Origin of the sequence: Terrisporobacter hibernicus, assembly GCF_020809405.1 — a bacterium.
GTDB classification, from domain to species: Bacteria; Bacillota; Clostridia; order Peptostreptococcales; family Peptostreptococcaceae; genus Terrisporobacter; species Terrisporobacter petrolearius.
This window is the reverse complement of sequence record NZ_CP081135.1, coordinates 1557129-1672471: the sequence shown is the minus strand read 5'-3', so window position 1 is coordinate 1672471 and position 115343 is coordinate 1557129. Positions and strand designations below refer to the sequence as shown.

General features: G+C 28.8%; 108 protein-coding genes, 3 riboswitches and 1 other annotated feature (2 of these 112 cut by a window edge). Of the genes, 91 read left to right on the top strand and 17 right to left on the bottom strand.

The features are described 5' to 3' along the window. Positions 1-280 carry the 3' end of a histidine phosphatase family protein gene (locus JW646_RS08035; RefSeq protein ID WP_074919664.1) on the top strand. It extends 329 nt beyond the left edge of the window, so 280 of the gene's 609 nt are visible here — the last part of the coding sequence; its start codon lies beyond the left edge, outside the window; the stop codon is at positions 278-280. Between the two features lie 43 nt (positions 281-323). Here the strand turns inward: JW646_RS08035 and JW646_RS08030 are convergent, their stop codons facing one another. Beyond that, positions 324-1439, bottom strand: coding sequence for a 4-hydroxybutyrate dehydrogenase (locus tag JW646_RS08030; RefSeq protein ID WP_148557003.1), 1116 nt, complete (start codon positions 1437-1439; stop codon positions 324-326). 349 nt (positions 1440-1788) lie between these two features. Here JW646_RS08030 and JW646_RS08025 point away from each other — a divergent pair, with 349 nt between their 5' ends. The 5 genes from JW646_RS08025 to JW646_RS08005 all read left to right on the top strand — a co-directional run bounded on the left by JW646_RS08025 (position 1789) and on the right by JW646_RS08005 (position 9511). Next, positions 1789-2715, top strand: coding sequence for an AAA family ATPase (locus JW646_RS08025; RefSeq protein WP_187359238.1), 927 nt, complete (start codon positions 1789-1791; stop codon positions 2713-2715). A gap of 18 nt (positions 2716-2733) precedes the next feature. After that, on the top strand, positions 2734-4521 hold the full coding sequence (locus tag JW646_RS08020) for a VWA domain-containing protein (protein ID WP_148557004.1): 1788 nt from the start codon (positions 2734-2736) through the stop codon (positions 4519-4521). A 91-nt stretch (positions 4522-4612) separates the two neighbouring features. Continuing rightward, a riboswitch (cobalamin riboswitch) is annotated at positions 4613-4787 on the top strand. A gap of 315 nt (positions 4788-5102) precedes the next feature. Then, entirely contained in the window at positions 5103-7343 is a 2241-nt protein-coding gene (gene pcrA / locus JW646_RS08015; RefSeq protein ID WP_228417230.1) for a DNA helicase PcrA, read from the top strand. Between the two features lie 11 nt (positions 7344-7354). Next, positions 7355-8647, top strand: coding sequence for a M18 family aminopeptidase (locus JW646_RS08010; RefSeq protein ID WP_228417228.1), 1293 nt, complete (start codon positions 7355-7357; stop codon positions 8645-8647). A 339-nt stretch (positions 8648-8986) separates the two neighbouring features. Further along, positions 8987-9511: a peptidylprolyl isomerase gene (locus JW646_RS08005; protein ID WP_074919658.1), complete on the top strand. Its 525-nt coding sequence runs from the start codon at positions 8987-8989 to the stop codon at positions 9509-9511. 212 nt (positions 9512-9723) lie between these two features. Here the strand turns inward: JW646_RS08005 and JW646_RS08000 are convergent, their stop codons facing one another. From JW646_RS08000 to JW646_RS07990, 3 genes are all read right to left on the bottom strand, one after another. Next, positions 9724-10635 (bottom strand): manganese-dependent inorganic pyrophosphatase, encoded by a 912-nt coding sequence (locus JW646_RS08000; protein WP_228417226.1) that lies wholly within the window; start codon positions 10633-10635, stop codon positions 9724-9726. A 380-nt stretch (positions 10636-11015) separates the two neighbouring features. Continuing rightward, entirely contained in the window at positions 11016-11345 is a 330-nt protein-coding gene (locus tag JW646_RS07995) for a hypothetical protein (RefSeq protein WP_074919656.1), read from the bottom strand. A 406-nt stretch (positions 11346-11751) separates the two neighbouring features. After that, positions 11752-12003 (bottom strand): hypothetical protein, encoded by a 252-nt coding sequence (locus JW646_RS07990; protein ID WP_074919655.1) that lies wholly within the window; start codon positions 12001-12003, stop codon positions 11752-11754. A 90-nt stretch (positions 12004-12093) separates the two neighbouring features. On the opposite strand from JW646_RS07990, the gene JW646_RS07985 reads away from it, so the two are divergent. The 13 genes from JW646_RS07985 (at position 12094) to JW646_RS07925 (ending at position 23009) form a co-directional block, all read left to right on the top strand. Then, positions 12094-12825 (top strand): YkgJ family cysteine cluster protein, encoded by a 732-nt coding sequence (locus JW646_RS07985; RefSeq protein ID WP_228417224.1) that lies wholly within the window; start codon positions 12094-12096, stop codon positions 12823-12825. Positions 12826-12846: 21 nt separating this feature from the next. Next, positions 12847-13758 carry an MBL fold metallo-hydrolase gene (locus tag JW646_RS07980; RefSeq protein ID WP_148557009.1) on the top strand — a complete coding sequence of 304 codons (912 nt, stop codon included), beginning with the start codon at positions 12847-12849 and terminating at the stop codon, positions 13756-13758. A gap of 49 nt (positions 13759-13807) precedes the next feature. Then, positions 13808-14608 carry a GTP pyrophosphokinase gene (locus JW646_RS07975; RefSeq protein ID WP_074919652.1) on the top strand — a complete coding sequence of 267 codons (801 nt, stop codon included), beginning with the start codon at positions 13808-13810 and terminating at the stop codon, positions 14606-14608. Positions 14609-14664: 56 nt separating this feature from the next. Further along, a complete protein-coding gene (locus tag JW646_RS07970; RefSeq protein ID WP_074919651.1) occupies positions 14665-15357 on the top strand; it encodes a metallophosphoesterase in 693 nt (230 codons plus the stop codon). Between the two features lie 100 nt (positions 15358-15457). Beyond that, on the top strand, positions 15458-16150 hold the full coding sequence (locus tag JW646_RS07965) for a hypothetical protein (protein ID WP_074919650.1): 693 nt from the start codon (positions 15458-15460) through the stop codon (positions 16148-16150). A gap of 447 nt (positions 16151-16597) precedes the next feature. Then, entirely contained in the window at positions 16598-17083 is a 486-nt protein-coding gene (locus tag JW646_RS07960) for a hypothetical protein (RefSeq protein WP_074919649.1), read from the top strand. A gap of 278 nt (positions 17084-17361) precedes the next feature. Then, positions 17362-18396, top strand: a complete 1035-nt coding sequence (locus JW646_RS07955; RefSeq protein WP_228417222.1) for a molybdopterin-binding protein — start codon at positions 17362-17364, stop codon at positions 18394-18396. 55 nt (positions 18397-18451) lie between these two features. Beyond that, on the top strand, positions 18452-19027 hold the full coding sequence (mobA, locus tag JW646_RS07950) for a molybdenum cofactor guanylyltransferase (RefSeq protein WP_228417220.1): 576 nt from the start codon (positions 18452-18454) through the stop codon (positions 19025-19027). Beyond that, positions 19026-19163: riboswitch (molybdenum cofactor riboswitch) on the top strand. It overlaps the preceding gene by 2 nt. 161 nt (positions 19164-19324) lie before the next feature. Next, entirely contained in the window at positions 19325-20530 is a 1206-nt protein-coding gene (locus JW646_RS07945; RefSeq protein WP_228417218.1) for a molybdopterin molybdotransferase MoeA, read from the top strand. Positions 20531-20541: 11 nt separating this feature from the next. Continuing rightward, entirely contained in the window at positions 20542-21045 is a 504-nt protein-coding gene (gene mobB / locus JW646_RS07940) for a molybdopterin-guanine dinucleotide biosynthesis protein B (RefSeq protein ID WP_148557012.1), read from the top strand. A gap of 45 nt (positions 21046-21090) precedes the next feature. Then, positions 21091-22068, top strand: coding sequence for a GTP 3',8-cyclase MoaA (moaA, locus tag JW646_RS07935; RefSeq protein ID WP_228417216.1), 978 nt, complete (start codon positions 21091-21093; stop codon positions 22066-22068). 13 nt (positions 22069-22081) lie between these two features. Continuing rightward, on the top strand, positions 22082-22516 hold the full coding sequence (locus JW646_RS07930; protein ID WP_148557013.1) for an MOSC domain-containing protein: 435 nt from the start codon (positions 22082-22084) through the stop codon (positions 22514-22516). 1 nt (position 22517) lies between these two features. Continuing rightward, on the top strand, positions 22518-23009 hold the full coding sequence (locus tag JW646_RS07925) for a MogA/MoaB family molybdenum cofactor biosynthesis protein (protein WP_074919642.1): 492 nt from the start codon (positions 22518-22520) through the stop codon (positions 23007-23009). Positions 23010-23053: 44 nt separating this feature from the next. Here the strand turns inward: JW646_RS07925 and fdhD are convergent, their stop codons facing one another. Further along, complete coding sequence (gene fdhD, locus JW646_RS07920) at positions 23054-23851, bottom strand: formate dehydrogenase accessory sulfurtransferase FdhD (protein ID WP_228417214.1); 798 nt, start codon at positions 23849-23851, stop codon at positions 23054-23056. Positions 23852-24094: 243 nt separating this feature from the next. Between fdhD and JW646_RS07915 the strand changes: the two genes are divergently transcribed. Then, a complete protein-coding gene (locus JW646_RS07915; RefSeq protein WP_206925116.1) occupies positions 24095-24889 on the top strand; it encodes a formate/nitrite transporter family protein in 795 nt (264 codons plus the stop codon). Between the two features lie 77 nt (positions 24890-24966). Here the strand turns inward: JW646_RS07915 and JW646_RS07910 are convergent, their stop codons facing one another. The 4 genes from JW646_RS07910 to fdhF are packed head-to-tail and all read right to left on the bottom strand — an operon-like array spanning position 24967 to position 29673. Further along, positions 24967-25512 carry a 4Fe-4S dicluster domain-containing protein gene (locus JW646_RS07910; RefSeq protein WP_228417212.1) on the bottom strand — a complete coding sequence of 182 codons (546 nt, stop codon included), beginning with the start codon at positions 25510-25512 and terminating at the stop codon, positions 24967-24969. After that, positions 25513-26889 carry a [FeFe] hydrogenase, group A gene (locus JW646_RS07905; RefSeq protein ID WP_148557016.1) on the bottom strand — a complete coding sequence of 459 codons (1377 nt, stop codon included), beginning with the start codon at positions 26887-26889 and terminating at the stop codon, positions 25513-25515. It abuts the gene before it with no gap. Between the two features lie 18 nt (positions 26890-26907). Beyond that, positions 26908-27462 carry a 4Fe-4S dicluster domain-containing protein gene (locus JW646_RS07900; protein ID WP_148557017.1) on the bottom strand — a complete coding sequence of 185 codons (555 nt, stop codon included), beginning with the start codon at positions 27460-27462 and terminating at the stop codon, positions 26908-26910. A 60-nt stretch (positions 27463-27522) separates the two neighbouring features. After that, positions 27523-29673 carry a formate dehydrogenase subunit alpha gene (gene fdhF / locus JW646_RS07895; RefSeq protein WP_083399425.1) on the bottom strand — a complete coding sequence of 717 codons (2151 nt, stop codon included), beginning with the start codon at positions 29671-29673 and terminating at the stop codon, positions 27523-27525. A gap of 530 nt (positions 29674-30203) precedes the next feature. On the opposite strand from fdhF, the gene murB reads away from it, so the two are divergent. From murB to rlmD, 12 genes are all read left to right on the top strand, one after another. Beyond that, positions 30204-31118: a UDP-N-acetylmuramate dehydrogenase gene (murB, locus tag JW646_RS07890; protein ID WP_083399424.1), complete on the top strand. Its 915-nt coding sequence runs from the start codon at positions 30204-30206 to the stop codon at positions 31116-31118. 3 nt (positions 31119-31121) lie between these two features. Further along, positions 31122-31838 carry a PHP domain-containing protein gene (locus tag JW646_RS07885; RefSeq protein WP_228417210.1) on the top strand — a complete coding sequence of 239 codons (717 nt, stop codon included), beginning with the start codon at positions 31122-31124 and terminating at the stop codon, positions 31836-31838. Positions 31839-31856: 18 nt separating this feature from the next. Beyond that, complete coding sequence (gene rapZ, locus JW646_RS07880; protein ID WP_074919634.1) at positions 31857-32714, top strand: RNase adapter RapZ; 858 nt, start codon at positions 31857-31859, stop codon at positions 32712-32714. 12 nt (positions 32715-32726) lie between these two features. Then, positions 32727-33836 (top strand): gluconeogenesis factor YvcK family protein, encoded by a 1110-nt coding sequence (locus JW646_RS07875; RefSeq protein WP_074919633.1) that lies wholly within the window; start codon positions 32727-32729, stop codon positions 33834-33836. A 65-nt stretch (positions 33837-33901) separates the two neighbouring features. Further along, positions 33902-34327: an NUDIX hydrolase gene (locus JW646_RS07870; protein WP_074919632.1), complete on the top strand. Its 426-nt coding sequence runs from the start codon at positions 33902-33904 to the stop codon at positions 34325-34327. A 17-nt stretch (positions 34328-34344) separates the two neighbouring features. Next, positions 34345-35319, top strand: coding sequence for a DNA-binding protein WhiA (gene whiA / locus JW646_RS07865; RefSeq protein ID WP_228417208.1), 975 nt, complete (start codon positions 34345-34347; stop codon positions 35317-35319). 83 nt (positions 35320-35402) lie between these two features. Then, positions 35403-38933, top strand: a complete 3531-nt coding sequence (locus JW646_RS07860) for a DNA polymerase III subunit alpha (RefSeq protein ID WP_228417207.1) — start codon at positions 35403-35405, stop codon at positions 38931-38933. A 157-nt stretch (positions 38934-39090) separates the two neighbouring features. Continuing rightward, the gene (gene pfkA, locus JW646_RS07855; protein WP_228417205.1) at positions 39091-40050 is read left to right on the top strand and encodes a 6-phosphofructokinase; all 960 of its coding nucleotides are present in this window, start codon (positions 39091-39093) and stop codon (positions 40048-40050) included. A gap of 23 nt (positions 40051-40073) precedes the next feature. Continuing rightward, positions 40074-41834 carry a pyruvate kinase gene (gene pyk / locus JW646_RS07850; protein WP_074919628.1) on the top strand — a complete coding sequence of 587 codons (1761 nt, stop codon included), beginning with the start codon at positions 40074-40076 and terminating at the stop codon, positions 41832-41834. A gap of 300 nt (positions 41835-42134) precedes the next feature. Beyond that, entirely contained in the window at positions 42135-43700 is a 1566-nt protein-coding gene (locus tag JW646_RS07845; protein WP_148557022.1) for a sodium-dependent transporter, read from the top strand. Positions 43701-43991: 291 nt separating this feature from the next. After that, positions 43992-44684: a hypothetical protein gene (locus tag JW646_RS07840; RefSeq protein ID WP_074919626.1), complete on the top strand. Its 693-nt coding sequence runs from the start codon at positions 43992-43994 to the stop codon at positions 44682-44684. A gap of 75 nt (positions 44685-44759) precedes the next feature. Further along, a complete protein-coding gene (gene rlmD / locus JW646_RS07835) occupies positions 44760-46121 on the top strand; it encodes a 23S rRNA (uracil(1939)-C(5))-methyltransferase RlmD (protein WP_228417203.1) in 1362 nt (453 codons plus the stop codon). Positions 46122-46170: 49 nt separating this feature from the next. Here the strand turns inward: rlmD and JW646_RS07830 are convergent, their stop codons facing one another. Then, a complete protein-coding gene (locus JW646_RS07830; RefSeq protein ID WP_228417201.1) occupies positions 46171-47139 on the bottom strand; it encodes an ornithine cyclodeaminase family protein in 969 nt (322 codons plus the stop codon). Between the two features lie 257 nt (positions 47140-47396). Here JW646_RS07830 and JW646_RS07825 point away from each other — a divergent pair, with 257 nt between their 5' ends. From JW646_RS07825 to JW646_RS07815, 3 genes are all read left to right on the top strand, one after another. Continuing rightward, positions 47397-47591 (top strand): double zinc ribbon domain-containing protein, encoded by a 195-nt coding sequence (locus JW646_RS07825; protein ID WP_074919623.1) that lies wholly within the window; start codon positions 47397-47399, stop codon positions 47589-47591. A 217-nt stretch (positions 47592-47808) separates the two neighbouring features. Continuing rightward, the gene (locus JW646_RS07820) at positions 47809-50343 is read left to right on the top strand and encodes an FAD-dependent oxidoreductase (RefSeq protein WP_228417200.1); all 2535 of its coding nucleotides are present in this window, start codon (positions 47809-47811) and stop codon (positions 50341-50343) included. A 194-nt stretch (positions 50344-50537) separates the two neighbouring features. Beyond that, a complete protein-coding gene (locus JW646_RS07815) occupies positions 50538-51179 on the top strand; it encodes an HAD family hydrolase (protein WP_228417198.1) in 642 nt (213 codons plus the stop codon). Positions 51180-51238: 59 nt separating this feature from the next. Here the strand turns inward: JW646_RS07815 and JW646_RS07810 are convergent, their stop codons facing one another. Next, positions 51239-52018, bottom strand: a complete 780-nt coding sequence (locus JW646_RS07810) for a methyltransferase domain-containing protein (RefSeq protein WP_074919620.1) — start codon at positions 52016-52018, stop codon at positions 51239-51241. A 247-nt stretch (positions 52019-52265) separates the two neighbouring features. Here JW646_RS07810 and JW646_RS07805 point away from each other — a divergent pair, with 247 nt between their 5' ends. From JW646_RS07805 to JW646_RS07770, 8 genes are all read left to right on the top strand, one after another. Next, a complete protein-coding gene (locus JW646_RS07805) occupies positions 52266-53321 on the top strand; it encodes a lysylphosphatidylglycerol synthase transmembrane domain-containing protein (RefSeq protein ID WP_148557028.1) in 1056 nt (351 codons plus the stop codon). Between the two features lie 13 nt (positions 53322-53334). Next, the gene (locus tag JW646_RS07800; RefSeq protein WP_228417195.1) at positions 53335-53754 is read left to right on the top strand and encodes a DUF3783 domain-containing protein; all 420 of its coding nucleotides are present in this window, start codon (positions 53335-53337) and stop codon (positions 53752-53754) included. A gap of 214 nt (positions 53755-53968) precedes the next feature. Continuing rightward, complete coding sequence (locus JW646_RS07795; protein WP_228417381.1) at positions 53969-54919, top strand: phosphoglycerate dehydrogenase; 951 nt, start codon at positions 53969-53971, stop codon at positions 54917-54919. Positions 54920-55069: 150 nt separating this feature from the next. After that, positions 55070-56173, top strand: a complete 1104-nt coding sequence (locus JW646_RS07790) for an RICIN domain-containing protein (RefSeq protein WP_228417193.1) — start codon at positions 55070-55072, stop codon at positions 56171-56173. Positions 56174-56317: 144 nt separating this feature from the next. Next, on the top strand, positions 56318-56725 hold the full coding sequence (locus tag JW646_RS07785; protein ID WP_074919615.1) for a hypothetical protein: 408 nt from the start codon (positions 56318-56320) through the stop codon (positions 56723-56725). Between the two features lie 126 nt (positions 56726-56851). Further along, entirely contained in the window at positions 56852-58492 is a 1641-nt protein-coding gene (gene hcp, locus JW646_RS07780; protein WP_228417192.1) for a hydroxylamine reductase, read from the top strand. 123 nt (positions 58493-58615) lie between these two features. After that, positions 58616-59215, top strand: coding sequence for a PIN domain-containing protein (locus tag JW646_RS07775; protein WP_206925135.1), 600 nt, complete (start codon positions 58616-58618; stop codon positions 59213-59215). A 29-nt stretch (positions 59216-59244) separates the two neighbouring features. Then, entirely contained in the window at positions 59245-59454 is a 210-nt protein-coding gene (locus JW646_RS07770) for a hypothetical protein (RefSeq protein WP_074919612.1), read from the top strand. A gap of 69 nt (positions 59455-59523) precedes the next feature. Here JW646_RS07770 and JW646_RS07765 read toward each other — a convergent pair whose 3' ends face one another. Then, entirely contained in the window at positions 59524-60165 is a 642-nt protein-coding gene (locus JW646_RS07765) for a Crp/Fnr family transcriptional regulator (RefSeq protein ID WP_228417190.1), read from the bottom strand. A 163-nt stretch (positions 60166-60328) separates the two neighbouring features. Here JW646_RS07765 and JW646_RS07760 point away from each other — a divergent pair, with 163 nt between their 5' ends. The 27 genes from JW646_RS07760 (at position 60329) to JW646_RS07630 (ending at position 89874) form a co-directional block, all read left to right on the top strand. After that, complete coding sequence (locus JW646_RS07760) at positions 60329-60967, top strand: hypothetical protein (RefSeq protein WP_228417188.1); 639 nt, start codon at positions 60329-60331, stop codon at positions 60965-60967. A 4-nt stretch (positions 60968-60971) separates the two neighbouring features. Further along, entirely contained in the window at positions 60972-61523 is a 552-nt protein-coding gene (locus JW646_RS07755; protein ID WP_228417186.1) for a hemerythrin domain-containing protein, read from the top strand. A 30-nt stretch (positions 61524-61553) separates the two neighbouring features. Next, the gene (locus tag JW646_RS07750) at positions 61554-61736 is read left to right on the top strand and encodes a DUF1858 domain-containing protein (protein ID WP_074919608.1); all 183 of its coding nucleotides are present in this window, start codon (positions 61554-61556) and stop codon (positions 61734-61736) included. A gap of 323 nt (positions 61737-62059) precedes the next feature. Then, on the top strand, positions 62060-64081 hold the full coding sequence (ligA, locus tag JW646_RS07745) for an NAD-dependent DNA ligase LigA (protein WP_074919607.1): 2022 nt from the start codon (positions 62060-62062) through the stop codon (positions 64079-64081). A 347-nt stretch (positions 64082-64428) separates the two neighbouring features. Continuing rightward, positions 64429-65778 carry a ribonuclease PH gene (gene rph / locus JW646_RS07740; protein ID WP_074919606.1) on the top strand — a complete coding sequence of 450 codons (1350 nt, stop codon included), beginning with the start codon at positions 64429-64431 and terminating at the stop codon, positions 65776-65778. Between the two features lie 15 nt (positions 65779-65793). Continuing rightward, positions 65794-66267, top strand: coding sequence for a metallophosphoesterase (locus tag JW646_RS07735; protein ID WP_228417184.1), 474 nt, complete (start codon positions 65794-65796; stop codon positions 66265-66267). Between the two features lie 131 nt (positions 66268-66398). Then, the gene (tig, locus tag JW646_RS07730) at positions 66399-67694 is read left to right on the top strand and encodes a trigger factor (protein WP_228417182.1); all 1296 of its coding nucleotides are present in this window, start codon (positions 66399-66401) and stop codon (positions 67692-67694) included. A gap of 66 nt (positions 67695-67760) precedes the next feature. After that, on the top strand, positions 67761-68348 hold the full coding sequence (clpP, locus tag JW646_RS07725; protein ID WP_074919603.1) for an ATP-dependent Clp endopeptidase proteolytic subunit ClpP: 588 nt from the start codon (positions 67761-67763) through the stop codon (positions 68346-68348). A 16-nt stretch (positions 68349-68364) separates the two neighbouring features. Then, entirely contained in the window at positions 68365-69612 is a 1248-nt protein-coding gene (gene clpX, locus JW646_RS07720) for an ATP-dependent Clp protease ATP-binding subunit ClpX (RefSeq protein WP_074919602.1), read from the top strand. A 317-nt stretch (positions 69613-69929) separates the two neighbouring features. Then, on the top strand, positions 69930-72287 hold the full coding sequence (gene lon / locus JW646_RS07715) for an endopeptidase La (RefSeq protein WP_228417380.1): 2358 nt from the start codon (positions 69930-69932) through the stop codon (positions 72285-72287). Further along, the gene (gene yihA, locus JW646_RS07710; RefSeq protein ID WP_074919600.1) at positions 72277-72888 is read left to right on the top strand and encodes a ribosome biogenesis GTP-binding protein YihA/YsxC; all 612 of its coding nucleotides are present in this window, start codon (positions 72277-72279) and stop codon (positions 72886-72888) included. The genes lon and yihA overlap by 11 nt, the downstream gene beginning before the upstream one ends. 214 nt (positions 72889-73102) lie before the next feature. Then, entirely contained in the window at positions 73103-74029 is a 927-nt protein-coding gene (locus JW646_RS07705; RefSeq protein ID WP_228417180.1) for a chemotaxis protein, read from the top strand. Between the two features lie 207 nt (positions 74030-74236). Further along, positions 74237-75313, top strand: a complete 1077-nt coding sequence (locus JW646_RS07700; RefSeq protein ID WP_228417178.1) for a PRK06851 family protein — start codon at positions 74237-74239, stop codon at positions 75311-75313. A gap of 137 nt (positions 75314-75450) precedes the next feature. Continuing rightward, entirely contained in the window at positions 75451-76842 is a 1392-nt protein-coding gene (locus tag JW646_RS07695) for a GspE/PulE family protein (protein WP_228417176.1), read from the top strand. An 11-nt stretch (positions 76843-76853) separates the two neighbouring features. After that, positions 76854-78032 carry a type II secretion system F family protein gene (locus tag JW646_RS07690; RefSeq protein ID WP_228417173.1) on the top strand — a complete coding sequence of 393 codons (1179 nt, stop codon included), beginning with the start codon at positions 76854-76856 and terminating at the stop codon, positions 78030-78032. A 17-nt stretch (positions 78033-78049) separates the two neighbouring features. Further along, the gene (locus JW646_RS07685; protein WP_148557044.1) at positions 78050-78421 is read left to right on the top strand and encodes a prepilin-type N-terminal cleavage/methylation domain-containing protein; all 372 of its coding nucleotides are present in this window, start codon (positions 78050-78052) and stop codon (positions 78419-78421) included. A 185-nt stretch (positions 78422-78606) separates the two neighbouring features. Further along, positions 78607-79281 (top strand): hypothetical protein, encoded by a 675-nt coding sequence (locus JW646_RS07680; protein WP_228417171.1) that lies wholly within the window; start codon positions 78607-78609, stop codon positions 79279-79281. Further along, the gene (locus JW646_RS07675) at positions 79282-79719 is read left to right on the top strand and encodes a hypothetical protein (protein ID WP_206925150.1); all 438 of its coding nucleotides are present in this window, start codon (positions 79282-79284) and stop codon (positions 79717-79719) included. 2 nt (positions 79720-79721) lie between these two features. Then, positions 79722-80180, top strand: coding sequence for a hypothetical protein (locus JW646_RS07670; RefSeq protein WP_228417170.1), 459 nt, complete (start codon positions 79722-79724; stop codon positions 80178-80180). Between the two features lie 264 nt (positions 80181-80444). After that, the gene (locus JW646_RS07665; protein WP_228417167.1) at positions 80445-81473 is read left to right on the top strand and encodes a YecA family protein; all 1029 of its coding nucleotides are present in this window, start codon (positions 80445-80447) and stop codon (positions 81471-81473) included. 165 nt (positions 81474-81638) lie between these two features. Then, positions 81639-82016, top strand: a complete 378-nt coding sequence (locus JW646_RS07660; RefSeq protein WP_074919591.1) for a hypothetical protein — start codon at positions 81639-81641, stop codon at positions 82014-82016. 159 nt (positions 82017-82175) lie between these two features. Further along, on the top strand, positions 82176-83777 hold the full coding sequence (locus JW646_RS07655; RefSeq protein WP_074919590.1) for an NAD(P)/FAD-dependent oxidoreductase: 1602 nt from the start codon (positions 82176-82178) through the stop codon (positions 83775-83777). Positions 83778-83935: 158 nt separating this feature from the next. Continuing rightward, positions 83936-85558: a Na/Pi cotransporter family protein gene (locus JW646_RS07650; RefSeq protein WP_074919589.1), complete on the top strand. Its 1623-nt coding sequence runs from the start codon at positions 83936-83938 to the stop codon at positions 85556-85558. Positions 85559-85741: 183 nt separating this feature from the next. Continuing rightward, positions 85742-87088, top strand: a complete 1347-nt coding sequence (locus tag JW646_RS07645) for a glucose-6-phosphate isomerase (RefSeq protein WP_074919588.1) — start codon at positions 85742-85744, stop codon at positions 87086-87088. A 152-nt stretch (positions 87089-87240) separates the two neighbouring features. Then, the gene (htrA, locus tag JW646_RS07640) at positions 87241-88329 is read left to right on the top strand and encodes a serine protease HtrA (RefSeq protein WP_074919587.1); all 1089 of its coding nucleotides are present in this window, start codon (positions 87241-87243) and stop codon (positions 88327-88329) included. Between the two features lie 150 nt (positions 88330-88479). Next, the gene (locus tag JW646_RS07635) at positions 88480-88968 is read left to right on the top strand and encodes a flavodoxin family protein (protein WP_074919586.1); all 489 of its coding nucleotides are present in this window, start codon (positions 88480-88482) and stop codon (positions 88966-88968) included. A 63-nt stretch (positions 88969-89031) separates the two neighbouring features. Then, complete coding sequence (locus JW646_RS07630; protein WP_228417165.1) at positions 89032-89874, top strand: TylF/MycF/NovP-related O-methyltransferase; 843 nt, start codon at positions 89032-89034, stop codon at positions 89872-89874. A 47-nt stretch (positions 89875-89921) separates the two neighbouring features. Here the strand turns inward: JW646_RS07630 and feoB are convergent, their stop codons facing one another. Together feoB and JW646_RS07620 are read right to left on the bottom strand one after the other, a co-directional pair. Then, entirely contained in the window at positions 89922-91847 is a 1926-nt protein-coding gene (gene feoB, locus JW646_RS07625; protein ID WP_074919584.1) for a ferrous iron transport protein B, read from the bottom strand. Continuing rightward, a complete protein-coding gene (locus tag JW646_RS07620; RefSeq protein ID WP_074919583.1) occupies positions 91848-92081 on the bottom strand; it encodes a FeoA family protein in 234 nt (77 codons plus the stop codon). A gap of 182 nt (positions 92082-92263) precedes the next feature. Between JW646_RS07620 and JW646_RS07615 the strand changes: the two genes are divergently transcribed. From JW646_RS07615 to JW646_RS07530, 18 genes are all read left to right on the top strand, one after another. After that, the gene (locus JW646_RS07615) at positions 92264-92779 is read left to right on the top strand and encodes a Gx transporter family protein (RefSeq protein WP_148557053.1); all 516 of its coding nucleotides are present in this window, start codon (positions 92264-92266) and stop codon (positions 92777-92779) included. 52 nt (positions 92780-92831) lie between these two features. After that, positions 92832-93002 carry an aspartyl-phosphate phosphatase Spo0E family protein gene (locus JW646_RS07610; protein ID WP_074919581.1) on the top strand — a complete coding sequence of 57 codons (171 nt, stop codon included), beginning with the start codon at positions 92832-92834 and terminating at the stop codon, positions 93000-93002. Between the two features lie 279 nt (positions 93003-93281). After that, positions 93282-93956 carry a mechanosensitive ion channel family protein gene (locus JW646_RS07605; RefSeq protein WP_175487703.1) on the top strand — a complete coding sequence of 225 codons (675 nt, stop codon included), beginning with the start codon at positions 93282-93284 and terminating at the stop codon, positions 93954-93956. Positions 93957-94056: 100 nt separating this feature from the next. After that, a complete protein-coding gene (locus tag JW646_RS07600) occupies positions 94057-94728 on the top strand; it encodes an MgtC/SapB family protein (RefSeq protein ID WP_074919579.1) in 672 nt (223 codons plus the stop codon). A 94-nt stretch (positions 94729-94822) separates the two neighbouring features. Next, complete coding sequence (gene pepF / locus JW646_RS07595; RefSeq protein WP_228417163.1) at positions 94823-96601, top strand: oligoendopeptidase F; 1779 nt, start codon at positions 94823-94825, stop codon at positions 96599-96601. 99 nt (positions 96602-96700) lie between these two features. Then, on the top strand, positions 96701-97810 hold the full coding sequence (locus tag JW646_RS07590) for a site-2 protease family protein (protein ID WP_228417161.1): 1110 nt from the start codon (positions 96701-96703) through the stop codon (positions 97808-97810). Between the two features lie 159 nt (positions 97811-97969). Further along, positions 97970-98800 carry a phosphate ABC transporter substrate-binding protein gene (locus JW646_RS07585; protein ID WP_228417159.1) on the top strand — a complete coding sequence of 277 codons (831 nt, stop codon included), beginning with the start codon at positions 97970-97972 and terminating at the stop codon, positions 98798-98800. Positions 98801-99035: 235 nt separating this feature from the next. Continuing rightward, positions 99036-99138, top strand: a riboswitch (purine riboswitch). A 200-nt stretch (positions 99139-99338) separates the two neighbouring features. Next, positions 99339-100685, top strand: a complete 1347-nt coding sequence (locus tag JW646_RS07580; RefSeq protein WP_148557058.1) for a nucleobase:cation symporter-2 family protein — start codon at positions 99339-99341, stop codon at positions 100683-100685. 1 nt (position 100686) lies between these two features. Next, on the top strand, positions 100687-101259 hold the full coding sequence (locus tag JW646_RS07575; protein WP_228417157.1) for a xanthine phosphoribosyltransferase: 573 nt from the start codon (positions 100687-100689) through the stop codon (positions 101257-101259). Positions 101260-101668: 409 nt separating this feature from the next. After that, positions 101669-102598: a phosphate ABC transporter permease subunit PstC gene (gene pstC, locus JW646_RS07570; protein ID WP_331478073.1), complete on the top strand. Its 930-nt coding sequence runs from the start codon at positions 101669-101671 to the stop codon at positions 102596-102598. A gap of 1 nt (position 102599) precedes the next feature. Continuing rightward, positions 102600-103424: a phosphate ABC transporter permease PstA gene (gene pstA / locus JW646_RS07565; protein ID WP_074919573.1), complete on the top strand. Its 825-nt coding sequence runs from the start codon at positions 102600-102602 to the stop codon at positions 103422-103424. 28 nt (positions 103425-103452) lie between these two features. Continuing rightward, a complete protein-coding gene (pstB, locus tag JW646_RS07560) occupies positions 103453-104217 on the top strand; it encodes a phosphate ABC transporter ATP-binding protein PstB (protein WP_074919572.1) in 765 nt (254 codons plus the stop codon). A 30-nt stretch (positions 104218-104247) separates the two neighbouring features. Beyond that, entirely contained in the window at positions 104248-104904 is a 657-nt protein-coding gene (gene phoU / locus JW646_RS07555; protein WP_074919571.1) for a phosphate signaling complex protein PhoU, read from the top strand. A gap of 91 nt (positions 104905-104995) precedes the next feature. Continuing rightward, positions 104996-105334 carry a hypothetical protein gene (locus JW646_RS07550; RefSeq protein ID WP_228417156.1) on the top strand — a complete coding sequence of 113 codons (339 nt, stop codon included), beginning with the start codon at positions 104996-104998 and terminating at the stop codon, positions 105332-105334. 46 nt (positions 105335-105380) lie between these two features. Further along, positions 105381-106256: an FUSC family protein gene (locus JW646_RS07545; RefSeq protein ID WP_228417154.1), complete on the top strand. Its 876-nt coding sequence runs from the start codon at positions 105381-105383 to the stop codon at positions 106254-106256. Between the two features lie 73 nt (positions 106257-106329). After that, entirely contained in the window at positions 106330-107022 is a 693-nt protein-coding gene (locus JW646_RS07540; protein ID WP_083399421.1) for a polysaccharide deacetylase family protein, read from the top strand. A 90-nt stretch (positions 107023-107112) separates the two neighbouring features. After that, positions 107113-107434: a binding site (T-box leader), on the top strand. A 230-nt stretch (positions 107435-107664) separates the two neighbouring features. Continuing rightward, positions 107665-110325, top strand: a complete 2661-nt coding sequence (locus JW646_RS07535) for a valine--tRNA ligase (protein ID WP_206925166.1) — start codon at positions 107665-107667, stop codon at positions 110323-110325. Positions 110326-110510: 185 nt separating this feature from the next. Then, entirely contained in the window at positions 110511-111800 is a 1290-nt protein-coding gene (locus JW646_RS07530; RefSeq protein WP_228417152.1) for a bifunctional folylpolyglutamate synthase/dihydrofolate synthase, read from the top strand. A gap of 41 nt (positions 111801-111841) precedes the next feature. On the opposite strand, the gene JW646_RS07525 is transcribed toward JW646_RS07530, so the two are convergent. Then, entirely contained in the window at positions 111842-112087 is a 246-nt protein-coding gene (locus tag JW646_RS07525; RefSeq protein ID WP_074919567.1) for a TIGR03905 family TSCPD domain-containing protein, read from the bottom strand. A gap of 138 nt (positions 112088-112225) precedes the next feature. Here JW646_RS07525 and JW646_RS07520 point away from each other — a divergent pair, with 138 nt between their 5' ends. Then, complete coding sequence (locus JW646_RS07520) at positions 112226-113092, top strand: YncE family protein (RefSeq protein WP_228417150.1); 867 nt, start codon at positions 112226-112228, stop codon at positions 113090-113092. Between the two features lie 3 nt (positions 113093-113095). Here the strand turns inward: JW646_RS07520 and JW646_RS07515 are convergent, their stop codons facing one another. Further along, positions 113096-113632, bottom strand: coding sequence for a DUF4364 family protein (locus tag JW646_RS07515; protein WP_074919565.1), 537 nt, complete (start codon positions 113630-113632; stop codon positions 113096-113098). A gap of 142 nt (positions 113633-113774) precedes the next feature. Further along, positions 113775-113981: an alpha/beta-type small acid-soluble spore protein gene (locus JW646_RS07510; RefSeq protein ID WP_018591798.1), complete on the bottom strand. Its 207-nt coding sequence runs from the start codon at positions 113979-113981 to the stop codon at positions 113775-113777. A 267-nt stretch (positions 113982-114248) separates the two neighbouring features. Between JW646_RS07510 and JW646_RS07505 the strand changes: the two genes are divergently transcribed. Continuing rightward, positions 114249-115019 (top strand): polysaccharide deacetylase family protein, encoded by a 771-nt coding sequence (locus tag JW646_RS07505; RefSeq protein ID WP_074919564.1) that lies wholly within the window; start codon positions 114249-114251, stop codon positions 115017-115019. Between the two features lie 86 nt (positions 115020-115105). Then, on the top strand, positions 115106-115343 hold the start of the coding sequence (locus JW646_RS07500) for a single-stranded DNA-binding protein (protein WP_074919563.1). It continues 401 nt past the right edge of the window; the window shows 238 of its 639 coding nt (coding positions 1-238); it begins with the start codon at positions 115106-115108; its stop codon lies beyond the right edge, outside the window.

The following is a 115343-nucleotide window of genomic DNA, read 5'->3' as shown; positions in this document are numbered from 1 at the left end:
AGGATTTGAATATAAGTATCCTAATGGTGAGAGCTTGAAAGATACCTTTACAAGAGTAAAAAATGAAATGAGTAAAATTATAAATGATAATGATAATTCAACAGTATTAATTTGCTCTCATGGAGGTACAATTAGGAATATAATTTCTTATCTTATATGTAATGATTATAAATATCATTGGAATTTTAAAATAGATAATGGGTCTATAACAGAGATAGAAGTAGATAATAACTTTGCGGTAATTAATAAATTAAATGATACATCATATATGAATATGTAAAATTAAGAAGAGAACCTAATTTGATAGTAGGTTCTCTTTATTATTAGTATAAAGATTTATAAATATTATAAACAATATCTTTACTTAAGGGAGTGTAGGCATTTGCCATTAATCTACCTTGGTTAATAAGAACATTTTCAGTAAAAGATACTAAATCTTCCTCTGTGACACCATAGCCTTTTAAAGATTTCTTTGGAAGTATTTCATAAAGTAGACTATCCAATTCTTCAAAGACTTCTTTCTCAGAACAATTAAGAATTTCGGTTAAAATATTATTGAGTTTTTGGATTTTTCCACTTGGATTTAATTTTTCGTATGTTTTAAAAATTTCTGTAAAACAAACATAATTAGATTCTCCATGAGGAACGTGGTAAATTGAACCTAAAGGATAACTCATTGCATGAACAGCTCCACAACCGGCATTACCAAAAGCTATACCAGCGTAAGTGCTAGCGATTAAGAAGTCATCTAGAAGATTATTCAAATCATCTCTTCCATTATCAACAATATTTTTAAATCCATTAATAATCATTTTTATAGCTTCTATAGAGTACATTTCTGTAAAAATAGAAGCTTTTGGAGATACAAAAGACTCGATTGCATGAATAAGAGCATCTATTGAGCTTGCAGCAAAAACTTTAAAAGGTAAAACCTTTAATAGCTCAGGGATTAACACTGCATAGTCTGCTAGAATTGAATCATGAGCAAGACCCAATTTGCTGTTTATAGAGTTTAAATGAAGTACAGATATATTAGTAACCTCGCTACCAGTACCACAAGTCGTAGGAATAAGTATTAGTTCTTTATTTTTGACAGGTTCAAATTTCTTTTCAAATAAATCACAAACAGGTGAAAATTTTTCTAAAGCAAAAAGTTTTGCAACATCTAAAATACTTCCTCCACCAATTCCTATAACTCTTTTATAATCAGTCTCTTTAACTTGAGCATATATTTTTTCAACCATTATATCAGTAGGTTCTCCACTACCGAAGTCTCTTCTGTATACTACATTAGCATCTTCAATAAAATTTTCGAAAAATGGTTTGTAAATATATTCATTTGTTATTATTAAGTCACTTTTATTTATATTGAATTTTAAACAAAATTCTTCACACTTATTAAAAGTAAGTATTTCTGGAGATAATTTAAAACTTTTCATATGTAATCCTTTCTAATAATTCAATTTTTATTATGAATTGTATTATGATAATTATATCATAATATATTTAGTAGTATTATTTGTGAAAGATATGTGTAAATAAAAAGTTAATTGTTAGGTTTTATAATTAATCAACTATAATTATTGATTTGGTAAATAATAAAGAAATAGCAATATAAATATATAATTAAAGAGTTGAAAAAGATAAATCAAAAAATATCTTGCAACTCTTTTTTATTATTAAGTGCTAAAAATATTACTGAATTTTAAACAAATAGACTATACTTTTATTAAGTGCAAAATTAAAGGATATAATAATAAGAAGTATTACTTACAAAAGGAGATTATTATGGATATAATAGAAAACTTAAGAATTCAAGGGGTAAGTGAGTCTCTTATAGAGGATGTACAACATTTTAGAAAAGAATTTAAAGTTGATAAAGAAGTAGAGCACAGGGTGACAAAATCGCCGGCGTTTTATATTGGTGAAGATATTTTGTCCATGTGTATATCTGCTATTTTAGAAGAAGAAAATATATTATTATCTGGGCCTAAGGCTACGGGGAAAAACTTACTTTCGGATAATTTATCAGAGATATTTGGAAGGCCTCAGTGGAACACTTCCTTCCATATAAACACAGATAGTTCATCACTAATTGGAACAGATACTTTCATAGATAATGAAGTGAAACTTAGAAGAGGATCTGTATATGAATGTGCCATTCATGGTGGATTTGGTGTTTTTGATGAAATAAATATGGCTAAAAATGACGCAATAGTTGTTGTTCATTCTGCACTAGATTACAGAAGAGTAATAGATGTGCCAGGATATGAAAGAATAAACCTTCATCCAGCAACTAGATTTATAGGTACTATGAACTATGAATATGCAGGTACAAAAGAATTAAACGAGGCCTTAGTTTCTAGATTTTTAGTAATAGATATTCCAGCAGTAAACGAAGATAAATTAATGATGATTTTGAAAAGAGAATTTCCTTGTACTGATGAAGAAAAATTAAATCAATTTGCAGGAATTTTTTTAGATTTACAATTAAAATCTCAAAATGGAGAGATATCTACAAAGGCAATTGATTTAAGAGGATTAATAGGTGCTTTAAAAACTATTAAAAGAGGACTTAGACCAACCCTTGCTATTAATATGGGTCTTACAGGAAAAACTTTTGATATTTATGAAAAAGAAATTGTGGATGATATTATTAGGACAAGAATACCAGAGAAATGGGAAAGTAAAGATATATTTCCTAATTTAAAATAACCTGAAGTAGGTGATAAAATGAGTGGAAATACTAATTGGATATATAATAACTACGAATTTGAAAATAGAGTAAATAATTTGGCATGGACAGTTTGTGGTATGTACGAGGAAGATATAGACTCAAGTGAAAAAGATTATTCATCCAAAGATGTTTCTTTGTATTTTGGTATAATTGCTGGAGCAAGAAGAAAGTACTTAGATTGGGATATAATTAAAAAATATATAATCAGTAGAATAAAAAAATCCTACGATAAAGATATTTTATATACTTTGATTGAACTTGTGCTTAATTCTGTAGTAGAAGATAAAGTGATAAATGAAAGGCCAGGAGTTGAGGAAATAAGAAGCAAAGCATACAAAGACATTCTTGTGAATTATAGTAAAATTAATAAAGAAGATATATTACAGACATTAAGATATACATTTATACTTCAAGCTATGAACAGACACCCTGCAGTGGATGGTTTGACAAGAAGAATAATGAAAGATATAAAATCTATTGATTGTAACGATGATTTGATGAATATCTTAAAAAGATTAGATGAAATTTATTTAACTTATTTTGAGTTTATAATAAACTCTCAAAGAGAAATTTCACAAGGAAATGAACAAGATATAAAAAATGTAAATGTGGACTTTGATACTTTCTCAGATTTTATGTATGAGGAGTTATATATGGATGAGGAAATAGAAACCATAGAAAGTGAAATTAATAATATAAGTAATACCATGCTAGTTGAAAACTTAGGTGAAATGGGTAGTGGAGATCTAGGAAAATCCTCAAATAGAGTTATATATGTGGATGAAGTTATGGCTCAAAAAATATATGATAAAGTAGAATATTACTATGGTAAAGCATTTCTAAGTGAAAGTGAAATAAGGAAAATTGAAACTAAACATTGTAGAGATGTTCATGAAGGGTGTAGGGTTCATTTTACGGATGGAGTATTACGTAGTGAATGTAACAATGTTTTTCAGTTAAAATATGTTACGAGACAAAAAGAAAACAATTTATACAAATATAGAAATAATATTAAACTACATAAAAGAAGTATTAATAAATTAAAAGAAAGCATATCAAGAATATTAATAGAGGAAAGTGCTATTGATAGAATTTATTCCGACGGAGGAACTATTTGTGCCAATAGAGCTTGGAGAATAGGAAGAAGCAACAATTCAAAAGTTTTTTATAAGGATATAAGAAATGAAAAAGGAAAGTATGTTATAGATATATTACTTGATGCCAGTGGTTCACAAAGTAGAAACCAGTTTAATGTGGCAATACAGGCATATATAATTGCTACTGCTCTTACATCAGTTGGAATTCCCAACAGAGTTATGGGATATTTAAGTTTTTTAGATTATACTATATTAAAAAGATATAGAGATTATAATGATAATATTAATTCTTGTGAAAATATATTTGAGTATTTTGCAGCAGGAAATAATAGAGATGGACTAGCAATAAAGGCAGCAAGTGATTCTTTATTAGAAAGAGAAGAAGAAAATAAAATACTTATAATACTTAGTGATGGTAAACCAAATGATGTGAAAATAGGAAAAGATAGATCAAGAAGTTTAAGAGGAGAGGCTTCTTATAAAGGAATGATAGCAGTAAAAGATACGGCTTTAGAAGTTCGAAAGGCGAGAAAACAGGGAATACTTGTATTAGGGGTTTTCACTGGGAAAGAAAAAGATTTAGAAGCAGAAAAAATAATTTATGGTCAGGATTTTATTTACACTAAGGATATAGAAAGATTTTCTGATATAGTTGCGATGTATTTGAAAAAAATAATAAAAAATTAAGATATTTTAGCAAAATATGAAATAAAATAATTGTTAAAAATTAACAAATATTCTTTTGTATGTGCTATACTTATCTTAGTTAAAAAATTAAATTAATTAAAGTATTTTAGGTTCTTAAACTAAGATTAATAGGGAAAAAGGTGAGATACCTTTGCAGCCCCCGCTACTGTAATGTGGACGAAACTTTTAACCACTGTGGAAACATGGGAAGGGAAAGGAGTAGAATGAAGCAAAGCCAGGAGACCTGCCTACAATATAAAGTGATTTCTTCGGGGTAGGAGAAATATCTTAATAAAAATTTTTATTTGAAGATATTGTGCCTAACTTGAAGTTAGGCACTTTTTAGTTCTTATGAACTTGAATAAGCCCTCAACCTATTTTATTTCAAAATAGTTTGAAAATAGAATAACCCTTAACCTATACCTTAGGATTCTCCAAAATCCTAAGGTCTTTTTTTATGATAATTTACAGGTTAAGTATTTTATATTTTATTCATGGGAATTATTATAGTATTATGGAGTTTGAAGAAAAAATAGAATTAGATTAAAATATATTTATATGAGCATTATAGGAGGATATATATGATTTCAGATATAATAGAAAAATTAAATCCAGCTCAGAGAGAAGCGGTAGAAAATACAGAGGGACCTGTTTTAATACTTGCTGGAGCTGGATCAGGAAAGACGAGAGTTTTAACTACTAGAATTGGTTATCTTATGGAAGATAAAGATGTTAAAGCTGAAAATATTTTAGCTATAACATTTACAAACAAAGCTGCAAATGAGATGCGAGAAAGAGTAGAAGAAACTTTAGAAGGAACAGACACTAAGGAAATGTGGATTACAACATTCCATTCTTGTTGTGTTCGTATTCTTAGAAAAAGTATAAATAAAATAGGCTATAATAGAAGTTTCGTAATTTATGATAGTCCAGACCAAGTTACTTTAATTAAGGACTGTATGAGAGAATTAGATATTAGCGATAAAGCATTTGATCCTAAATATGTATTAAGTTGCATATCTAATGCAAAGGATAAATTGTATTCTCCTAAAAGATTCTTAAAATTAAATGAAGGTGACATATCTAAAACAAAAGTAGGAGAAATTTATGCACTGTATCAAGATCGTTTAAAAAGAAATAGTGCCTTAGATTTTGATGACTTAATAATGAAAACAGTGGAACTGTTTAAAGAATGTCCAGATGTGTTAGATTTTTATAGGAATAAATTTAGATACATAATGGTAGATGAGTACCAAGACACAAGTAAAGCACAATATGAATTAATAAAATTATTAGCTAAACAACACCAAAATATTTGTGTTGTTGGAGATGATGATCAAAGTATTTATGGTTGGAGAGGAGCTGACATAAGAAATATCCTAGAATTTGAAAGGGATTATGACAATGTTAAAATAGTAAAACTTGAGCAAAACTATAGATCAACACAAGTAATACTAGATGCAGCTAACCATGTTATTGCAAATAATACAGAAAGAAAAAGAAAAAGACTTTGGAGCGATAAAAAAGAAGGACAGCTAATAAAAATCCAATTGTCAGAAAATGAAATTGATGAAGGTGATTTTATAGTAAATACTATATCATATATGAAAAGATATGAAGATAGGTATTATAAAGACTTTGCAGTTTTATATAGAGCCAATGCACAAGCTCGTTCTGTGGAAGATGCATTAAATAGGGCAGGAATACCATATAATATTTATGGTGGTATTAAATTTTATGAAAGAAAAGAAATAAAAGATATTATAGCTTATCTTAGAGTAATACAAAACCCTCAAGATGATATATCTTTAAAAAGAATAATAAACGTTCCTAGAAGGGGAATAGGCCTTAGAACTATAGAAAAAATAGAAGACAGAGCCAGCTTAAAAGAAGAGAGTATTTATTCCGTATTAATTGACATAGAAGATAATTCTGATATATCAAGAAAAGCTAGGGCTAGTATAAGTGAATTTGTAGATTTAATGTCTACATTAAGAAGTTTTACAGATGTATATACTGTCAGTCAAGTTATTGAAAAAGTATTGGATGTAACAGGATACAAAGATGAATTACTAAAAGAAAAAAATAACGAAGGAGAAGATCGATTAGAAAACTTAGAAGAACTTATATCAGTAGCTTTAGAATTTGAAAGTTCAAGCGATGATAAGAGTTTAGAAACATTTTTAACAGGAATAGCTCTTAGTGCTGAACCAGATAGCGAGGAAGAATCTGAAGATAGAGTCTCTTTAATGACAATACATTCTTCAAAAGGTCTTGAGTTCCCAGTAGTATTTTTAGCGGGAATGGAGGAAAAAATATTCCCAATTGCTAGAGCGATACAATCAATGAGAGATAGTGATATAGAAGAAGAAAGAAGACTTTGCTATGTTGGAATAACTAGGGCAAAGGAAGAATTATTTTTAACTTTAACAAGAAAGAGAACTTTATATGGAAGAACTAATCCTTCAATTGCATCTAGATTTATAGAGGAATTACCAGGTGATTGTATAGAAAGATTAAATAAAGACCAAAAAGAATTATCTTTTTCTAAGGCAAATTATAATATTCTTGATAAATATACTCAAAAATATAAAATGAATAATATGAATAAGGTTGAAGTTGCTAAAAAAGCAAATGCTACTATAAAAAATACATCAAATGAAAGTAATATAGATGACTTAAAACTTGGAGCTAAAGTGCATCATCCAAAGTTTGGCTTGGGAACAGTAGTAGCTTTAAAAGGTCCAGATGTGACTATAGCTTTTGATAACCAAGGTATAAAAACTATAAATAAAGAATACACGACTTTAGATTTAGTTTAATAGGAGGAGTTATGAAAAAACAATTTGCTGAGAATTTAATAGATTATATTTATGATAGTCCAACTGCATTTAATGCAGTTGAGACTAGCAAAGATTTATTATTAAAAAATGGATTTAATGAACTGAAAATGAATGAGAAATGGAAACTTAAAGTTGGAGGAAAGTATTTTATAACTAAAAATTCATCTTCATTAACAGCCTTTGTAATAAACTCTGACAATATTCAAGATGGATTTAGAATAATAGGGTCTCATAGTGACTCACCAACCTTTAGAATTAAACCTAATGCAGAGATGACTGTGGAAAATTCATATTTGAAATTAAATACTGAAGGTTATGGCGGTGCTATACTAAGTACTTGGTTTGATAGACCATTGGCTGTTGCAGGCAGAGTAGTATTAAAATCAGAAAATGTATTATGTCCAAGACAAGAGATAATAAATATAAATCGCCCAGTTTGTATAATACCAAATATAGCTATTCATATGAACAGAAGTATAAATGATGGATATAAGTTTAATAAGCAAAAAGATACATTGCCTTTAGTTGGATTAATCAATGATACACTAGAAAAAGATGATTTTCTATTAAATGAAATAAGTAGAGAACTAAATGTGGATAAAAAGGAAATTCTTGATTTTGATTTGTATTTATATGAATATGAAAAAGGAAATATAATTGGACCAAGTGAAGAGTTTATATCATCTTCTAGGCTTGATAATTTGTCTATGGCTCATGCAAGTTTACATGGGTTAATAGATTCAAAAGGAAAAAATGGTATAAATATAGCTTCTATATTTGACAATGAAGAGGTAGGCAGTTCTACGAAGCAAGGGGCTGACTCTAATATGTTACTAAACCTATTGGAACGAATTTGCATAAGTTTAGGCAAAGATAGAGAAGAATTCTTTTCAGCTATTTATTCATCTTTTATGATATCTGCAGATTTAGCTCATGCTCTTCACCCAAATTTTGTTGAAAAGCATGACCCAACAAACAAGCCTATTATGGGTGGTGGGCCTGTAATAAAAATTAGTGCAAATCAAGCCTACACAAGTGATGCTTTTTCATCAGGAGTATATAAAAATATATGCGAAAAATGCGGAGTTAAATATCAACAATTTGTGAACAGATCTGATGAAAGAGGTGGATCCACAATTGGGCCAATTTCATCAACACATTTAGACATTAATTCTGTGGATATTGGTAGTCCAATATTATCTATGCATTCAGTGAGAGAACTTGGAAGTGTAGAAGATCATTTTAATATATATAAGACCTTTGTCGAATTTTATCAGATATAAAAGAATAATGGTGAAAAATTCTGTAAATTACAGATGAAAATGTGGATAAAGACTGAATAAAATGTTAATAAGTTGTAGATAAGTGGATAACTATGTGGATAAAATGGTAATAAAACGTAATGTTTTAATTTTATATATAAATAAAAACTTTGAAATATAGTAGGAAATTTTGAAATTTAATGGCTGTGGATAGTGTGGATAAAAATGCAGAGTTATCCACGCAAACATTAATTAATTGTTTTAAATATGGTAAAATAATAATAGAGTAGTTATTCTTTTATAACTTAGTATATAATAATATATGAAAATACATAACAACCAAAGAAAGAAGGTATAAATATGGAAAATAAAAATCCTATAGTAACTATAGAAATGGAAAGTGGAAAAACTATAAAAGTTGAGTTATATCCTAATATAGCTCCTAACACAGTAAATAACTTTATAAGCTTAATAGATAATCATTATTATGATGGAATTATATTCCACAGAGTGATAAGAGGATTCATGATTCAAGGCGGATGCCCACAAGGAACTGGAATGGGCGGACCAGGATACTCAATAAAAGGTGAATTTAATAGCAACGGATTTGCTAACAACTTAAGACATGATAGAGGCGTAATCTCTATGGCAAGAACTATGATGCCTAATAGTGCAGGTTCTCAATTCTTCATCATGCACAAAAACTCTCCACACTTAGATGGACAATATGCTGGATTTGGTAGAGTAATAGAAGGAATGGATGTAGTAGATGAAATAGCAGACACTCCGGTTGATAGAGGAGATAGACCTAAAGCTGATCAAAAGATAAAAACTATGACAGTTGAAAAGTTCGGAGTTGATTATCCAGAAGTAGAAAAAATGTAATAAATGTAAAAAATAGAAATAAATACTATTTACAACTGGTGCTACATGATTTACAATATTTAAAGTAAATCCTAAAAACAAAACACAAACACCAGAAGAAACAAACCATTGTAATAATATTATTACGATATAATGATTTAAAAATAAAAAGTGACACAGATTAATCTGTGTCACTTTTTGCTTTTAATAAATTGTATTTTTATATACTTGAACTATATATTTTTAACTGCATCAGTTAACTTAGGTACTAATTGTTTCTTTCTTGAAACAACACCTTCAGCAAATACACCTTGAGTAGCATTTACATTGAAAGCTTCAGATATTATTTTATCTTCACCTTTGTATATTAGGTAAGAACCTTCGTTTATTATATCAGTTATAGCAAGTACTAACATATCAAACTCAGTTGCATTTATATAAGTTAAAAATTCTTCTTTTTTAGATAAAACTGCATCTATATCTAAAGTCATAACTTGTCCTATACCAACTTTTTTACCGCTCATGTCGAATTCTTTGAAGTCCATGTTTACTATTTCTTCTATAGAGAATCCTTCTAATGAAGTACCTGCTTTAAACATTTCCATTCCATATTTTTCGTAGTCAACCTTAGCTATTTTAGCTAATGCTAAAGCTGCTTCCTTATCTTTTTCAGTAGTAGTTGGAGATTTGAATATTAAAGTATCTGATAATATTGCAGATAATAATAATCCAGCTATTTCATAAGGTATTTCCACATTATTTTCTTTATATAAGCTGTAGATTATTGTACAAGTACATCCAACAGGCATCATTCTTACGGATATTGGAAGATCAGTAGAAAGGCATCCTATCTTGTGATGGTCTATTACTTCTACTAAATTAGCTTCTGCTATTTCATCGGCAGTCTGCGCAACTTCGTTGTGATCTACTAAAGCAACGTCTTGTCCTTTTATTGCTCCAACTGGTAATACCTCTGGTGCATCTACTTTAAAATAGTCTAAAACAAACTTAGCTTCTTTTCTAGGCTCTTCTAAAGCATAAGCTTTAGCCTCAGTACCTAATTGTTTTTTTAAATATGCTAATGATATTGCTGAGCATATTGAATCAGTATCAGGACTTTTATGTCCAAAAACAAATAAACTCATATATAAAACTCCTCTCATAAATTACGAATAGTAATTAATTTATTGTATTTTTATTAACATCACATAGGGTAATTAATATGTGATATTATTTTATATAACAATAATTATATCAAAATCTTGGTAACACTGACAATAATCTTAATAGATGATAATTTTATTATTGTCGATTATTATAGATGTAATAACAAAGAATTGATAAATTATTATATGTTAACGTTAAAAATTTATCAATATATATAAAAAATAATACATATAAAACAAAAAATTTAAAATATTCAGAAAATTTCTTGACACGAGAAAATTTTGGTATTACAATTGAATTATAAATAAAGAAATAAATAAAAATAGGGGCCTGTTAAGGCCCCCTTAATTTTTTTTTATTAATTTTTACTTATAATAACTTTCTCTTGAAGGTTTTTAATTTTAAAAATACTATTAGAAAAATCTACTTCAAAGTTTGCAAAAGCAGAAAATAAATCTATATCTCTCATAAGATGCACCGTCATTAAGTGGTCTTCTTTATTGATTCTTAGGAGAATAGACCTAACATATGGAAATTGAATTCTAGAGTTAAATATTTCTGACTCACCAACATTTATATCTACACATCTATAATTTATATCTATATACAAATCTACATCATTATCTTCTTCTCTTATTATTCTGTAATCAAAATCACTATCTAATTTTAATTTTCCTATTTTAATCATTGTTTCACCTCTCAAATAAGTATTTATATTCATATGCTTAGTATACAATATAAATTATATTATCATAAGTTATCAACAAAAATTTAATTTATATACTTAATGATTGCTAAAATAATAACATAAAATTGTTTTAATAAAAAAATAGAGAAGAATAAATTTATTCTTCTCTATTTAGCAAAAAACGTAGCTTCCACTGGGGAAATGAAAGCTTATATTGGGGGAGATTGAGTTAAATATTTAAATTACATTAGTATTATTGTCTTTGAAATGAAAAATTATACATGAAAAATAAAAAAATCCATTTAATTATATGAATAAGGTGTTATTTATATTGATATTTTATATAATTTTGTTTTTCCAATTAAAAATAAAAATTCCGAAAGTATGATAACTTTCGGAATTTTTATTATCTTCTAGGATTTATGAAAGAAGCTCCTAAATATTTTTTTATATCTTCATCTGAAGAAAAATCGTCAATAAGTATTTCGCGTCCAGAATCTTCAAATATAACTAAAACTTCAGTGTTTCCTTTTAAGAAAGCTTTTTTAACAGTTTCTTCTTTTACTTCTCTAGTTTTAGTTATTCCTTTTTTAGCCTTATCAAAATCTTTAGTGAAATAACTTTCCATCATATTGATTATTTTTGTATATCTGTTCATTTAGTAAGATACCTCCTACAATTTATAGTAATAAATGTGATATAATAAGTTTTTGTATTAACCTAATAATTATAACAAGGAGAATGTACAATGGCTAGTATAAATAATACAGATATTTTAAAAAGCATAGATTATGCTAAAAAAAATCAACTATTTGAAAAGCTTAATAATATATATGATACTTTACCAAAGGGTGAGTGTACAGGCTGTGGAAACTGCTGTATGGAATCTGTAGGAATTAATTTAATAGAATTTTTAAACATATTTAACTATTTACAAGATAAGAGTGAACTAAGAAAAAAATCTATTGATAGAATAATAGATTATTATTTTTTAGAGTTTATGGAAAAGAAAAGTTGTCCTTTCAAAGATGAAAACAATAGATGTAAAATTTATGAAGTAAGACCATTGAATTGTAGGCTATTTGGTCATTGGAAAAAAGAAGATTATAATAAAAATCTAAAAGATGTGACAGATAAAAATAAACAGTACAAAAATATTATGAAAGTTAAATATGGTATTAATATAAGTGATGAAGTAGTAAATTACAAAATAAAATATTGTGAAGAATTTATGCCAGAAAATAAATATTTGTCTAAAAGTGAAAGATTAAATTTTGCTGATAATATAATGGTTTTAGACTCGAGCCTTTTCTCAAAGGGAGTAATTGATATAGAATTTAGAGATAGAGGAGTTGTAGAATATTTTATTGATTCACTATTAGACCAAAACATGTCTTATAATATTAAAGTAAGGATTTCTAAGGAAAGAGATACATCAAAAAGAACAATAAGTAGACTGAAAAGAATACTAATTAAATAAAAGAATTGGCAGGTGGGATAAGTGAAATTAACAAATATAAATGGAAACACTTATTACATTAAGGGGGGGACAAATACAGGTGTAATTAAATTGGATGATAATAAGGCATTGATAATAGACCCAGGTCTTGGAGGAATAAGGCCAACCAAGATGGTGGACCTGCTAAAGGCAAACAATATGAATATAAAATATATTATTAATACCCATGAGCATGGGGATCATTATGGTGGATGTAGCAAACTAAAAGAACTTGATAATAATATCCAAATATTATCATCTTCAGAAGCTAAGATATTTATAGATAATCCTAGGAAATTTGCAGATTATACTGTGGGGGGAAGAACTAATAAATTTTGGAAATTTAAAGTATCTGAAGAAAAAAACAATGTAACTAAAGTGGATGATACAATTGAAGAAGGTAATATAGTATTAAATAATAAAAAAATTGAGATAATTAAACTAAAAGGACATAGTGAAGGAAGTATTGGAATTTTAACGCAAGATAAGGTTTTATTTGTGGGGGATTTATTTGTAGGAAGTCACATATTAAATAAGTTCGAACTGCTTTTATTATACGATGTAAAAGAATATTTAAATTCTATTGATAGAATAGAAAATATGGATTTTGAATTTATGGTTTTAGGTCATGGGAAAGACGCTTATTCAAAATCAGATAGTCAAAGTATTATAGATGCTCATCGAAACGCAATCAATAAATATGTGAGTCAGGTGAAAGACTTGTTAAAATTACCTATAACTATAGATAATATATTAAAAAATATAATAATTAATAATAATTTAAGTTGCAATTATACGGAGTATCACTTTTTTAGAAGTAGTATAGTATCTATAATTAGTTATCTATGTGATTTAAATCAGATAAATTATAGTATAGAACTGGGAGAAATGCTTTATTATTCTAAAAAAGCATAAATTATGTTAAAATATATATGATTTGAAACTAGTATAAAGGGTGAATAATATGAAGTATGAAAAATGGGATGAAGTATTAGCTCCTTACGAACATGCGGTTGAAGAACTAAAAATAAAATTTAAAAATATAAGAAAAGAGTTTCTTACAAAGGGTGAATATTCTCCTATAGAATTTGTTACAGGTAGGACAAAAAAAATATCATCCATAATATCTAAAGCCAATAGATTAGAAGCTGAAGATATTGAAAGAGAAATTGAAGATATAGCTGGAATAAGAATTATGTGTCAGTTTGTAGAAGACATATATACTTTAGTAGATTTAATAAAATCAAGAACTGACATGACTGTAGTATACGAAAAAGATTATATTACTAACTTTAAAGATAGTGGATATAGAAGTTATCATGTTATAATTAATTATCCGATTAACTCTATAGCAGGGTATAAAGAAATATTGTGCGAGATTCAAATAAGAACGTTAGCCATGAACTTTTGGGCAACTATAGAGCATTCTTTAAAATATAAATATGAACATTACATACCAGAAGATGTAGCCAATAGACTTAGAAGGGCTGCAGATGCTGCATTTTTATTAGACCAAGAAATGAGCGAAATTCGAGAAGAAATAATGAAAGCTCAAGTTATGTATCAAGCAAAATCACTTACAATTAGAGAAGTTTTAGTCAAGATACAAGAACTATATGATTTAGGTGAAATTAGTAGAGCTATAAATTATCAAAGAAGACTTGATAGAATAGATAGTCAAAGAGATATTAAAGAAATTGTAGCATTAAAAGAAGAAATAGGAGAAATACTACAGTATTATAAAAATAAAAAAAGAAATGATTAGTGGGGGCTGTCTTAATTAATTTAAGGCAGCTTTTTAAAATAAGGAAGGATGAAAGTATGAGTTTATATGCAATAGGTGATCTACATTTCTCCACATCGGTAAATAAACCTATGGATATATTTGGAGATAACTGGGACAATCACCAAAATAAAATAATAGACAATTGGAAAGAAATTATAAAAGAAGATGACACAGTACTAGTATTAGGGGATACTTCTTGGGCTATGAATATGAAAGAGGCAAAGGAAGATTTAGATATAATTGATAACTTACCAGGTAAGAAAATTTTTATCAAAGGAAATCACGATTTTTGGTGGTCATCACTAAGTAAATTGAAATCAGCTTATAAAAAAATTACTTTTTTACAAAATAGTTATTATAAATACGGAAATATTGGAATTTGTGGTACTAGGGGATGGCTTTGTCCCAATGAAGTGAAATTTGATGAGAATGATGAAAAAATATATAAAAGAGAACAACTAAGATTGAAAATGTCTTTAGAAGCAGCTATAAAAGATGGTTGCGAAGAATTAGTAGTTATAACTCATTATCCACCGACTAATGACAAACTTGAAGAATCAGAATTCACAAAGATTTTTGAAGAGTACAGGGTTAAAAAAGTTGCATATGGTCACCTTCATGGAACGGAGTCCTTTGAAATGGGTCTAAAAGGAGAAAGAAATAATGTGGAGTATATATTGGCTTCAAGTGATTATATAGACTTTAAACCAATAAAAATAATGGAGTAAGAAATTAGAAAAATGTAAATACTATAAAACATAATGTCAAGAAATAAATTAAGTGGGGAATATTAGCAATTTTACTTAATTCAAAAAGGAGTGTTAATAAATGAGATGGATATTAGTATTCATACTTTTATATCTTATACCACTTACAGTGCTATTTAAAAATTATAAAAGTTTTAAAAGAGCCTGTATTTATGGAAGTATTTATATTGTTTTATCGACAACAATGGTAATCACAAATATATATTTAAGTGGTCTTAGAGTTTTAGAAGATACTTTAGACTTTGAAGATGACTTAGTGTTAGAAACTTATTTAGATCAACATAATACACAAACTATTTATAATAAACAAGATATAAAAAAATCAGATTTGCAAAAAATAGACGAATTTAAGAAAGATATTTATTCAATTGAAAGAATTGCTTTAATACCTATGAGAGAATGTCTTCCTTACACTAATAATTTGCAAAAAGGGTTGGAGAATTTAACACAAATAAAAGACGATGTGGTTTATGCAAAAGAAATGTGTGAAGATGTGGTAGAAATATACGATAATATGAAAGTTCCAACCTTATCTAAAGATGAATATACTCAAATTTTAGACAGAGCAAAAGTAAATGTTAGAAAAACTTATGAACTAAGAACTTTAGCAATGGAAAGCTCATCAAACTTAATAGACACAAAAAACCCTATTTATATCAATAAGATAACTGAGTATCTAAAGTTATCAGATAAGGAAATTACAAGTTTTAAAAATAAGATTAATGAATTAAAAGAAACAATTAAAGAAGAGTAATTAAAAGCCCTATGGTTATTTATAGATAATCATAGGGTTTTTTGTAAAATAACAGATTAAAAGTATTAAAGAATATAGTAGCAAGGTACATTTGATTAATAGTATTTAATTTTTACGAAAAATAAGATAGTTATTACTGTCCTTTTGATTTATACTTATTTATATGATATAATTATTTTTTCATAAATATAGGATTATTTACTAACATATAAATAGATATGTTAGAGAGTAATGATAAAATAGATAAGGTAAAAGGGTTAAAAATATTATGTACTTATAAAAGCTAATTCTTAAAATAACCTACAGTTAATTTAAGAAGAGGTAATGGTATAATTATAATAAAGACATAAAATATGACAATAGAGCTAAGATTAAAAATTGGGACATCTAAAAGATAATTAATAGTATGTAATCAAGTTTTAATTATTAGAAAAGGAGGCGAAGATTATGATACAACTTAAATTAAAGAATAAAAAAGGTAAGTTTAATGTTAATAGTAGGGAAGTTAAAGATATATTAGAAATCAGACAAGATATAGATTTTGTACAGGATATATCAAATACTATAAATCAAAAAGGTATAATGGTATTTGACTGTAAGCTTGCTGAAAGCATATTTTCAAAAGAGTTAGCAAAACAACTTATTGAAGAATCTGCTGGCGAAATAGATGAATCATTTTTCGAATTATTCTTTGAAGATGTCAGAGCCTTCCTAAAAGATACCACTGATGAAATTGAGGCGGAACTGCAAGAAATATATCTAGTGGATAATATAAGATGCTGTTGTGATATTTACAGCATTAACGATGAATTTACAGATTTTAAGTTTGTATTTGTTGTCAGTTTTAAAGAAACAACTATTGCTGTTTTAGAGAATTTGGCTAAAATTATTTCAAAAAGACAATTAGCAGGGGCATCTAAATACTACTGTTAATATAAATGATAGTTTTTATCTAATATTTTAGATTATTTTTACAAATTTAAATTATTAAATTGACAATGAAAATTGTAATAATTACAATTTATTTAGAAAGATTATTTTAATAAGAACCTAAAAGACACTTTTAGAAAAGTAAAATTTAGACAGATTATAAATATTCTATATATTCTGCTTAGTATATATAAAATATGAATTAACAATCTGTCTTTTTTTATACGTAAAAATAGGAATTAACACAGGGGTTGTAAATTTATAGAGGGGAATGAGAATTAATGAAAGAGATAAAGACTAAAGATGCTGTAGGCCATGTTTTATGCCATGATATAACTCAAATAGTTAAGGATAAGGTAAAGGGAGTCGCTTTTAAAAAAGGACATGTGGTAAAAGAAGAGGATATAGACACTTTACTATCTTTAGGTAAAGATCATTTATATGTTTGGGAGAAGAAAGAGGGCATGCTTCACGAAAATGAGGCAGCGATTATATTAAAAAATATATGCAAAAATGAATATATGGAAGAATCGGATGTAAAAGAAGGTAAAATAGAACTTTCTGCAAGTATAGATGGTTTATTTAAAATAAATGTTGATAAACTTAGAGAAGTAAATGCTCTTGGGGAAATGATGATAGCAACAAGACATCAAAATTTTCCTGTTAAAAAAGGAGACAAATTAGCTGGAACAAGAATAATACCATTAATAATAGAAGAAGAAAAAATGAAAAAGGCAGAAGAGTTATGTTGTGATGGACCTATACTTAGTATTAAGCCTTTTGTACATAAAAAAGTTGGAATTGTAACAACAGGTAATGAGGTATTTTACGGGAGAATAAAAGATACTTTTGGACCTGTAGTAACTGAAAAGGTAGAAGAGTTTGATGTGGAAGTACTTGGACAAGCTATTGTAAATGATAACCCTAAAAATATAACAAATGCAATTTTAGAATTTATTAAAAAAGGTGCAGATATGGTTTTATGTACAGGAGGAATGAGTGTTGATCCTGATGATAAAACTCCTAAGGCTATAAAAGATACAGGTGCAGATATTGTTAGTTATGGAGCTCCAGTGCTACCGGGAGCAATGATGTTAGTGTCATATTATAAAAATAATGATAAATTAATACCTATTATTGGCCTTCCGGGATGTGTTATGTATGCAAAAAGAACTATATTTGATTTAATTTTGCCTCGTATTATGGCAGATGAAAAAATTACTAAGGATGATTTAAGTAAACTGGGACTAGGTGGTTTATGCTTAAATTGTGATGTTTGCAACTATCCAAACTGTGGATTTGGTAAAGGGATATAGAAATTTATAATAGAAATATAGAGGTGATACTGTGAACATAGGGGCCTTAATACTTATGGGTGGACAAAATAGACGTATGGGAGGTAATATAAAAGGACTTTTAAAAATAGACGAGGAAACATTTTTAGAACGAATAGTAAGTGTCCTAGACAATTTTTCTACTATATATTTATCAGTTAACAAAAGATTTTCTTCAGAAGAAATTAAAAAATATGAAGAAATGGGATTATCAGTTATAGTAGATACTTATGATGAGATTGGTCCTATAGGAGGAATGTATTCATCTCTTAAAAAATGCAAAGAAGATTATTTATTTATAACAGCATGTGATATGCCATTTATAAATAAGGATTTAATAAATGAATTACGGTTAAATATGAAAAAAAATGTAGATATTGTACTTTTTTCTAAGGGTAGACTATTATACCCGTTAGGAGCTATATATTCAAAAAATGTTATTCATTTTATGGAGGAATTGATAAATAGCAAGGAGTATAAACCTTTAAAATTAATTCGTAACAGTAATTTTGTTGAGTTACCATTAGAAAATACAAACCTATCAGATGATGTTTTTAAAAATATTAATACACCAGAGGAATATGACCAGTTAATTAGATATTATAATAAATAAAATTTAATATTCTCAAGCTAACATATCTAAGGATAACAATCTATGATATCTAGCCAGGTAAATTATATTTACCTCGGGTTAGTATGGAAACATGCTAGCCTTCCATTGTTTGAAAAGAGAATTTATTTTTAGTTAAGGATATATTTATAGCTTTAGCTCTGTTTAACTATGTTTTCTTTTTAATAACAAGAGGACATAGTTTTTTTAGTTGTTTAAAAATCTTTAAACATAATGTGTTGTATTATAAGTTATAAGTAAATTATATAAATTTTAATTTGTATCAGAAGGAGATTATCTATGGAAAATATTGCGTTAGAGTTTGCTTTGCAAGTTATAGAAGAGTCGGTAAATCAAATAAATAATACAGAGTTAATAAAGATAGAAGAATGTAGAGAGAGGATAATAGGAGAAGACATTTATGCTCCAATAAATCAACCTCCTTTTAATAGGTCGCCTCTTGATGGATATGCATTAAGAGCAGAAGATACTGTAGGTGCATGTAAAAGCAATCCTATAAAGCTAAAAGTTGTAGATGAAGTTTTTGCTGGAGGAAATATAAGTACTTCAGTTAAAAACAATGAAGCAATAAGAATCATGACAGGTGCAGAAATACCTGAAGGTGCAGATTGCGTAATTAGACAGGAAAATACTAATTATAGTATGGAAGAAGTAGAGATTTATTCTGAACTAAAAAAATATGAAAATTATTGTTTTGCTGGTGAGGATGTAAAAAAAGGAAGCAAGTTAATTTCTAAAGGTGAAAAATTAACATACATACATATTGGTTTACTAGCTACTATGGGAATTACACAAGTATTAGTAAAAAGAAAACCTAGAATAGGGATAATCAGCACCGGGGATGAAATTGTTAGCTCAGGCAAACCATTATCTAAAGGTAAAATTTATGATAGCAATAGAATAACTATTTCGATGAGACTTATGGACTTTGGATGTGAAATAGTTAGTTCTAAAATTATAGAAGATGAAGTCTGTCAGGTAAGTAAAGAAATAAATAATTTGATAGATAAAGTAGATGTGATAATAACTACAGGAGGCGTATCTGTTGGAAAAAAAGATATAATGCACGAAGTTATAAATAAAATAAATGCCGACAGATTGTTTTGGAGAATAAGAATGAAACCAGGAACACCTGCAATATATTCTATATATAAAAAAACGCCAATACTTTCTTTGTCAGGAAATCCTTTTGCAGCCATAGCTACTTTTGAAATAATGGGAAAAGAACTAATATATAAATTAAGTGGAGATGAAGATTTAAAGCAAATAAGGATAAAATCTGTTATGGAAGGTAATTTTTTAAAAGAAAGTAAAGGAAGGAGAATTGTAAGAGGGATTTATAAAAATAATAAAGTATATCTTCCCCAAGGTGGACATTCTCCGGGTATGATGGCTTCTATGTTAGGATGTAACTGTTTAATAGATATAAAACCTGGAACGAAACAACTTCTAAAAGGAGATGAAGTAGATATTATACTTATATAGGAGAGGCTAATATGACTAATAAACCATTTTTAATTGCTATTTGTGGATGTAAAAATTCTGGTAAAACTACATTAATCACACAAATTATACCAAAGTTCTGTAATAAAGGTTATAAGGTTGCAACAATTAAGCATGACGGACATGATTTTCAAGGAGATGAAGCTGGAACAGATACATATAAACACAAGAAGGCAGGAGCCTTTGGTACTGCCATATTCTCAAATAATAGATTTATGATAATAAAGGAAGAAAAATCTGTAGATGAAACTTTTTTTATCAAGATGTTTCCAGAAGCAGACATTATATTTTTAGAAGGATTTAAATCTTCTAACTATCCTAAATTAGAGATTGTAAGAAAAGGTAATTCAAATAGACCTGTATGTAATGAGAAAAACTTAATAGGAATATTATCAGATTTAAATGCTATAGATGGAAATTACAACTTAATAGATTTAAATAATATAGATTTAATAACTGAAAAAATATTAGACTATATGAATAAGTATGGGTATTAAATGAATTTATAAATAAATATTTTAATCTACAAATGGGGGATGTTTATGATAGATAAACTAAATAGAAAAATAGATTATATGAGAATATCAGTTACAGACAGATGCAATCTTAGGTGTGTTTATTGTATGCCAGAAGAAGGAATAGAAAATATTGCTCATGAAGAAATTTTATCCTATGATGAAATTATTAGAATTTGTAAATGTATTGCGAATTTAGGAATTAAAAAAATTAAAATTACGGGAGGTGAACCTTTAGTAAGAAAAGATATAATTAGCTTAATTAAAGAAATAAAAAAAATTGATGGTATAGATGAAGTAACTATAACAACTAATGGAGTTCTATTATATGAAATGGCAGATGAATTATACAAGGCAGGAGTAGGTGCGGTTAATATAAGTTTAGATACCTTGGAGAAAGAAAAATTTTTTAAGATAACGAGACGTGATAAATACGAAAATGTTTCTATGGCCATAGATAAGCTTATTGATTTAGGTGTGAAGGTTAAAATAAATTGTCTAGCTATAAAAGAATATAATTTAGAGGAAATAGTTAAAATTGCAGCTTACTCTAAGTATAATAATATAGATGTAAGGTTTATTGAACTAATGCCTATAGGATATGGTAAAAGTTATACGGGTATTTCTAATGAAGTAATATTAGGTTTATTAGAAGATGAGTATGGTTCGTTTGAAAAAGTAAAAGAAAAAAGGGGAAATGGACCGGCAGTATATTATAAAAATGATGACTTCAAAGGGTGTATAGGTTTAATAAGTGCTATTAGTAATGAATTTTGTGAAACTTGTAATAGAGTAAGGCTTACAGCTAATGGATTTTTAAAATTATGCTTGCACTATAATAAAGGTATAGATTTAAAAGCACCAATAAGAAGTGATATTACAGATAAAGAGTTGGAAAACATGATATATCATGCTATAAGAAACAAGCCATTAGGACACAACTTTTATCATGATAGCAATTTAGAAAATATAGATAATAAAAATATGGTACAAATTGGGGGATAAGGAGAGATTAACAATGGGAAAAATTATTGCTGTATGTTTGAGTGAAAAAAAAGGAGTACAAAAGAAGAGTGTAAATGAAGGAATATTCATTGAAGATTTTGGATTACAAGATGATGCTCATGCTGGAAAATGGCATAGACAAGTAAGTTTATTATCGTATGAAAAGGTTGTGGCATTTAATGAATTAGGAGCAGGCGTAGAGTCAGGAGCTTTTGGAGAAAACTTAGTCGTGGAAGGGTATGATCTTAAGAATATTCCAGTTGGAACAATATTTAAATGTAATGATGTAGTGTTAGAAATTACTCAAATAGGTAAGAAATGTCATAATGGATGTGAGATATTTAAGAAAATGGGTGACTGCATAATGCCAAGAGAAGGTATATTTGCAAGAGTCTTGCATGGTGGAACAATAAAACCAGGCGATGAAATTGTAATTAAGGGAGAATAATATGTATAGAGTAGGAATAATAACAGCCAGTGATAAAGGATCTAAGGGAGAAAGAGTAGACGAAAGTGGTCCAAAAATAAAAGAAATAGTGTCTAGCTTTGGATACAAAGTAGTATATTATAAAGTTTTGCCTGATGATAAAGATATGATTTCAAGTGAGATGAAACAATTATGTGATGAAAATATTGTAGATTTAATCTTAACCACTGGAGGGACAGGTTTTTCTAAAAGAGACAACACTCCTGAAGCAACACTAGAGATAGCTGAAAAACTTGTACCGGGCGTATCAGAAGCTATAAGAAGCTACAGTATGCAGTTTACTCCAAAAGCTATGCTTAGTAGAGGAGTATCTGTTATAAGAAAGGAAACTTTAATAATTAATATGCCAGGAAGTCCAAAAGCTGTTAAAGAAAGTATGGAATGTATTATGCCTGCTCTGAATCATGGCATTGATATATTAAAAGGTTCTGCAAATGAGTGTGGGAGAAAATAATTAAAAAGGGACTGAAATTGTGTATAAATTCAGTCCCTTTTTAATTATTTCAATAATACTCTATGTGAGTTAGTATAAATATTCATTTTTTTGTCACGTACAAAACCAACTAAAGTGATATTTAGCTTTTGCGCTGTCTCTATTACTAAACTTGTAGTGGCTGATTTAGCAACAACTATAGGAACTTTAACCCTTGCAGCTTTCTTTATCATTTCAAATGAGAGTCTTCCACTTACAAATATAACTTTATTATCTAGGGGAATATCATTTAAGATACAGTGACCAATTGCTTTATCAAGGGCGTTATGCCTTGCTACATCTTCACATGCAATGATTAGTTGATTATCACCATAAATGCTAACGCAATGGACACCTGCAGTACTTTTAAACAATTGAGATAAATTTAAATTGTTTTCCATTGTTTCATATATATCACTAGCATTAATTTTAAAATTATCATTACAAATAGGATTAGCTTTTAGGAAGTCATAATCATTTAGAAAAAGAGTATCTTCATAAAAACTCATATTAGAATCATTAACATTTACATAAGCAATTTTTTTATTATCATTTATTTCAAAATTTAAAATATCATCTTTGCAATTAATCAAATTTTTATAACTTAAATATCCAACAACCAACTCTTTTAGTTTAAAGGGGGTACACAAAAATGTATTTTCATATTTACCGTTAACAACTAGGCCAAGGGGAAACTCTGCAACAACTGTATCATCACTATAAACACTATGAAAATTATTTACCTTTATCAAAGGAAACTTAAAAGAATAGTCGTATTTATAATTTGCTAAATAATCATGATCTTTTACGTTAAAACTTGTCATTTAAAAACCTCCAAATAAAAAAATAAATATAGGAGATAGCTAAATGGAGATAGAATTATATTGAGACACCTATATAATACTTTAATTGTATCATTTTTTTAATTGCATTAGGCTTATATTAAAAAATAGACAAGTATTTTAGCATTAAGAATAATGTATACATGTTAGAAAACTAAATATTTCGTTAAAATATTGCTATAATTAATGTAAAGGTAATAAACTTGTAAGAAGGGGGTTAATTTTATGGAAAAGAGATTTTTGACACCCAAGGAAATAGCTAATACGATGATAAATGTTGGCGTGGGAAAAGCTAACTTAAAAACATCGCCAATGATTTATTTAGGAATTTTGGCAGGTATGTATATTGCATTCGGAGGATTAGCTAATACAATAATAAGCCAAACTCTAGGGAATATAGATCCGGGTTTGGCTAAATTTGCGGGAGCGGCTGTCTTTCCCGTTGGACTTATGTTAGTAGTTATTGGAGGAGCAGAATTATTTACTGGTAACAACTTAATGACATTAGCTGTTATGAATAAAAAAATAACAGTATCACAAATGTCAAGAAACTGGAGTATAGTGTGGGTAGCAAACCTAGTTGGCTCTTTAATTTTAGCACTAATAGTATTTTATGGAGGAGTTTTAGGTGGAGATGCAGGCACAAAAGCCATAGCGATAGCTGAGGGAAAAGCGTCCTTGGATGTTGCAACATTAATACTTAGAGGAATTTTATGTAATATTTTAGTTGTTTTGGGTGTATGGCTTGCAGCAGCTGCTCAAGATATAGTATCAAAAATATTTGCTTGTTGGTTCCCAGTAATGTTATTTGTACTATGTGGATTTGAGCATAGCGTGGCAAATATGTTTTTTATTCCAATGGGAATGTTACTAGGTGCTAAAGTTACTATGGCGGCACTTGTTAAAAATTTAGTATTTGTAACAATTGGAAACATAATTGGAGGAGGTATAATAATACCTTTCTTGTATAACTATGCATATTTAAAAGAAGAACCTAAGGTTTCTAAACAAGAATCATAATTGAGAATATAATTATAAATAAAAATACTACCTTTAGTATAATAAAAGGTAGTATTTTTTATTAAAAAATAATGAAATTATAGTCTGACAGTAGCAGATTTTCTTTTATTTTTTATAGACGTAGACAAATCTTCTTCTGTTACAATTCTAAATGCAGAAGTAGGACATACTTTCATGCAAGCAGGACCTTCTTCTGAATTGCTACAAAGATCACACTTATTGGCTACCATTTTCTCTATACAGAATAGTTTATCCCTTGGAATATCTTCCAAGTTAATAAGTTTTCCTTTTTCTGTATCGTTTAAGTTAATAGCACCAAAAGGACAGGCAAGCATACAGTTTTTACATCCTATACATTTTTCTTCATTAACAACTATAGAATTACCTTCTTTAGTAAGAGCATTGTGAGGACATGCTTTTGCACAAGGGGCATCTTCACAATGTCTACATTGTATAGGAGCACTAACTTGAGCATTTTTTACAACTTCTAATTTAGGATTAAAATTTATATCCTTTGGGTCTTGATAGAATATATTTTCTTTGCTATGTTCAACAACACAAGCTACCATACAAGTTCTGCAACCAATACATTTTAGTGGGTCGGCTATAACAAAATAATTCATTTATTTAGCCACTTCCTTTCCTACACAATATTTAGTATGTAATAAATGATGAGACACACTTCCTAAAGGTTCTTTTAAAAACTCTTCATATATCTTAGCTATTTCAGGATTCTCATGTGATTTTCTTAGTGGTAAATTTTTATCATGAACATAAGTAGCTTCAGTTCTGTTATTATAAGCTAATTCTCTATATTCTTCTAATAATAACTTAGGTTGTCCACCACCACTTACACATCCAACTGGACAAGTCATAACCTCTATAAAGTCTAAACTTAGTTTGCCTGATTTTAAGTCTTCTAAAACAGGAACTACATTTTTAAGACCTGTTACAATACCAACTTTTAGGGTTAAGTCTCCCACTTTTATTTGGGCAGTTCTAAAACCTTCTGAGCCTCTAACAGCAGGTAAATCTATACTAGGTATTTTTTCTCCAGTTATAACTTCATAGCCAGTACGAAGAGCAGCTTCCATAACACCACCAGTAACACCGAATATAGTACCGGCACCAGTATACACTCCTAAAGGACTCTCAAAGGCACTTTCTTCAAGTGTATCAAAATCTATGTTAGCATCTTTTATTAAGTAAGCTAATTCTCTAGTAGTTAAAACTACATCCACGTCTTTATACCCACTAGATTTCATCTCAGGTCTATCACATTCAAATTTCTTACATGTACAAGGCATAATAGAAACACTATAAATATCTTTTGCATCAATATTATTAATTTCAGCGCCATAAGTTTTGAAAACAGCACCAGCCATTTGCTGCGGTGATTTGCAAGTAGATAGATGGTCTGTTAATTCAGGATAATTATCTTCTAAAAATTTAACCCAAGCTGGACAACAAGATGTGAACATTGGCAAAGTTCCGCCTGTTGTAACTCTTTTGATCAACTCATTTCCCTCTTCCATAATAGTCAAATCTGCTGCAAAGTTTGTATCATATACTTTATCAAACTTAAGAGCTTTTAATGCAGCAGCCATTTTGCCTGGAGTTAAAGATCCTAATTCCATTCCAAAGTCTTCACCAAGAGCAACTCTAACAGCAGGAGCACATTGAACCATAGTTATTTTACTAGGGTCTTTTAAAGCTTCTTTTACTCTATCCACATCACAAACATTATTAGCAGCAAATAGAGGTTCATTAATTGCATTAGGTAATTTTCTTTCGGATTTTTTACTTTCTATAAGTTCTTCACCGTGGTCAATAATAGATGCATAGGACTTACAAACTTGAACACATTGACCACAGACTACGCAGCGATCTTCGTTTATTTCTTGTGGTTTACCAGCATCTCCTTCAATTGCAAAAGCAGGACATACTTTTACGCATTCTTGACATCCTGTGCATAAATCTTTATCTATACTAACTATCATACTTTTATCCCCCTTATCCTATTTAGTAGCTGACAATAAATTCAAAGCAGCTTTTATGTTTTTCTCTTTTTTATCTTCAAGAGGAGTAACAAGTCTTAAAGCTTCATTAGGGCATGCATTTATGCAAGCTATTTTATCATTATCTTTGCATAAATCACATTTATAAGCTATTTTTTTGCTTTCATTTATTGCAATTTGTTCAACAGGTTTTTTATCTTTAAACTGAGTTAATAAGTCGATAGCTCCAAAAGGACAGGCCAGTAAACAAGTTTTACATCCTATACATTTATCATCATCAACAATTACCACACCATTAATTCTTGAGATTGCTTTTACAGCGCAAGTATTTAAACAAGGAGCATCCTCACAATGTCTACATTGTATAGGCATACAAATGTCTTCATCTTTAACTAAATAAAGTCTTGGAATTATAGGAATTTCTACAGTGCCAACTGTATAACTGACAGAGTTACTTTTTTTGTTATGAGTTGCGAAGCAAGCCACTTCACAAGCTCTACAACCAGTACACTTACTAGAGTCAGCAATTACAAATGAACCTAATTTATTTTTCATACTATTTCACCTTTCTTTAATATAAATAATCATCAAAAACTAGATTGAATGTCTCCTCGATTAGATATTTTTAACACCCATTTTGATTCGTAGATCTTTATAAGTATTTTTTACGCATTCTTCAGCATAATTTTGATCATCTATTTTTTCAACTTTAACAGCACAATATTTGTATTCTGGAGTTTTAGAAATAGGGTCAAGACTAGCTACTGTAAGTTCATTACAAGCTCCTACCCACCATTGGTACGTCATATAAGTAGCTCCTTCTTGAACTCTATCTGTTACTAGGGCTCTTGTTAATACGCTACCTCTTCTAGAACTTACTCTGATTATTTCGTTATCTTCAAGATTAAGTTTTTGTGCATCTTTATAATTTATCTGTAAATAACCAGGTTCATCCTCTAATTGAGAAAGAGTTCTACAGTTACCAGTCATTGTTCTAACAGAATAGTGGCCTACTTCTCTTACAGTTGATAAACTGAAAGGATATTCATCATCTTCAATTTCATAAGGCGGTCTCCATTCAGCGGCAAATAATTTACCTTTACCATTATCAGTAGAGAAATTACCATCTTTATGAAGGAATACAGAACCTTTATCTTCATCAGACTCACTTCTACATGGCCATTGAACACAACCTAGTTTTTCTATTTTTTCATAAGTTGCACCAAAGAAGCTAGGAGTCAAGCTTCTCATTTCATCCCAAATTTCTTTTGTACTATTATATTTCATAGGATATCCCATAGCAGTAGAAACTCTACAAATTATATCCCAGTCAGTTTTTACATCACCTTTAGGCTCAACAGCTTTTCTGATTCTTTGGAAACCTCTGTCGGCACAAGAATAAACACCATTGTGTTCTCCCCAAGATGTGGCAGGTAAAATAACATCAGCATGAAGAGCAGTTTTGTTCATGAATATATCTTGTACAACAACAAATTCACAAGCATCTAATGTTTCTCTTACCTCAGAAGCATCTGGGTCACTTTGAACTGGATCTTCACCAAATATATAGTAAGCTTTTATTTTCTTTTCTTCTAAAACAGCATGAGGAACTTCTGTTATTTTAACACCTATTTCAGATGGAAGAGTAACACCCCAAGCTTTTTCAAATTTTTCTCTGATTTGAGGATTAGTGACTTTTTGATATCCTGGATATACGTCTGGAAGTGCACCCATATCACAAGCGCCTTGAACGTTGTTCTGGCCACGAACTGGTCCAATACCAACATTAGGTCTACCTAAATTACCTGTAAGTAAAGCTAAAGAAGCCAAACCTTTAACCACATCGACAGCTTGTGAGAATTGGCAAACACCCATGCCGTATAGAATCATAGAATCTTTTGCCTTGGCATATTCTCTCATGGCTTGTCTTATAGCATCAGCTGGTATATTAGTATATTTTTGGGCATATTCAGGAGTATAAGGTTCAACAATTTTCTTATATTCTTCAAAATTGTCAGTATGATTTGCTACGAAGTCTTTGTCATATAGATTTTCATTTATTAGAACATTACCAAAGGCATTAACTAAAATCATATTAGTTCCACCTTTTAAAGCTAAATGCATATCAGAAATTCTTGCAGTTTCTGTAACCCTAGGGTCAACAGTTATTATTTTAGCTCCTTTTTCTTTTGCTCTAACTATTCTTCTTGCAACTATAGGATGAGAATCTGCACCGTTATATCCAAATACAAGTAATAAATTTGCATTTTCAATTTCGGGTATAGAGTTAGACATAGCACCACTACCTAATGAGTAAGCCAAACCGGCTACAGATGGGGCATGTCAAACGCGGGCACAGTGGTCAATATTATTAGTACCTATTGCAGCTCTCATAAATTTTTGCATAATGTAGTTAGCTTCATTTCCTGGGCCTCTGGCAGAACCAGTCCCCATTATTGAATCTGGACCATATTTTTCTTTAATTTCATTTAGCTTAGAAGCGGTATAAGATATTGCTTCATCCCATTCAACTTCTTCTAAAGTTCCATTTTTTCTGATTAAAGGTTTAGTGAGTCTTGGAGTTAAAATTTGCGGATCATTTAGGAAATCCCATCCATAATGACCTTTAAGGCATAATGTACCTTCATTTGTTCTTCCTTGGGCAGGCTTGCTTTTTATGATTTGATTTTTTTCTTCATCAACTACTAAGTAAAATTGACATCCAGCGCCACAGTAAGGACAAGTGGTTAAAACTTCTTTTTCCATGAGTTTATCCCCCTTATTTTAAAATACTTTACTGATAAATATAATATTTGCTCAATATTAAGAAAAATATTGAGCAAATGGGTAAGCTTAAATATTAAATACAATGATGATGAAGACTTATTATAAAAATTGAATTAAAAATTATTAGTCAATTAGTCTCAGGTATGAAAATGTTAAAATATACTAATTTTATTATATCACCTCTTATTTTCATATTCAACTTGAGTTAAAATATAATAGTTTTGTATTTATAGAATTAAGTTACTTCATAAATTTACATTTTTATGAAATTAAAATACATATGTAATAGATAATTAACACATTTGTATAGGTCTAATGATTTAAGAAATTTTCATTAAATATTATAAAAATATGTGGTAAAATCATTTTATGATTAAAATTTATCCTTTTTTGAGTAAAAGCATATACTAAAAGTAAGGATAAAACGTATAATTTGAAAGTATGAAAAATATTTACAATATAAATTTGATTATTAATTAATAAAGTGCATGATTTGGGAGGAAAATATAATGAACAAGGAATTTATATATAAACAATTATTGAATATATTAGATGAAGAAAGTATAAAGGTAGATGAGCCAATGAAAAAACATATATCTTTTAGAGTGGGGGGACCAGCAGATTTCTTACTTAAACCTAAGACTGAGGAAGAATTAAGTAAGGTAATAAAATTTGTAAAGGAAGAAAGCATACCTTTTATAGTTATAGGTAATGGTTCAAATCTTCTTGTAAAAGATGGTGGAATAAGAGGAATAGTTATAGAGTTGTCAGATAACTTTAATAATTATGAAATAGAAGGAAATATAATAAAGGCACAAAGTGGTGCTTTGTTATCTATATTAGGTAGAAATGCTCTTAAAAGTTCTTTAACAGGATTTGAGTTTGCAGCTGGAATACCAGGAACTTTAGGTGGAGCATTAGCCATGAATGCAGGAGCTTATGGTGGAGAAATGAAACAGATTGTAAAAACTGTAAGACTTATGGATAGAGAAGGTAATATATTTGAACTATCTAATGAAGAAATGAAATTTGAGTATAGAAAAAGCATATTAACAACTAGCGACTATATAGTTTTATCCGCGGTAATAGAATTACAACCAGGTAATGCTGATGAAATAAAAGAAACTATGTCAGACTATGCAAATAGAAGATCAACTAAACAACCTCTAAACTTCCCAAGTGCAGGAAGTACATTTAAAAGACCGGAAGGGTATTTTGCAGCAAAACTAATTGATGACTGTGGACTTAGAGGGCTTAGCTTAAGAGGAGCACAAGTTTCAGAGAAACATTGCGGTTTTGTTATAAATCCTGGAGATGCTAATGCAAAAGACGTATTAGACTTAATGTTTATAGTTAAAAGCACAGTAAATGCAAAATTTGGTATAATGTTAGAGGAAGAAGTGAAGATTCTAGGAGAGGATTAATAAATGAAAATTCTAGCTGATTATCATACACATACCATATACAGTCATGGTAAAGGAACAATAGAAGAAAATGTGAAAGTAGCTATTTCAAAAGGAGTTGAGATTCTTGGAATTTCAGATCATAGCTATGATCACCTAACTTATGGTATTAAGAAGAATGATATATTTAAAATGAGGGAAGAAATAGATTTTCTCAATGAAAAATATAAAGACAAAATAAAAATATTATTGGGAGTGGAAAGTAATATATTAGATGATAAAGGAAACATTGATTATGATGATAAAATAGGAAAAGTTTTAGATTATGTCATGGCTGGATACCACTTTGGATCAAAGCCAACAAGCGTAAAAGGTCTACTTAATCATGCTAATAATTATATTTTTAAAACAAATAAGTCAAAAGAATACAATACTTTAGCCATAATTAATGCTATGAAAAATAATGATATATTTGTTATTACTCATCCAGGAGACAAGGGTGATGTATATATAGAAGAAATTGCAAAAGTGGCAAAAGAAACAAATACTAGATTAGAGATAAACAGTAGTCATAAATTTTTAAATGTAGAGCAACTAAAAAAAATTGAGCATATAGGAAATACTTTTATAGTAGGTTCTGATGCTCATATTCCACAAAATGTTGGTAACTTTGACTTAGCATTAAACACTATTAAAGAAGCAAAGATTGATTTATCACTGATAGAAAATATTAAATTTTAATAAAAAGGGAGTTTATAAATGAAATTTATAATAGTTACTGGACTTTCTGGATCTGGAAAAAGTGAAGCAATGAGAGCGCTAGAGGATATGGGATTTTATTGTGTAGACAATTTACCCCCTACTTTAATTCCTAAGTTTGCTGAATTATGCTATCAATCTAACTCAACTATAGATAAAGTAGCATTAGGAATAGATGTAAGAGGAAGAAAATTTTTTGAAGCGTTACACGAAAGTTTAAACACTTTAAGAAAGGATCAATATCCTTTTGAAGTACTATATTTAGATTGTGCGGATGATATTTTATTAAAAAGATACAAAATGACTAGAAGAAATCATCCTTTATCAATTAATAGACAGATACCAGAAGGTATAAAGATGGAAAGAGCAATTTTAGAGCCATTAAAAGAAATTGCTGATTGTATAATAGATACTTCTAATATGAAACCTAAAGACCTTAAAGAAGAAATAAGTAAAATTTATGCAAATGGAGAGGTTAATAATAATTTAACTATATCTGTGGTTTCATTTGGATTTAAACATGGAATACCTTCAGATTCAGATTTAGTTTTTGATGTGAGATTTTTACCAAATCCTTATTATATTGATGAGCTAAGAAGTAAAACAGGTGAAGAACAAGATGTTAGAGATTATGTAATGAACTCTGATATAAGTCATCAGTTTTATGAAAAATTATTAGACATGATTAATTTTTTAGTACCTCAATATATAGAAGAAGGAAAACATCATCTAGTTATAAGTATAGGTTGCACAGGTGGAAGACATAGATCTGTAACAATATCTAACTTAATAAGTGATGAATTAATAAAACAAGGATACAGAGTAGTTAAGAAGCATAGAGATTTTATGCTAAGATAGGCGGAGGCAGCTATGAAATATTTGGCTTATATTATAGATATTCTAGGCATGGTAACCTTAGTTCTAGGGATAGCTTTTTTTATAAAAGCAAAAAAACAAGTAAAAAAAGATACTACAAGAAAGACTATTGAAGTTGAGAAGGCTCATGTAGTAGTTATTGGTGGAGGTACAGGTCAATCAATCTTTCTAAGAGGTCTTAAAAAGATTACACCTAATATTACAGCTGTTGTTACTGTTGCAGACGATGGCGGAGGATCAGGAGTTTTAAGATCGGACTTAGGAATGTTACCACCAGGAGACATTAGGAACTGTTTGTTAGCTCTAGCTAATACTGAACCTACTATGCAAGAAGTAATGCAATATAGATTTGAAGAAGGTGGCCTAAAAGGACAGAGCTTTGGAAATCTTTTTTTGGCAGCTATGAATGGTCAATATGGTAATTTTGAAACGGCTGTTTATAAATTAAGTGAAATTTTTAATATAACAGGTAGGGTTTTACCAGTTACACTGGAAAGTATAGACTTAATTGCCAAACTAAATAATGGAAATATAATAAAAGGGGAATCTAAAATTCCTAGGGAAGTAAGAAATCAAAAAAGTAAAATTGAAGAAGTATACTTAGAGCCTAAAGACGCAAAGCCTTTAAATGAAGTGATTAATTCTATTTACGAAGCTGATTACATTATAATGGGTCCAGGAAGCTTATATACTAGTATAATACCAAATTTATTAGTGGAGGGTGTGGTTGAAGCTATAAAGGGAAGTAAGGCTACAAAGATATATATTCCTAATGTAATGACTCAACCAGGTGAAACTGATGGATATGATGTATTAGACCACATCAAAGCTATAAATAAACATACAAAAGAGAACTTGATTGACTATGTTATAGCTAACGATGAAATAATACCTGATAATCAATTTGAAAAATATAAAAAAGACGGAGCAAATCAGGTGTTATTAGATAAAATGCAAAGAATCGCATTAAAGAATATGGGTATCAAAATAGTCGAGGGAGATTTGATAGAAATTAAAAATGACTATATTAGACATCACGCAGATTCTATATGTGAAGTAATTAATAATTTGGCACTAAGTCATGATTATGACAGGGCAAGGTAAAAAAGGATTTTAGATTTTTATGTAGAAATCCTTATTATTATGTTAGTTTTAAGGAGTGAACATCTATGAGAGAAGAGATTAGTGCCGGTGGGGTGGTGTTATTTGGAAATGCTATTCTTCTACTAAGAAAGTTTAACGGTGATTGGGTTTTGCCAAAAGGAAAAGTAGAAGAAGGCGAAAATAACGAAGAAGCTGCATTAAGAGAAGTGTCAGAAGAAACAGGAGTAAAAGCCGAAACCTTAAAATATCTTGGAGAGATACATTATACTTTCAAAGAAAATTGGGATGAAAATAGAGCTGTTCATAAAACTGTATTTTGGTATTTGATGCAGTCTAAAAATATGGACACAGTACCACAAAAAGAAGAAGGATTTGTGGATGCTAAGTTTATTCATATAGATAGGGTTGTTGATTTAGCAAAATATGATGATGAGAAAGAAATTATAAAGGTGGCTTTAAAAGAAATAAAAAAAAGATTAAAGAAGAGCTAAGATAATAGGTGGTATGTATGTCTTTTTCTACAGAAACGAAAAATGAACTGGCAAGATTAATGCCGGAAAGCTTATGTTATAAAAAAGCTGAGTTATCGGGAATAGCGAAACTAGCTGGTGCTATACAAATTGCTGGGTATAAAAAAATCAACTTGAAAATTTCTACAGAATTAAATTCAGTAGCTAGAAAAGTTTTTAAAATATTAAAATCTGATTTTAATATAAATACAACTATTGTAGTTAATAAAAATCAAATGTTAAAGAGAAATAATAGCTATGTGCTAACTGTGAAAAGTGATATGGGATCTGAAGAGTTAATGAAGACTTTAGGCGTATTAGACAAAAATGAAGATTTTTTACCTTCTCACACAATACCATCTTGGGTATATGAAGATGAGGAATGTAAAAAGGCATTTCTTAGAGGAGCATTTCTAGGTGGAGGCTCAATAAGTGATCCAGAAAAAAATTATCATCTAGAATTTGTTGTTAGTAACGAAGAATTTGCAGAGTCTTTAATGAATTTAATAAACTCATTAGGTTTAAATTCAAAAATAGTATGTAGAAAAAATTCTTATGTTGTATATTTGAAAGAAAGTGAGCAAATATCAGATTTGCTAAGTCTTATAGGAGGTTTTCAAGCTCTTTTAAGTCTTCAAAATACAAAAATATTAAAACAAATGAGAAATGATGTAAATAGAATAGTAAACTGTGAAACAGCTAATCTTTCTAAGACAGTAAATGCGGCAGTAAGACAAGTAGAAAATATAAAATTAATTGAACGAAAAATGGGTATAAGTAAATTACCCCAAAGCTTGCAGCAAATTGCCTTATTAAGAGTAGAAAATGAAGATTTAACATTAAAAGAGTTGGGAGAATTATTAACTCCTCCAATTAGTAAATCGGGTGTAAATCACAGATTAAAAAAATTAGAAGAAATAGCTAATGAGTTGAGAAGTAAAGAGTTTGATAGTGGACATAATAATGAAAATTAATTATTAAGGGGGTTATAATATATAGCCTCTTTTTTTATTCGATAATATGATAAAATAAGTTTATAAATTTAGGAGGTGAGATAATGAATAAAGATTTTATTCATCTTCATGTGCATACGGAGTACAGTTTACTAGATGGATTTTCTAGACTAGATAAACTAATAGGACGAGCAAAAGAGCTAAATATGAAAGCTATCGCCATAACAGATCACGGCTGTATGTTTGGAGCTATAGATTTTTATAAAAAAGCAAAAAAAGCAGGAATAAAGCCAGTTATAGGATGTGAAGTATACACAGCATCTCGTGGCTTAAGGGATAAAGACCCAAACTATGATAAAAAGTACGGTCATTTAGTTTTATTAGCTGAAAATATGACAGGATATAAAAATTTAATAAAATTAGTTTCAACATCTTACGTTGAAGGATTTTATTACAAGCCAAGAGTTGATATAGAAGAATTAAGAAAATATAGCGAAGGAATTATAGCATTATCGGCTTGTTTAGCAGGAGATGTATCAAATAATATTCTAAATAGAAACTATGAAGAAGCCAAAAGATTTGCTTTATTATATAGAGAAATATTTGGAGAAAACAATTTTTATTTAGAAATACAAGACCATCATTTGCCAGAACAAAAAGAAGTAAATGCAGGGCTAGTTAAATTATCAAAAGAAACGGGAATACCTCTTGTTGCAACAAACGACCTGCATTACGTAAATAAGGAAGATTCAAAAACCCATGATGTACTTATGTGTATACAAATGGGCAAAACTTTAAATGATCCAAGTAGAATGAAGTTTGGAAGTGATGAATTTTATTTAAAATCAAGAGAAGAGATGGAACAACTTTTCCCTTATGCAATAGAGGCTTTAGATAATACGGTTAAAATTGCACAAAGATGTAATGTTGAATTTGATTTTAATACTTATCATTTACCAAAATACGATGTACCAGAAGGTTACACAACAGAAAGTTACTTAAGAGAGCTATGCTTTAAAGGATTAGAGGAAAGATATAATAATCCTACACAGGAAGCAATAGATAGATTAAATTATGAAATTGATGTAATTTCAAAAATGGGATATATAGAATACTTCTTAATCACTTGGGACTTCATAAACTATGCAAAAGAAAATAATATAATGGTTGGTCCGGGAAGAGGTAGTGCAGCAGGTTCTATAGTTGCATATACTTTGAGAATAACTGATATAGATCCAATTAAATATTCATTGTTATTTGAACGTTTCTTGAATCCAGAACGTGTATCTATGCCTGATATAGATATCGATTTTTGCTATGAAAGAAGAGAAGAAGTTATAGATTATGTTAAGAGAAAATATGGCGATGATCATGTTGCTCAGATTATAACTTTTGGAACTATGAAAGCAAAAGCAGCTATCAGAGACGTTGGTAGAGTATTAGATATTCCTTATAACAAAGTTGATAAAATAGCAAAAGAAATTCCTTTTGATTTAGGAATGACAATTGATAAAGCATTGGAAGTTAATCCAGAACTAAGAAATTTATATGAGCAAGATGGGGAAACTAAAGAAGTAATAGATATTTCAAAACAGATGGAAGGAATGTTACGACATGCATCTACTCATGCAGCGGGGGTAGTTATATCAAAAAATCCTGTAGATGAATACGTACCATTATATAAGCATCAAGAGTCTGTGAGTACCCAGTTTACAATGACTACTTTAGAGGAATTAGGTCTTTTGAAAATGGACTTTTTGGGGCTTAGAACTCTTACAGTTATAAGAGACGCTCTTGATTTAATAGAAAATAAATATAAAAAAAGAATAGATTTTTCTTCAATGGACTATGATGATCCAAAGGTTTATGAGTTACTTTCCTCAGGAAACACATTAGGAGTGTTCCAATTGGAAAGCTCAGGTATGAGAAGTTTCATGAAACAGCTTAAGCCAAATAACTTTGAAGATATTGTTGCTGGAATATCTTTATACAGACCAGGTCCCATGGATTCTATTCCAACATATATAGAAAATAAGCATAACCCAGATAAAATAACATATATACATGAAAGTTTAAGGCCTATAATGGAAGTTTCTTATGGTTGCTTAGTTTACCAAGAGCAAGTTATGCAAGTTGTTAGGGATTTAGCAGGGTATAGTTATGGTCGTAGTGATTTAGTTAGAAGAGCTATGGGTAAGAAGAAAATGGATGTAATGGAAGAAGAAAGAAAGTACTTCATACATGGAAAAGAAGATGAAAATGGGAATTTAGAAATACAAGGATGTATAAGAAATGGTGTTCCAGAGGATATAGCAAATAAAATATTTGATGATATGATAGATTTTGCAAAATATGCATTCAATAAATCTCATGCAGCGGCTTATGGAGTTATATCTTATGAAACAGCGTATTTAAAAGCATATTATCCAGTGGAATTTATGGCAGCATTAATTACTAGTGTTATGGGTAACACAGATAAAGTTGTTGAATATATAAGAGAATGTAGTGCTTTAGAAATAGAAATATTAAAACCAGATATTAATAAAAGTTTTGGGAAATTCTCCGTTGAAGGACATGATATAAGATTTGGTTTAGCAGCTGTTAAAAATGTTGGAATAAATGTAATTAACAACATTATAAAAGAAAGAGAAGCAAATGGAGACTTTAAAGATTTTGCTGATTTAGTAAAAAGATTAGATTCAAAAGATTTGAATAAAAGAGTATTAGAAAGTTTAATTAAATGTGGAGCTTTTGACAATATTAGTGATAATAGAGCGAGTCTAATGATGGGATACGAAAAATTATTAGAAAGTGTATCTATGGATAGAAAGAAAAATGTCAAAGGACAAATTTCTCTATTTGATGGTCTTCAAATGGGAGAAGAAATTGTAGAAGTTGAACAGGAAGTTAGTTCAATACCTAAGGTAAATGAATTTGAAGAGAGAGAAAGACTAGCATTGGAAAAAGAAGTTTTGGGAATGTATGTTAGTGGTCATCCTCTTGGAGAATATGAAAAAGAATTGAAAAATAACACATCTATAGATAATGGGAAAATCAATGCTTTAAAAGAAGACATGGAAGCATACTTGAATTTAGATGAAAAAGAAGTTATTTTAGGTGGAATGATTGTTAACAAGAGGATACAAACAACTAAAAGAAATGACATTATGGCATTTTTAGAGTTAGAAGATTTATATGGTACTATTGAAGTTATTGTATTTCCTCAAGTTTTAAAACAATATAATACTATCTTAAATGAGGATAATATTATCTATATAAAAGGTAAGCTTAGTATAAAAGAGGAAGAAAATGCAAAACTTATAGCTAGAGAAATTAAAGATATAAGTGATCATGATAATTTTAAAATTAACAATCGAAATAATGTATACACAAAAAATAAAAAGCCACAAGCTACAGGTATTTTTATAAAGGTAGATAATGTAAAAAATCAACAACTTATTAGTTCTATTGAAAAAATATTGCTTCAACATAAGGGAAAAGAAGGTGTTTACATATGTACAGAACATCCTCGAAGAATGTTTAAGTGGACTGATATGGAAGTGAGTATAAACTCTGAATTACAATTTGAATTACAAAAACTATTAGGCATGGAAAACGTTAAGGTTAAAAATTAGCACAAATTGATGTTTTATATAAAAACAGGTGGAAATTTGTGATATAATACACAATATATACAGGTGAAAATGTTTTTGTAAAATTAATAAAAACATGTATACCTAGGGAGTAAAAAATTACAACTCTAAGGACTTAGGATTATTAGGAGGTAGTACTATGAAGACAATAGGAATATTGACTAGTGGTGGGGATGCACCAGGAATGAATGCAGCTATTAGAGCTGTAGTTAGATCAGCCATATACTATGGATGCAAAGTTTATGGTATTAATAGAGGGTATAAGGGTCTTATTGAATCTGACTTAGTTGAAATGAATTTATCATCAGTTGGAGACATTATACACAGAGGTGGAACAATACTTAAATCATCAAGATGCGAAGAGTTTAAAACTGAAGAAGGTAGACAAAAAGCAGTTAAAATTCTTAAGAAATATGAAATAGATTGTTTAGTTGTAATAGGCGGAGATGGTTCTTTCAATGGAGCACAAAAACTTAGTGATTTAGGTTTTCCAGCTATAGGTATACCGGGAACAATTGATAATGATTTAGCTTATACAGATTATACAATAGGTTTCGATACAACATTAAACACTATAGTAGATGCTATAAGTAAAATAAGAGATACTTCTTCTTCTCATGAAAGAGTTAATATAGTTGAAGTTATGGGAAGACATTGTGGAGATTTAGCCTTATATTCTGGGTTAGCTGGTGGTGCTGAAACAATAATAGTTCCAGAAATAGATTATAAAATAGAAGATATATGCTTAAGATTAGAAACTACTAAAAAAAGAGGTAAGAGACACAGCATAATAGTATTAGCAGAAGGTGTTGGAAACGCTAATGATATTGGAAAAGAAATAGTTGAAAGAACTGGTGTTGACCTTAGAGTAACAGTATTAGGACATGTTCAAAGGGGTGGAAGTCCAACAGTTTCAGATCGTTTATTAGCAAGTAGATTAGGAGTAAAAGCAGTTGAATTACTTCTAGATGGTAAATCTGCTAGGGTAGTAGGAATAAGAGATGATAAGATAATAGATATGGAAATACATGAAGCTTTAGCTATGAAAAGAGATTTTGACAAGCAAAGTTATCAAATGGCTCAAATACTATCTATATAATACATTTAGGAGGATATAATATAATGCTTAAGAGTGCTAAAAAAACAAAAATAGTTTGTACTTTAGGACCAGCTTCTCAAAGTGAAGAAACATTAACTAAATTAATGGAAAATGGTCTTAATGTTTGTAGATTTAACTTTTCTCACGGTTCTCATGAAGAACATAAGGAAAGAATGGATGCGGTAAAAAAAGTTAGAGAAAAACTTAACAAACCAGTTGCAATATTACTTGATACTAAAGGTCCAGAAATAAGAACTGGAAACTTTGCAGATCCAGAAGTTTTCCTTGAAGAAGGAAGCAAATTTACAATAACTATGGCAGATGTTATGGGGACAAAAGAAATCTGTACAGTTAGTTACAAAGGATTAGCTGATGACGTTGTAAAAGGTGACTTAATATTAATAGATGATGGCCTTGTTGGATTAAGAGTTGAAGAAGTTGTTGGGGAAGAAATTCACTGTATAGTTGAAAACTCAGGTATTGTTAAAAACCACAAGGGCGTAAACGTTCCCGGTGTAAAAATAAACTTACCAGCATTAACTCCTAAGGATATATCAGATATAGAATTTGGTATAACTCAAGGAATAGATTTTATAGCAGCGTCATTTGTTAGAAAAGCATCTGATGTTCTTGCTATAAGGGAAGTTCTAGAAAATAACGATGCTACTTATATACAAATAATATCAAAAATAGAAAACCAAGAAGGTGTAGATAATTTAGATGAAATACTACAAGTTTCTGATGGTTTAATGGTTGCTAGAGGTGACTTGGGGGTTGAAATACCAACTGAAGAGATGCCTATAGTACAAAAAGAAATGATCAAAAAATGTAATGAATTAGGAAAACCAGTTATAACAGCTACTCAAATGCTTGATTCTATGATAAGAAACCCAAGACCTACAAGAGCTGAAGTAACTGACGTTGCCAATGCTATATATGACGGAACGGATGCAATAATGTTATCTGGAGAAACTGCTGCAGGTAAATATCCAGTAGAAGCAGTTAAAACAATGGCTACAATAGCAAAAAGAATAGAAGAAACTTTAGATTATGATAATATTTTAAGAAGCAAAGGATTAAACAATACAAATGTTACAGATGCAATAAGTTATGCTACTTGCACGACAGCTAAAAGTTTAACTGCTTCAGGAATAGTTACATCAACATCTTCAGGACATACAGCTAGAATGGTTTCTAAATTTAGACCAAATACTCCGATTATAGCTGCTACTCCAAATGAAAGAACTAGTAGACAGTTATCATTAAGTTGGGGTGTTTATACAGTAAACTGTCAACAAGCAGGAAATACAGATGATCTTATAGATAACTCAATAGAAGCAAGTAAAAATGAAGGGTTTATCCACGATGGAGAGTTAGTTGTCATAACTGCTGGAGTTCCAACTGGAGTAAGTGGAACAACTAATTTAATAAAAGTACATGTTGTAAGTGAAGAAATATGCCAAGGTATAGGCATAGGAAGAACTACAATTGAAGGTAATGTACGTATAGTAAAAAGTGGAGAATCTTGTGAGAATTTCAACGAAGGAGATATATTAGTTACTAGTATGACTGATAAAGAAATGAATCCATATATAGAAAAAGCTGCTGCGATTGTAACAGAAGATGGTGGAATGACTTCTCATGCTGCAATAGTTGGAATAAACTTAGGAAAACCAGTTATTGTATCTGCTACTAATATATTATCAAATGTTGAAGATGGAGAAATAATAACAGTTGATACTACAAGAGGAGCTGTATATAGAGGCTCAAGTAGAGTTTTATAAGAATAAAATAAGAAAATGATTAATATATTTTAATATAGTACATTAATATTTTATTAAAACATGATTTATATGACTAAAAATAATTCGAAGAGAATGATTGCATGTTGTGGTAAATGATGGTACTATTATATAAAATGACCACTCAGATAATACTAAAGTCTTAGTGGTTATTTTTATAAACTGAATAATCAGAATATTTACAAAAATATGAATATATTGACAAAACAAGGGGTTTAGTCTGATTATTTCTTTTGGGTTTTATTTTCCGTCATATTAAAAATAAAAAGGAGGGAGTATTAAATGGCAGAAAACAGAGAACAATGGGGTTCTAAGATAGGTCTTATCTTAGCAATGGCAGGAAATGCTGTTGGATTAGGGAATTTCTGGAGATTTCCCTATATAGCTGCTACAAATGGTGGTGGCGCATTTATGATACCATATTTCTTCGCACTAATAGTTATAGGTATACCTGTAATGTTAATAGAGTGGAGCATAGGGCGTTATGGTGGAGCACATGGACATGGAACGGTAGGTCCAATGATTTATTTACAAGCTAAAAAAGCTGTAAAACCAAAAACTGCAATTATACTTGGAGCTCTTGCAGGAGCTATAGCATTTGGAGTTACTTTACTAGTTAACTCTTATTATACTCATATAATAGGTTGGTCACTAGGATACGCAGTACAATCACTAACAGGTGGTTATGTAGGTGTAGATGGTCCTACATTCTTTGTAAATTATATAACTGATCCTAAAATGTTGATATTCTGGGTAATATCACTAGCATTACTTGGATGGGCAGTTATGAAAGGTGTGTCTGAAGGTATAGAAGCTTGGGCTAAAGTAATGATGCCAACAATATATATATTTGGTATTATACTTGTGATAAGAGCTATGACATTAGGTGCTCCAGTTAATCCTGATTGGTCATCAATGAATGGATTAAACTTTGTATGGAATCCTGATTTGAGTAAATTAACTTCTGCTTCAGTAGTAACTGCAACAGGTCAAATATTCTTCACATTATCTTTAGGTATGGGGATTATTTGTAACTATGCATCTTACTTACAAGCAGATGAAGATATAGTAACAGCATCAGTTGCTACAATATCATTAAATGAATTTGCCGAAGTTATACTTGCTGGTACTTCTGTTATACCTATTTCTTATGCTTTCCTTGGACCAGAAGGTATAAAAGGTAGTATAGGACTTGCATTTATGGCATTGCCAAATGTATTTGCTGATATGACTGGTGGTAGAATATTTGGTGCTGTATGGTTCTTCTTATTATTCTTTGCTGGATTTACTTCAGCTATAGCAATGTACAACTACCTAGTTGCATTACTAGAAGAAGATATGGGAATAGAAAGAAAGAAAGGCGCTATAATTATATTCGTAGCATATTTAATAGTTGGTACTCCAATAGCATTAGAATCAATAATGACAGGAACTGCTAACTTGTTCTACTTCACAGAAGTTGATAACTGGATAGGGAACTACTTATTAATCGTTCTTGGATTAATAGAAGTTATAGTTGTAGCTTGGCTAGTTAGAGACCCTGCATTAGAAGAAATGAATAAAGGTGGTTTATGGAAAGTACCAAAATGGTTCTTTAGATTATTCCACCAATTCTTAACACCAGTATGTATAATAGTATTCTTAGCTATATTTACTAAAGACTATGCATTAGCTGGCAACTTTAAAGCAATACCATCTTATATGGCTGGTAATGAGCAGTTTGTTGTTTGGGTAAATCTTGCTAGAGCTGTAGTAGTATGTATATTGATAGTTGGATTTATACAAACATATAAATCTATTAAGTCTAAATATACTTCTGAAATAGAGAATAATAAAGTAGAAGCTTAATAAAATTATAGATTAATTTTAAAGGATGGTGAATATAATGACAGGGTTTGCTTGGACTTTTATGTCAATAGCTTGGGTTATTATATTAGGTTTTGCTGGAATGGCATTAAATAAGATAGTAAGCCAAGGGAAATAGATTTTTAATAGTAAAAAGTAGTTAAAATAAAAAGAACCCTACAAAACGTAGGGTTCTTTATATAAATAATGAAGATGAACTTATAAATAATATTATAAAAATGTAGAAGTAATAATGTCTATATAGTATCATAAATATAAAAGGGGGGTGCTTGTATGAGTACAGGATTAGTAGTTATGACAATTAGCCAATTAATCTCTGAAACGAAGAAGTTCAAGGGCATAAAAGAAAGAAAATCACAAAAGTATTTGTCTGATTTAGAAAAGCTAAAAACTGAATATGAGAAGATAGAAGTACCAGAATATTTTAGTAAACAATATAATCAGCTTAATGGAAAAGGTAAAGAATTAATTAAGGATATGAGAATGGGTAGAGATACTCAAGGTATTCAAAATGATTTACCAATATATATAAGATATTTGAAGGCATCTTTAAGAGATTTTAAAGGTGAAACAAATGTATTAAAAAATTATTTGTTAGCATTTTATTTAACGGCTGCATTATTTTTAGCTTTAACACCTCAATTTTATGGATATATGTTACCGTTATTATTTTTAGTACCAATTGTATTGGGGGTTAAAGGTAGTAAACAAAGATCAATTAATGGATTTTATATGAGTATGAGTATAGTACCTATGGGAATTATGACAGCAGTTACATGGATGAGATATGGATACCAAGCAATGCAAAACTTTAATTATTATGTTGGGCAAATTGTAAATAGCGGATTATCACAAGGTTTAGCAGAAAAACTAGTGTACGTAGGCTCTATTGGAGGAATTATTTTATTTATACTTGCATGCACACAATTTTATCTAGGATTAAAAAATAGAGATTTATTTATATAAGGACTTTAATAGTCCTTATTTTTTTGATAAAATAAATGTTTGAAGTCTAAATTTAATTGTTCGGAGGAAAAACCTATGTTGTCAAAAGATAAAATGTACGTTGTAGAGATAGTTGATATAGGTCAAGGTGGAGTTGGAATTGGTAAATTCGAAGGATTTACAGTTTTTGTAGATGGCGGATTAGTAAAAGATAAGATTAAGGTTAAGATAACTAAATCAAAAAAGAACTATGCCGTTGGAGAAATAGTTGAGATACTGGAACCATCACCATATAGAGTTGAAAGAAAATGTAGCAAAGAGCTTAAAGAATGTGGTGGATGTCAAATTCAAGAATTAGATTACAAAGAACAGCTTAATGTAAAAACTAATGAAGTTAAACAAGTTATAAGTAGAATTGGAAAACTTGATGATGTGGTAATTCATAATGCTTTAGGAATGGAAGAACCTTTTAGATATAGAAATAAAGCTCAATTTCCTATTCAAAAAGTAGATGGAGTGCCTGTAATTGGTTTTTATAAAAAGAAGAGCCATGATATTATACCTACAGATCAATGTATTATACAGCACGATGTAAATGATAAAATAATTAAAATAATTAAAACTTATATAAGAGCTTATAAAGTTAGTATATATGATGAAAAAACTCATACAGGAGTTTTAAGACATTTAGTAACAAAGGTAGGTTTTACTACTAAAGAAGTTATGGTAGTATTAGTTGCCAACGGAAGAAAATTGCCATACTTAAATGAATTAGCATCTGTGTTGAAGGAAAATATACCGGGATTTAAAACTTTGGTAGTTAACGTAAATAGAGAAAAAACTAATGTAATATTAGGAAATGAAAATAGAGTAATTTATGGAGACGGAAAAATTAATGATAATATAGGAGATTTAGTATTCGAAATATCACCATTATCATTCTTCCAAGTAAATCCTGTACAAACAGAAGTATTATATAATAAAGCATTAGAATATGCTAATTTAGGAGAAAATGATACAGTTTTTGATATATACTGTGGAATCGGAACTATTTCATTATTCTTAGCGCAGAAAGCTAAAAAAGTATATGGAATAGAAATTGTAGAAGAAGCAATAAAAGATGCAAAGATAAATGCAAAGATAAATAATTTAGATAATGTGAAATTCTATGTGGGAAAAGCTGAAGAGGTTGTTCCAAAAATGTATAAACAAGGAAAGCGTGCTAATGTAGTTGTTGTTGACCCACCTAGAAAGGGTTGTGATGAAAAGGTATTAGACACAATTGTATCCATGGAACCAGATAGAGTAGTTTATGTTTCATGCAGTCCATCAACTTTAGCGAGAGATTTAAATTATTTAGATGAAAGAGGATATAAATGTTTAGAGGTACAACCGGTAGATATGTTCCCTCATAGTGTTCATATTGAAAATGTAGCCCTTATAGTTAAGAAAAAATAAAAAGTAGAGAAATTAATTTCTCTACTTTTTATTTTTATATAGTAATGTATTATAAATCTATATCTATAGAACCTTCATTTTCAAGAGCGTGTTTATATATGGCTTCAGCAGCACATAAATCAAATAAGCCAATTCCAACAGATTTGAAAATAGTAGTAGAATTTAATAAATCATCATTTAATTCATTAAGTTGAAGAACTTTACCTAAAGTTTGAACATCTTCTTTTTTAATTAAATTCTCTTTAACAGGTATCCCTAGATCACCACTTTCTTCTATGGCGAATAAAGTATCTGTATAAATATGATCAGCTGCTTTAATTGCAGCATTAGAAAATTCTCTAGTATGTGGTTGATAAGATCCTATTCCAATTATATGTTTTCCTTTATATAAATCAACTTCATCAGGAATAACAGGATTTGCTGATGTAGTAGCACATATTATTATGTCGCTTTTCTCTACAGCATCTTTACTAGAATTACTTCTGTGGAAGTTTACATTAGGAAGTAATAGTTGTAACTTTTCTATGAAAGAGTTTACTTTTGACTCTGTTCTACTATATACGTACACGTCTTTTATTGGTCTAACAGCGCATGTAGCTAACACTTGAAATACTGATTGAACTCCAGAACCGATTATGGCTATAGATGAAGCATCTCTTTTTGCTAAATACTTTGCAGATACACCACCGACACACCCTGTTCTTAATGCAGTTAAGTATGTACCGTTTAATAAAGCTAAAGGTTTACCTGTATTAATGTCATTTAATAAAGTAACACCTTGTGTTACAGCTTCGCCTATTTCACTGTTTTTAGGATAAACAGTTATTAACTTTGTAGAAAAATAGTCCTCTTTAAAACAAGGCATTAATAAAAAAGGATTTTCGTCTTCACCTAAGTGGATACGATCTGGTTGGATAAAGTTGCCAGACTCTTGTATTAATAATGCTTTTTCTATAGAACCTAATACATCTTCAATTGTTATATTTTGCTCCATGTATTTTTCATTGATGATTAACATATGTTTTTCACTCCCCCTTAATTTGTATTCTTATTTTATTATAAATGTAAAAAAATCTAAAGTAAATTGATATTTATATTAATAAGAACATAAAAATATATTAGATAAGAACTATATAACTGATATATTGTACACTAATAATAATATTTTTAATAAATATGATACACAATATTGTTAAGTAAATAAAAATGTACTACAATATATGGTGAATAGTATGCATGATAATTAGAGGATTAAAAAATGGGAGGCTAATAAGCATGGTGGAGATAAAAAAAGATAGTAGTGAAATTCAAGTTTGTAACAAGTGTGGAGAAATTAACTATGACGGTGTTAATTTTTGCCAGGATTGTGGCGGTATGTTAAATGATTTTACTCATGTATTTTGTGAGGTTTGTGGGGAAAAAAATTCAATAGAAAACAAAACTTGTACAGAATGCAAAAACATACTTTAAATTATAACAATATATATTAATCATAGATAAATTAGAAATAAACTCCTTTTTTGAAAGGAGTTTATTTTTTACCTTGGATTTAGTATATAATATTATTAATAAGTTTACGAACTACAATAAGAGGGTAAACATATAGAAAATACATATGATAAAAAAATAACAACAGTGAAATGTGGACTAAAATTTAAAAAGTTATATATAAAAAGGGAGGCCAATTATGGATTTTAAGGAATTAAAAAAAGATTTTTATTGGGCAGGGGTGTTAGATAAGGATTTAAGAGTTTTTGACATTATTATGGAAACAGAGTTCGGTACTACTTATAATTCTTATGTGTTAAAAACAAATGATAAAGTTGTATTATTTGAGACAGCTAAAGCTAAATTTTTTGACTCTTATTTAGAGAGTTTGAAGGAAATAGTAAACATAAGTAAAATTGATTATATTGTGGTTAATCATACTGAACCAGATCATGCAGGTAGTGTAGAAAAATTAATAGACCTAAATCCTAATATAAAAGTAGTAGGAAGCACAGTAGCGATAAATTTCTTAAAAAATATAGTTAATCATGACTTCTATAGTTTGACTGTTAAGGATAAGGATACCTTAAAAGTTGGAGACAAAACCCTAAGATTTATTTCGGTACCACACTTACATTGGCCAGATACTATGTACACTTATATAGAGGAAGACGAAACTTTAATTACATGTGATTCATTTGGTGCTCACTATTGTTTGGATGATGTAGTATTAAGTAAAGTAACTGATAATGAAGGATATATGAGAGCTGCAAAATATTACTTTGATAATATAATAGGTCCATTTAAACCACATATGTTAAAAGCATTAGATAAAATAAAAGATTTAAAAGTAAATATGATTTGTACAGGGCATGGGCCTGTAATAGATTGTAGAATTGATGAAATAAAAGAAACTTATAAAAAATGGTGTACAGTTATAAATCCTAATACAAGAAAAACAGTAATAATACCTTATGTTAGTGCCTACGGATATACAAAAGAATTGGCCCATGAAATAGAAAAAGGTATAAAAGATAGTGGAGATATAGATGTTAGAATTTATGACTTGGTTGAAAGTGATGCATCTAAGGTGTTAGAAGAAATAAGCTTTGCAGATGGACTATTATTTGGAACACCAACAATTGTTGGAGAAGCACTAAAACCTATTTGGGATTTAACAACTTCAATATTTGCAGGAACTCATGGAGGAAAACTTGCCAGTGCTTTTGGTAGTTATGGCTGGAGTGGAGAAGGAGTACCTCATATTCTAGAAAGATTAAAACAACTTAAAATGAAAGTGATAGATGGATTTAGAGTTAAGTTTAAACCAGGCAAAAAAGATTTGAAAGATGCTTATGAATATGGATTTAACTTTGGATGTATATTATTAAATAAAGAAAATAAAAAAGCTAAAAATAAATCTACAGAAACACCACTTGTTAAATGTGTAGTTTGTGGAGAAATATTTGATGCGAGTCTGGATATATGCCCAGTATGTGGTGTGGGAAGAGAGAACTTTATACCAGTTAATGTGGAAGAAATCAACTTTAAGAAAGATACAAAGGAGATATTTTTAATCCTTGGTAATGGTGCTGCAGGAATAAATGCTGCAAAAGCTATAAGGGAAAGAAACAACACTTGTAATATAGTTATGATATCAAATGAAAATGTATTGAGCTACAACAGACCAATGCTTACTAAGAGTATGATTGCTAAATTTGATGCTGATCAACTTGCTATTTACAATGAAGAATGGTATAAGGAAAATAATATAACTAATATATTAGATAAAAACGTAATAGATATAAATACAGAAGGAAAAGTAGTAACTTTAGATGGTGATATTAAACTTAAATATGATAAATGTATTTATGCAATGGGTGCAGAATCATTTATACCACCAATTTCTGGACATGAGAAAGAAGGAGTAATAGCAATTAGAAGAATTTCTGATACTGATAAAATAAATGAAGCTCTTCCAAATGTTAAAAATGCAGTTGTAATTGGTGGAGGAGTACTGGGATTAGAAGCAGCTTGGGAACTTTGTAAAGCAAAATGTAATGTAACTGTATTAGAGCTTGCACCTGGCCTAATGCCTCGTCAATTAGATGAAAAATCAGGTGGATTTTTAGCTAATATAATTAAAGGTACAGGAATAGATTTAAAATTAAACGTTAAAATTGATAGTATTGAAGGTAAAGAAAGTGTTACAGGAGTAAAACTTGGTGATGGAAACATAATACCAGCAGACTTAGTAGTAGTATCTTGTGGAGTTAGAGCGAACACATCTTTGGCATCAACTTGTGGAATAAATGTAAATAAGGCAGTAATAGTAAATGAAAAAATGGAAACTAATAAATCGGATATATATGCATGTGGAGATTGTGCAGAATTTGAAAATATAAATTATGCTATATGGCCACAAGCTGTAGAAATGGGAAAAGTTGCAGGAGCAAATGCATCTGGAGATTCTTTAACATATGAAACAGTTAGTGCAGGACTTACTTTTAATGGAATGGATACTTCTTTATTTGCAATAGGAGACAATGGAAAAGATCCAAATAAAAAATACAAAACAGTAGAATTTGCAGATGAACAAAAACAAACTTATGAAAAATACTATTTTGTAAATAATCGCTTAAGTGGAGTTACACTAATAGGTGATACAAGTAAATTAGTTGATTTAACTATGGCAGTAGAAGAAAATAGACTATTCAATAAAATTTTTAAATAAAATTATATGTAAAGAGAAAACCTCTAAGTTATAAATACTTAGAGGTTTTTATAATGAAACTTTAAATAAAGTATAAAAGAAGGTCAGGTAATAACTATAATATGTATATAATATAAATATGTTCTATTTAATTTTGAAAGTAAGAATAATTTATAGAATAAAACAAATAGTATTTAAAGAATAAGAGGAGAGGTATGTTTGATTTTAAGGGAGCTATATTTGATTTGGATGGAACTTTAATTGACTCTATGGGAGTATGGGAGAAAATAGATAAAGAATTTTTTAAAAAAAGAAATATAGATATGCCATCTGACTATATAGAAAAAATAAATTCAATGAGTTTTGAGAAAGTAGCACAGTATACTATAGAAAGATTTAATTTAAAAGAAAGAGAAGAGGATCTTATAAAAGAATGGAATGAAATGGCTATATATGAGTATTCAAATAATATTACTCTAAAGCCAAATGTAAAAGAATATTTGGAGAAATTGAAAGAAAATAATATTAGAATGGGACTATCAACGTCATCTCCAAAAATACTTTATGAATCTGTACTAAAGAATAATCATATATATGAATATTTTGATGTACTGGTTTCTTTAGAAGATGTAAAACGAGACAAAAATTATCCAGATATATATTTATTAACTGCAGAAAGATTAGACCTTAATCCACAAGATTGTGTTGGTTTTGAGGATGTTTTAGTAGGAATAAATACTCTTAAAAAGGCTTATTTCAAAACCGTAGGTGTATATGATAAATATGCAGATTCAGAGATTGAAGATATAAAAGAAATAAGCGATAAATTCATATACAATTTTAAGGATATAATGTAGTAAATTTTGTTTTAAAGACAAAAAATAAGGTATATGTTAACATATACCTTATTTTTTATCTATTTTGCAGCAACTAGAAATAATCTTTCATAATTAAATAAAACAGAACCATTAGGTCTTGGGAAATATACATTTTTAAGTTTAATATAGAAGTTGTTTTTAAAATTTGAAATTATTTCTTCATCTGGGAATGCATCTAAATAAGGGACTAAAGTTGTGCTTTCATACCATTTTAAGATATCGTCTAAGCTATTCATGGCATGAGTGTATGTAGTAGACCAAATGTAGATGCTTTCTGGATTAAATAATGAAGAAAGAATATCATAGTAATACTCTTTAGATTTAGTATTAAATCTTAAATTTTTATTATCTAAATATTGCTTGTATTTTTTTACATGCTCTAATTCATACAATGCTTGTTGGGCTTTAACTTCGTCAACTAAGGGCAATTGTATAGAAAGTACACCTTTATCTTCAAGAGAATTATACAAAGATTTTATTAAATTTTCATGATCGGGAATTCGTTGAATAGCGGCATTAGAAAATATGATATCAAATTTACCTAGAGCAGATAAATCATCTGTTACATCTTGTAAAATAAATTTAGTATCATCATATAAGCTTCTAGCTTTTTCAATCATAGCTTTTGAATTATCAATGCCTATTATTTCTGAATTAGGCCATCTTTTCTTTAGCTGGTGAGTGCTATTACCAGAACCGCATCCAACATCGAGTATTTTTTTTGGATTTATTACCTCTATTCTTGATATTAAATCTTTAGCAGGTAATGTTCTCTCTTTTTCAAATTTTAAATAAAGATCTGGATTCCAATCTAACATTTAAAGTCCCCCTTTTTAATGGAATTATTGTAATAATTCTTATAATTAGAAAATAGCATGTTATTAATAGAAATGCAAGAAAAAAATGGATGAATTCAATTTTCATAAAAAGAAAAAAATAATAATGTAGATATATTGAGATGAAACTATATTCTGCATGACAATAATGTAATAAAATCTTAATATTATTAATTTATAATTTTGTTGTATACTTATAATATAAGAAAATAAAAACTAGGAGATAACTATGGATAATAAAAAAAAGAAAACTTTCCTAAGATATGTATTTCTACTATGTCTAATGGTTGGAACTATATATCTAGTTTTAAAAAGTTTAGACATAAGTATGTTGTCTAGCGTTATTACTATGGTAAATAAGGAGTATTTATTAATAGGGGGAGTAGCGATTTTAATTTATATTATTCTTGAAGGAATAATATTGCAAATGATAATTAATGAACAACATAAATTGAAGAGTTCCTTTGTAGGTTTTAAGCTAGCCATAATGGGGTTTTATTATAATTTAGTAACACCTTTTGCATCTGGTAGTCAACCTGTTCAAATATATGTACTAAATAAATATAAAGTTCCACTAAGTAAAGCAACAGGAATAATAACTAATAAAACTATACTTTATCAAGTAGTAATTACAATTTACTGTACTATATTTATTTTTATGAATGCTGGTGAATTAAAGTATGATTTGAAAACAGTAATGCCTTTTGTTATGTTTGGATTAGCAGCAAATTTATTTACATTTATAATTGGATTTTTAGCAATTATAAATACACCAAAGATAAAAGAAATATGTCATAAAGTAGTAAGATATTTATTAAAATTTAAATTCTTTAAATTTTTACAATCTAAAGAAGATAATATAGATTCATTTATAGAGGAATACACAGAGTCAATTAAGTTTTTTATGAAAAATAAGAAATTACTTATTACTACTGTAACTTTAACAATAATTCAAATATCATTCTACTTTAGTGTTGCCTATTGGATATATAGAGCATTCAATCTAAGTGGTCATAGTTTTATTTATCTAATGACTCTTCAAGTATATTTGTATATGGCTATATCACCAATACCAACTCCAGGAAATATTGGGGCCAATGAATTAGCGTTCTTTACTATTTTTAAGAGAGTATTCCCTCAAACATTGTTAGGATATGCTGTATTTGTATATGGTGGGTTTATGTATTATTTAATACTAATACTATGTGGAATTTTCACCATATATTCACATTATAAAATGGATAAAAAAATGGAATCTGGTAAAATTAGTTTAAAAACTATGTAAAATAGGAGGCAAAATGTCGTTTGAGAAATTAAACCAAAGTTCAATAGGCAATATTCATGATAGAAGTTGCATAATTATAGTTAATTTTAATAAAAAAGAATGCAGTGTGATAAAAAACATAGGAAGACTGGTAGGAATTAAAGACTGCATTTTTGTAGATAGTAAAAATGGAAAAACTGTTATAAAAGATATATTAAATGATTCAGTATATGATGATAACGAAGAAGTTTGGACAAATAAAGCTGTAATTTTTAATAATATTACTCAATTAAAAATTAATGGGTTTTTAGACAGTTTAAAGAAAATGAAAATAGCAAGACCTTTAAGTGCTGTAGTAACAAATACAACTATAGACTGGACTTTAAACAAATTAGTTTACAATTTAATCCAGGAAAGACAGGCATTAAAGTCAGGGCAAACTTTAAATCACTAAAATAGAAATGACATAATCATTGTTAAAATGGACAAAATAATAGTAACAAATAAATATAAATTACGATTTGTATTTATTTGTTCATATAGATTAATCCTTCAAAATACTTTTGAAGGATTTTTTATTTTATAACAAAGGTATTTTTTAAAAATATGTAGAATATATAATAAGTATGTAGAAATTTTTTAGTTCAGTTGAAGGGAGATGAGTTGTTATTAAAGCATTATTTACACTCAAATTTAATGATGATGATTTTAATAGAATTAGGGACTTAGGATATGACGTTGTTTTTAATAGTGAAGGTTCAAAATCTACTTTTGATAAAATTACAGATGAAGAGTTAGAATCTATAGATGTATTAGTAACTTATAATTCCTTTGAAAAATTAGATGTGTCAAAAATGAAAAATTTAAAGTATATACAGCTAGGTAGTACAGGATTTGATCAAGTACCTATAGATAAAGTCATGAATAGAGATATAATTTTATGTAATAACAAAGGCGGATATAGCATTCCTATTGCAGAATGGATTGTATCAATGATTTTGCAAATATATAAAAATACCAAAGAATTTTATAACAAACAGTATAAAAGACAGTGGATATCCGATTATAGCGTTTCTGAAATTTATGGAAGAAGAATAGGCTTTTTAGGAACAGGAACAATTGCATTGGAAAGTGCTAAACGACTAAAAGCTTTTGGAGTAGAAATATGGGGATGTAATACAGATGGAAGAAGTATAAAGTATTTTGATGAATGTTTTTCAACACAAGAGATGGATGAGGTATTTAAACACTGTGATATAGTAGTAAGTACTATTCCATCGACAAAGCAGACATATAAACTTATTAATAAATCAAAGTTTAGCCTTATGAAAGAAGGGTCATCATTTATTAATGTAGGAAGAGGAAAAATTGTAGATGAAGATGACCTGATAGAATATGCTCATAAACTAAGAGGAATAGCTCTTGATGTTTTTCAAGAAGAGCCTTTATGTGAAAATAGCAAACTGTGGGATTTAGATAATATAATTATAACTCCTCATAACTCTTGGGTATCACAACAAAACTCACTAAGAAGCTTTAATTTATTTTATAATAATTTGAAAAAATTTATTTTAAATAAAGAATTAGAGAATAAAGTAGAAATAGAAAAAGGGTATTAATAAGAAGAAAGCATCTATATAGATGCTTTTTTTAATTATGTTTTACGTTGGACAATCACATTATTGACACTATTTGGTAATTATACTACTATTATGATAGCAAAAAGTTACAAATAATTCGGAAAATATTAAAAAAATGTGGGGTAATATATGAAAAGGTATTTTAGAAGAATATTATGTAGTTTAATAGTGGTATGTATTTTAGTAGGAAATTTGGGAATGACAGCTGTAGCAGATGCAATGGAAAGTGTTAATATTAGAGAGGGAAACTATAATTTAAAAAATGTATATAGTGGAAAATACTTAAATGTATCTGATGGTAAGACAGTAAATGGTACAAATATTAATATTTATGAAGGTAATGGTACAAAAAGTCAAACATATAAAATATATAAAATTAATTCATCCTATGCTTTAACTCCAAATTGTACCTCTAGGGGGAAATTAGTTAATGTAAAAGGTAATAAAGTAAAAGCAAATGCCAATGTTATGTTATATGAAAAAAGCGGTAAAGGTCACTCTACTCAAAGGTGGGTACTTGAGAAGGTTTCAGGTGGGTACGTACTTAGGTCAGCAAATAATACTAAGTATGCACTAACATGTACAAATAATAAAAATGGATCAAATGTTAATATGCAAGCATATAAAAAAGGAAATAAAAAACAAATATGGAAATTGGAATCTAAAAAAACTTCATCTAATACAACAGAAGGTTCAAATAATACGAGGAAAGAAAAAGATGTTTGGGAAATAAAGTCACAAATTACTAAAACATATAAAAAATGCAGCGAAAACACAGGAAGAAGTAACTTTAAAAAGCAATGTTCACTTTATGTGTACAGTCAGTTAAAAGTTTTAGGAGTATATCAAACTCCAGATACATATTGGAATGGGAACCAATGGTATTCTAAATTAAAACCTAATGCAGTGACTAAGACAGGATATACACAGAAGAAATACTCAGGAAAGTCTTGTTTAAGCAAAATAGTAGGTGCTAATAAAAACCAAAATTTATACAATATAGTTGTATCTTTTCCAAATAGCTATGTAGATGGAAAAAATACTGGATCTGGCGGAGCAGGTCATGTTTTATTTATACATGGAATAATAGATGGAAAAGTATATTACTCAGATAACTATAGATATTGTGGTATGTCGGAAGGTAGTGTAATAGTTAAAACCGTTTCTGAATTTACTAATTATTTTTCATATCATTATGGTGGACCAACAGGAGCAATACATTTCGTAAAATAGAGTTTAAAAAGCATATATTCAAAATTTCTATTTATGATTATTTATCATCTAAAAGTTCAATGGCAAAGGTAGTTAGCCTTAATAGTATTTGTATTATCAATAGATTATAATTTACTTAATACTAATATTTTTAGGGGTGGGGACATGAATGATGAAATATTAAAGAGACAACTAAGTGTAGATAAAATAAAACTGATAGAAAAATATTCTCTTACTTGTTCTGAAGATATGAGATGGGAATTTAAGCATGATAAATATCATTCTGTTAAGTATTTTTCGCATAAATTTGCCCAAAAGGAATCTGCATTAGCACTATTGTTTTATATTAATAGATTGTGTTATGCGAAGATAAAATACTTTGAGAATAATTTTGATAAATATGAACCATATAAGTATGTGTTTTTAAAAGGTTTTTGTAAATGTGAAATATATGATATGGAGTTTTTAAAACATAAACCGAGTAACAGTATGATTGATATTAGAAATTTAAAAGATATAAAGAATATAGAGGAATTTAGAGAATTTTGTGCTGTTTTAGAGAGTTTGGAATAGCAATTGAAGTTATAAAGAAAATATATTAAAAAAACAAGGAATCTGTAACATATGTTACAGATTCTTTTTATTGTTGTATATATAATGTGTATATAAGATAAACATTAAAAATTTGGAGGTATAACAATGGATAATAAAATGTTTTGTTTTCAATGTCAAGAAACAGCAGGATGTACAGGATGTACTAAGTTTGGAGTATGTGGTAAATCACCAGATTTAGCAAAAATTCAAGACTTATTAATATATACAACAAAAGGATTATCAGAAGTAACTACTAGATTAAGATCAGAAGGAAAAGAAGTAAATGGACAAGTGAATCACTTAATAACTATAAACTTATTCACTACTATAACTAATGCAAACTTTGATGATGCAATATTCTACGATAGAGTAAAAGCTACTTTAGATACGAAGGAAGAATTATTAGCAAAATTAGATAATATAGAGAACTTAAGTGAAGTTGCTTTATGGACTGCTTCTACTAAAGAAGAAATGGATGCAAAAGCTCCAACGGTTGGTGTATTAGCAACAGAAAATGAAGATGTAAGAAGTTTAAGGGAGTTAATAATTTACGGAATAAAAGGTTTATCTGCATATATGAAACATGCAAATGCTTTAGGGTATGATGATGAGTCTATAAATGCATTTATGCAAGCAACATTAGCTAAAACTTTAGATAATACTTTAAGTGCTGATGATTTAGTTGCTTTAACTTTAGAAACAGGTAAGGTAGGGGTAGATGGAATGGCTTTACTTGATAGCGCAAATACTGGAACTTACGGACACCCAGAAATAACTAAAGTTAATATAGGTGTAAGAAATAATCCAGGTATACTTGTATCTGGACATGATTTAAAAGACTTAGAGTTACTATTAAAGCAAACAGAGGGTTCTGGTATAGATGTTTATACTCACTCTGAAATGTTGCCAGCTCACTACTATCCAGCATTCAAAAAATATTCTCACTTTGCAGGAAACTACGGAAATGCTTGGTGGAAGCAAAAAGAAGAGTTTGAATCTTTCAATGGACCAATACTAATGACTACAAACTGTATAGTACCACCAAAAGATAGCTACAAAGATAGAATATTCACTACTGGTGCAGCAGGATTTGTAGGAGTTAAACATATAAAAGGAGAAAGCGAAGACAATAAAGATTTCTCTCAAATAATAGAACTTGCAAAAACTTGTGAACCACCAACAGAAATAGAAAGAGGAGAAATAGTAGGTGGATTTGCTCATAATCAAGTATTTGCTTTAGCTGATGCTGTAGTAGATGCAGTTAAATCAGGAGCAATAAAGAAATTCTTCGTAATGGCAGGATGTGACGGAAGAGCTAAATCAAGAAACTATTACACTGATTTCGCAGCAGCTTTACCAAAAGACACAGTAATATTAACTGCAGGTTGTGCAAAATACAAATACAACAAATTAAATCTTGGAGACATAAATGGAATACCAAGAGTTTTAGATGCTGGTCAATGTAACGACTCTTACTCATTAGCTTTAATAGCCTTAAAATTAAAAGAAGTATTTGAATTACAAGATATAAATGAATTACCAATAGCTTTCAACATAGCTTGGTATGAGCAAAAAGCTGTAATAGTATTGTTATCATTACTATACTTAGGAGTAAAAAATATACACCTAGGACCAACACTTCCAGCTTTCTTATCACCAAATGTAGCTAAAGTTTTAGTTGAAAACTTTGGAATAGGCGGAATAACTAACGTTGAAGACGATATAAAAATGTTCATGGAACAATAATAATATAAAAAATATCCTATAGAATTAATTCTATAGGATATTTTTTAGTTTAAATAATGAGGTTTATATTTTTTCCTTTTGGATACACTCTAGATAAGTAAAAGTTTTTAGGGGGTATTTGTTATGAAAAGAATATTTTTAGTTGATACGGAGAATGTGAATATTACTGCTTTAAGCAGTGCAAATAAATTAAATGAAGAAGATATAATAATACTATTTGTAACAGAAAGAACAAATTTATTTCAGTTTGGAAGAGACAAATTAAAATGCTTAAATACAAAGGCAAATATTTTGAAAATAAATGTTGCAACAGGAGTAAAAAACAGCTTAGATTTTCAATTAGTATCTTATCTAGGATTTATAATAGGACAGCATAGATATGAGGCTAATGATTATTACATAGTAAGCAAAGATAGAGGATTTTTAAGTTCTATAAATCTTTTAGAAAATTGTACTGACTACAAAATAGAGCTTATAAATAGCATTTCAGAGCTATTTAAAGAGGATGATGTAGATAATATAATAGATAAGTTTATAGAAAAAGGATTTAGACCAAAAACAGCAATAAAAATGACACTTATATTAGTCGGAGCAAAGTGTCTATTAGATGCTCAAGATAGATTTCTAATGGAGTTTGGTGGAAATTTTACTGTGCTATACAGATGCATAGATATATTAGAAGACTACTACAATGAAAAATCTAATGTTAATGAAACTGCATAAACTATTAATAAATTATTAGGAGACAAAAAATGAATGCTAAAGAACAATTATTAAAATCACTTTTTCCGCAAATTATTAATCATTTTGCAAGTTTGAAAAATATATCTTTAGAAGAAAGTACAGATATGTTTTTTAAATCTGCTACTTATGCAAAACTTTGTGGTGACAATGATTTTTACTCAAAAGGAATGGATTATATAGTAAATGAATTGGAAAATGAATATTTAACTTTTAGTTAAACAAGAAAAAGCTAGTGTAGATAAAACTGCACTAGCTTTTTACTGTGCAATTAGTAAAGTCAGGTTCATTTATTCGGCTAAAATATTTTCTATTTCTTCTAAATCTAAAATTTTAATATGACTTCGTGAATAATCAATAATACCCATATCTTTCATATTAATCAACTCACGAGAAAGAGAAGGTCTAGTTATTCCTAAAGACTCAGCAATTTTTTCTTTAGTCATTTTAAGTTTAATATTTTTGCTATTTTGTAGTTTGTATTCTGTAATTAAGAAGTTGCAAATTTTTTGTTTAATGCTATTAAAGGTTAAGTTAGTAATAGAATTATTTAAAACAAAAATCTTATTACTTAAATCATTTAAAAACATTTCTAAAAAGTCACTGTGAGAAGTACAGAATTTTATAAAATTATTCTTGTTTATAAACATTATTTTAGAAGAAGTAGAAGACATAACTGTTGCTGGATATAAGTTAATATCAGAAAAGGCAATAACTTCTCCAAAAATATGACCCTTACCAAATGATGATACGTGTATCACCTTAGTTCCCAATATCCTTTTTATATCAATATTTCCATCTAAAATTAAACCTATGGAAGAGCAAGTGTCTCCTTCCATGGCGATTATATGATTTTTTGCATAGTTTTTTATTGTATAGTCTGCATCTTTAAAAAGATCTAAAATATATTCCTCGCTTTTATCTCTAAACATTTTAACTCCTTAAAATAATAAATTTCTTACTATAGATTTTATCATAAAAATGCAAATTTTATGTAGATGTAACATATGTTACAGAATGAAAGCTAATATTAAGGTATTATAAGTACAAATAATACAAAAGATAAGAAATAAAAAAGATAAAGGAGATGTGTTTATGAGTTTATTTTTAGGGAAAATACATTACTGGTTATTCAATAAAATTTTATGGTTTGAGAAACTAGAAGATAAAATAATAAATTTAGCAAAAGAAGAAGGATTTGAGGTTGAAAAATTAGGTACTGAAATACAAAATAAATATGGAGAAAAACTACCTAATAAACCATTAGAAGAGTTAATAGACACAAGTAACATTCATGGGTGGTTACAAAATCAAATTCACTGCGCTGAAAGAAGAATGGCAGCGTGGACAAAATTATTAGTAGAAGCAGATGAAAAAAATTATTCTAAATTAGAAGAAGTTTATAAATCACAGGGGATAGTAGCAGCTAATGAAATAAAATCAGAAGGTAAGTCGCCATCTACACCAGAAGAATTATTTAACTGCATAAATGACTATATTTTAGATGGAATGCCTTGTGATAGAGTTAATGAAGTTATATGCAAAGATGAAGATAAAATAGAATGGGTACAAAGAATTTGTGTTCATAAAGATATATGGGAAGAGGTAGGATGTAACGTAGATTATTTTTATGATTTAAGAAATACTTGGATAAAATATTTTGTAAATGAGCTAAATAATGACTACGAATATGACTTACAAGATGGAAATAAAAAAGCAATAAAAAGGAGATAAATCAATGAGTGGGATTGAATTATTAATAGAAGAACACAAATATGTAAAAAGAATGCTTCTAGTAATAAGAAAAGCATGTTTTAAATTAGTAGAAGATGGACAAATTAATTATGATGATTTTAAAAGTATGATAAATTTTGTGAAAGATTTTGCAGATAATCATCACCACAAAAAGGAAGAAATATTTTTGTTTAATAAAATGGTAGAAAATTTAGGAGAAACGGGTAAAAACATAATTACCCACGGTATGTTAGTAGAACATGATTTAGGTAGAAATTATATAAGAAACTTAGAATTAGCTTTAAATCAATTAAAAAATGGAAATAAAGAAGCAAAATTAGATGTTGTAGCAAATGCTATTTCATACGCAACTTTATTAGAAAATCATATTCACAAAGAAGATAACGTAATATTTACTTATGCAAAGAGAACATTAGATGAAAAATTACTGAAATTAATAGATAAAGAATGTTTTGAATATGAAGAAAAAAATTCTATTACTAGGGAAGAAAATATTGTTATACTTAATAATCTAGAAGAAAAATATATAAAATAAAAAATTAAAAACAATAAGGAGATTAAAACTATGATAACTAAAAATAATACAATTGGTGAAATAATTCAGATGAATCCAGCAGCAGCTGAAATACTAATGAGATTTGGAATGGGATGCATAGGTTGTCCTTCGGCTCAAGTTGAAACTTTAGAACAAGCTTCTGAAGTACATGGAATAAATTTAGAAGAATTATTAGCTGCATTAAATGCATAATAACAATATTAAGCTCTTAGGAAAAATCCTAAGAGCTTTTTATATAACATTTTGTTTTAATAATTAATGATGTTTAATTTCACATAGCAATTCTAATATTCAAATGAGTTTTCCAAATCATAATTACAATTTTATAGCCGAAACAATTTCTATACAGACCTACATTAAACTACATATAAGTAGAAAGATATAATCATTTTTACAAATTAGCTTTTGTAACATAATAACTATTATATATTTATAAATAAAATTTGAAATGATATACTAAAAAATAGAAAGATAGAAAATACTAAAAAGAGATACTTAAATAAGGAGATTATATTATGGATATAGAAAAAAGAATATCTGAACTTATTGATTTAATAAATTACCACAATGAAAAATATTATAACGAAGATACGCCAGAAATAGATGATTTTGAGTACGATAATTTAATGAAAGAATTAATCAAGTTGGAAGAGGAAAATCCAATGCTAAAGAGGGTTGATTCTCCATCAAATAGAGTAGGAGGAAAGGCTCTAGATAAATTTGATCAAATAGTACATAAATATCCTATGTTAAGCTTATCAAATGCATATTCAGCACAAGACTTAAGAGATTTTGACAGAAGAGTTAGAGAAGCTGTGTCGGGAAAAGTAGAATACGTTGTAGAGTTTAAAATAGATGGATTATCAGTAAGTCTTACTTATGAAAATGGAGAGTTTGTAAAAGGTGCTACTAGAGGTGATGGTGTAGTAGGAGAAGATATAACTAAGAATTTAATGACAGTAAAATCTATACCTTTAAAAGTAGATTATAAAGATGAATTAATAGTAAGAGGAGAGGTTTATATTTCAAAAGATAATTTTGAAAAAATAAATAAACAACAAGAGGAATCTGAACAACCTTTATATGCGAATCCAAGAAATTTAGCTGCTGGTTCTCTAAGACAATTAGATCCCAAATTAACAGCTAAAAGACCTCTTGATATATTTATATTCAATTTAGAACATTTAGCTGCTGATGACTGTAAAACTCACAGTGGTTCTCTTGAATTACTAGACAAATTGAGATTCTCTGTAAGTCCAGATTTCAAAGTGTTTGATAATATTGAAGATATTATCAAACATATAGAATACTGGACAGAACACAGAGAAGAATTAAAATATGGAATAGATGGAATGGTTATTAAAGTCAATAACTTTGAACAGAGAGAGCAAATGGGGTTCACAGCAAAAAGTCCAAGATGGGCAATTGCTTATAAATTCCCGGCTGAAAGGAAAACAACAAAATTATTGGATATAATTATAGAAGTTGGAAGAACAGGAAATATAACACCAACAGCTGTTTTAGAACCGGTTAAATTAGCGGGAACAACAGTAAGTAGAGCAACATTACACAACGAAGATAATATAAAAGAAAAAGATATAAGAATTGGTGACATGGTTGTAGTTCAAAAAGCTGGAGATATCATACCACAAGTTGTGGAAGTTGATAAAGAAGCTAGAACAGGTGAAGAAGTAGTTTTTGAAATGCCTCACAAATGTCCTGTTTGCGGGGAGGCGACTGTAAGACTAGAGGGAGAAGCAGCAGTGAAATGCATAAATATGTCTTGCCCTGCTCAAATTAGAAGAGGTATTATTCACTTTGTTTCTAGAGATGCCATGAATATAGATGGCCTAGGTGAGTCAATAATAACATTACTACTAGAAAAAAAACTTATAAAAGATGTTTCTGACCTATATTATCTTAAAAAAGAAGATGTAGTAAACTTAGAAAGAATGGGAGAAAAATCAGCAACAAATCTTATAAATGCTCTAGAAAAATCTAAGACAAATGACTTATACAGATTAATAAATGGACTAGGAATAAAACATATAGGCGTTAAAGGAGCAAAAATTATTGCGAATGAATTTAAGGATTTGGATATAATAATGAATTTAAATGCAAGTCAATTAATCAACTTAGAGGAATTTGGAGAAACTATGGCTGATAGTGTGGTTGAATTTTTCAAAGAAGAAAAAAATATTACTGTAATAGAAAAATTAAAAAATGCAGGTGTAAATATAAAAATAATTGATAATGATAATGAAGGTGCTATAAAAGTATTTGATAAAATGAAAATTGTATTAACTGGAACCTTGCCAACGCTTAAGAGAAACGATGCAAAAGATATAATAGAAAAGTTAGGTGGAAAAGCAACTTCAAGTGTTAGTAAGTCAACATCCTTTGTTCTTGCAGGAGAAGAAGCTGGTTCAAAACTTACAAAAGCAAATGAACTAGGAGTGAAGGTAATAGATGAAGAAACTTTCATTAGCTTATCTAAATTATCTTCTAAAGAAGAAGTATTAGAAAGTTTGAAATAATGGAAAAATTATATACATAATATGTTTGAATAAAGGAGCCATTATTTTGTAGTAAATTAAATTGAATAGTGCTAAAATTATAACTATGAATAGATTAGAATAAATATTGAAATAATAGATATTTAAAAAACTAAACTAAAAGATTCTAATATAATAAGCAAAGTAAATTTTAAGCAACGGATTTATCCGAAGCAATAGCAAGGATATATCGTTGGCGCTATGAGCAAAGTAAATTTTAAGGGCGGATTTATCCGAAGCAGATTTTAATTAAAAGATATGTCTGAAGCTGTAGCAAGGATATATGTTGACATTATGAGTAAAGCGAATTTTGCAAGAAAGGAAAAACAATGATTAGAATTGATGGGAGAAAATTTGATCAAATTAGAGATGTAAAAATCACAAGAAACTTCACAAAGTATGCAGAAGGTTCTGTTTTAATAGAAATGGGAGAAACAAAAGTTGTATGTACAGCTTCAATAGAAGATAAAGTGCCTCCTTTTTTAAGAAATACTGGAACGGGTTGGATAAATGCAGAATATTCAATGTTGCCTAGATCAACTCAACAAAGAAAAATAAGAGACTCTTCAAAGGGAAAAATTGATGGAAGAAGTCAAGAAATACAAAGATTAATAGGTAGAGCAATAAGATCTGTTGTAGATTTAAATAAACTTGGAGAGAGAACTATTTGGGTTGACTGTGACGTTATTCAAGCTGATGGAGGAACTAGAACTGCATCTATTACAGGAGCATTTGTAGCTGTTGCTGAAGCAATTTATAAATTATATAGTGATGGACTAATCAAAAAAATGCCTATACAAAACTTTGTGTCTGCTATAAGTGTTGGTATAGTTAATGATGAATGCTTACTTGATATATGCTACGAAGAAGATTCAAATGCACAAGTAGACATGAACATAATAATGACTGACAGATGTGAGTTTGTAGAAGTTCAAGGTACAGGAGAAGAAAGACCTTTTTCTAGAAAAGATTTAAATAAGCTGTTAGAACTGGGAGAAAAAGGGAATAAAGAACTTATAAGGATACAAAGAGCAGCATTAGGAGAGATTGCTGATGAAATATTAGGTATGGATTATGGCAATGATATAGTTATTTCTACAGGAAATGCACATAAATTAGAAGAAATAGGTGCAATACTGAGAGATTTAGATTATAATATATATTCTCTTAAAGATGTTAATTTAGGCAATTTAGATATTGAGGAAAATGGTAAAACATTTGAACATAATGCCTTAATAAAAGCAAGAACTGTTGCTAAACTTACTAATAAGATAACAATAGCTGATGACTCAGGATTAGAAGTAGATGCCATAGGCAAAAAGCCGGGAATTTACTCCGCTAGATATGCTGGAGAAAATGCAACAGATGAAGAAAATAGAGAAAAATTATTAAAGGCTTTAAAAAACACTCCAATAAGTCACAGATCTGGAAGATTTGTTTGTTGTATAGCAGTAGTATTTCCAGATGGTAAGGAATTTGTAGTTAGAGGAACTTGTGAAGGAACTATAGCGTTCGAAGAAAAGGGTAAAAATGGATTTGGATACGATAGTTTATTCTTAGTTGATAATTACAATAAGACTTTTGCAGAATTACCAGCAGCAGTTAAAAATGGTATAAGTCATAGAGCTAAAGCTTTAGAACTTATGAAGGAAGAACTTTCAAGAAGAGTTATAAGATAATAAAGGATAAAATATATGAAAATAGGAATAATTAGTGATACTCATGGATATATGAGAACTATAGATAAAGCAATTCCATATTTAAGTAAATGCGATTTAATCATACATGCTGGTGATTATATTGAAGATGCAGAATACATATATTATTCAACAGATGTGAAAGTTAAAAGTGTAAAAGGAAATTGTGACTCATATAATATTGATGGACAATATGAATTGAAATTTTCAGTTAGAAATAAAAATTTCTTTGTGTGTCATGGTCATAATCATGATGTTAAAATGGGTATTAACTCATTATATAAATTTGCAAAAGATAACAAAATTGACTTTATAGTATTTGGACACACTCATATTCCAATATATGAAACAATCGACAATATTACTTTTATAAATCCAGGTAGCCTTACATATCCAAGAGGTGGAAGTGATAGATCTTTTGGAATATTAACACTGGATGATAATATTTCATATGAAGAAATAAAAATATAAACAAGAAGTGTTGAAATTAAGGGAACACTTGTAAATAAAAAACCTTGTATGATATAATTAAAGAGTTACCTATAAATTAGAATTATAATTTATAAAAATCATTACATAAGATATTTAGGAGGATAAAGTTAATGAAAGTAGAATTAATTAAAACAGAAGGCAATAAAGTAAGTTTTAAATTAACTGTAGATAACGATAAATTTGAATCAGCGATAGTTAAGGCTTACAATAAGAATAAAGGGAAATACAATATACCAGGATTCAGAAAAGGTAAAGCACCTAGAAAAATAATCGAAACTAACTACGGAAAAGGTGTATTCTATTCTGATGCAATAGACATACTATTCCCAGAGGTATATCCATCTGCTATAGATGAATTAAAAATAGATCCAATTGATGCTCCATCAATAGATATAGAAGAAATAAGTAAAGACAACGGATTAGTTATATTAGTTGATGTAGAAGTTAAACCATCTTTTGAATTAGGTGAGTACAAAGGTGTTGAAGTAGAAAAAGTTGAAGAAACTATAAACGAAGACGCTGTTACTGCTAAATTAGAAGAAATGAGAGAAAAAGGATCTAGATTAGTATCTGTTGAAAGAGAAATAGCTAATGGAGATACTGCTAACATAGATTTCGAAGGATTTGACGGAGAAGTTGCTTTCGAAGGTGGAAAAGGTGAAAACTATGAACTAGTTATAGGTTCAGGATCATTCATACCAGGATTTGAAGAGCAATTAGTTGGTAAAAAAGTTGGAGAAGAATTAGAAGTTAATGTTACTTTCCCAGAAGAATACCATGCTGAAAACTTAGCTGGAAAACCAGTTGTTTTCAAAGTAAAAGTAAATGATGTAAAAGTAAAAGAATTACCAGAGTTAAACGATGAGTTTGCTGCTGACACTACTGAGTTCAACACTTTAGAAGAATTAACAGCTGATGTAAAAGCTAAAGTTGAAGCAGAAGCTGCAGAAGCTGCTAAAAATGAATTAAGAAACAGAGTTATAGAAAAAGTTGTAGCTAATACAGAAGTAGAAGTTCCAGAAGCTATGGTTAAAAATGAAATAGAAAATCAAATGATGGAGCTTAACTATCAATTACAATACCAAGGATTTGGAATGGAGCAATTCTTACAAATGACTGGTAAAACTATGGAAGAATTTAAAGCTGAATTCACTGCTAACAGAAGAGATGAAGCTGTAAAAAATGTTAAAACTTCATTAGTTATAGAAGCAATAGCTAAAGCTGAAGATGTTCAAGTTAGTGAAGAAGAAGTTGATGCAGAAGTTCAAAAAATGGCTGAAGCTTACAACATGACTGTTGAGCAAGTTAAGGAAGCTTTAAGACCTACTGACCTAAAAGATATGGAAGGTCAATTAAAAATAAGAAAAACTATAGATTTATTGGTTGATAGTGCTAAAATAGCTTAATTCTTTACAGTAGTCCCCTCGGACTACTGTAAATTATATATTAAACATTCAGAGGGGGTATGATTTATGGCATTAGTACCTACAGTAGTAGAACAAACAGGAAGAGGAGAAAGAGCCTATGATATATATTCTAGATTATTAAAAGATAGAATAATATTTTTAGGTGATGAAGTAAATGATGTAACTGCTGGGCTTGTAGTAGCTCAACTACTTTTCTTAGAAGCTGAAGACCCAGATAAAGACATACATCTATATATAAATTCCCCAGGTGGAAGCGTTACAGCAGGTATGGCTATATATGATACTATGCAATATATTAAACCTGATGTAAGCACAATATGTATAGGTATGGCAGCATCTATGGGTGCATTTTTACTAAATGCTGGAGCAAAAGGAAAAAGATATGCTCTTCCAAACAGTACAATAATGATACATCAACCATTAGGTGGTGCAAAAGGTCAAGCAACAGATATAGAAATTCATGCTAAATGGATTTTACAAATAAAAGAAAGATTAAATCAAATTCTTTCTGAAAGAACAGGTCAACCATTGGATAGAGTAAAGGCTGACACTGAACGTGACAACTTTATGAGTGCAATGGAAGCCAAGGAATATGGGTTAGTTGACCAAGTCATAGAGAAAGCCCATAGTTAGGAAAGAGGTGCTTGTTATGTCAAAATACGAAGAAAAAAGACAACTGAAATGTTCATTCTGCGGGAAAACACAAGATCAAGTAAGAAGATTAATTGCAGGTCCTAACGTTTATATATGTGATGAATGTGTAGAACTTTGTGATGAAATCATTCAAGAAGAAATTGAAGAAACAATGGAAGAGGATACTACATCTCTACCAAAACCTAAAGAAATGATGGATATTCTTAATGACTATGTAATTGGTCAAGAAAGAGCTAAAAAAATATTATCAGTTGCGGTTTATAACCACTATAAAAGAATATATAGTAAAAAATCTACAACTAAAGATATAGAAATACAAAAGAGTAACATCCTTTTACTTGGACCAACAGGTTCTGGAAAGACACTACTTGCTCAAACTTTAGCTAGAACACTAAATGTTCCATTTGCAATGGCAGATGCTACTTCTTTAACAGAAGCAGGATATGTAGGTGAAGACGTTGAAAATATACTATTAAAACTTATCCAAGCAGCTGATTTTGACATAGAAAAAGCAGAAAGAGGAATAATCTACATTGATGAAATAGATAAGATTGCTAGAAAGTCAGAAAATCCATCTATTACGAGAGATGTAAGTGGTGAAGGCGTTCAGCAAGCTCTTTTAAAAATTCTAGAAGGAACTGTAGCTAATGTTCCTCCACAAGGAGGAAGAAAACATCCTCATCAAGAATTCCTAAAAATAGATACTACTAACGTATTATTTATTTTAGGTGGTGCCTTTGACGGTATAGAAAAAATAATTCAAAGACGTGGAACAGAAAAAACAGTAGGATTTGGTGCCAAAATTGAAAGTAAGAAAGATACAGATTTAGGAAAAATATATGCAAAAGTTCTTCCTGAGGACTTACTTAAATTTGGTATAATACCAGAATTTATAGGTAGAATACCTGTAGTTGCTACATTAGAGTTACTAGATGAAGATGCTTTAATGAGAATTCTGCAAGAACCTAAAAATGCACTAGTTAAACAATATAAAAAATTATTTGAGATAGATAGTGTTGATTTAGAATTCGATGACGATGCTCTAAGAGCTATAGCCAAAAAAGCTATAGATAGAAATACTGGAGCCAGAGGTCTTAGAAGTATAGTTGAGAGTGTTATGATGGAGACTATGTATGAAATTCCATCAAGAGAAGACATCAAAAAAGTAATAGTTACCAAAGAATCTGTTGCTGATGACACACAACCAATTATGGTTCTTAAAGATAAAGAAGAAAGTGCATAATTAATATAAAAAGGAGCTTATATATTAATAAGCTCCTTTTAATTTCCAACTGCTTGATAAAGGTGTTTTGACAATTTGTAACTTAAACAAGATGATTATTAAATTTAGTTTTATTATGCTAAATTAATACGTACTTTATATGTAGCTTTGATTATGAACAAAATAAATATTTATAAATGAATTATTATTTTATTAATATAGCATAATAAAATTAACCTAGATTATGCATATTGCTATGTTGATTTGTGTTGAAAATTAACATACATAAATATATAATATAAAAAGCAAAGAAAATAGCACTTTAAGGAGTGATAATGATGGAACAAAATTATACTAAAATTGACCATGAGTTACCATTGATACCTTTAAGAGGATTAGCCATATTTCCATATATGATATTAAACTTTGATATAGGCAGAGAAATGTCATTAAAAGCATTAGATCAAGCTATGTTAGAAGATGAATTAGTATTTTTAACTTCACAAATAGAAGCAGAAATAGATGAACCTACAACAGAAGATTTTTATCATGTTGGGACTATTTGTAAAGTTAAACAAGTTATCAAACTACCTGGAGATACAGTTCGTGTTTTAGTAGAAGGAGTATCTAGAGGTAAAGTTAAAGAAATAGACGAAGAAGATGGATACTTTAAAGCAGTAGTAGAAGAGATAATATACGACCAAGAAAACGAAGAGGTAGATATAGAAGTAGAGGCATTTGTAAGAAATGTTTTTGATGCATTCGAAGAATACATAAATATAGGAAATAGAGTTTCACCAGAAATATTAGTATCTCTTGGGGAAATAGAAAATGTTGATAGATTTATAGATACTATTGCATCGAATATTTACCTAAAAGCAGAACAAAAGCAAGAGATTCTTGAAGAGTTTGATATAGTTAAAAGACTAGAGTTATTATATAAAATTCTCTTAGAAGAAATAGACATTCTAAAAATAGAAAAGAAAATAACTCTAAGGGTTAAGAAACAAATGAACAAGGTTCAAAAAGAATACTATCTTAGAGAACAATTAAAAGCTATACAAAAAGAATTAGGAGAAGATGAAGACTTAACTTCTGAAGTTGAAGAATATAAAGAAAAACTTAAGAAAATTAAAGCGCCTAAAGAAACAAAGGAAAAAATAGAAAAAGAAATCAATAAATTTTCTAGAACATCTCCACAGTCTCCAGATTCGTCAGTAAGCAGAACATATTTAGATACTATATTCTCGCTACCATGGAACAAAGAAACAAGGGATAAACTTGATTTAAAAAATGCTAAAGAAATTTTAGATGAACAACATTATGGATTAGAAAAAGTTAAGGATAGAATATTAGAATACTTAGCTATAAGAAAATTATCTAAATCACTAAAAGGACCAATAGTTTGTTTAGTTGGGCCTCCAGGTGTTGGTAAAACTTCCATAGCAAAATCTATAGCAGAAGCATTGGGTAAAAAATTTGTAAGAATATCTTTAGGTGGAGTAAGAGATGAAGCTGAAATAAGAGGTCATAGAAGAACTTATGTAGGCTCTATACCAGGTAGAATAATTAATGGTATAAAAGAAGCTCAAACTAAGAATCCAGTGTTCTTATTAGATGAAATAGATAAAATGGCAGCTGATTATAAGGGAGATCCATCTTCAGCCATGCTTGAAGTTTTAGATCCAGAACAAAATAAAACATTTGTTGACCATTATTTAGAAGTACCTTTTGATTTATCAAAAATATTATTTGTTACTACAGCAAATAGTCTAAGTACAATACCAGGCCCATTACTGGATAGAATGGAAATAATAGAAGTATCAGGTTATATTGAAGAAGAAAAACTTAATATAGCACAGAAATACTTACTTCCAAAACAAACTAAAGAAAATGGATTAAAAGAAGGATTTGTAACAATAGAAGAATCAGCAATGAGAGATATAATAAACTATTACACAAGAGAAGCAGGAGTTAGAACTTTAGAGCGAACTATAGGTAAGGTTTGTAGAAAAATTGCTAAAAAATTCGTTGAAGATTCATCACTAGAAAGTGTTTTAGTAACTTCTAAAGATTTAGAAGTATATCTAGGAAGAGATAAATATATACATGATTTAGCAGGAACGAAACCAGAAGTAGGTGTAGTAACAGGTCTTGCGTGGACTTCAGTAGGTGGAGTTACACTTCCTGTAGAAGTAAATGTATTAAAAGGAAAAGGACAAATTGTATTAACAGGATCCCTTGGTGATGTAATGAAGGAATCGGCTAGAACAGGTATATCTTATATAAGATCTATATCAGATAAATTTGATATAGACCAAGATTTCTACAAAACAGAAGATATTCATATACATTGTCCAGAAGGAGCAACTCCAAAAGATGGTCCATCTGCAGGTGTAACTATGGCTACTGCAGTAATTTCTGCATTAACTAAAATTCCTGTTAGATGTGATGTAGCTATGACTGGTGAAATAACTCTTAGAGGTAGAGTAATGGTTGTAGGTGGAGTTAAAGAAAAGGTACTTGCGGCACATAGAGCTGGAATTAAAAAAGTCTTAATACCAAGAGAATGTGATGCTCAATTAGATGAAATACCTGAAAATGTAAAAGAAAAACTAGAGATTGTTCTTATTGACCACATGGATCAAGTTTTAGAACATGCTTTAGTAAAAGACGGTGATAAAAATGAAAATTAGAAGTTCAGAAATAGTAGTAAGTGCAATTAAAAAAGATCAATATCCTGCAGAAGGACTTCCAGAAATAGCTTTAGTTGGAAGATCTAACGTGGGAAAATCTTCAGCTACAAATGCTTTATTAAACAGAAGAAATTTTGCTAGAACAAGTCAAACTCCTGGTAAAACAAGAACTATAAACTTTTATAAAATAAATGAAGAGTTTTATTTTGTCGACCTCCCTGGTTATGGTTATGCTAAGGTATCAAAATCAGAAAAGGACAAATGGGGAGTTATCATGGAAAGATATTTACAAGATAGACCAGAATTATGTGCTATTTTCTTACTTGTAGATATAAGACATGAGCCAACAAATGATGATGTTATGATGTATGAATGGATAAAGCATTTTGGATATAACTGTGTTATTATAGCAACAAAAGCAGATAAAATATCTAGAGGCCAATATCAAAAGCATATAAGTGTAATAAGAAAAAAATTACAACTTGAAAAAGATGAAAAAGTTCTACCTCTTTCTTCTTCAAAGAAAACTGGAGTAGAGGATGTATGGAATGAAATAATAGCTCAATATGAAGAACATGGTTATGAAATAAGGGTTGACTAGTATAAAATTGTGCTAAAATGTGAATTAACATTTTAGCACAATTTTTTTATTGAAAAAATTATAATTCTAAAAAAATAATTTAATCAAAATAAATACTATAGTTTATAAAAGTTTAGACGTATTATTAATAAATATAAACATTATAATTATGAGACAGAAAAACAAATAAACTATTTAGAAATATATATAAATTTAAGAATATAGGAGTATGATAATGCAATATACAGAGAGTGTTAGTCAAACAAAAATATTATTAGAATCGGGAACTAATGAACTTGAAATAATGGAGTTTACAATAGGGGAAGAATTATTTGGAATAAACGTAGCTAAAGTACGTGAGATATTAAGAGCTCAAGAAGTAAAAAAAATGCCAAACTCACATGAGGTAGTAGAAGGAATATTTAAGCCAAGAGATGAAATAATAACTGTTATAGATTTAGGTAAATATTTAAATATACCTAGAACTGGCAGTGGGACACATGATATTTTTATAAAAACTAATTTTAACAAATTAGTTTTTGCTTTTCATGTTGAAGCCGTTGTTGGAATCGGTAGAGTTTCGTGGGAAAAAATAAGAAAGCCTGACAAAATCATATATGGTGGTGGAGAAGGTGTTGCAACAGGTATTGCTGAACATAATGATAAATTAATAACTATACTAGATTTTGAAAAAATAGTAGCTGAAATAAGTCCTGAGTCTAGTATTCAATATGATGAGATAGATAAACTAGGAAAACGAGAAGATTCTTATAAGCCTATATTAATAGTTGAAGATTCAACACTACTTTCAAAAATGATATGTGATTGTATGAATAAAGCAGGCTATAGAAATATAATAAAAATGGATAATGGTCAGGATGCTTGGAAATATTTAAGTGAAGTTAAAGAAAGCGGCGAACCTATTTTGAATCATGTAACATGTATTATATCTGATATAGAAATGCCTTTAATGGATGGCCATAGATTAACTAAACTGGTAAAAGAAGATCATGATCTTAAAAACATACCTCTTATATTATTTTCATCACTAATAAGTAATGAAATATATGCAAAGGGAAAAGAGCTAGGAGCAGATGAACAAATAACAAAACCAGAGATTGGTAATCTTGTTAGTGTTGTTGATAGGCTTATAAATAAATAATATTATTAAATATTTAAAAATTAACTCATATTATACATACATGAAGCATTATAAAATTAATGCTTTTGTAGTTAATATGAGTATTTTTATATAAAATAATATGTAATCTAGATTTTCTACATATATTATATAAATAACAGAAAAGGGGTAACCAAATGGTTACCAATATAATAATATAAAAGGTAGAACATTTTAGGGGGCATGAATATGAAAGGCAAAATTAGAAAGATATTTCCAGGAGCAAATACGAGTAACGGATTTTATTCCTATTTTGATTATATTATTCCAAAAGATGTGAATAGAATCTTTTGTTTAAAAGGAGGTCCTGGAGTTGGAAAATCATCTCTAATGAAAAAAGTAGCACATGACTTTTCAGAAAGAGGATATGATGTAGAAGTATTTCCATGTTCATCTGATCCGAGTTCGTTAGACGCAGTTGTAGTAAAAAAACTAAAAATTGTATTGTTAGATGCAACAGCACCACATGTTGTTGATCCTAAAATACCAGGTGCTATAGACGAAATAGTTAATTTTGGTGATTTTTGGAATGTAGATAATTTAGAGAAAAATAAGGAAGAAGTGGTTGAGTGTAATAAAGAAATAGGAGCATGTTTCCAAAGGGCATTTAAATACTTAAAGGCAGCAGAGCCTATTTTTTATGACATAGAAAGCAAAAATATGGATATAATGGATTTTGGTAAACTTAACAAATTTACAGATGAATTTATGGAAAAAATATTTAAAGGAATAGAAAATAAAGATGAATTATCTGATCCTAGACATTTATTTGGAACAGCAATAACTCCAATAGGACATATTGACTATTCAGATAGCTTGCTTCAAGATGCCAAAAAAGTTTATTATCTTGATGGAAAAATAGGTTATGGAAAAACAACTTTTTTAAAGCGAATATACGATAAAGCAATATTAAAAGGACTAAAAGTAGAAGTATTTCACTATCCTCTTATACCAGAAAAAATAGAATCAATAATGATTATAGATTTGGGAATAGCAATAACTACAAGCTCTTTATTTAAAGATAAAGATGTAATTAACCTAGGAAAATTTATAGATAAAGAAAAAATAGATAATTACAAAGAAGAACTAGAAGTAGATGAAAAAATATTAGATGAATTAATTAATTATGCTATTTCTAATTTGAAAAAAGCAAAATCAAATCATGATGTAATTGAAAGTTACTATATACCAAATATGGATTTTGATAAGGTTAATCAGTTGAAAGAGGAATTAATAGAGCGAATTCTAAAATATGAAAATAAATAGTTAAGATAAAAAGCTATGATGTAAAATGAAAAAATTCATTTTAATATCATAGCTTTTATTATTTTGGTTAAAATAAGAGTTTATATCTGTATAAATAAGAACTTAAGTGTTGATAATCATAGTAGATATTCATTGTAATGGAGGTGATTAAAATTACAACATCAGAAGTAGATTTGTCCATATTAGTACCAGAAAAGCTTGCAAGAAAATATAACTTGTTTCCTATGGAGCTAAATGAAGATTACTTAATAATAGGAATAGAAAAAGAAAACATATATGCAGCTCAAGATTTAAAGTTGGTCACAGGAAAGAACATAATTCTAAAACAAGTATCAAGAGAAGATGTTTTAGAAAATATTGAATTATGTTATGGCGATTCAATTGATATAGATGATGATTATGCGAACTATTTATTTCAAGATATTCTACAAAAAGCTGTAAAAGAAAAAGCCAGCGATATACATATTGAACCTTTTAGTGAGTTATTAAAAATTCGTATGAGAGTGGATGGCAATATGAAGGAAATGTTGAATTTAGAACTGGATTTATATCCACCCCTTGCATCTGTAATAAAATACAAAGCTGATATGGATATTACAGAAAAAAGATTACCTCAAGATGGAAGAATAGACGTGAAAATTAAGGATTCATTAGTAGATATTAGGATTTCGACTGTGCCAACCACTTATGGCGAAAAAATAGTGCTTAGACTTTTAAGTAGAGATTCTTTTCTTAAAACAAAAGAAGAACTGGGATTTTCTAAAGATGCTATAAAAAAAATTCAAGAAATAATAAATAAAAAGACAGGTATATTGCTTGTTACTGGTCCAACAGGAAGCGGAAAAACTACAACAGTATATTCTATTTTAAAGGATTTGAGAAATACAAGTAAAAATATTATGACAATTGAAGATCCTGTTGAATACAAAATGGAAGGTATAAATCAAATACAAGTAAATCACAAAGTAGGTCTTACTTTTGAAAAAGGGCTAAAAGCAATTCTAAGACAAGACCCAGATATTATTATGGTTGGTGAAATTAGGGATATAGAAACAGCAAAAACAGCTGTAAGAGCAGCTATTACAGGGCACTTGGTAATAAGTACTCTTCATACTAATGATGCAGTTTCATCTGTAGCTAGATTAATTGACATGGAAATTCCACCATACTTACTAAATGCATCTTTGATTGGAATTATATCTCAAAGATTAGTAAGAAAAGTATGTGAAAACTGTAGTAATGAAGTTATTATTAATCAAAATGAAAACAAATCAATTTATACAGTTATTCCTATTGGATGTGAAGAATGCTCATACACAGGATATAATGGTAGAACTGTAGCTTTTGAGATTTTGCCTATAGATGATGAAATACGAAATGCAATTCAAAAAAACAAAGAAGCAAAGGATATAAAAAGTATTGCTGTTAAAAAAGGAATGATTACATTTGAAGATACTTATTCTTATTTAATTAAAAATCAAATCACAACCTTAGAAGAAAGCATAATGAGTGAAGAAATTATTAATTAGGAGAAAAAATATTGTATAAATGCATAATTTATGATGAAGAAAATAATAGAAAAGTTTTAAAACTAGATATTGATAGTGAATACGAAGTATATTCTTATGCTGATAAAAACAGATTTAAAGTAGTAGATATTAAGGAACTAAAATCACTTTTTAAAGGTAGGAAATTAAAAAACAAGGATTTAAAAGTTTTTTCAAAAGAAATGAGTATTCTCTTAAAATCAGGATGCGAAATATCTAAAATTTTAAGAATACTAATAAATGAATCAAAGGATAAAGTAAGAATTGTACTAAAGAAAATACTTGGAGATATTGAAAGAGGTAATTCAATAAAGGAGTCTTTTGAAAATACGAAGGCATTCTCCAATTTTTATATAAGCATGATAGCAGCAGGAGAAATGAGTGGTAACTTAGATGATGTTATGGACAAACTAGCAATTTATTATGATAAAGAAAACAAATTGAATAATAAAATTATAAGTATATTAATTTATCCAACCATATTGATAATCACTATGATTATATCATTTATATTTATTTTACTTTTTTTAATCCCTAACTTTGAAGATATCTATGCAGATAATAACATGAAAACACCAGGATTAACTAAAATACTAATATTGATCTCCCATTTACTTAGAGATGATTTTCTTTTAATTATAATTGTTAATTTGATTTTAGTATGTGGATTAATATATCTCAAGAAAAGTAATGATAAGTTTAATGAAATGCTAAATAAGCTTTTATTTAAACTTCCAATAGTTAAAACGTATATGAAATTAATTATTAGTAACAAATTTATAAAAGCTTTATCAATTTTAATATCTAGTGGAATTCAAATTGTAGACTCTATTGAAACATCAGCAAAAGTAATGAGTAATGAATATATATATTTTAAAATATGTAAAGCAAATGAGCTTATTAAAAAAGGTAATAGCATAGGAGATTCTCTAAAAACAGTAGAGGAATTGCCATCCTTACTATTATCAATGATAACAATAGGAGAAGAAAGTGGAAAACTAGATACCGTTCTAAATACGGTTACTGAGTACTATGAAAATGAACTAGATTCAAAACTTGAAATTGGGACAAAATACTTTGAAAACTTTATCACTTTAGTTATAGGAGTAGCTGTAGGGATAATTGTTATATCTATGATGGTACCCATGTTTGATGCTGTATCAGCTATTTAAAAAAGGAGGAAATAGTAATGTTTAAATTAAAAAATAATAAGAAAAGAAAAGGATTTACTCTAATTGAAATGGTTATAGTCATTACTATAATAGGAATTTTATCTAGTATTGCAGTAACAAAATATTCAAAAGTTCAAGAAAATGCAAAGAAAAATGCTGATTATGCAACAGCTGCCAATTTGGCAACAGCAGCAATGATATCTATAAGCGATGGAAATACATCAGTTCAACCAAGCAACTTAGAAAGTGATGGATATATTCAATTTGTACCAGTTTCAAAATCGGTAAAAGGAAACGAGTTTGTTGTAACAGCACAAGGAGATTCTGTAACAGTTAAAATAGGTACTGAAACATTTTATCCAAAGCCTAATGAAACTAAGACAAATTAGTACCTCAACAATATAATTAATAATAAATTTGTGGAGGTGATTTTATAAAGGAATATCTTGTTGTAAATATTAATAATGAGAATACAGAAATACTATTAATAAGAAAAAATAGAAATAAGTATAATGTACATAATCAATTAACATATGAAAAGGGTAACAGTTATTTAAATAATAAAAAGAATAATATGTACGAAGATGAATTAGTTGAAATAATAAAGGAAAATACAAATTATAAGTTGAAAAATATATATTTCAATATACAAAATGATGAAATTATTATTAGAAATATACCAAATATAAACTCTAAAAGACAAAAAGAAATTATTCAACTAATTAAATATGAAATAGGTGACCATATATCCTTAGATTTACAAAATTATGTAATAAAATATAAAAAAATTATCAATACTAAGGGAAAGGGGTCAATACAAGGAATATTATTTCCTAAGAAATATGTAGACATATGCAAATCCATAAGTGAAAAGCTAAATATTAAGAAAAAGCATTTATATATTAATTTTGACATTTTACAAAAACTGATTGATATGAAAGTTATTAGTTTATCGCAAGATGGTTATGAAAAAATAACTATAATAGAAAATAGAAAAAAAGATATGGTTTTAAATACAGTTTGTAATAAAAAAATTATTGAATCTTATGTGGTGGATAAAGCTAATAGCCAGTGTTCTATTAATCAATTTTCATATGATAATACATACTATTATGGAATAAATGATGATTTTATAAAGAGTTTACAAATACAAAAATTAGATCTGAAGAATAAATTAATTTTAAATAATAATGAAAAAATTGTAGATATAACAGTAGACAATTTATTAGCTTGGGGGATGATAGTATAAATGAAAAAGAATAAAAGTATCAATTTTTTGAAAGAAGAAAAGCAAGAAGAAAAAATTTTTAAGTGTACTGTAATAATATTAATATACTTATTAATTTTTCAAACTTATACAAATATAAAAGCTGTTAACAATTTAAAAGAAGAAATCAATTACACTAAATTAATGACTCAATCTAATGAAGTACTAAAATCGGAAAATAAAAAGAGTACATTAATAAAAGATACAAATAAAATATATGATTTGTTAGGCTTTTCAAATGTAGAGAAACTATCAGTTGAAAATAATAAAGTAAGTATAGAAGGTAAATGTAAAAACTTAAAAAAATTAGATGAATTAAAATCTATGGATAATATAAAAAATTTTTCTATAGCTAGTGTGGAAAATAAAAATAATAAATTATATTTTCATGCAGTATACGAAATAGGAGGTTCTGAATAATTTTGAAGAATAAAAAAGAATTTAAAAAAATATGCATAGCCATAATAACATTTACAGTAGTTAGTATTGCTGTTTCTTATCCTATGAACAATAAAATTAATGCTTTAGAACAGGAAAAAACTAAGCTAACAGAAACTAAACCTCAATATAAAGGGGACTGTTATGATGAAACAATGGATTTAAGTGATGATATAGTAATTAAGATAATTGGGAAAATGGATCCTAGTTTAGATATTAATTTTGTTAATAAATTTGATGAAATTGATGAAAACAATAAATCATATTCTTCAATTGAATTAAGTGTATCTGGAAATTTAGATAAAATTAAAGAAATAGAAAGTGTTTTAAATGATTTGAATCTAAATTATAAAATAGAAAAGATGGATATAAAAAATGCTAAAGATGAAAAGGGAAATGAGAAGAATTATGTAGATTGCATGATGACGTTTAAAGTCATATAAAGGAATATGATAAGGTAATAATTTATGAATTGGAGTTTTATGAAAGTTTACAATGAAAATGGTAGTACGATTGTTAATAAATTTAAAAGGATAATAGCCTAATTTCTAGAAAATTATTATTAAAGTATGGAAGTCTAAAAGATTATATGAAACTATAAAAAGCAAACTTACAATAATAATTAACAATATAAATGAATGATAAATTCTAATATAGGATCAAGTATATATTGCCGTGCTTAAAAATAGTAAAGGAGTGAAGATAACTTGATAGGTAGAAATGAACTATGTCCTTGTGGTAGTGGTAAAAAGTATAAAAAATGTTGCTTACAAAAAAATCAGTTAGTAGAGTTTACAAGAAACAAAATATTATATGCAAAAGGTCTGTATAAAAATATGGAAAATAAAATATATGAATATTCTAAGACATCAAGTTTCTACAGTGATAGAGAAGAGTGTGGGAAGGGATTTCATATTTCACAAGAAAGTAACTATAAAATAGACAAGCTATATAGTACGTATTTTATGTATGATTATAGAAATAATAAGGGAAATACTATGATTAAAATGTTTATAGACGATAATAAACTAACTTTAAGTAAAAATCAAATAACTTTATTATCAGCAATGCTTAAAGCTAATATAAGTATATTTAAAATTGAAAATATAGGAATTACAGAATCAATAATTAGAGACTATTTTAATGATAATAAAATAGTAGTGGAAGATATTGATGCTTTCAAAAACTTAAATGTAGGAGAAAGTATAATTGTAAGAGTGGTAAATGTTCAAGGAATGAACATATTAGTTGATGAATGTATAAAGGTATCAGATAAAAACTTAAAAATTATACTTGATAATGTTAAGCAATTATACAAATCTAACAGCAAAAAAGCAAAGAGTATAAAAGAATTTGTGATTTATAATAGTGAAATAATTTATAAGTTTGGACAACAAATACTATTAAATAATAAATCACATATTTCAAACCCATTAAATACTCAGGTTAAAAATGAAATAGTAAGCAAAGATAGCAATAATTCAGATGTAAACATATATGATGCATTAAGACATAACATGGAAGAAAAATACCTACAAAAAGGATTAGATTTATGGAAAGAGTTTATTAAATCCAATAAATCTATAAAAGGTAGCGAAAATGGATGGGCTGCTGCAATAGAATATTATATTAAAAAAGATGCAGGAGAAATTATAACTCAAGCCCAAGTATCTGAAAAATATGAAATAAGTCCTCGTACCTTAGGTAAAAGATATAAAGAATTACGAGCATCATAAAATTTATTACTATTAAAAATTAATTAGATTAATAAGAAAATACTATTAAATTTTATATTTAATAGTATTTTTGCGTTTAAAATATAAAAAGTTATAAAAAAAAGGTTTTAATATATTTAAAAGGTGATAAAATAATACATATATAATATAGAAAGAGGTAAAAATATGAGTCTTAGTTTAGGAAATGGAATTGCAGTATCAACTAACTATATAAAATCAAATCCAGCAGTGCCTGTATATAATGGTGAAGAAAGTCCTAGCAACTTATATGCTGTAATTTATCATATAGAAATAGGATACAATGAAGGTAAAGAACAAAAAGTAAAACAATACGTAATAATTGACTATAAAGACTTTGATTTATCTTCACAAAAGAAAGATGAATTATTAGATACAGCAAAGGAATACTGTAAAATGAAAGGCATACCTGAGGGAGATCAATTAGAGATAACATTATTAGACAATGATGAAGCTGAAGATTTCTTAGAAAAGGTATTTAATAATATGAAGGTTATAAGAGGTCTTATTACTAAAAGAGACTAAGAGTATTTAATAGCTAAAAATAAATAATAATTTTTAAAAATCAAAGGCATTGGAAACTCCCAGCTTTTGATTTTTTTTGAGTAATAAGAGTAATATTATTTTTTTAGTGGTAAACATAATAGGTAAGGAAAATATACAATTACAATTAAGGAGAAAAAAATGTTAAGAGTATCCAATATAAAAATTAGTATTAATGATGATAAATCTAAAATACTAAAGTTAGTACTGAATAAATTAAAAATAAAAGAAAATGAGATAATTAAATATCATATTTTTAAAGAATCTATAGATGCAAGGAAAAAGGGAAAAATAGATTTTGTATACACTGTAGATGTAAAAGTTAAAAATGAAGAAAAATTATTAAAAAAAGGACTAAAAGATGTAGTTGAAGTAAAACAACATAGTTATTTAGATGTTAAACATGGAAGTAATAAAATAAATCATAGACCAGTTGTTGTGGGAAGTGGACCGGCAGGTTTATTTGCATCTTTACTTTTGGCACAAAGAGGATACAATCCACTATTGCTTGAAAGAGGATTAGATGTGGATGAAAGAACAAAAGATATTAATAACTTCTGGAATAATAGAGCTTTTAAGAATAATTCAAATGTACAATTTGGAGAAGGTGGAGCAGGAACATTCTCAGATGGTAAGCTTACAACAAGAATAAAAGATATAAGGTGTAGAAAGGTCCTAGAAGAACTTGTAAACTTTGGATCGCCTGATGAAATATTATATTCTCATAAACCTCATGTGGGAACTGACATACTTAAAAATGTGGTAAAAAATATAAGAGAAGAAATAAAAAGATTAGGTGGAGAAGTAAGATTTAACACTCAAGTTACAGATATAGAATTAGAAAATGATAGTATAAGAGCTGTAATAGTAAATAATAAAGAAAAAATAGAATGTGACCATGTGATTTTTGCTGTAGGTCATAGTGCAAGAGATTCTTATGAAATGTTATATAGCAAAGGTGTGAGAATAATCCAAAAACCATTTGCTATTGGGGCAAGGATAGAACATCCACAAGTATTAATTAATAAATCTCAATATAAAGAGTTTTATGATCATCCAAGGCTTGGAGCGGCGGATTATAGATTAATAGAGCATACATCTAATGGAAGGACTGCATATTCATTTTGTATGTGTCCAGGAGGGACTGTAATAGCCTCTGCATCAAATGAATTTGAAGTAGTAACAAATGGTATGAGTGAGCATGCTAGAGATAAGGCAAATGCAAATAGTGCCTTCCTAGTTAATGTTACCCCAGAAGACTTTGGAAGTACTCATCCTTTGGCAGGTATTGAATTCCAAAGAAAATATGAAAAACTTGCTTATGAATTAGGTGGAAATAACTATAATGCACCAATGCAGTTAGTAGGAGATTTTTTAAATGATAAGATAACAACAGATATAGGAAAGGTTGAGCCTTCATACAAACCAGGTGTAACAGGCACTGATTTAAGACAGTGCCTACCAGAGTTTGTAACATCAACTATGAAAGAAGCATTGGTATCTCTTGATAGAAAATTAAATGGATTTGCTATGCATGACGCAGTATTAACCGGAGTGGAAACAAGGTCATCGGCACCAGTTAGAATTGTAAGAGATGAAGAAACGTTACAATCAGTAAGTACTAAAAATTTATATCCTTGTGGTGAAGGTGCGGGTTACGCAGGAGGAATAGTTACAGCTGCTGTTGATGGTATAAAATGTGCAGAGAAAATAATTGGAAATTATTGTCCTATTGTTAAATAATTTTAACAATAATGGGGGAATTGATAAAATTATTTAACAAAGATTTATGATATAATGTTTATGCATTAAATCATAAATACATAATTATAAAAAATTTTTTACGATTAAAAGCAAAATGTAATAATCAATGAACGAATGTAACTAAGGAGGAATAAAATTTGGAAATAATCATAGGTATTATGGGTGGATTAGGACTATTCCTATTTGGAATGAATCTTATGGGTGAAGCCCTAGAAAAAGCAGCTGGAAGCAAGCTTAAAAAAATCATAGAACTTCTAACTAGTAATATATTTATGGGAGTTCTTATTGGGACATTAGTAACAGCTGTAATCCAGTCATCAAGTGCCACTACGGTAATGGTAGTTGGTTTTGTTAATGCTGGTATAATGACATTGCCACAAGCAGTAGGAGTAATTATGGGTGCCAATATAGGTACAACAGTTACAGCCCAATTAGTATCTATAGATATGAATGGACTAGCTCCTGTAGCTTTAGGAATAGGTATTATTCTTTATTTATTCGGAGGCAAACCAAAAACTAAGCATATTGCAGAAGTATTAATAGGATTTGGTATATTATTTACAGGTATGGACTTTATGAAAGAAGCAGTTCAACCATTATCAGAATACCAAGGATTTACAAACGCATTACTTACTTTTGGTAAATATCCAATCTTAGGGTTATTATTAGGATTCGGAATAACAGCAATCATACAAAGTTCGAGCGCTTCAATGGGTATGTTAGTTGTTTTAGCATCACAAGGATTAATACCACTTAGCAGTGCACTACCAATGTTATATGGTCAAAATATAGGTACTTGTGTAACATCTTTATTATCAAGTATTGGTGCAAGTATAAGTGCAAAAAGAGCAGCTCTTATACATTTAATATTTAATATACTTGGAACTGTAATTTTCTTAATATTCTTAAATAAATTAGTTGTTTCTGCAGTAACTTATATGAATCCAAACAATGTTGCCAGACAAATTGCCAATGTTCATACAATATTTAATATAGCATCAACTTTAATTTTATTACCATTCAATAAATTTATAATAAAATTAGCTACTAGATTAGTACCAGATAACCACACTGAAGATGATGATGTAAAAATTGTTAAATTTATAGATGATAGAATGATTGAAACACCTTCAATAGCATTAGTAAATGTAGAAAAAGAAACTTTAAGAATGGGTGAAAAGTCTAAGCAAAGTTTAAATTGTGCTATGAAGGGTGTACTAGAAAAATCAGAAAAAGATATCTCTAGTACTATAAGAAAAGAAAAAAGAATAAATGAATTACAAAAAATGATACTAAATTACTTGCTTAAATTATCAAAAGCTCCTTTAAATGAAGAATCAAGAGAAGTTATAGATTCATTGTTTAATACAGTTAATGATATAGAAAGAATAGGAGATCACGCTGAAAATATAGCAGAATTAGCTCAAAATAGCATAACAAATGATGTTACATTCTCAGATCATGCAAGAAATGAATTAGACGATATGTACAACAAAGTTTTATCAACATATACTTATGCATTAGAATCTATGAGAACGTCAGATGTTGATCTTGCTTGTAAAGTAATCAAAATGGAAGAACAAGTAAATATTATGGAAAAATCATGTAGAATAAATCATATGAGAAGATTAAATAATAATATGTGTAGTATTGACAATGGGATTATTTATTTAGAAGTAATAGCTAACTTAGAAAGAGTTTCAGACCACGCTGTTAATATAGCTCAACAAGTTATAGCACAAAGTGTAAATGAAAAATAGATAACATAAAAAGCTTTAGAGATAATATTTATTTCTAAAGCTTTTTATATTTTTTGAAAAAATGTAAATATTAATCAATATAATAAAAAAATAATATAAACTAAACAATTTTTTAACAAGAAGGCAAATTAGTTTTATGATATAATTTTATGGTATAAATATTATAAAAAAGGGAGTACAATTATGAACAAAATTAAATTTAATTATAGTAAAGCCTTAGATTTTTTTGCTAAGGAAGAAGTTGATACATTACAACCCTATGTTGATGTTGCCCATGAGATGCTTCATGAAAAAACTGGTCCAGGAAAGGATTTTTTAGGTTGGATAGATCTTCCTAATAATTATGACAAAGAAGAGTTTGCAAGAATAAAAAAAGCAGCTCAAAAGATACAATCTGATTCAGATGTGCTAGTAGTAATAGGAATTGGTGGTTCATATTTAGGGGCTAGAGCTGCAATAGAATGCTTAGGTCACTCATTTAGAAATAGCTTAAGCAAAGAGGATAGAAAAGCTCCAGAAGTATATTTTGCAGGAAACAATATAAGTTCAACTTATTTAATGGACTTAATTGAAATAATAAAGGACAAAGATGTATCTTTAAATGTTATATCTAAATCAGGAACTACTACTGAACCAGCTATAGCTTTTAGAGTTTTAAAAGAGTTCCTAGAAAATAAATATGGTAAAGAAGAAGCAGCAAAAAGAATATATGCAACTACAGATGCTAAAAAAGGCGCATTAAAACAAGTTTCTGATGAAGAGGGATATGAAACTTTTGTAATACCAGATGATGTTGGGGGAAGATTCTCTGTTTTAACAGCAGTTGGACTATTACCAATAGCTGCAGCAGGATTTAATATAGATGAAATGATGCAAGGAGCTAATGATGCTCGTATAAAATATTCTAAATCTAACTTAGAAGAAAATGATTGTTACCAATATGCAGCTGTAAGAAATATATTACATAGAAAAGGTAAAGACATAGAATTACTTGTAAACTATGAACCAAATTTACACTTTGTAAGTGAATGGTGGAAACAATTATATGGAGAAAGTGAAGGGAAAGATCAAAAAGGTATATTCCCAGCTTCAGTAGACTTTTCAACTGATTTACACTCAATGGGACAATATGTTCAAGATGGTAAGAGAATACTATTCGAAACAGTTCTAAATGTGGAAAAACCAAGAAAAGTAGTTGAATTAAAGTCAGAAGAAAAAGACTTAGATGGACTTAACTACTTAAGTGAAAAAACTATGGATTTTGTAAATGAAAAAGCATTCCAAGGAACTCTACTTGCTCATACTGATGGTCAAGTTCCAAACTTAATAATAGATATACCAACATTAAATGAGTATAATTTTGGATATTTAGTATACTTCTTTGAAAAAGCTTGTGGAATAAGTGGATATTTATTAGGAGTAAATCCATTTAATCAACCAGGCGTTGAAGCATACAAGAAAAACATGTTTGCTTTATTAGGTAAACCAGGATTTGAAAAAGAAAAAGAAGAATTAGAAAAAAGACTTTAGAAATTAAGGTTTAATTAAGAATAAAATATTATAATGAAATCATCATAAGAGATTTATATCGAATTTGATGATTTCTTTTTTTTAGAAAAGATTATAAAATTTAATAATATAAATAAAATAATAATAAGTTTATTTTGTTAGGAGGAGAAAAAATGGCAAGAAAAAAAGGGATAGGATTGGTAGTAGTTGTAGCTATAATATGCTCAGTGCTTAGCTCGTTTTTAACAGTAGTACTATTAAAAAATAATTTAAGTACATCATCTGGATCATCTTCATCACAAAGTATAAGTATAAATAGCAATGGAAAAAGTACAAATGTATATCAGGCAGTAACAGAAAAAGCAATGCCGTCTGTAGTAGGTATTACTACAACTGTTATGAATTCAGATAATATGTTTTCTATTCCCACTGAATCAGAAGGTGTGGGAACAGGTATAGTAGTAGATTCAAATGGATATATTCTTACAAATTCACATGTTATTTCTGATGGGAAAGCTAAGAAAGTAAATGTACTATTTAACGATGGTTCAAGTGTTAATGGTAATGTAGTTTGGTATGACTCACAATTAGATTTAGCTGTAGTAAAAGTAAATAAAACTGGACTTACTCCAGCAGAACTTGGAGATAGTGATAAAGTTTCAATAGGAGATATAGCAATAGCTATAGGAAATCCACTAGGATTAGAATTACAAAGAACAGTTACACAAGGTATAATAAGTGGACTAGATAGAACTATAAAAACTGAACAAGCCACTATGACAGGGCTTATTCAAACAGATGCAAGTATAAACTCTGGTAATAGTGGTGGACCATTATTAAACGAAAGTGGCCAAGTTATAGGAATAAATACTGCTAAAACATCTGAAGGTGAAAGTTTAGGATTTGCTATTCCAATTAATCAAGCAAAAGAAATAATACAATCAGTAATTAAAGATGGAAGTTATAAAAAAGTGACACTTGGTATAAAAGGATACGATGCATCAACTTATGCAGCTTATGCTCAGTCTCAAGGACAACAAGTAGCTACTGACGAAGGTGTATTTGTTGGAGAAGTAGTAGATAATTCACCAGCTAAAAAAGCAGGAGTTAAAGCAGGAGATATAATAGTTAAATTAGGGGATACAAAATTAACAAGTATGTCTGACTTAACTAAAGGTTTATATAAATATAAAAGTGGTGATAAAACCACTTTAGTAGTAAATAGAGAAGGCAAAGAAGTAAAATTAAACGTGAGTTTTTAATAACAAATAAAGGTAGTGGGGATTGTTGTCCTCACTATTTTTTTGACATATTATAAGTTTGACAACATAAATTTAATTTATATTGAGATTTAGAGATTAAATTATTACTATATTATATATAAATATAAAAAGAAAGAAGATGAAAAATATATGAAAAATCTTGTAATTTTTTATTCATTAGAAGGTAATACAAAACTAATATCAGATGCTATAGTTAAAAAAACTAAGGCAGATGTATTAGAACTAAAACCAAAGAAAAAGTATCATAACTCCGGGTTCAAAAAATATTTTTGGGGAGGAAGAAGTGTATTATTTAAAGAAAAACCTGAACTTTTATCATATGACATAAATGTAGAGGATTATGATAATATTTTTATAGGAACACCTATATGGGTAGGTACTTATGCACCTCCTTACAATACTTTTTTAAGTCAAGAAGACATATGCAATAAAAACATATACTTATTTGCTTGTCATGGAGGCGGTGGAGCAGAGAAGTTCTATAAGAATATAAAGGAAGTGATTCCAAAGAATAATTTTAAAGGAGAAATTGATTTTAAAGATCCCCTAGAGCAAGGTAAAGAAGAAGTATTAGATAAAATTAATACTTGGTTAAATAACGTATATTTAAATAGCTAAATATTAATAGTTATAATAAATATTGTTTATTTACAAAAAGAAAAATTAAAATGGGAGAGTATTATGAGTAAGATAATGATATTTGGAGCAGGGCAAGCTGGAAATATGATATCAAATTGGATAAATGGAGATTTTGAATTATTAGGGTTTATAGATAACAATCCTGATTTATGTGGAAAACATAGACATAATAAAAGAATCTATTCAGCTAAGGAATCTGTAAAATTTATGCCGGACATTATTGTTATAGCAGTCCTAAACAAAGAAGCAGCTGAGGAAATTCAACTACAATTAAAGTTATTAGACTATAAAGGAATGGTATTTGATATTAATGAGTTTAAACATTATATTGATATAAGATTGGCATCATTAAGATTAATAGCATCAGAAATAAATGAGCAAAAACTAGAGGGAGAAGTTGCTGAATTAGGTGTATATAAAGGGAAATTTGCATCAGAAATAAATAAACTTTTTCCCAATAAAAAACTATATCTATTTGACACTTTTGAAGGATTTTATGATGAAGATATTGAGGTAGAAAGAAGTCATGGATATTCGAGGGCTAAGGAAGGCGATTTTTCAGACACTAATGTGGAGTTGGTAAAAAATAAGCTTCCATATAAAGAACAAGCAAAGTTTATAAAAGGACACTTTCCTGAAAGTATAAAAGAAGATTTGCCAAGTTTTTGTTTTGTTAGTTTAGATACAGATTTATATAAACCTACTTATGAAGGATTAAATATATTTTACCCCAAGCTTGTTAAAGGTGGAATGATTATAGTACATGACTATAACAGTAGTCAATTTCCAGGAGTAAAAAAAGCTGTAAAACAATATTGTAATGAAAATAATATTTTTATTGTGCCATTATGCGATATGCATGGTTCCGCAGTATTAATAAAATAGTTAATAAAAAATTGCTATATCTTAATAGATATAGCAATTTTTTATTATTATTCATTTGTAGCTTTTACATGGCATGAACCACTTGATGGACAAGAAGAACAACCACTGCAACCGCCATTATTGTTTGATTTATTTTTAAACATCCTAAATAAGATAGATGCTGAGGCTAATACGATAGCACCACCCACAACATATTCTATAGAAGCATTATTTCCAAGTATAAGATTTCCGATTACATTTACTAATAAAGCAACTACCCAAGCTAGTATAAATTGATATGATAAAGATATCATCATCATTTTATTTCCGTATTCTTTTCTCATAGTTGCAAGGGCTGCTATACATGGAGTATATAATGCAGAGAATGCTAAGAATGAAAGTGCTGTAACTCCAGTGAATACAGTAGGTAAAACTTGAGCTAAATCATTACCAAATAAAACAGACATTGTGTTTACAACTATTTCTTTAGCTCCAAGCCCTGTAAGTATAGAAACTGAAATTCTCCAGTCTGTAAATCCTAAAGGAGCAAATAATGGAGCTATTACCTTACCAAATAAAGCTAAAAAACTATCATTCATATTTTCAGTAAATCCATGTAAGTTAAATGATGATAAGAACCATATAACTACTGACATGGCAAACATTACAGTAACAACTCTTATTAAGAATCCTTTAGATTTACTCCAAGTATTTTTTAATAAAGCTGATAGAGTAGGAACTCTATATTCTGGTAACTCAAGAACGAAAGGTTCTGCTTGAGTTTTGTATACTGTTTTATTTAATACTAAAGCAACTAATATTGCTACAACTACACCTAGTAAATATAAGCCAGTAGTAACTAAAGCTTTGTGTTTTGGGAAGAATATTGCTACAAATAAAGCATATATAGGTAATTTAGCACCACAAGTCATAAGTGGAGAAATTAATGCTGTTATTTTTCTATCTTTTTCACTTTCTAAAGTTCTAGTTGCCATTATTGCTGGAGAAGAACATCCAAGTCCCATAACCATGGGTATAAATGCTTTACCAGATAAACCAACTTTGCACATTATTTTATCCATTAAGAATGCTGCTCTTGACATATATCCACTATCTTCAAATAATGATATTCCAAAGAATAAAGTGAATATTAAAGGGAAGAATGGTAATGTACCAGCTACACCACCAAGAACACCATCAACTATAAGGGATTTAAACCATAAGCTTGAATTAGCTAACATACCATCAACAGGAGTCATTACATAAGCTTCTATTGCTTCTCCAAGCCATTCTTGCAAAGGTCCACCAACCCAATCGAAAGTAAACTTAAATAATAAAAGTAAAATTCCTATGAAAATTGGGTAAGCAAGCATAGGGTTAAGAATAACATCATCTATACGATCACTTATTGATTTTTTCTTAATTGAAGGAACTATAGTTGCATCAGATATAATTTCTTCTATTTTTTTATAAGTTTGAGTTTCATCTCCGAAATCTATAGGATAATTAACTCTAGCTTTTGATGCATTTTCAATTATAGATTTAATATTTTGTAAACCAGTTTTCTTCTTTGCTACTATAGGAAGAATAGTAACATTAAGATTTTTAGCTAGTTTATCATAATCTAATTTTATTCCTTTAGCTTCAGCTAAATCAACCATATTAAGTAAAATAACTATTGGTTTATTATATTTCATAAGTTGAGTAGTAAGGTATAAGTTTCTGTCAAGGTTAGAAGCATCTACCACATTTACTATTACATCAACATTTCCTTGTTCTAAAAAATCTTTAGATACTTTTTCTTCGTTAGAGAAAGTATCCATGGCATATATACCAGGTAAATCTACTATTTTTATATTATCATCTAAATAGCCTTCCTTTTTTTCAATTGTTACCCCAGGCCAGTTACCTACATATTGGTTAGATCCTGTTAATAGATTAAATACAGTAGTCTTACCAACATTGGGATTACCTAATAAAGCTACATTAATCAACTATACCACCTCGCTGTCATTTAAGTAGATATTTTTAGCATCAGATTTTCTTAAAGCTAAGTTAAGTCCTCTAAAATTTACTATTATTGGATCTCCTAATGGAGCAATTTTTTTAATTTCTATTTCAGTATTAGCAATACATCCTAAAGCAAGAAGTCTTTTTGCTAATCTTTGGTCACCATCTATATTATTAATTGTGCCGCTTTGGCCAACTTTTAAGTCGTAAACAGTCATCATTAACACCTCCTAATGAGTTTCATTATCAATTAAATTATAACTATATTTAGTTCAAATGTCAATATAATCATAATTTTAATATTATATTTTTAAAAGTCATATAAAAAAATTTAAAATATAGAGGTTTTCAATTATATATTGTATTATAGTATTAGGTTGAAAAATGGAGATGAAAATTAATGAAAACTAAAAAGATGACACTTTTAGGTTTGATGGTTACATATAGCTTAGTATTATATATATTTGAAACTTATATACCAAATCCATTAATAGCTATTTTCCCAGGAGCCAAGCTGGGTTTATCAAATATAATCACCCTTATATCATTGATAATTTTAGGTGTAAAAGATACTTGTATAATACTAACTGTTAGAATTATATTATCCTCTATTTTTGCTGGACCTATTTCATACTTTTTATTTAGTGTAGGTGGAGCTTACCTAAGTTTAATATGTATGTATTTGACTAGTAAAATAAAAGGTTTTTCTATTATAGGAGTGAGTATTATAGGGGCCATTGGGCATAATATAGGACAATTATTAGTAGCGAGTATAATAGTACAAAATATTAATATGGTAGGGTATTTACCATTTATGCTTATAGCATCTTTGGTTACAGGGATGTTTGTAGGATTGGTATCAAAGTATTGTTGCCCAAAAATTGACAAAATTTTCCGTGAAATTGTTGACAAATAATAACAATTTTTGATAGAATTAAATAAAATACATGTTGATAATGGTGGTTTTTATGGATAAAAGTGAATTAGAAGCTCTGAAGAAAGAAATTGAAGAAGTAAGGGAATTAATAAATACGTATATTGAATATCCTGAAATATTTAAGGATGAGCTAGTTGAGTCAAGCAAGAAAATAGATATGTTAATAAATGAATATATAAAACGAGCAAGTGACCCACAGTAATGTGGGTTTTTTTGTATATATTTTGTGATTTTAAATAGGAATTATGAGTATACTAAAGTATAAATATTAAAGCAAATTTTATTTTGGAGTTTATTATAATTTAAAGGTGATTATATGTTTGTTTCTAAATTAATTCGTAGCATTGTTATTATAATAATCGCTTGCATTTTGTTAAAAATTATACAATTTTCCTTAAAAAGCTTATTTAAAATCACAAAGTTTGATCAGAGATATGAAGATACTCTTTGTAGTGTATTGTGTTCTGTATCATACTATATAATGTTTTGTTTAAGCGTAATATTTATTCTTAGAGAGTTTGAAGTTGTTGATGCAACTGCATTCGGTTCAATCGTTACTGGAGCTAGTATAGTAGGAATTGTAGCTGGGGTAGCATCTCAAAGTATATTAAAAGATATATTTAATGGATTTTTTATTTTATTTGAAAAGCAAATTCATGTAGGAGATTTTATTGTAATAAATGAAGAGTTCAAAGGAAGCGTAGAAGAAGTTGGAATAAGAAGTGTAAGTCTTAGAGATTGGGATTTGAAAAGAATTACCATACCAAATGGTAATATTAATAGTATAAGAAACTATAGTAAAGATGTAATGAGAGTTATTGTTCATGTTAGAGTCTCCTATGAAGAAGATCCTATGAAAGTTTTGGAATCTTTGCAAGAGGTATGCGACATAATGAATGAAAAATATAAAGACTATCTTGTAAAATTAAGACCCTCTAGTTATTTAGGATTTAAAGTATATGGAATAACAGATATAGAAAAAATATCTATAGGTGCAAAATATACAATTACAGGTGTTGTTAATTCGGAAAAATATTTTGCAATATTGAGAGAAGCGAAGTTACAAGTTTTAATTGTACTTAAGAAAAATAATATTAAGATAGGATACCCTACAAATATAAATATATTATCAAATGAAGATAATATAAATGAGTAATTACAAATCGTAATTGCAAATAAGGAATAAAAGCATATACTATACTAATAAGTATATATAATGCTTAATAAAATTAATATATGATTCTAAGGGGGACAAAATGGGGGACATAATATTAAAAAATCAGGAAATCATCATAAAACTCCTATTAGCAGTTTTAGTAGGTGGTTTTACAGGTTATGAAAGAGAAAAGTCAAATCAGTTTGCTGGTTTTAGGACGCATATTTTAGTATCTATTGGATCTTGTATTACATCTATTATAGCCCTAGATTTGTTTACTCAGTATAGTGGAGTTAGTACCATGGATCCAGCCAGGCTACCAGCACAAGTATTGTCAGGAATAGGTTTTTTAGGAGCGGGAGCTATATTAAAAAACTCTAATGGAATAAGAGGGCTAACAACTGCAGCGGGCATATGGGCTACAGCTTGTATTGGTATAGCTATAGGATATGGCCAATACGTACTTGGAATTACATCATGGTTATTAGTAATGGCAACATTATATGTGTTGAAAAATTTTGATAAGGTAATAGCTAAAAGAAGTCAAACTGTATTGAAAGCAACAATAACAAGTTTAGATGTAACATCTACCATATTCAACACTATTAAAGCCTCTGAAATAGCTATTAAAAATTTTCAAATAATAACTAAATCAGATAGCATATGGGAAATTGTATTTTTAATTGAATATGATAGAAGATTAATATTAGATGAACTAATTATACAATTAAAGAATATTAATCATGTAATAAATATGGAATATATAAAGTGATTTTAAGTTAATTGGTATTCTTTTTTGGAAATAATAAAATAAATTAATCTAATAAGTTATTTGTTAGATGAATAATTACTAAGGAGTGAAAATAATGGAGAGAAGTGCAGTAGAAAACAAGTTTAAATGGACTATAGATGAAATGTATCCAAATGAAGGAGCTATAGAGAAAGATATACACAAAGTGAAGGAATTAATTGATGAAGTAAAAAAATATAAAGGAACTTTAGCTAATAGTGAAGAGAATTTATACAAGGCATTAAATATATCAGAACAAGCATCTAGAATACTTCAAAATTTATATGTATATACTCATATGAAAAGTCATGAAGATACTAGAATAAATAAAAACCAAGGAAATGCAACTAAAACAGATATGCTATCTACAGAACTATCTATGGCTACCTCTTATATGGTTCCAGAAATAATAGCAATGGATAGTAAAACGTTAGAAGATTACTTAAAAAATGAAAAATTATCTCATTATAAAAAACATGTGGATGAAATATTAAGATTAAAACCACATACTCTAAATGAAAGAGAAGAAGAATTGCTAGCAGCAGTATCTGACTTATCAGGTGTACCAGAAAATATATATGATATGTTATCTTTTGCTGACTTACAATTCCCAGAAATAGAAAATGAAAAGGGAGAAAAAGTTAAAGTAACTCATGAAAACTTTAGTTTATTTTTAAAAAATAAAGATCAGAGAGTAAGAAAAGATGCCTTTGATGCAATGTATTCTGTTTATGGACAATATAAAAATACCTTTGCATCTACTTTATATGGTGGAATAAAAAGTGAAATATTCTATGCTAAAACAAGAAAATACGAATCAGCTCTACAAGGTTCACTATTCCAAGACGATGTTAGTGTAGAAGTTTATGACAATTTAATTGCTGCAGTACATGAAAATTTAGATACTTTAAATAAATACACTGGTCTTAAAAAGAAGTTTTTAGGATTAGATAAAATAAACATGTATGATTTATATGTTCCATTAACTGAAAACTTTGATATGAAAATACCTTATGAAAAAGCACAAGAAATCATATTAGAAGCATTAAAACCTTTAGGTGAAGAATACTTAGAAAATGTAAAAAAAGCATTTGGCGAAGGCTGGGTAGATGTATACGGTAATGATGGTAAACAAGGAGGAGCTTACTCTTGGGGTAGCTACGACTCTAAGTCATATATATTACTTAGTTACAAAGACGACTTAAATTCATTATTTACTTTAATACATGAAATGGGTCACTCAATGCATAGTTATTACTCAAAAAATAATCAACCATATTTATATTCAGGATATAAAATATTTGTAGCAGAAGTGGCATCAACTTTAAATGAATTATTATTAATTAATTACTTACTAAAAAATGCAAAATCAAAAGAGGAAAAAGTGTACTTACTAAACTACTACTTAGAGCAATTTAGAACAACTGTATATAGACAAACAATGTTTGCTGAGTTTGAAAAAATATGCCATGGAAAAGTTGAAGGTGGAGAACCTTTAACATCAGAAGAATTTACAAATATTTATTATGATTTAAATAAAAAATATTACGGTGAATCTTGCGAAGTAAATGAACAAATAGGATTAGAATGGGCTAGAATACCTCATTTCTTTAGCAACTTCTACGTATATAAATATGCTACAGGATTTTCTGCAGCTTCTGCCTTAAGTAAACAAATACTTGAAGAAGGTGAAAATGCAGTGCAAAGATATAAAGAATTCCTAAAAAGTGGCGGTTCTGATTTCCCACTAAACCAATTAAGAAAAGCTGGTGTAGACATGGAGAAAAAAGAATCTGTTGATAAAGCGTTACATGTGTTTAAAGACTTAGTAGACGAACTAGAAAAAGAATTATAATATTAATAAAGAAGGAGCTATTTTCATTAAATATTTAATAAATAGTTCCTTCTTTATATTTTAATGTGATAATAGAGATAAGATATTGGAGGGGGATTTATGAAAAATAAACTAATAAAGATATTACCTTATATTGGTGGAGCCCTAATAGGTTTTGTTGGCGGTCTTATAGGAATTAGATTAAGTATAAATTTAGATTTGAACTGGATTTATCTAATACCTATAGTGATTTTACAAATGATAGTTTTTGTTGTAGTACATGAATTAAGCCATGGTTTTGTTGGGGAGAAAAATGGACTTAAATTTACGGTATTATATCTAGGACCATTTGTATTTAAAAGAGAGAATAATAAATTTATAAAAATTAAAAGTTTTAGTAAGCAACTGGCTTATGCAGGAAGGGCTCAAATTGATAATTTTGAAATATTAAATGAAGAAGATGTGGAGAAAGCAAGAAAAGCATGGGTTAAAGCACTTAAAGCAGGCCCTCTAAGTGATTTAATATTAGGTATTATAACTATATGCACAGGATTAATATTTAAATGGGATTTATTAATTATTTCAACTATTATAATATTTATTTTTATTAGCATTCCAAGTTATATTATGGGAGATGGTAAGCATGTGAAACTAATTAAAAATGATAAAATTTTTACTGATGTAATATTATATACATATAGTATTGTAGGTAACACACCTATATCTAGGGAGTCTATATCGTTTTTATTACAGACAATAGAAAATGATATAGAAAAAACTAATGTTAATAAAAAGAATTTAATATCTTTAGCAATAAGTGCTCAAGCTATATATATGGAGGCCATATGCAACAATAAAGAAGATTTACCTAAAAATATAAATAAAATAGTTGAGATGACTATAGAAAATAAAAAAATATTTTTAAATAAACAAATAGAAGCTTCATATTATAAAAGTTTAATTAATGTAGCAATAATGTACGAAGTACTAATTAAAGATAATAAAGAGAGAGCTCTAGATCTTTATAAACATGTGAAAAATGAAAAGCATAATCTGCCAGGGGAAAAGCTAGATTTTTATAGAGTTGAGTATTTACTAGGTATTACCAATAGAAAAGAAGAAATTCTAAATGAAAACCTATTAAATCCTATTTTTAAAGGCTGTGAAGGGGTAGAATATATGGAAAGAATAATAAATGAATCAATATTAGAAAAAACTAGGACTATATAGAATTAATATGCATTTAACAAACTTTACATCTCTTTAATGTATACTTAATACTCTCTTAACACTCCAACTGTATTATTAAATTGTAAGATAAATCAAATCGAGGAAATAAAAATCAAGTAATAATAAAAAAGTTTTGGTGTTTAAAAGGAGATTATTGAGATGTTTAAAAAGAAAATAGTGGCATTATTATGTGGAGCAGTAATGGTAAGTGGACTTGTAGTAGGGTGTGGTTCAGGAAATTCTTCAGAGGGGGATGCAGCTAAAATAACTATATCAGGATCAACTTCAGTAGGACCAACAATGGAGGTTTTAGCAGAAGCATACCAAAAGAATAATGAAGTAAAAATAGAAGTGCAACAAGTTGGATCATCAGCAGGTATAAAAAATACAATAGAAGGAACTTCTAACTTAGGAATGTCTTCAAGGGATTTAAAAGGTGAAGAAGCACAAAGTGTAGAAGGAACTCAAATAGCAATAGATGGTATAGCAGTTATAACAAATAAAAATAATAAAGTTCAAGACTTAACAGTTGAGCAAGTTAAAGATATATTTACAGGAAAAATAACTAACTGGAAAGAAGTTGGTGGAGCAGATGCACAAATAGTTGTAGTATCAAGAGAAGAGGGTTCTGGAACTAGAGATGGATTCCAAGATATACTAGGATTTAAGTCAGAAGAATTAATTAAAGATGCTCAAATATCTGATGGTTCTGGAAATGTTAAATCAACAGTTGAAGGAAATGAAAATGCTATAGCTTATATATCTTTTGGGTATGTTAAAGATGGTATAAAGTCAGTTAAAATTGATGACATAGAAGCTAATGATGATAATGTTGTAGCTGGAAAATATCCAATATCAAGACCTTTCTTAGTAGTAAATAAAAAAGATGCTATGAGTGACGAAGCTAAATCATTTGTTGACTTCATAATGAGTGAAGAAGGACAAAATATAGTAGCTGAAGAAGGATTCATAAAAGCACCAACAAAATAAGCAAGATTCTATAATTGATTATTATATTTAAATAAACCTTAAGTTACGAAAAGCCTAACTGGAAACAGTTAGGTTTTTTGCTTTTATGAATATAGAGATAGCTCATATTTATTCCATAATAATAAAAATATAGACAAAAGTTATCATATATAAATAAATGCAGGAGGTATTTCCATATAAATACAAATGCTTTAATATACAAAAAACTATTTACAAAAAAATTAGATATGGTACAATAAGATAAAATTAAATGACTCGTATATTTGACGGTAATATGGTCCGTAAGTTTCTACCTGCTAACCCTAAATTAGTAGACTACGAGGTATAGTTTAAAGAAATATGAATATAAATTAGCAAAATTAATTTATATTTGTTTTAGGATAAACACCTCGATATTTATATCGAGGTGTTTTTGTTTTAACTTAAGCATGAAGATGGAGCCAAGGCGTCTCGTTGGTCATATTAGAGAATCAAATTTCTTATAAAACTATTAGAAACTGAGTCATACACACAAAATAAAATTACGGGAGAGAGTGCTATGAGTTCATCAAATGAAAAACAATTAAATAATTTAAAGTATGGAGTAGAAGATAATCCGGCTTTAGTTACAAAGATTATTCTAGGATTTCAACATATTTTTGCAGCTTTTGGAGGCATAATAGTTGTACCGTTAGTAATAGCTGGGGCTTTAAAATTTGATACGGATACATCAATGTCATTAATAAGCGCATCTATATTGTCAGCAGGTATAGCTACAATAATTCAAGCAAGAGGAATAGGTAAAGTAGGGGCTAGAGTTGCTTGTATTATGGGTACGGATTTTACATTTGTTTCACCTTCCATATCAGTAGGTTCAGTACTTGGATTACCAGGTATAATTGGAGCAACAATTTTAGGTTCATTTTTAGAAATTATTTTAAGTTATTTTATAAAACCATTAATGAAAATTTTTCCACCTTTGGTAACGGGTACCGTAGTAAGCTTAATAGGTCTTACCTTATTACCTGTATCAATAGATTGGGCTGCTGGAGGAGTAGGATCAGCTGACTATGGTAGTTTAACAAATGTATCAATAGCAATGGTAGTGATGATGATTACGTTGCTTTTAAATAGATATGGAAAAGGAATGCTAAGTAGTGCATCAGTACTTATAGGGATGGCAGTAGGATATATAATTTGTATACCTCTTGGAAAAGTTGATTTTTCTTCAGTGACACAAGCAAATTTTATAGCAATACCACAAATATTTCAATATGGAGTTACTTTTGATTTAAAAGCATTAATAGCATTTTTACCAGGATACTTTGTTGCAACAATAGGTACAGTAGGATGTTTAAAAGCTATCGGTGAAGTATCTGACGTGGATATGGCTGATAAAAGGGTTGGATCAGGAGTATTGGCGGATGGCGTAGGAAGTATGCTTGGGGGACTTGTTGGAGCATTCCCAAATACATCTTTTAGCCAAAATGTAGGATTAATACCATTAACAAAAGTAGCAAGTAAACATGTAGCAATAATGGCAGGTATTTTATTAGTTATTCTTGGTTTATTCCCTCAATTTGCAGCTTTAATAAATGGAATACCACAGCCAGTTCTTGGTGGTGTTGGTATAGTAATGTTTGGAACTGTAGCAGCAGCAGGAATAAAAACATTAAGTAGAGTAGAAATAAATGATAGAAATTTATTAATAATAGCAACTTCTATAGGTCTTGGACTTGGGGTTACTTTCAGACCTGAATTTATATCACAATTACCAGAAGGATTACAAATGATATTTTCTTCAGGAATATCAACGGGTACAATCGTTGCTTTACTTTTAAATATAATACTTATAGAAGATAAAAATGAAAAAAATAATAAAGAATTAGATAGAGAGGCAATGTAAAATGAAAGAATTAAAAGATAGAATATTAAAAGATGGAAGAGCATTAAATGAAACAGTTCTTAAAGTGGATTCATTTCTAAATCATCAAGTAGATGCAAAATTAATGTATGAAATGGGAACTTACTTCAAAGAATATTTCAAAAACCATGGAATAACAAGAATACTTACAATAGAAAGTTCAGGAATAGCACCAACTGCTATGACAGCTCTTCAAATGGAATTACCAATGGTAACTTTAAAAAAACAACAATCTAAAATACTAAATGGAGAAGTTTATCAAACGACAGTACACTCATTTACGAAAGCTATGAACTACGAATTAACTTTATCTAAAAACTACATTAATGCTGATGATAAAGTTCTTATAATAGACGATTTCCTAGCAAATGGAGAGGCGGCTTTAGGAGCAGCTAGACTGGTAGAAGAAGCTGGAGCAACTGTTGCTGGGATAGGAATAGTTATAGAGAAGTCTTTCCAAGTAGGAAGAGGGAAGTTAGAAGCTAAAGGATATGATGTTTATTCCTTAGCTAGAGTAGCTAAACTAGGAAAAGACTTAATCGAGTTTATAGATTAATAAATAAATTAAAACTACAAGTTATAAACAATTTACCTTAAGTTGCAAAACTTAATATGAATAATAATATTTTAGGAGAAATAATACTGATTTTGTATTACTTCTCCTTTTTTATTTATTACCATGTACCTTTGTTTATTAAAAAGTGAATTTTGAGCAAGGTCGTTGCCTAAAATTTCATAGCGACCATGCAGTGGCTTAAAGCGGTAGCAAAATGATTCGCCAACACGTTGCTCAAAGGAATCTAGTTGGCGAAATGAAGTGTTTCGCCGACACGTCGCTCAAGCGAAGGGAATTTTACATAGACTTAACCTAAATCTAATATATATTTAACCTTTTAAATGTATTATTAAATTGTAGAAATACAAAATACATTTAAATAAATTGAAAGAATAAAGGGGGAAATGTTTTGATTAATCAACAGATTGCAGGAAAAAATCAAATCGTCACCAAAGATAAAAATAAAAAGAACAATAATAGAAAATATTTAATAGAGAATATATCAAGTAAAGTATTTATGATAAGTGCATCAATATCTGTAATAAGTTTGCTATTGATTATAGGATTCGTATTTTATAAAGGTTTGACACCATTTTTGTTTAAAGGATATTCATTTGTAGACTTTCTAACGGGAACAGACTGGTTACCAAACTCAAATAAATTTGGTGTTGCTCCAATGATAGTAGCATCTATAGTAGCTACAATGGGATCTTTAATAATAGGAGTTCCAATAGGAATATTTACAGCAGCATTTTTAGCTGAGATAGCACCAAAGCCTGTGCAAAAGATTATATCACCAGCAGTAGAATTACTTGCAGGAATACCTTCTGTATTATATGGATTATTTGGTTTAGCATTTATAGTACCTAATATTCAAAAATTATTAAATTTACCAAAAGGACAAAGTTTATTAGCAGTAATACTAGTTTTAGCAATAATGATGTTACCAACAATAATTTCAGTGTCACAAACTGCAATAAAGGCAGTACCAAAAGCTTATAAAGAAGGATCATTGGCGCTTGGAGCATCAAAAATAGAAACTATTTTTAAGGTTGTTTTACCAGCAGCAAAATCAGGAATACTTGCAGCTGTAGTACTAGGAATAGGTAGAGCTATAGGAGAAACAATGGCAGTAATATTAGTTGCAGGAAACTCACCTGTTATACCTTCTTCTATTGTAGACAGTGTAAGACCTTTAACTACAAACATAGCTCTTGAAATGGGATATGCATACGGAACGCATCAAGAAATGCTATTTGCTACAGGTGTTGTATTGTTCATGTTTATATTAATACTTAATCTAGTATTAAGAAAACTTACTAGTAAGGGAGAGCAGTAAGATGAGAAAAATTAAAGATAATTTTTTAAGCTTCCTATTATACCTATCATCATTTGTGACAGTAGGGTTGTTAGTACTAATAGTAGGATTTATATTTGTTAATGGAATTAAAGGAATTAACTTAAGTTATATATTTAGTGATTATTCAGCATCGGGAGATGGTGGAATTTTACCAATGATAGTAAGTACTGTATATATGGTAGTAATCGCCATAGCTATCGCCACTCCAATAGGTATTTTATCAGCAATATATCTTAATGAATATGCAAAAAAAGGAAAGATAGTAGAAATAATAAGATTTGCTACAGAATGTTTAGCAGGAATACCATCAATAATATATGGTTTATTCGGAGGAATATTCTTTGTTGTAACATTAAAAATGCAATACTCAATAATTGCAGGGGCTTTAACAGTAGCAATAATAATACTTCCTGTAATTATAAGAACAACAGAAGAAGCTCTAAAAACAGTGCCAAATGAATTTAGAGAAGGATCATTGGCAATGGGAGCTACTAAGTTTCAAACTTTATATAAAGTTATAATACCAAGTGCACTTCCAGGAATATTATCAGGAGTTATATTATCAATAGGACGTGTAATCGGAGAATCAGCAGCTATATTATTAACAGCGGGAACAGTTGCTAGTATGCCAACAAGTATATTTGACAGTGCTAGAACATTAACTGTTCACTCATATCTTTTAACAAAAGAAATGGGTGATATAAGTGGAGCAGCTACTGTAGGAGTAGTGTTAATCATAATAGTATTAATTCTAAATACAAGTACGAAGCTAATCGTTAAAAAGTTAAGTAAGGGTAACATATAGTTGGCATGATGCAAAAGGAGATAATAAGATGAGTATAAATGATTCAAATAAATTAAGTGTTAAAGATTTAGATTTATTTTATGGAGAAAAACAAGCTTTAAATAAAATAAATATGGACATAAAACCTAATAAGGTGACTGCTTTAATAGGACCATCAGGATGTGGTAAATCAACTTTTTTAAGAACTTTAAATAGAATGAATGACTTAATAGAAGATGTTAAAATAAAAGGTGTAGTAAAAGTTGATGGAGATGATATTTACAAAACTAATGATGTAATAAAGCTGAGAACAAAGATAGGTATGGTATTCCAAAAACCAAACTTATTCCCAATGAGTATATATGACAATGTGGCTTATGGTCCTAGAGTACATGGAATAAAAGATAGAAAAACTTTAGATAAAATAGTAGAAGAAAGTTTAAAAGGTGCAGCTATTTGGGAAGAAGTAAAAGATAGGTTAAAATCTCCAGCCCTTGGTTTATCTGGAGGACAGCAACAAAGAGTATGTATAGCAAGAACTATAGCGATGAAACCAGATGTAATCTTAATGGATGAACCAACTTCAGCTCTTGACCCTATATCTACAGCAAAAGTTGAAGAGTTAATCTTTGAATTAAAAAAAGATTATACTATTGTAATAGTTACTCATAATATGCAACAAGCAGCTCGTATATCAGATGAAACAGGATTCTTTTTAAATGGTGAACTAATAGAGTATAATAATACTAAAGAAATATTCACTATACCATCTGATAAGAGAACAGAGGATTATATTACAGGAAGATTTGGTTAAGATTAATTATTTATGAAAGAGGGGCGAATAATGGTTATTACTAATTTAGACATAAGTATTCAATCCCTTAAAGAGTATACTTTAAGGATGATTGAAAAGTGCCAGGATTCTGTTGATTTATCAGTAGAATATATGATAAAAAAAGACATGAAAAGAACAAAAAAAATAATTAGAGAAGATGATGATATTGATATACTAAGGGAGTATATAAGAGATAGAAGTATAGAGCTTATGGCCTTAAAGCAACCTTTAGCTAGGGACTTAAGATATATTTATGCTATTTGTGATATATCCACAGAATTAGAAAGAATAGGTGACTATGCAGCTAATATTTGTAGAGAAAGTTTAGAAATAGGTGAAGAGCCATTTATAAAAGAGTTAATAGACATACCTATAATGAAAGAAATTTGCTGTGAAATGCTGAAAGATTTATGGGTTGCATTAAAAGATGATAATGCAAATTTAGCTTATGAAATAGCTCAAAAAGATAGTGAGATAGATTTGTTATATGAAAGAGTAAGACAAGATTGCTTGCAAGTAATGCATAGTGATCCAGAAAAAAATATTAATCAAGGAATGAGATTAGTATTTATAGGTAGATATATTGAGAGAATTGGTGATCATATAACTAATATATGTGAAAAAATTATCTATGCTAAAAATGGCGAGATGATAGAAATTGGATAGATTTTAAAAAATAAAACTGTTTAAAAGCAGTTTTATTTTTTTTTAGCATATATTTTATAAAGAGATAAATAAAAATATATGAGGTGATTAAATGAGTAACTACTATGAGTATTGTAGGAGTTTATCGATAAACTATTATCCTAAAATTTATAATGATATTATTATTGAAATAAAAAAAATACTTAAAGAAACTCCTCAAAGTGTATTGTTACCATTTCCAAGTAGAGATGATTTTGATGATTTAGTTAATAAGATTTATTTAGGATATAAAGAAAAAGTTTACAAGGATATGAATGAAGGTGAAATTTATTATATTCATTTTTCTAATGATGATTTAACTAGAGTAATAAAAGATTTAATATCTATACTTCTTATTAATATATTGTTAGATAATAGAAAATTGTTAAAAAACTATCCATGTTATTACTAAATATATTATACTAGGTAAGGAAAAATGACATGGGTGGAGGAAAGAAATGCGGTTACAAAATATTATAGGCATGAGGACTATAAAGACAGGAATAGCAGTTATGTTGTGTTGTATATTAACTAGGTTTGCCGTAGACAATATGTTTTACTGTGCTATAGCTTGTGTGGTGACTATGCAAGACACTATAAAGACATCTTTTAAAATGGGAACGCAAAGAGTGCTTGGTACATTAATAGGAGGATTAATAGGTTTTTTGCTTGTATTAATATCTCCAGCAAATCCAATTTTATGTGGAATAGGAATTATGATAGTTATAAAATGCTGCAATATGTTTAAGTTGTCTTCTTTAGTAGTATCAAGTGTTACATTTTTATCTTTATATTTAGGTTATGTTGATAGTGCGCCCTTAGTTTATTCTATTCAAAGAATAATAGATACATCTATAGGTGTTATTATGGGACTCATTATTAATTACAGTGTGGCAAGGCCCAATTATTATAATAACACTATAAATGAATTTGAAAAAATCAAATCCCTATGCAAAGAAAGCTTAAGAAATATAGCAATTGGTAAGAGAGATTTACAACTTGATAGTATTGAAAATAAGATAAAAACTTCAGAAGCAATTTACTCAAAGCTTATAGATGAATTAAATTATAGTAAGGGTAGCTTTAATTTAGACATTATAGATAAATCCTTAGATTTATGCAGACAAATATATTTCCACATAAAGTCTATAGAATTACTAGAAAAAGAATTATTTTTAACTAAAGATAATTATAAAAGATTAAAAAAGCTTTATAAAAATGAACAAATTTTATTGCAAATTAATGAAGATGAAAGTCCTGTATTTAACTTTCATTTAAACAAAGTAATAGAAAAAACAAACTCACTAGAAGAACTAATAGGACCAAATTATTAGTTATAGATTGCATAAAAGTATAAGATAAAGGAAACAATTATTGTATAAAATATAATTAAAGAAGTGACTATATATGATGAGACTAAGAAAAAACATAGTAATAAAATCATTTATTTTTTTTGTTTTAATTACAGTAAATATTTTAGGATTTAGCAACAAATTAGTTAGTTTTGCAGAAGGTAAAAAAATTGCATATATTACATTTGATGATGGCCCGTCCAAGTACACTAGCCAAATAATTAATATCTTAGATGACAATAATGTTAAAGGCACATTCTTTATGATAAACGATAATATGATAGTGTTTAAAGATGATGTAAGAAGGATGACTTTAGAAGGTCATGGAACTGGGTTTCATGGAGTAACTCATGATATAAATGAATTATATAAAACTGAAGATTCAGCTATAGAAGAGTTTAGAACCTGCAACAGAACATTTTATAAGATAACAGGGCAAACATCAAGGTTAGTAAGAATACCATTTGGTAGTAAACCATACATGGTAGAAAGTATTTATAAAAAATTTATTGATGAAGGCTATTTGCTTTGGGATTGGACCCTTGACACAGAAGACTGGAAATCATCAGAAGACCAAATAGTAAGCAACATATTATATTATGCAAGAGAAAGAGATGAAGTGGTAATATTATTACATGAGAACCAAAGAACAGTAGACTGTTTAAATAATATTATAGACATATTAAAAGAAAGAGGATACGATATAAGACCTATTACTCATGATGTAAAACCTAAAAATTTCTGGTAAGGTTTTGGCAATATAGAATAATATATAATTAAATTGACAATAATCATGGAAATTAGTTATAATAAATATTAATAATGATCTAATAAAAAAATAAAAACTATGAAAAAGAGGAGTATGTAAATACACTACAAGAGAGGAAAATTAATAGCTGAAAGATTTTCTTAGTAAATGTTTACAGAAGGTAGCTTTGGAGTTTCTAAGCTGAACTAATAGTAAGTTTAGACGGTGGGAATCGTTAAAATCTATTAAGAGCCTAGAATTAGCTAAGTGTTTTTATAAAATTAATTACACGAAAGAAGCAAATTTTGAGCAACGGATACGACTGAAGCGTGAGCGAAGACGTAGCGTTGGCGATATGAGCAAAGCGAATTTTATGGAATTAAGGTGGTAACGCGAGCTTTTCGTCCTTATTTATAGGATGAAGAGCTCTTTTTATATTTAAGGATATTATAAATTGTTTGGTTTAATTTATAACATTTACTACTTCAAATGGAGCAAGGTGGTTGTCTAAAATTTCATGGCGTCCACGCAGTGGCTTAAAGGGATAGCGCCCGCACAGTGGCTTAAGCGAAGGAAATTTTATAACATAAATGCCAATTAATTTAAAAAAAAGATATTAATAATAATAAGGAGGAAATAACGATGGAAATAAAAAACTTATCGAAAACTTATGATCCAAAAGACTTTGAAAAAAGACTATATGATGAGTGGTTAGACAAAGGTTACTTCAAATCAAGCCCAAATCCTGATAAGAAACCTTACTGTATAGTTTTACCACCACCAAATATAACAGGGCAATTACATATGGGGCATGCTCTAGACCACACATTACAAGATGTTCTTATAAGATGGAAACGTATGGATGGTTTTGAAACTTTATGGCAACCAGGAACTGATCATGCTTCTATAGCAACAGAAGTTAAAGTTGTAGAAAGAATAAAAGCCCAAGAAGGAAAAACTAAGTACGAATTAGGAAGAGAAGAGTTCCTAAAGAGAGCTATGGACTGGAGAAATGAATTTGGTAGAAAAATAGTAGACCAAATGCAACAGTTAGGAGACTCTTGCGACTGGGATAGAGAAAGATTTACAATGGATGAAGGATGTAATGAAGCTGTTACTGATTTCTTCATAAAACTTTATGAAAAAGGTCAAATATACAGAGGAAACAGAATAATAAACTGGTGTCCAGATTGTAAAACTACATTATCAGATGCTGAAGTTGAACATGAAGAAAAAGACGGAAACTTCTATCACATAAAATACTTCCTAAAAGATAGTGAAGATTTCTTAGAAATAGCAACAACTAGACCAGAAACTATGCTTGGAGATACAGGTATAGCTGTAAATCCAGAAGATGAAAGATATACTCATTTAGTAGGGAAAACTGCAATACTTCCAATAGTAGGAAGAGAGCTTCCAATAGTAGCAGATGACTATGTTGATAAAGATTTCGGTTCTGGAGCTGTTAAAATGACTCCCGCTCATGACCCTAACGATTTTGGTGTTGGTCAAAGACATAACTTAGAAGAAATCAATGTTATGAACGAAGATGGAACTATGAATGAACTTGCTGGTAAATACCAAGGTATGGACAGATATGAGTGTAGAAAACAATTAATGAAAGATTTAGAAGAAGCTGGATATGTTATAGCTGTTAAAGATCATCCACACGCAGTTGGTACTTGCTACAGATGTCATACTATAATAGAACCAAGACTTTCTGAGCAATGGTTTGTTAAAATGGATGAATTAGCAAAACCTGCTATAGATATATTAAAATCAAAAGAATTAGAATTTGTACCAGAAAGATATGACAAAACATATTTACAATGGTTAGAAAATATAAGAGACTGGTGTATATCTAGACAGTTATGGTGGGGTCACCAAATACCTGCTTACTACTGTCAAGAATGTGGTGAAGTAATAGTAGCTAAAGAAAAACCAGAAGCATGTAAGTGTGGATGCTCTGACATAAAGCAAGATGAAGATGTACTAGATACATGGTTCTCATCTGCTCTATGGCCTTTCTCAACATTAGGATGGCCTAATAACACTGAGGAATTAGAATACTACTATCCAACTAACGTACTTGTTACCGGATACGATATAATATTCTTCTGGGTTGTAAGAATGGCATTTGCAGGAATGTTCTGTATGAACGAAAAGCCATTTGACCACGTATTAATACATGGACTTGTTAGAGACTCTCAAGGTAGAAAAATGAGTAAATCTTTAGGAAATGGTATAGATCCACTTGAAGTAATAGACCAATACGGAGCTGATGCCTTAAGATTCATGTTAGTAACTGGAAACTCTCCAGGAAACGATATGAGATTCTACATGGAAAGAGTTGAAGCATCTAGAAACTTTGCTAATAAATTATGGAATGCATCTAGGTTTGTATTTATGAACATAGATGAAGAAATAATGAATGGAGTAACTAGAGAATCTGTTCAAGGTAACTTAACAATAGCTGATAAATGGATAATATCTAGAGCAAACAATGTTGTTAAAGAAGTTATAGACAATATGGACAAGTTTGATTTAGGTATAGCAGCACAAAAAATCTACGATTTTGCGTGGACAGAGTACTGTGACTGGTATATAGAAATAGTTAAACCAAGATTATATGGAGATGATGTTCAAGCTAAGAAAGCTGCTCTATACACTCTAACTTACGTTCTTGAAACTATATTAAAATTATTACATCCATATATGCCTTTCATAACAGAAGAAATATACACTTATCTTCCAACTGTAGAAGGAAGCATAGTTATAGCTAACTGGCCTCACTACAAAGAAGAAGATAACATGGCAAGTGAAGAAGAAATGATGGAACTTGCAATGGATGGTATAAGAAATATAAGAAATGCTAGAGCTGAAATGGATGTTCCACCATCTAAGAAAGCTAAAGTAATAATAGTTCCAACTGAGGATAAAAAACCAGCTGTAGAAGCTACAAAGGAATACTTCGTAACTTTAGCATCAGCATCAACAGTAGAAATAGCTGACAATGAAAACAACATCCCAGAAGATGCTGTATCAGTTGTTATAAATGGAGCTAAAATATTTATACCACTTGATGAATTAGTTGACTTCCAAAAAGAAAAAGAAAGATTAACTAAAGAAAAAGCTAAATTAGAAGGCGAAATAAAAAGAGTTAATGGAAAGCTTTCTAACCAAGGTTTCTTAGCAAAAGCACCAGAAAGCTTAGTTAATGAAGAAAAAGCTAAAAAAGAGAAATTCGAAGAAATGATGAAATCAGTTCTTGAAAGACTTGAAAATATAGAATCAAAGTTATAATCTAAAGAAGGTCATGTTTATAAATTTTATAGACATGACCTTTTAAATTGTAAGGATTTTATAATTTTTTTTCAAATTATGTGATAAACCTCAAAATGTATTATAATAAACTATAGATACTTAAATTATGAAAAAATAAAGCACGATTACGTATAAATACTTAATTTAGTTGAGGGGGAAGAAAAATGAATTACCAAGAGGCACTGGAGTTTATTGAAAAATCGCATAAATTTGGAATGAGACTAGGCTTAGAGAATACTTTTAAGTTATTAGAATTATTAGGAAATCCACAAGATAAGCTTAAATTTATTCATGTGGCAGGAACTAACGGAAAAGGTTCTGTATGTTCTTTTATTTCAAACACATTAAAGGAGCAGGGATACAAAGTAGGTCTTTACACATCTCCATATTTGGAGACTTTTACGGAAAGAATAAGACTTAATGGAAATAATATTCCAGAGGAAGATGTGGCAAGAATAATTACTATAATGAAAGAAAAAATAGAACAAATGGCATCACAAGGACATGCGTATCCTACAGAGTTTGAAATAGAAACTGCTATGGCATTTTACTATTACTATGAACAACAAGTGGATTATGTAGTTCTTGAAGTGGGCTTAGGAGGAAGATTTGATGCTACAAACGTTATCAAATCACCACTTGCCAGTGTAATAGTATCTCTTAGTTTAGACCACATAGGAATTCTTGGTGATACATTAGGAAAAATTGCTTATGAAAAAGCAGGAATAATAAAAGAAGATAGTATGGCAGTTGTTTATAAACAAAAACAAGAAGCTGAAGATGTAATAAAAAATGTATGCAAAGAAAAAAACACTAAATATGTAGAGGCTAATTTTGAAAATTTAGTAATTAAAAAGTCTGATATAAATTCACAAGTATTTGATTGCACAATACTAGGTGAGAAATTTGAAGATATGGAAATAAGTCTAATAGGAGAGCATCAAGTAAATAATGCAGTATTAGCGTTAACAGTAATAAAAGTATTAAAAGAAGATAGAAAAGTAGAAATAAGTTATGATGCTATAAGAAAAGCATTCTTAAATACTAGATGGCCAGGTAGAATCGAAAAAATAAAAGACAATCCAACGTTTATAATAGATGGAGCTCATAATGAAGATGGAGCAAGATCTTTATCTAAAGCTCTAGAAAAACATTTTAGTGGAAAGAAAATGACTTTACTAATAGGAATGTTAAAAGATAAGGATATTGATGGAGTTCTTGAAATACTGATGGACAAGTTTGATAAAGTTATTACAACTACACCAGATAGTGATAGATCCATGAGTTGTGAAGAGTTAAAAGAAAAAATAGAAAAATATGTTCCAAATGTTATTGCTATTGAAAATATAGATGATGCAGTAAAGTATGCTCTAGATAATGCTTCAGAAGATGAAATAATAATCTCAGCAGGATCTTTGTATATGATAGGACATGTTAGAAAAATATTTAAATAATAAAAAAAGGTGGTTAAATTGCTTAACCGCCTTTTTAATGTTTATAAAGCCTCAACTATTGCTTTTGATAATTGATCTGGGCATGAAGTATCTTTAGTACCACAAGTAGTTCCTTCTAATCTTGCAGCAACTTCTTTAGCGTTTTGACCAACTATTAATTTGCTTATACCTGATAAGTTTCCGTTACATCCACCTTCAAAATTGGCTTCCTTAATTATATTATTTTCATCAACTTCTAAAGTTATTTGACGGCAACAAACACCGCTAGTTTGGAATTCTATTTTCATATATGTACACTCCTTATTTTAAATGTTCCAATGAATATGATAACAATAGATAAAATATAAAGCAACTATAATAGAATAATTATATATTTTATCTAATATATTATTATAGTATAAAAAACATAGAGGGGAGGGTAATCTATGAAGGTGTATGTTTCGAACTATTTATCAAAAAGTATTAGCGTAATAGACTATGAGACTTTAACTTTAGAAAAAGAAATTAAACTGGATGACAATATTTATCCCCATCACTTCTGTATAGATAAGGAGAAAAGCAAGATGTATTTGCCCAGTTCCAGTAATGGTATCTTATATGTGTTAGACATGAAAGAGGAAAAAATAATAGACTCATCATCTATAGGAGGAAGCTTAACTCAAATAGCTATGTTTGAAGAAGAAGTGTTTATTGCCAATGAGGATTCTAATAGTATTTATTTTATGGATAAAAATACTTTAGATCCCATAGCAATAATCTGTGTGGATGACATGCCCCATGGTTTTTGCTTTGATTTGCCTAGAAAAAAATTGTATGTTCCATGTATGGACTCCATAACGTGTATTGATATTATTAATAAAGTTATAGAAAGTAAAATAGATATAGATTATAAAGCATGGCATGTACAACTAGATAAGTACAAGAGTGAGATTTATGTATCAACCTTAGATGGAAAAGTAGTAATTATTGACGAAGATACTTTAGCTACGAAAAAAGTTTTTGACGAATTTTTGCTACCAGTTCAAATATCTTTCAATTATAAGGATAAAAAAGTATATATAGCCGATTTGGGATACAAAAATATAAAGATACTAGATTATAGTTTAGGAAAGTATATTGGCAATATAGACATAGATGGAATACCTCAGGGATTAGAAATCTCTCCAGACGAAGAAAAATTATTTATATCTGATACTCAAAAAAACTCAGTAAAAGTTTATGACACTTCTACAAATAAATTAATAAAGGAAATAAAAGTAGAAAAAGAGCCTACAACAATTATTTGTATGTAGGCCCTAGTGTATATCTCGGATTAATAAATTTATAACTTCTGCATACATATTAGAAGCATTATTATTCCAATTATTGCATATTTGTTTTGCTTGTTTTTCCGATGAAACGTTTAAGTTTAAATCTATTAGGTTACTTTGGTTTTCAATAACTCTTAAATTAACAATAAACTCATTTTCACTTTGCTTTACAAAACTAGATTTAACTTGAGTATCAGCTAATAAACTTTCTTTATTATTTTTTATGTATTCGTCAATTTTAATTGCATAAGATTCTGGTATTCGGTTTAAGAAGTACTCTAGTGTTTCAAGTCCCTTTTGTGTTAGACAATAGTACTCTCTTCCAGAGTCTTTGTATGGTTTTATAAACTTAGAATCCATAAGTTGTGATAAGATTTGCTGGAATGAGAAATAGTTCATCATATCAGTTTCTAAAACAACTTGTGTCATCTGTGAGTTAGTTAAATCCATATTTATTTTGTCTAAAATATATAAAATTAAAAGTTTATGATATGCCAACTCTTCAGTTGAGTTTTCAAACATATTATTATCCTCCAAGAAACAATTTATATTACTATATTAAACTAAATTATAAAAAATTAAAAGTGGTATTTAAAATAAAAAAATATATAACAAAGGCTACCTAATTAGGTAGCCTTACATTAATGTGTTATTTTTTTTAAAACTATTTGCCTGCCATTTGCTTTTCAGCCATTTCAACTAACTTTTTAGTCATATATCCACCTACATAACCGTTTTGTCTTGCAGTTAAATTACCTTTGTCAATATTTTCGTAATTAGACATTCCTAATTCGCCAGCTATTTCTAATTTCATTTGATTTAATGCAGCTCTTGCCTCAGGTACCACTTGTCTGTTGTTAGAAGTTGACATAGTAAATTTCCTCCTTAAAGTTGAAATATAATTTTTTTGTTAACATCATCTAATTGATGTTACTTATAATTTCTCCAAATTCAAAAGTTATATTCTGAAAAATAAATCCAAAAAAGTCGAATTTAGTAAAAAATTTAAAAGTGAGTATTTACCTTGTTTACACAAATTAATACAAAAGCATGGCGAATTTTAGTACATGCTTTTGTAATTTTTTTTGATTTTTTTAAATAAATATATGGTAGGAGTATTTTAAATAGGAGGTAAAAAATGAACTCAGCATATAAACGAACAAAAGCTTTTATCTTAAGTATAACTTTGTTTTTTGCGGCTTTATTTATTATAGGTTGTTTCGTGTTGGGAATAAAAAATATATGCTCTGCCATTCAAGGGTATGAAACACCTATAAATAGAGTTGATACAAAGAATAAAAAAGTTGCACTTACTTTTGATGTTGCTTGGGGAAGTGAGAATATTAAAGAGATATTAGACATATTAGATAAACATAATGCAAAAGCTACATTCTTTTTAGTTGGTAGTTGGGTTGATGACAACAAAGAATTAGTTAAAGAAATACATAATAGAGGTCATGAAATTGGTAATCATTCAAACACACATAGCTCTTTTCCAGACATATCTAATGAAGACAAGATAGATGAAATAATATTGACAAGTAATAAAATAAAAGATTTAACAGGTGAAAAAGTAAATTTATTCAGACCACCTTTTGGAAATGTGGATAAAGATACTATGAGTACTTGTAAATCTTTAGGATATTACACAATAAAATGGGATGTGGATTCTGGAGATTGGAAAAATATTGGACCGGTACATGTATTAGATAGAGTAAGTAAAAATACTTCACCTGGATCAATTATATTATTTCATGCAAATGTTAAAGATGTAAGTTTATATTTGGATAGTTGTCTGTCTAATTTAGAAAAGAAAAATTATGAAATGGTTACAGTATCTAATCTAATTTACAAAAACAATTACAAAATCAATTCTTCTGGTGAGCAAAGTATTCAAAGAAATGATTAAATGTAATAAAAAGTAAAGACTATAAATATATTTATGGTAGAAGAAAAGATAAAGTTATAATTAACAATTTTGGGGGGAAAAATAATATGATAATTGTTAAGGACGATACTAATGTTGTAAATTTAAAAGGTGAACTAGAAGATGAATTAGAGTTTAGCCATGAAATATTTGGTGAAAAGTTTTATAGTACAAAAATAAAAATTAATAGACTAAGCAATTCCTATGATGTTCTTCCAATGACTATCTCAGAAAGATTATTACAAGATATAGATTTTGAGAGTGAAAAATTGGTAAGTGTTGTTGGCCAACTAAGATCATATAATA

Bases quoted from the DNA above. Each gene is read 5' to 3' on its own strand.
- JW646_RS07915 (WP_206925116.1), top strand. From the start codon at position 24,095: ATGGAAAAGAGATTTTTGACACCCAAGGAAATAGCTAATACGATGATA.
- JW646_RS08030 (WP_148557003.1), bottom strand. From the start codon at position 1,439: ATGAAAAGTTTTAAATTATCTCCAGAAATACTTACTTTTAATAAGTGT.
- JW646_RS07505 (WP_074919564.1), top strand. From the start codon at position 114,249: ATGAACTCAGCATATAAACGAACAAAAGCTTTTATCTTAAGTATAACT.
- JW646_RS08000 (WP_228417226.1), bottom strand. From the start codon at position 10,635: ATGAGTTTATTTGTTTTTGGACATAAAAGTCCTGATACTGATTCAATA.
- JW646_RS07750 (WP_074919608.1), top strand. From the start codon at position 61,554: ATGATAACTAAAAATAATACAATTGGTGAAATAATTCAGATGAATCCA.
- pepF (WP_228417163.1), top strand. From the start codon at position 94,823: ATGGAGAGAAGTGCAGTAGAAAACAAGTTTAAATGGACTATAGATGAA.
- JW646_RS07800 (WP_228417195.1), top strand. From the start codon at position 53,335: ATGTCGTTTGAGAAATTAAACCAAAGTTCAATAGGCAATATTCATGAT.
- JW646_RS07585 (WP_228417159.1), top strand. From the start codon at position 97,970: ATGTTTAAAAAGAAAATAGTGGCATTATTATGTGGAGCAGTAATGGTA.
- JW646_RS07610 (WP_074919581.1), top strand. From the start codon at position 92,832: ATGGATAAAAGTGAATTAGAAGCTCTGAAGAAAGAAATTGAAGAAGTA.
- rph (WP_074919606.1), top strand. From the start codon at position 64,429: ATGATTAGAATTGATGGGAGAAAATTTGATCAAATTAGAGATGTAAAA.
- JW646_RS07845 (WP_148557022.1), top strand. From the start codon at position 42,135: ATGGCAGAAAACAGAGAACAATGGGGTTCTAAGATAGGTCTTATCTTA.
- JW646_RS07520 (WP_228417150.1), top strand. From the start codon at position 112,226: ATGAAGGTGTATGTTTCGAACTATTTATCAAAAAGTATTAGCGTAATA.
- JW646_RS07515 (WP_074919565.1), bottom strand. From the start codon at position 113,632: ATGTTTGAAAACTCAACTGAAGAGTTGGCATATCATAAACTTTTAATT.
- JW646_RS07970 (WP_074919651.1), top strand. From the start codon at position 14,665: ATGAGTTTATATGCAATAGGTGATCTACATTTCTCCACATCGGTAAAT.
- JW646_RS07840 (WP_074919626.1), top strand. From the start codon at position 43,992: ATGAGTACAGGATTAGTAGTTATGACAATTAGCCAATTAATCTCTGAA.
- pcrA (WP_228417230.1), top strand. From the start codon at position 5,103: ATGATTTCAGATATAATAGAAAAATTAAATCCAGCTCAGAGAGAAGCG.
- JW646_RS07535 (WP_206925166.1), top strand. From the start codon at position 107,665: ATGGAAATAAAAAACTTATCGAAAACTTATGATCCAAAAGACTTTGAA.
- JW646_RS07790 (WP_228417193.1), top strand. From the start codon at position 55,070: ATGAAAAGGTATTTTAGAAGAATATTATGTAGTTTAATAGTGGTATGT.
- JW646_RS07995 (WP_074919656.1), bottom strand. From the start codon at position 11,345: ATGATTAAAATAGGAAAATTAAAATTAGATAGTGATTTTGATTACAGA.
- JW646_RS07700 (WP_228417178.1), top strand. From the start codon at position 74,237: ATGAAAGGCAAAATTAGAAAGATATTTCCAGGAGCAAATACGAGTAAC.
- JW646_RS07735 (WP_228417184.1), top strand. From the start codon at position 65,794: ATGAAAATAGGAATAATTAGTGATACTCATGGATATATGAGAACTATA.
- JW646_RS07580 (WP_148557058.1), top strand. From the start codon at position 99,339: ATGAGTTCATCAAATGAAAAACAATTAAATAATTTAAAGTATGGAGTA.
- JW646_RS08025 (WP_187359238.1), top strand. From the start codon at position 1,789: ATGGATATAATAGAAAACTTAAGAATTCAAGGGGTAAGTGAGTCTCTT.
- JW646_RS07785 (WP_074919615.1), top strand. From the start codon at position 56,318: ATGAATGATGAAATATTAAAGAGACAACTAAGTGTAGATAAAATAAAA.
- JW646_RS07860 (WP_228417207.1), top strand. From the start codon at position 35,403: ATGAATAAAGATTTTATTCATCTTCATGTGCATACGGAGTACAGTTTA.
- JW646_RS07685 (WP_148557044.1), top strand. From the start codon at position 78,050: ATGTTTAAATTAAAAAATAATAAGAAAAGAAAAGGATTTACTCTAATT.
- JW646_RS07925 (WP_074919642.1), top strand. From the start codon at position 22,518: ATGTATAGAGTAGGAATAATAACAGCCAGTGATAAAGGATCTAAGGGA.
- clpX (WP_074919602.1), top strand. From the start codon at position 68,365: ATGTCAAAATACGAAGAAAAAAGACAACTGAAATGTTCATTCTGCGGG.
- JW646_RS07635 (WP_074919586.1), top strand. From the start codon at position 88,480: ATGAAAAATCTTGTAATTTTTTATTCATTAGAAGGTAATACAAAACTA.
- JW646_RS08020 (WP_148557004.1), top strand. From the start codon at position 2,734: ATGAGTGGAAATACTAATTGGATATATAATAACTACGAATTTGAAAAT.
- JW646_RS08005 (WP_074919658.1), top strand. From the start codon at position 8,987: ATGGAAAATAAAAATCCTATAGTAACTATAGAAATGGAAAGTGGAAAA.
- yihA (WP_074919600.1), top strand. From the start codon at position 72,277: ATGAAAATTAGAAGTTCAGAAATAGTAGTAAGTGCAATTAAAAAAGAT.
- moaA (WP_228417216.1), top strand. From the start codon at position 21,091: ATGATAGATAAACTAAATAGAAAAATAGATTATATGAGAATATCAGTT.
- JW646_RS07900 (WP_148557017.1), bottom strand. From the start codon at position 27,462: ATGAAAAATAAATTAGGTTCATTTGTAATTGCTGACTCTAGTAAGTGT.
- JW646_RS07680 (WP_228417171.1), top strand. From the start codon at position 78,607: ATGTACGAAGATGAATTAGTTGAAATAATAAAGGAAAATACAAATTAT.
- mobA (WP_228417220.1), top strand. From the start codon at position 18,452: ATGGGTGGACAAAATAGACGTATGGGAGGTAATATAAAAGGACTTTTA.
- murB (WP_083399424.1), top strand. From the start codon at position 30,204: ATGAACAAGGAATTTATATATAAACAATTATTGAATATATTAGATGAA.
- JW646_RS07770 (WP_074919612.1), top strand. From the start codon at position 59,245: ATGAATGCTAAAGAACAATTATTAAAATCACTTTTTCCGCAAATTATT.
- JW646_RS08010 (WP_228417228.1), top strand. From the start codon at position 7,355: ATGAAAAAACAATTTGCTGAGAATTTAATAGATTATATTTATGATAGT.
- JW646_RS07705 (WP_228417180.1), top strand. From the start codon at position 73,103: ATGCAATATACAGAGAGTGTTAGTCAAACAAAAATATTATTAGAATCG.
- JW646_RS07910 (WP_228417212.1), bottom strand. From the start codon at position 25,512: ATGAATTATTTTGTTATAGCCGACCCACTAAAATGTATTGGTTGCAGA.
- JW646_RS07550 (WP_228417156.1), top strand. From the start codon at position 104,996: ATGAGTAACTACTATGAGTATTGTAGGAGTTTATCGATAAACTATTAT.
- JW646_RS07885 (WP_228417210.1), top strand. From the start codon at position 31,122: ATGAAAATTCTAGCTGATTATCATACACATACCATATACAGTCATGGT.
- JW646_RS07675 (WP_206925150.1), top strand. From the start codon at position 79,282: ATGAAAAAGAATAAAAGTATCAATTTTTTGAAAGAAGAAAAGCAAGAA.
- JW646_RS07760 (WP_228417188.1), top strand. From the start codon at position 60,329: ATGAGTTTATTTTTAGGGAAAATACATTACTGGTTATTCAATAAAATT.
- JW646_RS07525 (WP_074919567.1), bottom strand. From the start codon at position 112,087: ATGAAAATAGAATTCCAAACTAGCGGTGTTTGTTGCCGTCAAATAACT.
- fdhD (WP_228417214.1), bottom strand. From the start codon at position 23,851: ATGACAAGTTTTAACGTAAAAGATCATGATTATTTAGCAAATTATAAA.
- JW646_RS07620 (WP_074919583.1), bottom strand. From the start codon at position 92,081: ATGACTGTTTACGACTTAAAAGTTGGCCAAAGCGGCACAATTAATAAT.
- pstB (WP_074919572.1), top strand. From the start codon at position 103,453: ATGAGTATAAATGATTCAAATAAATTAAGTGTTAAAGATTTAGATTTA.
- JW646_RS07945 (WP_228417218.1), top strand. From the start codon at position 19,325: ATGGAAAATATTGCGTTAGAGTTTGCTTTGCAAGTTATAGAAGAGTCG.
- JW646_RS07695 (WP_228417176.1), top strand. From the start codon at position 75,451: ATGGAGGTGATTAAAATTACAACATCAGAAGTAGATTTGTCCATATTA.
- clpP (WP_074919603.1), top strand. From the start codon at position 67,761: ATGGCATTAGTACCTACAGTAGTAGAACAAACAGGAAGAGGAGAAAGA.
- JW646_RS07820 (WP_228417200.1), top strand. From the start codon at position 47,809: ATGGATTTTAAGGAATTAAAAAAAGATTTTTATTGGGCAGGGGTGTTA.
- JW646_RS07660 (WP_074919591.1), top strand. From the start codon at position 81,639: ATGAGTCTTAGTTTAGGAAATGGAATTGCAGTATCAACTAACTATATA.
- JW646_RS07815 (WP_228417198.1), top strand. From the start codon at position 50,538: ATGTTTGATTTTAAGGGAGCTATATTTGATTTGGATGGAACTTTAATT.
- JW646_RS07990 (WP_074919655.1), bottom strand. From the start codon at position 12,003: ATGAACAGATATACAAAAATAATCAATATGATGGAAAGTTATTTCACT.
- pfkA (WP_228417205.1), top strand. From the start codon at position 39,091: ATGAAGACAATAGGAATATTGACTAGTGGTGGGGATGCACCAGGAATG.
- JW646_RS07755 (WP_228417186.1), top strand. From the start codon at position 60,972: ATGAGTGGGATTGAATTATTAATAGAAGAACACAAATATGTAAAAAGA.
- rlmD (WP_228417203.1), top strand. From the start codon at position 44,760: ATGTTGTCAAAAGATAAAATGTACGTTGTAGAGATAGTTGATATAGGT.
- JW646_RS07655 (WP_074919590.1), top strand. From the start codon at position 82,176: ATGTTAAGAGTATCCAATATAAAAATTAGTATTAATGATGATAAATCT.
- JW646_RS07645 (WP_074919588.1), top strand. From the start codon at position 85,742: ATGAACAAAATTAAATTTAATTATAGTAAAGCCTTAGATTTTTTTGCT.
- JW646_RS07575 (WP_228417157.1), top strand. From the start codon at position 100,687: ATGAAAGAATTAAAAGATAGAATATTAAAAGATGGAAGAGCATTAAAT.
- JW646_RS07905 (WP_148557016.1), bottom strand. From the start codon at position 26,889: ATGATAGTTAGTATAGATAAAGATTTATGCACAGGATGTCAAGAATGC.
- whiA (WP_228417208.1), top strand. From the start codon at position 34,345: ATGTCTTTTTCTACAGAAACGAAAAATGAACTGGCAAGATTAATGCCG.
- JW646_RS07870 (WP_074919632.1), top strand. From the start codon at position 33,902: ATGAGAGAAGAGATTAGTGCCGGTGGGGTGGTGTTATTTGGAAATGCT.
- JW646_RS07975 (WP_074919652.1), top strand. From the start codon at position 13,808: ATGAAGTATGAAAAATGGGATGAAGTATTAGCTCCTTACGAACATGCG.
- JW646_RS07955 (WP_228417222.1), top strand. From the start codon at position 17,362: ATGAAAGAGATAAAGACTAAAGATGCTGTAGGCCATGTTTTATGCCAT.
- JW646_RS07930 (WP_148557013.1), top strand. From the start codon at position 22,082: ATGGGAAAAATTATTGCTGTATGTTTGAGTGAAAAAAAAGGAGTACAA.
- mobB (WP_148557012.1), top strand. From the start codon at position 20,542: ATGACTAATAAACCATTTTTAATTGCTATTTGTGGATGTAAAAATTCT.
- JW646_RS07965 (WP_074919650.1), top strand. From the start codon at position 15,458: ATGAGATGGATATTAGTATTCATACTTTTATATCTTATACCACTTACA.
- JW646_RS07960 (WP_074919649.1), top strand. From the start codon at position 16,598: ATGATACAACTTAAATTAAAGAATAAAAAAGGTAAGTTTAATGTTAAT.
- hcp (WP_228417192.1), top strand. From the start codon at position 56,852: ATGGATAATAAAATGTTTTGTTTTCAATGTCAAGAAACAGCAGGATGT.
- JW646_RS07985 (WP_228417224.1), top strand. From the start codon at position 12,094: ATGGCTAGTATAAATAATACAGATATTTTAAAAAGCATAGATTATGCT.
- JW646_RS07825 (WP_074919623.1), top strand. From the start codon at position 47,397: ATGGTGGAGATAAAAAAAGATAGTAGTGAAATTCAAGTTTGTAACAAG.
- JW646_RS07540 (WP_083399421.1), top strand. From the start codon at position 106,330: ATGATGAGACTAAGAAAAAACATAGTAATAAAATCATTTATTTTTTTT.
- tig (WP_228417182.1), top strand. From the start codon at position 66,399: ATGAAAGTAGAATTAATTAAAACAGAAGGCAATAAAGTAAGTTTTAAA.
- JW646_RS07775 (WP_206925135.1), top strand. From the start codon at position 58,616: ATGAAAAGAATATTTTTAGTTGATACGGAGAATGTGAATATTACTGCT.
- JW646_RS07875 (WP_074919633.1), top strand. From the start codon at position 32,727: ATGAAATATTTGGCTTATATTATAGATATTCTAGGCATGGTAACCTTA.
- JW646_RS07590 (WP_228417161.1), top strand. From the start codon at position 96,701: ATGAAAAATAAACTAATAAAGATATTACCTTATATTGGTGGAGCCCTA.
- JW646_RS07510 (WP_018591798.1), bottom strand. From the start codon at position 113,981: ATGTCAACTTCTAACAACAGACAAGTGGTACCTGAGGCAAGAGCTGCA.
- JW646_RS07630 (WP_228417165.1), top strand. From the start codon at position 89,032: ATGAGTAAGATAATGATATTTGGAGCAGGGCAAGCTGGAAATATGATA.
- ligA (WP_074919607.1), top strand. From the start codon at position 62,060: ATGGATATAGAAAAAAGAATATCTGAACTTATTGATTTAATAAATTAC.
- rapZ (WP_074919634.1), top strand. From the start codon at position 31,857: ATGAAATTTATAATAGTTACTGGACTTTCTGGATCTGGAAAAAGTGAA.
- JW646_RS07830 (WP_228417201.1), bottom strand. From the start codon at position 47,139: ATGTTAATCATCAATGAAAAATACATGGAGCAAAATATAACAATTGAA.
- JW646_RS07600 (WP_074919579.1), top strand. From the start codon at position 94,057: ATGGGGGACATAATATTAAAAAATCAGGAAATCATCATAAAACTCCTA.
- JW646_RS07545 (WP_228417154.1), top strand. From the start codon at position 105,381: ATGCGGTTACAAAATATTATAGGCATGAGGACTATAAAGACAGGAATA.
- pstA (WP_074919573.1), top strand. From the start codon at position 102,600: ATGAGAAAAATTAAAGATAATTTTTTAAGCTTCCTATTATACCTATCA.
- JW646_RS07605 (WP_175487703.1), top strand. From the start codon at position 93,282: ATGTTTTGTTTAAGCGTAATATTTATTCTTAGAGAGTTTGAAGTTGTT.
- JW646_RS07530 (WP_228417152.1), top strand. From the start codon at position 110,511: ATGAATTACCAAGAGGCACTGGAGTTTATTGAAAAATCGCATAAATTT.
- JW646_RS07805 (WP_148557028.1), top strand. From the start codon at position 52,266: ATGGATAATAAAAAAAAGAAAACTTTCCTAAGATATGTATTTCTACTA.
- htrA (WP_074919587.1), top strand. From the start codon at position 87,241: ATGGCAAGAAAAAAAGGGATAGGATTGGTAGTAGTTGTAGCTATAATA.
- JW646_RS07765 (WP_228417190.1), bottom strand. From the start codon at position 60,165: ATGTTTAGAGATAAAAGCGAGGAATATATTTTAGATCTTTTTAAAGAT.
- JW646_RS07615 (WP_148557053.1), top strand. From the start codon at position 92,264: ATGAAAACTAAAAAGATGACACTTTTAGGTTTGATGGTTACATATAGC.
- pyk (WP_074919628.1), top strand. From the start codon at position 40,074: ATGCTTAAGAGTGCTAAAAAAACAAAAATAGTTTGTACTTTAGGACCA.
- JW646_RS07810 (WP_074919620.1), bottom strand. From the start codon at position 52,018: ATGTTAGATTGGAATCCAGATCTTTATTTAAAATTTGAAAAAGAGAGA.
- phoU (WP_074919571.1), top strand. From the start codon at position 104,248: ATGGTTATTACTAATTTAGACATAAGTATTCAATCCCTTAAAGAGTAT.
- lon (WP_228417380.1), top strand. From the start codon at position 69,930: ATGGAACAAAATTATACTAAAATTGACCATGAGTTACCATTGATACCT.